Origin of the sequence: Psychrobacter sp. UBA2769 (assembly GCF_002352555.1) — a bacterium.
GTDB classification, from domain to species: Bacteria; Pseudomonadota; Gammaproteobacteria; order Pseudomonadales; family Moraxellaceae; genus Psychrobacter; species Psychrobacter maritimus.
Window position 1 is genome coordinate 5,304 of the sequence record NZ_DEIR01000015.1, and the last position, 103,843, is coordinate 109,146.

Consider the following 103,843-nt stretch of genomic DNA (forward strand, 5'->3'; position numbering starts at 1 on the left):
CGTAATGAATTAACTTTGAGTTTTTCTGCTGTCTTAAATGATAATTTTTATAGTTAATAATCTTTCCGAAAAGAAAGGATAGTCAACTTTATTTTTTAGCATTCTGAATCAGCAAAAATCCACACAAGTTGTTCTTTAGTTATGCTTTTAAATAGTGTCACGCTACTGTCGTCCAGTAGATGATTATATAGGGTATTTCTCTTTGCTATTCAGTCTAAGTTAATAACTTATCCTATCTAGCGAGCCGACTATCATATCATAATAATTTGGTTTGTCAAGCTTTTTTATAATTTGTTTCAATAAGTTATCTGGGTTTGTTATATGTAATTCACATATAAGTCGTTCCAGTTCGTCTTAATGAGGTGCGTATTATAGACGTTTAATTTGTTAAGTCAAGAAGTAAATTATTTTATTTTAAACTAAATTAATCTAAAATGAATTTTCTGGACTGGATGATTAAGTAGTAGCTTGGTTAAAACTAGCTATGGTTAATCAGTGGTAATCCACGCCAATCCGCCTTCCCTTCCGACTGGGTGGCATTATACGCGGTTTCAGATGGGGGTCAAGGGGGTTTGAAGGTTTATTTCTGATTTTTTGATAATGCTAAATCTATGTATCAATCCAAGACGCTATTTAAGACGCTGTTAAGGGCAAAGATTCTTCGTCCATTTCCGTGCTTTGTTACCGCGAACACATTGATATTGCACACCATACTGAACCCAATGCCAACTTAATTCAGATGGCGTACCTTTTAAGGTAAAGCTAATACGATAACGTTCTGCGCTAACACTATCATCCATGAGACCTGAACGGGTAATGACAACAACGGCTGTCTTGGGCTGGGCTTTTGATGGATAGAAGAAAGTTTGCGCCAAATCATAATCCGCGGACACCTCATTAATACTGCTATTGATGAGTTTGAGCTTTTCAAAACCACAAGAAATCAGCCCTGTTTGAATAGGACACGGTGCTGATGCATAAGTCACTGCGCGGCCATTAACGCTTAAATGCTTAAAGTTGGCTGGATTTGCAGCTTCAGCCCGAGATATGGGACTTATTGAGTTGCTAGTATTGGCATATGAAGATGCTGAAACCAGTGAAAATGAAAATAAAGCACTCGCTATCAAACCTCTTATCAAGTGTGTTGAGGTATTTGAGACCGGTAATAGATGATTAAAACTATTTAAGTGCAGCATAATAACCTCGACGTTTATTATCAAATAGCGTTATAAAAAGGCTAGTCATATAATGTTTATATAGCTATACCATACAATAACATATTAAAATTATTTAATAATAACTCCAACCAGGTGTTATTTGTGTCTTTTTATTATAACCATCTCAGTTGTTATGATTATCTCTATCAGAGCCGTATATTGGTATGCAACTCACCACCCTAGCACGCAAATAAAAACCGCCTATTAAAAAATAAGCGGTTCGTATGTGCATGTCTTAAGCTAACATCTACCATAAAGCAATCATAGCGTTAACTGGTGGCTTTGCTTTTTAGCGTGGTAAAAATACCTGATAACGCATAGATGATACCAATGGCTAAGATGCCCACAGGGATATCATATAAGATGATACTCATGACCAATACGCCAATGATAAGCACCACAAAAGGTACTTTCTTCTTGTCGAACTCTTTAAAGCTATAGTATTTGACGTTACTGACCATCAATAAGCCACAGATAACGACCCACGCGGCAAATAAGAACATGACGGCAGTATCGTATTGTCCGATCCATTCGTTATGATCGACCGCAACCATCACCGCTGCCGTAACCAAGATAGCGGCCAGCGGACTTGCCAAACCGACAAAGTATTTTTTATCGACAATGCCAACTTGAACGTTAAAACGCGCGAGGCGGAAAGCGGCACAGGCAGTAAAGACAAACGCACATCCTAACCCGACACGACCTAAAGGTTCTAAAGCAAAGCTATAAATCAAAATGGCAGGTGCAACGCCAAAGGCCAGCATATCGGCAAGTGAATCATACTGCTCGCCAAAAGGGCTTTGCGCATTAAGCATACGCGCGACCCGCCCGTCAGCGCCATCAAGAATGGCGGATAAGAAAATCGCCAGTGATGCTTTATAAAACTCGCCTTGGGTACTGGCTAAAATAGAATAAAAACCCGATAGTAACGATAAGGTTGTGATGAGATTGGGCGCTAAATACACACCGCGACTGACCACGCGCTTGCCTTCTGCAACTTCTGCTTCAATCACCTCAAAGGTTAAGCCATCATAATTGTCATTATCCGCGAGACGAATATTGAACTCATGCTCATCAACAAAAGGCGGCTGAGTGGCGGCGCTATCTTGTAATAGTGGCTCTTTTACCAAACCGTCATTCATAACTTTATCAGTTACTAGACTGCTCTTGGCAAGGCCATCCTTTGCAATGCTACTTGATGATTGATCAGTCGTCATAACGATATCCTTATTCGCCAACCAGCCAGCGCACATTGGTGGCACTGTCTGCAGACAAGTCTGGCGCATCTTCAACTTTTAACACCGGCTGTAAGAAACGCAATATCTCACGCGCATGGTTGTCAAACTGCCAAGGCGGATTGATAATAAGTAGACCTGTACCGTTCAGACCTACAGCAATATCATTAGGATAAATATTGAGCTCGCAGACCAATTGACGTCTCATCTCAGTACGCTTAAGCTTTTTATAGAACAGCTCAACCGCTTCGATATTTTTAATCGGATACCATAACGCATAAGTGCCTTGTGGCCATTTCTCATAAGAGGCGACCAACAGATTAATCAGGCGGGTAAAGTCTTTATGCTCTTGCTCGTAAGGAGGATCAAGGAAAATCAGACCGCGCTTTTCTTTTGGTGGAATAACCGCAGCGATACCTTCAAAGGCATTGCGATGATGAATACCAATCGGCAATTTATGCAGCTGATAATTTAAGGCATCATATTCGCTAGCTTTGGCTTCAAACGCTTCACCGCGTACGCCAGCATCAGGATTTTTTTCAACATGATGGGCAATCCACCACGGCGAGCCGGGATAGACTTTTTTGTCATAAGTGAAACGGGCTTGCTTAATGCCTTCCATATAATCTTTGACTGCCGTCGGTGCTTTTTCGACATCAGCTTTTACTAAGGCTTGGATACCACCTTTGGCTTCACCTGTTTTGCGCGCCTCTTCACTGCCGAGCGAATACAGTCCACGACCGCCATAAGCATCTAGTACATAAAAAGGTTTGTTTTTTTGCCCCAATTGATTCAGTAGTTGTACCAATAAAATGTGTTTAACGACATCGGCAAAGTTACCAGCGTGATAGGCGTGTTTATAATTCATAAGATCAAAAGTTTAAATAAGAAAAATTGCATCTATGGTAGCATAGACAGGGTAAAAGATAACGATGGTTTTGGTAAAAAGGCATGGATTGGCTGTGTATTGACAGCGAATGGCATGTTTATTGATAACGGCGAGACAAAATGACGCAGATTATTAGCAATCTTGAGGTGACAAAGTTAGTCGTCCATAATCCGATTGGACAGGATAATCCACCATTACTGTTTCCGCATAATGGCGACGATAACCAAAAGCCGCCAACTCAGCACGTATTAGCGTTATCAGACTTTGATGTCGATTGGCAAAATAAGATTACCGATGAACAGCTAGATAAGTTTGTAGATGATGGTTGGATGATTATTGATGAAGTGTTTGAGAATAAAGCACTATTAGCCTTGCAATCCGAGAGCGGTTTTATTGAGTATCGTGACGCAGAGTTGACGGCTGGCATTCGGGTCAGCGATATTCGCGGTGACCGCATCCGCTGGATTACAGAAAACTTCTTTGCCGGATATTATTATCTGCAAAGTATCAATGCGCTTGCTGCTTTATTCAATCAAAGCTTGTTTGCCGGCATTCGCCATAGTGAAGCACATTACGCTTGTTATCCGGTGGGTTTTGGCTATCAATGGCATAGCGACAATCCAGCTGGGCGTGATGAGCGTGTTATCTCGGCGGTGTTTTATCTTAATGATGATTGGAGCAATAATGACGGCGGCGCTTTAGAAATAGTCGATAAACATGGCATTCATCATAATGTCATGCCTGTCGCCAATCGACTAGTCATATTTGATAGTGACCTACAACATCAGGTGCAAATTGCTCATCGTCAGCGTTATTCTATCGCGACTTGGATGCGCCTTGATGGTCTGGTGCCTTTTGTTGAAGACAATATTTAACATTCATCAGCTATTACTTTTACTTTAAATAAGCCTTGTTAATTAAGGATAATGACAATGCATAAAACCTTATTTAGAAGCTTACTCTTACTTGTTATGTTCCCTCTAATTGTGAGCTGCGAGACGCTTAATCATCAAGCGCCTACTCAACAAAACAATGAGTTATTTTTTACCTATTATTTGCCAAAATCCACTCCTGAAGAACCTCTAATAATTAATCCGACCGCTATTACTACTGAATTCAAATATAAGGATGGGTGTCTACTTGCATTTGATGGAAGCAGATGGATGACACCTGTATTTCCCGAAGGACATGCAACTTTTGATAGTCAGAATAAGACTTTAAAACTATTAGGAACAAGTTATAAAATGGGTGATGTCATTTCTGCAGCTGGCTATGTGCGTGCTTACAACAGTGACAAAGTTAAAAACTATAATAATACCCCAGCCAAAAACTGTATTACAGAGTATCTCGCAATATATTACGGCGATTATGAGAAAATTTACTTGGATAAAAACTAAAGTTATTTTGAGCATCAGAGTTGATAAGCATCAGCATTAGATAGATATTATAAAAATAAGCCAGATGTTATCACAAGAAATAGTAAATCAACTTATCTAGGACTGTCATGAGTTTAGAAAATAAGAGTAAAACCCATCAGCAACAAACCTTAGAATTAAGTATCGCCCTACTTGAGCGGCCTTCGGTCACACCAGATGATGATGACTGCCAAGACATATTGTCTGAGCGCTTGCAACAAGCAGGGTTTGACTGTGAGTTTATGTATTACGGTGATAGACAGGCAAAAGGTGAACAAGCGGAAGTCAAAAACCTTTGGGCGCGCCGTGGCACTACTGATCCCGTTATTTGTTTTGCTGGTCATACCGACGTCGTGCCTACAGGTGATGAAAATAATTGGACCTATCCGCCATTTACGCCAACCATTGCCGATGGTTATTTATGGGCGCGCGGTGCAGCTGACATGAAAACCGGTATTGCTGCTTTTACTATTGCCGCTGAGCGTTTTGTTGCCAATTATCCTGAACATAATGGCTCGATTGCTTTTTTAATCACCTCAGATGAAGAAGGTCCGTCCATCAATGGCACGGTCAAAGTCATGGAAACCTTAGAAGCACGCAATGAGAAAATTACCTATTGCCTCGTTGGTGAACCATCAAGTACTGACACGCTTGGCGATATCATTAAAAATGGTCGCCGCGGCTCATTGGGCGCAGAGCTTACCGTCACTGGCAAACAAGGTCATGTTGCCTACCCGCATTTAGCTTGCAATCCGATACATGCAACGATGGCAGCTTTAGCGGATCTGACAGCAGCCACTTGGGATAACGGCAATGACTACTTCCCTGCAACTTCCCTGCAAATCTCTAATATCAATGGCGGTACGGGCGCGACCAACGTCATCCCTGAAACGCTAAAGGTTGTCTTTAATTTCCGCTTTTCTACAGAAACAAGCGAAGATGAGCTAAAAGCAAAAACCCATGCTATTTTTGATAAATATTTTGAGAACAGCAAAGCCAGTTATGATATTCATTGGAAATTATCCGGTCAGCCCTTCTTAACTCCTGAAGGCAAACTCGTATCAGCCTGTCAAAAGGCGATTAAATCTGTGACCGATGTTGATACCACGTTATCTACATCAGGCGGTACATCAGACGGACGCTTTATCGCGCCAACAGGTGCGCAAGTGGTTGAGCTTGGCGTGCGTAATGCCACGATTCATCAGGTCGATGAAAAGGTGGAAGTAGATGACTTGGGGAAATTGGCGCAGATTTATGAAGGGATTTTAGAGAATTTGTTGTTGGATTGAAAATTTTTATCAAATATTTGAGGATATGCTGCAATGATTCAATTTAACCCTATGACGCTCGCCTTTACTGTTGTCCTGATTGCGCTATTAAATGGCTGTAACGCCACATCATACGAACCAGTAAAATCTGAACCTACAGGTACGGTAGTTGGGCAAAAAAAAATTCATATTGATTGGACAAAAATTGATACTAAATCTGATGTTTCTATCGACAATACACCACGAGATGTTGACTACCCAGACCATATTGTTAGTTTAGCAAATGCCGTTAATAGACCTGTCGCCGATATTTATCGTCATGAAATGGTATATGGTTCAGCAGAGGTGCAACAGTTCGTGGATCAAGTAAAAGCACAACTTGGTGATAGTTATGTTGACATTTATGGTAATGCGGATGGTGTGCCGAAATATTTTATCGTCACGCGACCGAATGTAGTCGCTGACAGTTACGAATATGTCATTAAGAAAGGCGAGCTACGCGGCTTTAGCATGGCTATTGAAATATTACCAATAGCGGATAGAAGTCGCGCTCAGATGCTAGATGTTTATAATAGCCAAGAAGATATGGAAAAAATTGATAAAATCATCAAAAAGTACGGCGGCGAGATGCAAGGGATAGGCTTTACGCCTATGGGGTTTAAAATTGTTATCGATACTTATTTTCAAAAATCTTTAACGCCTATACGCCATAAACAAGTAGAAAATGAGCTAAAACAGTTAACAGGTGTGAATGTAGAAGTTAGGCAAACGGGCAGGTTGATCTTCTAAATTTATTTTTAAAATTATCAGATTGGTGGGTTACGCTTGAGCGAACCCACCCTACAACACCTTCAAATATCATAGCTATATTCTAAAACTTCTACTCAATACCAATATAGAGATCTACTTGCCCATACTCTAAGTTGCCACCGATATAATGCTCAAAATCAACATTGTACGTTCGTACATGCTCACAGCTTCGGTCATTAAAATACGTCCACGCTTTTTCCCAAGCGTTCATCACAGTATTGGGCATTCTACCTTCTTCAGAAAAGACCAAATATTTCCCTGCAGGAATATCTACGCTGACTAGAGTGCCATTCTTAGCACTAGCGCTATTATCTGACCGTTCTTGCTCGCTATCTACTTTCCAACCGGCCACAACATCAAAAGCACCGACCAAGTCATCGCTCTCATAGTTATGATAGATACCGTAAATGTCTTCGCCTTCAGGAAGATTGCCCGCATGATTTTGATAAAACTTTTGCCATAAGCGACCTAACTTGGCTGTTTCCTGGCTAATTTCAGCATTATTGGTGGTGCGAACGCTGATGCCTTTGCACGCTATCGCTTCGGGTAGCTCTTTGATTTCTGATGTCATAATGCGGCCTATCCTATATATTGATGCTGTTTTGTGTTTAAAAAAATATTTGATACGATTAACGTTGAAGGATTACTCTAATCTGCTTCATCAATCCAGTTCATTTGAATGGCTTCTAAGATACCTTCGTTTGAGCGCTGCGGGTCATCATCAAAGCCTTCAAGCTCAGTCACCCAGCGATGCAAGTCAGTAAAGCGAATGTATTGCGGATCGGTCTCGGGGAATTTCTCGTAAAGCTCAATAGCGATATCTAAGCTGTCTGTCCATTTTAATTTCTGCGGGGTCATAGTAGCTCCTTAACTTATCATTATTTTATAAATGTCATCGAATTGATGGTCATTTAAGCTGGTTATTTGCTTGACGATTTTCTTGACCATTTAATAAGCCCTATCGTAGCAAAATTCGCCCGCTGATTATAGACAAGTTCGTTATAGAGCCTTTGTTGATTTAGCTTATTTTCTCTATTTAGCAGATTTAATCGCTACTTGATGCTGATTCCAAGAATCAATGACCTCATTTGTCTGCTCACCTGTCATATCCAATACCTCTGGCGCACACTTACCTTTTTTATTGGTCAATACAAACTTAGTCATACCAACGCCCATCAATTGGTTTTTGACAAAGAAGCGCGTTTCAAAATAAACGTATTTTTTATCCCACCCGACAAGCGTACTATTTACCGTCATTTTACTCAGAAACTTAATTTCTTTGAGATAGACCATTTCTTGCATGGCGATAATCCAGCCGAGATTTTTAATATCCTTTTGATGACAGCACGCCATCAGCCATTTAGTAATGTTTAATTCTATAAAAGATAAGTAGCGATAATTGGGCAGATGATCACGAAAGCCCATGTCATGTGGCAATACTCGATAGTGGCGCACAATTGGTGCGGACAAAGTTTCGACACTTAAAGTTTCGCTAACCGCTTGCTGTTTAAGTTGCTGCTTTAATAAGCTGACCATAATAAAAAAACGTATCAACATGTTCATAAGGAAATCTCTTCACTGTTATTATTTATTAATCATGATTGCATATAGTTGAATATAAATACTGGCTACCTTAACGCAAAAAAAGCCACCTCAGTGACTTTTTTATGGCAAAGCTTAGATTTAGTAATTTATATCTAAAAACCGACTTTAAAGATTAGTGCGCACCATTAATACTACGCACCATCTCTTCAACCATTTTCTTGGCATCGCCAAAAATCATCATGGTTTTGTCCATATAGAACAAGCTGTTATCAAGCCCTGCATAACCGGTATTCATTGAACGCTTGATGACCATTACCGTTTGCGCTTTGGTAACATCTAGAATAGGCATACCAAAGATTGGCGAAGATGGATCGTCTTTTGCTGAAGGATTGACGACGTCATTGGCACCGATGACCAAGACCACATCGGTACTGGCGAAGTCAGAGTTAATCTCATCCATCTCAAGAATATCATCATACGGTACATCGGCTTCCGCCAAGAGTACGTTCATATGTCCTGGCATACGACCAGCGACTGGATGAATGGCAAAACGTACATTCACGCCTTCGTCTTTTAATAGCTCATACAATTCTTTGACCGCGTTTTGGGCACGGCCTTGCGCCATACCGTAACCCGGTACAATGACCACACTACTGGCATTGGCCATAAGAAAGCCTGCATCTTCTGCTGAACCTGCTTTATAGTTCTTTGGTGCGCCATCATCGCCGCCTGCAGCGGCAGCTGTCGTACCCATACCGCCAAATAAGACGTTCAACAATGAGCGGTTCATGGCTTTACACATGATATAAGATAAAATCGCACCTGATGAACCGACGAGCGAACCTGCGATAATAAGCATCGAGTTGCCAAGGGTAAAACCAATACCTGCTGCCGCCCAACCTGAGAATGAATTCAATAACGACACAACCACTGGCATATCGCCGCCACCGATTGGGGCAATCCACATCCAACCAAAGATAACTGCAATCACTGCCATCGCATAAAATGCTGGCAACGAATCGGTCATAAAGTAGACGATACCAAAGCCAATCATGGCAATAAATAACAGCGCCTGTACCGGTTTGACCCAGCTACCAACCAAGGTCTTCGCCCAACTCTTCGCGGCCAATTTACCAAAGGCAAAGACTGACGCTGAAAAAGTAATCGCACCGATAAAGCAACCGATAAACAATTCAACACGGGCAACTGCGCCATGCTGTTGTTCAGTATGCAGTACCGTTGCTAATGCAATCGCCACCGCTGCCAAACCAACAAATGAATGCATCAAAGCCACGGTTTCTGGCATTTGAGTCATAGCGACGGTTTTTGCTTTCCACATACCGACGAGTGCACCTAATACCATCGCACCGATGATTAACCACAGCACAGGGCCTTCCGCTAAGAAGAATGTCGTTGCTACCGCAATCGCCATCGCCACCATACCAAAACGGTTACCGCGAATAGCGGTTTTTGGACTAGATAAACCACGTAAGGTTAAGACAAAAAGAATGGCACCGATTAAGTAGAACCAATCTGCATTTGCTGCAATCATATTTGTTAAATCGCTCATGCATCGCCTCCACTTTCAGTCGTCCCAGTTTCAAGAGCGGCTGCTTTTTTTACTTTAGGTTTAAACATTGCAAGCATACGTTCCGTCACAGCAAAACCACCGAAAATATTGATACTGGCTAAAAATACCGCAAAGGCACCTAGCAAACTGGTCGGCGTAAACATCGAACCATCGATAGTAACGGTCTGTAGCATCGCACCGACGATGACAATACTTGATAAAGCGTTGGTGACCGCCATCAATGGTGTATGTAATGCAGGGGTAACGCCCCAAACGACGTAGTAGCCAACAAAAATAGCGAGCACAAATACGGTAAAAATCGCTACAAACGGTGTGCTACTCATGGCCGCACCGGCTGGCGCTGCAGCTAAAATAGTGGCAATCATCTAATCCTCCTAAAAATTTTTTCGTGTCTGGCAAATGTAGGGTAATGAGGTAGTCGAAACTTGATGTTCAAGGCTTAGCGTTTAGCAAGGCGTACTTGGTTGTCATGCGTCACTGCTAACGCCCCTTGAATCTCATCATTCATATCTAAATTTAGTGCCAGTGTATTTACTGAAGTGTCGTCTGTAGCTGCAGGAGCAATTAAAGTAGTGATAAAATTGACAAGGTTATTGGCATATAAGTCTGAAGACTGCGCTGCCAGTTGCGATGGAATATTAGCCGCACCAACGATACGCACGCCATTTGCCGTGGTAATGGTTTCATCTGGCACACTGCCTTCTACGTTTCCGCCCGTACCAGCTGCCATATCGATGAGCACTGAGCCTGCTTTCATTTTGGCAAGCGTCGCCCCGTGTACCAAACGCGGTGCGTTACGACCAGGAATTTGCGCTGTAGTGATAACGATATCAGCATTGCTTAAGGCCTTGTCAACCACTGCCGCTTGGTCTTTGATATATTGCTCTGATGGCGTCCACGCATAACCACCTGTAGACTTAGCTGTCTCAGCTTCTTCTGCACTCATCGGCACATCAAGCCACTTACCACCTAAGGATTCTACTTGCTCGCGAGCGGTCGGACGTAAATCACTTGCTTCAACGACAGCGCCTAAACGCTTAGCCGTTGCAATCGCTTGCAAGCCTGCAACGCCGACACCTAAGATGACGACTTTGGCAGGCTTAACCGTACCAGCTGAGGTCATAAACATTGGGAACGGACGCGAATATTCGTTGGCGGCTAGCAATACTGCTTTATAACCGGCAAGGTTGGCTTGCGAAGACAAGACGTCCATATTCTGGGCACGTGACAAGGTACGTGGCAATAACTCCATTGCAAAAGCGGTGGCGCCTTTTGCCGCATAAGTATCTAGCTGGCTATTGCGATATGGGTCCAGCATCCCGATAACCACTTGACCGGCCGTTAAATGCTCAGTTACTGCCGCTGGCAAGTCGTTGACCGTGGTAATAATTTGAGACTGGTTAACGACCTCGGTACTACTGTTGGCAATGTCAGCACCCGCCGCTTGATACAGCTCATCAGCATAATATGCTGCTTGACCTGCACCTGACTGAATGACGACTTCAAACCCTAGTTTACGTAATTTTTTTACCGCGTCTGGGGTTAGCGCTACCCGACTTTCACTTGCGCTATCTGCACTAATAACACCGATTCTCATACCGTCTCCTTACTTACGTCTAATGACTATACTCACGTCTAATGACTACCTTTTAACACCCTCAACGCACATTTAAAAAGCACAGGGGACAAAAAAATCTTTGGTCATGGTTGGTTTAACACTTAAGACCAAAGATTATCAATTTAATAAATGATGACGCCTTTGCCATCATGCCTTTTTATTATAGAGATATCATCTGCTAACTTTCATTGCCTAATGATGACCCACAAGTAAAATAAAAAGTTAGGCATTTACACCATCATCATAACTTTTATTGTTATATTAAAAACTTTTATTTTTTCCAAAAGCGCGCAAAGCCTGTAAGCTATTAGCTCTGAGCCAGCGCATAAATGGTTTTAATATTTGACATATGTCTACGATGACGCTTAAAAATACAAAACAGCTACGACTAAGTCAAGATAAAATACTGCCTAACGTATAATAAGAAAACTTGACACTTAATTAGAACGCCCTTTAACTCATTATAAATAAGGACTAACCATGTATTTTTTACTTTCCCCTGCCAAATCTCTTAATGAGAAAGATGCTGTGCCAGTCAATCTTGGCAACTACTATAGCCAGCCCGAGCTGATTGAGCACTCGCAAGTGCTAATGAAAAATCTAAAAGCAAAAGAGCCGATTGATTTGCAAGAGCTGATGAGCATCTCTGACGATTTGGCGCAGCTTAATGCTAAGCGCAATCAAGACTGGGCTTGGAGCGAGAATGAACCCTTTACGGATAACAACGCCAAACCGGCGGGCTATTTATTCGATGGTGATGTTTATAGCGGTCTTGATATGTATCAGATGGACAAGGACACCGCTATTTATGTCAATGAACATTTGGGTATTTTGTCAGGGCTTTATGGCGTGCTAAAACCACTTGATTTAATCCAACCATATCGCCTAGAGATGGGCACCAAGCTAAAAAATGAGCGCGGTGATAATCTCTATGAATTTTGGGGCGAGGCAGTGACTGACGCTATCAATGCACGCATGGCGGATAGTGATGACAAGGTTTTAATTAACCTCGCTTCTAATGAATATTTTAAGGTAATAAAAAAGAAAGCGCTAAATGCTGAAATTATCACACCACGATTTGAAGATGAGAAAAATGGCCAATATAAAGTGATTAGCTTTTATGCCAAAAAAGCCCGTGGACTGATGGTGAAATATGCTGCTGATAATAAACTGACCAATGCGGAACAATTAAAGCAGTTTGATTTGGCGGGGTATTATTATGTCGATGAGTTGTCTGATGATAAAACGTGGACGTTTAGAAGAGATGAGGCAAGTCAGTAGTTTTTAAAATGATATTTAATTTGCATAAAAGAACCCCGATAAGCTCAGCCTATCGGGGTTTTATTTTACCAATTACTATAAAGTAAAAATTATAGTATTAAGCATTACAGGTTAAGAGGCTGACTACATCATGCCGCCCATTCCACCCATACCGCCCATTCCACCAGCACCGCCCATGCCACCCATACCATCATCACCTTGCGGTAAATCAGTAATCATGACTTCAGTAGTAAGCATGAGGCCTGCTACAGAAGCGGCGTTTTCTAGTGCTGAACGAGCAACTTTCGCTGGATCAAGGATACCCATCTCTAGCATGTCGCCGTATTCGCCAGAAGCTGCGTTGTAACCGTAGTTACCGCTACCGCTCTTCACTTCGTTAACCACAACTGAGGCTTCTTCGCCAGAGTTGGTGACGATTTGACGTAATGGGGCTTCCATTGCGCGACGTAAGATATTGATACCAGCGTTTTGGTCATCGTTATCGCCACGTAGCTCAGACAATGCGTTCATCGCACGAACTAGGGCAACACCGCCACCAGGGACAACGCCTTCTTCAACCGCTGCACGAGTCGCATGTAGTGCATCATCAACACGGTCTTTCTTCTCTTTCATTTCAGTTTCAGTCGCAGCGCCAACTTTGATAACGGCAACGCCGCCAGCAAGTTTTGCCATACGCTCTTGAAGCTTCTCTTTATCATAGTCAGACGTTGATTCTTCAGCTTGACGTTTGATAGATTCAACACGGTTTTCGATGTCCGCTTTGTTACCAGCGCCATCAACGATAACGGTGTTTTCTTTACCGACAGTGACTTTCTTGGCGGTACCAAGCTGCTCAAGAGTCGCAGTCTCTAGGCTTAGACCAATTTCTTCAGAGATAACCGTACCGCCAGTTAGCGTTGCGATATCTTCTAGCATGGCTTTACGACGATCGCCAAAACCTGGTGCTTTAACCGCACAAGTTTTTAAGCCGCCACGCATGTTGTTTACAACTAAAGTAGCCAACGCTTCGTTTTCTACGTCTTCAGCAATGATTAGCAACGGTTTGCTTTGCTGCATCACTTGCTCAAGTAATGGCACGATTTCGCGGATATTGCTAATTTTTTTATCAACAAGCAAGATATATGGGTTTTCGAATTCTGCAGTTAAGCTGTCTTGCTTATTAGCAAAGTACGGGCTGATATAACCACGGTCAAACTGCATACCTTCAACAACTTCCAAGGTATCTTCAAAGCTTGAACCTTCTTCAACAGTGATAACGCCTTGCTTACCGACTCTTTCCATCGCTTGTGCAATCAACTCACCGATTTTGGTGTCTGAGTTCGCAGAGATAGAACCAACTTGGGCAATCGCTTTTGAATCATCAGCTGGCGTTGATAGCAAATGGATTTGCTCAACAGCAGCGCGAACGGCTTTATCGATACCGCGTTTTAGATCCATTGGGTTCATGCCAGCGGCAACAGATTTCATGCCTTCTTGCAAGATTGACTGAGCCAATACGGTCGCAGTCGTTGTACCATCACCAGCAACATCGTTGGTACGGCTAGCCACTTCACGCACCAATTGCGCGCCCATGTTTTCAAATTTGTTTTCAAGCTCGATTTCTTTGGCAACCGAAACACCATCTTTAGTGATGGTAGGTGCGCCAAATGATTTATCGATAACCACGTTACGACCTTTAGGGCCTAAAGTTACTTTTACCGCATTTGCTAGAACGTTTACGCCGTCCATCATTTGTTTACGGGCATCAATGCCGAATTTTACGTCTTTTGCCATGTTAAATTACTCCACTATTATAAGTATGAGAATGCAATTAAATGTTTCAAAGAAATTTTTTATAAATGCTCTTGAGGTATAAATGGTGTCAGCTAAAAATAATTAGTTAACATTGCCTCGTGGACAATTAGCCTTCTAGCACACCCAATACATCAGATTCTTTCATAATCAATAGCTCTTCGCCGTCAACTTTTACCGTTTGACCAGCATATTGACCGAACAAGACTTTATCGCCAGCTTTTACATCTAACGCGCGAGTTTCACCGTTGTCACGAATCTGACCGTTACCGGTTGCTAGCACTTCACCTTGTGAAGGTTTTTCTTGAGCAGAACCAGGAAGTAAGATACCACCCGCAGTTTTTGTTTCTTCTTCTATACGGCGGACGACAATACGGTCATGTAAAGGACGAATGTTCATCGATATGACTCCAAAAGTTGGTTATTAAAAGTAAGGGTTTATTTGAATTAATGATCTCAATACCAAGATCTAGCAGAATGACTGCTTAAAAACAGCATTCTTTAGATAAGCTTTGAGCTTGTATCAAAAAGTGGGGGCAAGGTGAGTTCGGTTCAAGTGTAAAGGCCAAAAATTTACAAGAATTTTGCACATTGTCGCTTATTCAGTCAGTAATGATGTTTTAAAAAAATCATTTGATTGAATTGCATGCTATTAAAGGTCTCAGCATTATTCTAAAACATCGGATTTACTATCGAATAGCGGCTGTAAATGCAAGCGATGAGACCTGAATGCACTTTAGTTATTGCTATCTATTACATTTACGCCGTCTTACTAGAATTACAGCAAGTTACTGCGCCTACTTTATTTAGCAAAACCAGCAACATTAACTACATTAGCCAAACGCTTGACTCTGTCGCGGCCCTTGAAAATGTAACAGAGTATGACCATATATAAGACTGAGCACATAACAAGACCTATAAATAAAAGCTAACAGTCAAACAAAAGACAATATTTATAAATAAAAGCTGATAACCCAGCCTGAAACCAAATTAAGGAATATCCATGAGTTTTTTATTAAACAATAAACAATCCCTAGCAACCGATTCTAATAACCCCAAACGCAGCCCATCTAAATTTTTTACCGCCTTAAGCACTGGGGCGAGCATTGCTGCGATTGGAGCTTTAAGTATGACCGCACCTACCCTTGCCAGCGCCAAAAACATTGAACCATCAAGCGCCAATTACAGCTTTACCGTTGAAGACAAATACAAAGGGACGGCTACGCGTACGTTAAATAAAGCCGGCAATACGTGGAAATATAACGTCAATGCGCGGGTAGCCGGTGTCGCAAGTGCCGCGCAAAACAGTACCTTTAGCATTAACGGTAATAATGTCGTTCCAACCCAAGCAAGCACTACTTATAAGCTATTGGGTGTTGGTCGTACCCATAAACTGGACTTTAATCCAAGCAGTAAAAAGGTAGTGAGTAACTATCGTGGCAAATCAACGACCATGAATATGGCGCAGCAAGCCTTTGATGATTTGAGCCTTGAGGTGCAAATTCGCCAAGACTTGTTAAATGGTAAATTCTCTGGCAACTATTACATGGCGAAAAAAGACAAAGTAGAAAAAACGCCCTTTAAAAAATCAGGTAATACTAAGATTACCGTGCCAGCAGGTACCTTTGACACCGTGCGTGTCGACCGTGTCCATGATGACAACAGCCGCTCGACCAGTTTTTGGTTGGCGCCAAGCTTAGATTATCTACCGGTTAAAGTCAGTCAGATTAACGACGGTAAAAAGATGGATTTGGAATTAACCAAGGTTAATTAAGCCATTATTTCTGCATAAATGACTAACATAAAAAAGCGGCGCTCTACTTTAGAGCGCCGCTTTTTTGCTATCAATCTTGCTATCAATATAGGTTACAACAATACAAGATGCCAAGACTCATCTAGCGAGAACGTGGTTGCTTAACGACATTATTCATTGATGGCAGGCGCTTTAGTAGGATAAATAACCAAACATTGATTGCCAGTAATAGCACAAAATCAAGTAGATATACCACTATCTCAGCCCAACTACTGCCATAGATGCGCGCAAACAGCACCACACCGCTCGCCCCAAGATAAACCAAGGTAAACATACTGCCTATCAATAGCGCATACGGCGAACGCCCACGTAATACCGATGGCGTCAAGATAAACGCCGGCACCAACCATAGCGCTTGCCAAGCAATACCGCCGATAATATCTGGATTACTGGGATTAAAGACACTGATTAAAATCGGCAGCGCCAATAATCTAAAAACCAGCCATACCAACCACGTCACCATCAAACGCTGACGAATAGGCGTTATCGGTTTTTGCGCCTTCACAGCATTAGTAGCCTGAGTTGATTTTTCAGTTGGTGTTTGAGTGTTATTGTCCTGATTGGAGCGGTTAGTAGCCATGAGAGATATTTATTTCCTAATTGATAGCAGCAAGCAGCAATAGTTAGAGGTCAATTAACTAGACAGCAATTAACGATTCCAATTCGCTTGGGCTAAGGCAGACGCCGTAATCGCCAAACGACGCCCTTGGGCAATCGCCAGTTCGCGCTCATCTGCCGATACCGGCTGATCATGTAAGGCGCCGCTGACATGGCTTGCGCCATAAGGTGAGCCACCACCACGGGTACGATTTAGGGCAGGCTCAGCATAAGGGACGCCCACAATCATCATGCCATGGTGCAATAGCGGCATCATCATGGTCAGCAAGGTCGTTTCTTGCCCGCCATGCATCGAACCGGTGGCGGTAAAGACGGCTGCTGGTTTATTTTGTAGATTACCAGCCAGCCAAAGCGTCACGGTATTATCCCAAAAATACTTCATGGGCGCTGCCATATTACCAAAGTGCGTCGGACTACCAAGCGCCAGACCGCTACAATCTTTTAAATCCTCCATGGTGCAATAAAGATCGCCTTCATCAGGAATAGCAGGCTTACTTGCCGTGGTTTCAGGCGCGACTGTCGGCACCGTACGAATACGCGCCGTCATGCCAGCGTCTTCAATACCTTGGGCGATGGCATATGCTAATGTCTTAGTCGTACCATAATTTGAATAATAAAGTACCAAAACATAAGGGGCGGTCTGACTCATTAGCAAAACTTCCTTCTAAAATCATTGACGTTGTTATTTGCGCTATGTGTTATTTGCATCATATATAGTGGGCAACTTATGGCAGACAACAACCATTATAAATAGATGTGCACATTATGCCCGAGTCATTCACTGACATGCAAACAAAGCGCACTTAACACTCTAGTTTAAGTGCTGTTATATATAATCCATACTAATTGAATCGATTATGGTTATGACGCAGAACAGGGATGAATTTTTCTAGCTTGCTGTGCCTACGCAGACAGAGGCTGCAAAAAACTCATCCCTGTTCTACTGCATCGTTTTTATATTTAATCCACTATAGAATGATATGAAAGTCGCTTAAATGCATTTCGACACAATTAAGCGGCAGATTCTCAATGCCCATTTTTGCTACACTATTCGCACTCTTATCCGCGTTAAATGGTCGTCATGGAAAACTTATTAAAAAAAATCCCCTTTTTACACCAAAGCTGGTTTCAATTTCTGCGTTTTTTGACGCGGCATTTCTTTGAAGACAACTGCCAACAAAAAGCCGCGTCACTGACCTATACGACCTTATTATCCATTGTACCTATCCTAACGGTACTCCTGATGATTTTATCCTCTATTCCAGCCTTGGCTTCCGTCAGAGCGCAGATTTATGAGGTCATTTATAGCAATTTGCTGCCGCAATCGAGCTTACAGGTCAGTAAGTATATCAATACCTTTGCTGAGCAATCATCAAATCTGACCATTATCGGCGCGATGGTTTTATTCTTTACCACCATCATGACCTTGACGACCATTGAGCGCGCTTTTAATCAAATCTGGCGGGTAGAAAACCGCTCTGGCGGTATGAAAAGCATGCTGCGCTATTGGACCATCGTCACGTTAGGACCGTTAGTATTAGGCACAGCATTCCTTGCCTCAAGCGCGGTACAAAGCCTAAGTTTTTTAAATAGACAAATTGCTGGTTATGGTATCGATTGGTCGTTTTGGGTGCAAGTCGTTTCCTTTACCATCACGGTAGCCGGCTTTATCAGTATGTATTGGTTTATTCCAAAAGCACGTGTCCCTGCAAAAAATGCTGCCATTGCCGGTGTGTTTGTCGCGATTATCTTTGAGCTGATGAAGAATCTTTTTGGTACGGTGATGGCAAACTTTACCAGCTATGAAGTCATTTATGGTGCGTTTGCAGCACTACCAATTTTCTTATTATGGATATATCTGTCGTGGAATTTGATTTTATTGGGCGTTGAGATTAGCTATACCTTGACTATTTTTGAAACCGAAGAAGTGTATCCGCGCCACCCGCTCTTAAGTTTGCTCGATATGCTAAACCTTGTTTATACCCATCATTTAAAAGGTGAAGCGGTGAGCGAACAAGCGCTACGCAATGTCTTGGGGCGTAAAGAGCTGCCAAAATGGTATACCTATCTTAATTATCTGCAAGACAGCAACTTGATTACCATGACGGAAGAAGAGGATTATGTGCTGAAAAAAGATTTGAGCAAAATGACTTTGTGGGACTTTTATCGCACCCTACCTTATCCCTTACCTATCAAAGATGAGCTTGATGAGATGAGCCCAGAAGACCAAAAACCGTGGCTAAGCTTGTTGGTCAATCGCTTTGAAAATACAGAAGCCTATGCCAAGCAGCAATTAAATATGCCGTTAAATGCTATTTTTGCTCATAGTGAACCGCGAAAAAAATCAGCGGAAAACGAAGCCGATTTAGCTAAAAAAGAGCGCTCTAAACTCTTTAGAAAATCTAGCGCTGCGACTCCTAATCACTTATCTCAGGAAGATAAAGGTAGTAATGACGTCACGCCACGTTTTGAGCCGGTCGCTTATGATAAAGACAGCGACATAGAGTATGACGAGCATAATAATGAAATTATCCTTCCTAAAGATGTTGATATTGATATTGATAGTGACAAAGTGAATGCTGACAGCAAGCACGCTACCAATAGAGGAGATATCATTACTGAGGCAGATAATCCTACAGCAAATTAGCTCAATATAACTTTATTTATAACTATGATGATACATAAATAAGCCCCTATATGTAGGGGCTTATTTTTTACTAAATTTTTAATCTTTATGGCTTATATGGTAAGGTAATTTACTTTTAAGAGATTTTATCAGCCAAATAGAATCCTTAATTGTTGATAAAGATGGGATTATTTCTTAGGTTAGTTTTTAGGTCATTTGTGGAGCACATAACATTGGATAAACACCCTGAGAATGGCTGGCTTAAATTTGCATGGCTTACACTCATGCATAGATTGAAGCAATTTACCCAGCTCTGGTCGCTACAGACGCTGACCGATTTGCCTGATCGCCTAAGAAATATATGGCAGCAGCTTATTGGCTCTTATTGGTTTATTCCAACTGCTTGTGTGGTGGTAGGTATTTTACTGGCGCCTATATTGGTCACGATTGATGAACATTTCGACCGCGAAACGGTTAGAGAAATCACCTTTGCCTTTACAGGTGATGATGATGCCGCCCGCGCTATTATGACCACCATTGCTGGTGCCGTACTCGGTGTCGCGGGGACTACTTTTTCGATTACGATTGCCGTGTTATCGATGGCGTCTTCGCAATTTGGCCCCAGATTGCTGCGTAATTTTTTGACAGATACCCCCAATCAGTTTGTCTTAGGCGCATTTATTGGCACTTTTAGCTATAGTTTATTGGTGTTAAAAGCCATTCATAAATATGATGTTGGTTTTGGGGTGCCGCAATTGGCAGTAACCTTTGCCATTATCATGGCGATTATTTGCGCATTATTATTGGTGTATTTCGTGCAGCATATGATACATGCGATTCAGGCATCGCATGTGATTCAAGGCGCAAGTAATGAGGCGATTAAAAATATTCACTACTGGTATAAAGACCGCTGCGATATTGAGCATCAACGTGACGTTAAACATCATGACGTTGAACAATTTCATACTTGGCCTGCCACGCCGATTTATCCACCGTGCTCAGGCTATTTGCAGCAAATTTATCTAGAGTCACTAATCACCTTGACCCAAGATTATGGCGGCGTGGTGCACATGAACGCCAATCTTGGTGATTTTGTCACTGATAGAAATATTATTGGCTATTTTTATCAGCGTCCAGCCGACCATTCAGACAATCGCCATCAAACCAATACGCCAAATCTGGCTATCGTCCCGCGTGCGCCTGATGGGCTGTTCTGGCAACGCTTTGCTGGCTGTATACGTATTGAGCAACGCTTAAGCCACCCCAACGATATCGCTTATAGCTTAGGACAAATGACTGAAATCGCGGTACGCGCCCTCTCACCAGGGATTAATGATCCAAAAACAGCGGTCAACTGTGTGCAGTCTTTGACCGCTTGTTTAAGCATTATGATGCGGCGTCAGCCTCCCAGCCCCTATCACTTTTATACATCAAGCCCAGATAATTCAACGTCAAATCAATCAACGTCAGATAAAACAAACTCAGACAACAGCAATATTGAAAGCATAAACAATAAACCACGCGTCGCCATATTGGCCGTCGTGACTCATACTCCTAAAATATCCGACTTTATCGATGCATCGCTTGGCGAGATACGCCGTTACGCAACCGCAGACTTGATGGTATTAAAGGCGCTTTGTCAGGCATTGGTGGATCTCAATTATGCTAAAGTTAATAACGCCCAGCAGCAAACGCTACTACATGAGCTGACATTGATTGAACGTGCGGGACAAGACAATCTCAGCTATCAAGAATTGGTCGATGACTTAAGCGCCATGTGCCAAAAAGCCAAACTATTTATTCTCGATGATGATGCCCAGCATCAATACTTTGCTTATGTCCCTAAGTTTGATGCTCATATTCGTCAAACGCTACAAGCGCAATCAAGGTAATCCCTAAAGCAAGTTGCATAACTAAAAATAAGTTTGCTATTCATAACTAGCATGCAAGCGCGAAAATAACTAAAATAAAAACCCAGTCAATCTTTATAAGTTCTAATCTTAGGACGATTTTTTATCATTATTTGAGACCTTTTTTATGGCTCCTACCAGCAGCTTGACCATACTAGAAATCAGCGCTATTTTTTTATCGATTACCGCCTTACTGACTTACGTAAACCATCGATTTATCGGTCTGCCAACGACTATTGGCGTAATGGTTATCTCCATTTTATTATCTATCGGTGCGATATTTTTGGGCTTTTTAGGTTTTGATGAGCTGATTGATTACGAAGTGAGCTTATTAGAGCAGCTTGATTTTACCGAAGTCTTATTAGACGGCATGCTGTCTATGTTGCTCTTTGCCGGAGCGCTACACGTCAATATTGGCGATTTAAAACGTTATAAATTGCCCATTGGTATCCTTGCTTGTATTGGCACGATCGTATCGGCGCTACTAATTGCCGCTGCCCTATACTTTATGCTGCCGCTATTTGGTTTTGGGCTGCCGTTTTTGTGGTGCTTACTATTTGGTGCTTTGATATCACCGACCGATCCTATTGCCGTCATGGGTATTTTGGCATCGGCAGGCGCACCAAAAAGTATTGAAACCGTCATTGCTGGTGAGTCATTATTCAATGATGGTATCGGCGTGGTTATTTTCGTGCTGCTGCTCGGTATTTTATCGAGCGGCGATATCCCAACCGCCAATTATGTCGCCCATACCTTAGCCGTTGAAGCCGGTGGCGGTATTGTCTTTGGTTTGATACTCGGCGGCATATTATATTATTTAATAAAAAGCATCGATAGTTATCAAGAGGAAGTATTATTGACGCTGGCAGGCGTGATAGGCGGTTATGCACTCGCCAGCCATTGGCATTTATCAGGTCCACTTGCGATGGTAATGATGGGATTAATGGTTGGTAATCGCGGACGGGCACTGGCGATGAGCGATAAAACGCGCCATTATATCGACCTATTTTGGGAATTAATTGATGAGATTCTCAATGCTATTTTATTTGTGTTAATTGGTTTAGAGGTGGTGATGATAGCTTATTCGGGCAATTTATTTATCGCCGCTGGTTTGACCATTGTTATTGCTCTACTTGCGCGCTTTATCGTGGTAGGTATGACCACCAAAACCTTTCACCGTCAGCTTGATTTACCGACAGGCGCGTGGAAAGTACTGACATGGGGCGGATTACGTGGCGGTATCTCAGTTGCTCTGGTCTTGCAGCTACCGGCAGGTAGCGAGCGTGATATTTTATTGGCGCTGACTTATGCGGTGGTGATATTCTCTATCTTGGTGCAAGGTTTGAGCGTCGGTAAAGTCGCCAAAAGTATTCGCACTGATGAGCCAGTAGCAGAAATATAGACTTTAAAGAGTATTAATCTAGTCGTTTTAGTAAAATAAAAGCCAGTATAAGTATCATCGCTTATACTGGCTTTTTTAGGTCTATTGAACCCGTTTATCTATTTTTATAGCAGCCTAGTTATATCAAACCTTTGCGCTTCATATTACGATAAACCACGATCACAATAATAATATTCGATCCTAAGATGGCAAGTTTAAACCAGTCAAATGGGCTAGCAAACAGATAATAAAGCTCGATAGGAATAAATATCCCGTAGCCTAATACCCCAAACCAATACGCCCACGTTCTGTCTTGCCATAAACCATAAGCTTCAAGAAAGCGCAGACTGGCATAAGCGAAAATCAACAATAAGAATACTGGCCAATTTTTGCTTGCCTGCTGAGCAATGCGTACCGCACTATCAACTTGCGGTGCCAGTAGCTGTCCAAAGCTCTGTTGCCAAGAAGCGGTCGCTGTCGTAAGCCAATGCTCAAGGTCAGTATGCCATGACCATAAAGCCCCCGCCCCTAATAGCGCACCGACGCCTTTGACCACCTCATATATTGCGACTGCTTTAATAGATTCGCTAGAGGTACTAGCACGACTGTGCGGTTTATGCTGCTGGCTGGTTAAATTTCGGTCGTTATCCTTCGAGGATGGTTGCAGATTATCATCCTGTCGGGGCAAGTTAGCCAAAGAAAGTCTCCACAACGCGGCCTTGCAACTGCTGATTAAAGAATGGCGTATTTTTACCATTTGACAGCATGGATTCCGTGGTCAATTGCCACTCGAGATTGGGGTCGACCAATACTGCGCCGCCGATACTTTCATACTGCTCGCTAATACCAGCAATTTTTGCTGGATTAAGGCATATTTTATCGACCAGCAGCTCAAGCGTTAGTACTTCATCACGTACCAACTGACATGCCAGCGCCATAAAGGTATCAAAGTTTGAGATACCGGGCGTACTCTCAGCAAATGGTGCTTTTTTAGCGGTACTATTTAGCGGCTCATGATGGCTGCAAATCGCATCAATGGTGCCATCTGTTAGCCCGCGGCGAATGGCTTGCTGATCGGTATTACTGCGCAGCGGTGGTAGCACATAAGCTTGGGCATTAAAGCCTTTTAAATTATCATCGGTTAAGTACAGCTGATGCATCGCCACATCACAAGTCACGGGTAGACCTTTGTCTTTTGCCCAACGCATCAGCTCAATCGAAGACTTACAAGATAACTGGCTAAAATGTGCGGCAATACCCGTTTCTTCCACCATTAACAGCTGCGTCGATAAAGCGACCGTTTCCGCAATCCAAGGAATCCCTTGCAGACCATGATATGACGCGATATAACCTTCATGCGCCACCCCATCACCAGACAAACTTGGCTCATCAGGATAAAAGAATACTTTCATATTAAAAGTAGCCGCATATTCCAAGGTACGCAGTAATACTAAGTCATTGCGAAAAGGTCGACGCGCATTAGATACCGCGATACAGCCGCCCTTTTTAAGCCCAGCGATATTTGATGGGCGCTCGCCTTCTAAGCCTGCGGTCAACGCACCTAAAATATGCAAATAAATACCGCCATCACCAAGCGCCCGCTCACGCAAGCCTTTTAACAGCGAGCCGTTTTCTAAAATAGGATTGGTATCAGGCGGAATCACCACATGCAAAAAACCATTGCCACGGGCAGCGCGCCCTTCTGATTCTAACGTACCGTGTTGTTGTTGTCCCGGTTCACGTAGGCGCGCGCACAAATCAACCAAAGGAGGCAGTAGCCACATTTCACCGCCCGCTGCAACTGCAGCTAATTTGTCTGTTGCCCCGCTTGGTAGTGAGTCTTTAAATGCTTGAGGAAGATGGTTAATTATCGGTGCATCCGTATTTAACATAGTGGTCATGAGCGTTATTACCGTATCAATAAAATGGGATAAATAAATATAAAACAGCGTGGCAGCGGATTATTTACTTGCGGCTTGATGGGCGCGCTGACCTTCCATTGCCAGTGACAAGACCGCCATACGAATAGCGATACCGTTATTTACCTGCTTTAAAATCACAGACTGCGCTCCATCGGCGACGCTTGAGGCAATCTCAACACCGCGGTTCATCGGCCCTGGGTGCATCACCAAGGCGTCAGGTTTAGCCAGCGCCAGCCGCTCTGGTGTAATACCATAGTGTTTATAATATTCACTCGATGACGCCAGCAGTGGCGAGCCGATACGCTCATTTTGTATTCTTAACCCCATAATGACATCACAGTCCGTGACACAGTCATTCATATTTTCATACACTTGTACGCCAAAACGCTCAATACCTTTAGGTAACAAGGTACGCGGCGCGCAGACGCGAATGTCTTTAACGCCTAACGTTTGTAGCGCACTGATATCAGAGCGTGCGACCCGTGAATGCTTAATATCACCAACGATAGCCACTGATAATTCTTCAAATGGGCGCGGCGCTTCACGGTGAATGGTCAGCATATCGAGCATCCCTTGGGTTGGATGCGCATGCCAGCCATCACCGCCATTGATAATAGCAATATCCGGCGTTACTTCGGTTGCCATAAAATGGGCCGCGCCTGACGCTGAATGCCGTACCACAAAAATATCTGCCGTCATGGCTTGTAGATTCCACAGCGTATCGCGCAAGCTTTCGCCTTTTTTGGTACTAGAGCGTTCGATATCGATGTTTAGCACATTGGCACCAAGGCGCTTTTCAGCGACTTCAAAGGTTGTACGGGTACGCGTTGACGGTTCAAAAAATAAATTCATCACCGTATAGCCTTCGAGCTCAGGACGGTTAATCAGCTGCCCATTTTCATCAAAAAACGTCTCAGCTTTGGCAATAATTGCCTGCAACTGCGCCTTATTAAGCCCTTCTACCCCTAAGAAATGGCGAATACTGCCATCGTTATTAAGCTGCGGAAGACTTAACGAGCTATTAAGCTTTTGATGAATGGTATCAGGGTCGAATTTAGCGTAATCCGTTGGCGAGACGGTCTGGGTTGAGCGACTATCGATAGAATTTGACATAATGGCAGGTCTTTATTGTTGGTTTATATGATTTGCTAAGCATCATTTATGCATTTTTTGGCGATTTATGGTCGATAAGCACAGAGACAAGGACATTTTGGCACTTATTTGCTACAATTTACCCCAGTGGCAGTGATAGACATAACGCCGCAAAAAACAGCATTTGTCATCTTCTTGGGTAATAGCCATAGACCTGTCATAACCATCATTAAAATCCGCTTATCCAAACGATAAATAAATAATAATAGCGCTAGTGTAGCTGATTTTGTGGTCAGGACAAAGATGCCGTGTGGGGTATTTAAGAATTTACCAGATTTAAGGGCATTAAGTACGAGCTAAAATATTTCTCAAACGCTCATTTGTTCTTTAAATTTACCAGCCTTTATTTTAAACAATATTCATTTCAATAGCCTTTATCAGGAAGCATTATGACAACCTTAGCAAACTATCTAAACGCTCATGCCAGCAACCCTGCACTCAATGACGTGATTACTACCGTGACTGATGTTGGTAAGACCATCTCACAGTTATTAAGAAAAGGGGCGCTTGCAGATATCTTAGGTGAAGCGGGCAATCAAAACGTCCAAGGTGAAGAGCAGAAAAAACTCGATGTGTTGGCTAATGATTTATTATTAGACGCTTTGGCAAAAAACAGCCATTGTGCTGGCGTCGCTTCAGAAGAGCTCGACGATGCCACCCCTGCCAATGCCGATGGCAGTTTATTGGTATTGTTCGACCCGCTTGATGGTTCATCAAATATCGATATTAATATGGCCGTCGGTACTATCTTCTCTATCCTACCGTACCAACGCCAAGGTCAAATCAGTGAAAATAGCGACTTCTTACAAGCGGGCAACCAACAGCTAGCCGCCGGTTATTTGCTATATGGCACCTCTACGGTATTAGCGCTGACTATCACTGATAATGTTGTGATGTTTAGCTTAGACCCTGATACCAATGACTATGTGCTGATAGAAGAAAATGTCACCATCGATGCTGATACCAGCGAATACGCTATCAATGCTTCAAACTATCGTTACTGGCGCGCGCCGATGCAACAATATATCGACGAACTCATTGCTGGCAAAACTGGTGTTCGTGGCCGCGATTTTAATACCCGCTGGGTAGCGGCGATGGTCGGTGATGTGCATCGTATTTTATGTCGCGGTGGGCTTTTCACTTATCCTTTTGATACTAAAGATGCCAATAAAGCGGGCAAGCTACGCCTTATGTATGAAGCCAATCCGATGAGCTTGTTGATTGAGCGTGCTGGCGGCGCTGCTACCGACGCAGTCAATCGTATCTTGGATATAGCACCAACCGATATTCACCAACGTGTTCCTGTGGTACTCGGTAGCAGAAATGAAGTCGAGTATGTTAAGAGTTTACATGTAAATTATACTGATAAATAATTCAGCCGCGCCAATCTGCTAACCGTCATTATAAAGCGATATAAGCGATATACCTTATATTGATAGTCCTTATAATGACGGTTTAAACTTTTTATTTTTTCTAAGCGATCCATTATGGTAGCAAATCCCACCGAGCTTATTACCTCAGATAAAAATACGACCGTCAAGCTTGTCAAAGGGTTATTAACGCAAGCGCGCCAACGCAAGAAGCAAGGTCAAACCGTCATTGAGGGTGTGCATCTAATCGATGCGGCGCTGCGTAGCGATTATCCGTTCGTGCAAATACTCCTTGCAGACTCAGCGCATCAGCATCCTGAAGTTCAGCAGATTTTAACGCGACTGCCAACCTACACACCTATTTTGACTTTGTCCGATGTACTGTATGAGAGTATTCGTAGTTTAGGTACGGGCATCGACATTATGGCGCTGATTACTATACCAACGCCCAGCTTAGCGGCCATTAGTGACGATTGTCTTATTCTTAATGATGTACAAGATAACGGTAATGTTGGCACGCTGTTGCGCACTGCCGCCGCAGTTGGCATACGCAATATCCTATGTACCAGTGGTACCGCGCAAGCATGGTCACCAAAGACGCTCAGAGCAGGTATGGGCGCACAGTTTGCCCTAACCATTTATGAAGATCTAAGTGTGCAAGATATTTTGGATTATGTGCAAACACCGCTATTTGCGACCAGCTCACATACTGATACCGTCATTTATCAACACGACTTAAAGCAACCTATTGCTTGGATTATGGGACATGAAGGCCAAGGCGTATGTGATGAGCTGATGCAGTGCGCCACCCCTATCGCTCTACCGCAGCCTAATGGGCAAGAAAGTCTTAATGTCGCCATTGCTGGCTCATTATGCTTATATGAGACGCTGCGCCAGAGAAAATACACTTAGCATTAGTGTTGGATATATCGATAAGCACTTATTAAAAAATGACTGATAGCACTATTTTGCGTTATCAGTCATTTTTAGTTTAAGAGTAAGCTTGGTTTTTTAATCCTGCCTCTTAACTCTGCGCTTTTTTAAAGCTTTCAGCATAGTTATTTGGTGCATTAAAGTTGGTGAAGCTGATGCTAATAGATTTATCCAGCCCTTCTACGCAATGCCACCACCCAATAGGAATAAATAACGCATCGCCTGCATCAATAGTAACTTCAACTGGGGTCACATGCTGCATCAATGGATGTTTTTTCAAATCAAAATTGGGAAAATCTACTTCACTATACACGTGCAAATCGTTATAGAGCCAAGGCACTTGCCAAGCTGGAATCAAAGTAACCTTTTTAGAGCCATACACTTGAACCAACATATTGTTAGTCAAATCATGATGTAGCGGCGTAAAAGTACCTTTGGGTCCCATCCAAAAATACGTACTAAAGGCTGCATCACTGTCTAAAAGCTGGCGGTAGCCTTCACCAAAATCCCCTATATCATCAAGTGCTGATCTGATGGCTTCAACGTTTTGTTGCGTGTTATTCGCAGTCATATAATAGTTATTACTTTCGCCGTCATTTTCTATCATATTGACAAATTCAGACATCAGCATCGATTTGCGATACTTATCAGAATGCCGCTCAAAAAGCGCATCATTTTCGCGATCGAACTGCACCTCAATTTCTGCATCCCCTAAAACCTCAGCAAAGTATTGTGGACTCCACTTTTTAAGAGCAGGCCAATGATCAATGCCTTTTTTAAGTACCACAGGCTTGTGCTTACTATAATAATCTCTAATAAAGGTTTCAAACGCTGGCGTATCAATGACATCAAGCTGTTGGTTGTAACCGGCATCCAATCTAGCCAAGTGATCACAGGTTTCAAGTAGCCATTCTCGCTTTTTTAGCGTTTTGGCAGCCTTTATACCCGCTCGCAAATAGGGACTTTTTAAAGCCGTCTGTACCTCTAGGGCAATCTCCGCCTCACTAAATCCCTGCTGCACCAATACATTCGCGATACTGCTTTTACTCGTTCCCTCAAGTAGATTAGTAGCGACCCATTCTTTCCAATTATTCGGCAGCCTACGAATGGGTTGCTTGCTGTCATTCGCCACTGGCTCTAACTCATCATTGAGAGCGGCTTTGATCTGAGCATCTGAAAAGCTATTGCTCTTTAATGTCTCAATGATTGTCTCTGTTTGGACACCGCGTATTATATTCGTCGCGACCCACTCATGCCATTCTTGAGGTAAGCGTACTGCCGCGTTTAATCCTGCACTCATTAGTATCTCCTAATCCCTTATGTACTAATTCATTGGTCTATAGCATCCAGTTATGAGTAGCCTCTCACGAGAATATATTCATAACAATCACCTGACTATCACTTAGCCCGCGGGCGCTATGATAAAGCTATTTGTCCAAAATCCTGCTAAATTAATAGACTAAATTTTAGTCTATCATAGTGGATAGGCTAATAAAATCAAAATTAACTGTCGAAGTATAGACCGTTATGAGGATTTGAATTTTCACATAAAAAAAGCCTCCGATTCATTGAACCGAAGGCCTTCAAAACTATCATAGATTAAGCGATATAAAGCACTAAACCGTTAAGAACTAAATCTTGCTAGTCAGCTCAGGTAACGCTTCAAACAAATCAGCTTCTAAGAAGTAATCAGCAACGCTAGCGATAGGCGCTTCTGGGTCATTGTTAATAGCAACGATGACTTTAGAATCTTTCATACCAGCCAAATGCTGAATAGCGCCTGAGATACCAGCCGCGATATAAAGCTGCGGAGCCACGATTTTACCCGTTTGACCAACCTGCATATCGTTTGGTACATAGCCTGCGTCAACAGCAGCACGTGATGCACCAACAGCAGCGCCAAGCTTGTCAGCTAATGGCTCAATGTATTTAGTGAAGTTTTCACCATTTGCTAAGGCACGACCACCAGAAACCACGATGCCTGCTGAAGTTAATTCAGGACGGTCAGACTTGGCCATCTCTTCATTAACAAAGCTTGCTTTACCAGTTTCTTGCACGTTGTCGATAGTTTCAACAGTCGCTGAACCACCTTCACTTGCTACTGGGTCAAACGCTGTCGTACGTACTGTCATGACGACTTTATCTTCTGTGGTTTTAACCGTTGCCGTGGCGTTACCTGCATAGATAGGACGCTCAAACGTTTGCGCGTCTACTACAGCTGAGATTTCTGACAACATGCTCACGTCAAGTAAAGCTGCCACACGTGGCATAAAGTTCTTACCAGTGGTGGTAGCAGGTGCAAGGATATGGCTATAATCACCAGCAATATCAGCAACCAATAGCGCAACGTTACCAGCCAACTGATGCTCATAAGCGGCATTGTCTGCTAATAATACTTTAGTCACGCCTGCGGCTTTAGCGGCTTCATCAGCTGCCGCTTGTGCGCCACTACCCGCGACTAATACATGGACATCATCGCCCATTTGTTTAGCAGCAGCGATAGTGTTTAAAGTTGCCTTTTTTAGACTGGCATTGTCATGTTCTGCATATACCAAAATTGCCATTGTTTTTGTCCTTTATTTATTCGTATCATCTATTCATGCGGTTGTTTATGTACAGCGTTATTTATCCATTTAGCTTAAATATCAAATAGCTTAAATATTAAACTGCTCAGACCTCATAACGTTGCACAGGATATGCCGTAGCAAAGTATTAACAATTAAATAACTTTTGCTTCATTTCTTAGCTTATCGACCAACTCGTCAACTGAACCCACTTTGATACCAGCTTTACGCTCAGCAGGTGGCACGACTTTGATAATTTCTTGCTTAGATGCCATATCAACACCGAAATCAGCAGGCGTTTTCTCATCAAGTGGCTTTTTCTTCGCTTTCATGATGTTAGGCAATTTAGCATAACGTGGCTCATTCAAACGTAAGTCCGTGGTAATAACCGCTGGTAGGTCAAGCGCTAGGGTCTGTAAACCACCGTCGATTTCACGAGTGACATTTACTTTACCGCCGTCAACTTTCACTTCTGACGCAAACGTACCCTGACCAATACCCATCAATGCCGCTAGCATCTGACCAGTTTGGTTATTGTCATCATCAATAGCTTGTTTACCCAACAGGATAATATCGGTAGATTCAGCCTCTGCGATACTTTTTAGGATTTTAGCGATTTGTAGTGGATAAGGTTTTGCGTCAGTCACTACCAAGACACCACGGTCAGCACCCAATGCTAAAGCTGCACGAATCTGCTCTTGTGACTCTTTTGGACCAATTGATGCCACAATGATTTCATCAATCACGCCCGCCTCTTTTAGACGAACCGCTTCTTCAACAGCAATTTCATCAAAAGGGTTGATTGACATTTTAGTGTTAGATAAATCTACGCCAGAATTATCAGCTTTTACACGAACTTTTACGTTGTAATCAATGACACGCTTGACCGCTACTAATGCTTTCATACGTTCCTCGTTTATTAATGTTATGAATTAAAAATTGCCAGTTAAGAACCAGAGGTTCATCTTTTTCAAACTGTTGTTCAAATCGTCGTTCAAAATACCACTAAAGGTTATTACTACAGTAACAGAAATTTTAACTAAACACTCATAAGCCAATCACCAAAAGTGTCTTGGCATAATACTTGCTTTTTACCAATAATCAAAATTTAAAAGTAAAATATTAAAACCTGTTAAAGCTAAGCCAACCGTAATTATCAGACCCATCTATCTTGCGTGAGCACAGTGCTAAGGTCAAGACAACGCCGTGAATAATGCGTCATAAATTTGTCACCACTGTTGCAAAAAGCGTCTATAAGCGCATAAATGAACCATTTATCTTATTAAAAGCCTTAAGCAGTACAATATTTATCACGCTTTCTATGCTTTACGAATCAATTCCTGGATAACCATCCCTTGATTTAAGCTTCTATTACATTTAAAACCTACTATAGTCAGTCCTAAATAAAATAAGTACAAGTATTATAATGCGCTACTGGTATTCATTTTCCTTGCTTGCTGTGCCTACGCAGACAGAGGCTGCGCAAAATTAATACCAGTAGCTCTGTGTTCATTTTACAGCGGATCGCCTATATTCTATTTAAAATCAATGAGAACAAGCTTAGTGATATTAAATATGTAGTCTATTTTCTTAGAAAAATTACATAAAAAAAGCAACCTGATGAGAGGTTGCTTTTTTTTAAAGTCTAAACAGTATTTTTATTGTTTTAACAAACAAAGGAATCAATGCTTATTAATAATCTTTTGCTATTAAGTAAACTGATAAATCAGTATAACTTAATAATTAGTAAGATTAGATAGCTTCGATTTGCTCAGCTTGTGGGCCTTTTTTGCCATCACCTAAGATGAAAGACACTTTTTGGCCTTCGGCTAGAGTTTTGAAACCGTTACCTTGGATAGCGCTGTAGTGAGCGAATACGTCTTGTCCGCCATTGTCTTGAGCGATAAAACCAAAACCTTTAGCTTCATTAAACCACTTTACAGTGCCTTCAACTTTATCTGACATAAATTTTCCTAACTCTTTAACTGTTGGCGAGACGTGTGTCATCACCGATTAATTGATATATACTCAAGTATTTTCTGCTGAATGCGTCGGCTTAAACCCTTGATATATCTAGAAGATATACTATCTGTCCTCGCCTCAAATCCTTTGAGTACAAGCTGATTATAACAGCTTTTCTCAACTGCAACAGGTTAAATTACTTTTTTTTGTAAACAATCCACTTCTTATGTAAAGGGAATGGCTAGGATGACGCCATCCTAGCTAAAGTATTGATTTTCATAACTATTTGTCGTTATTTAGCAAACTATAACGAATACTCATCACGTTTTTCTTAATGATAAAATTAATAAATTAACTATTTAACTCGATATCTATTGCGGTAACGGTAGCCATGGTGACGATAATACCAGTAGACATAGCGCAAAAAATATCAAGGAAAACGATTGGCTATAAGCGATGTACTTAGCTGGAACCACCAAGTCTTTCGGTGAATCGGGTATGCCTTTACGTTTGAGTAGCCGTGTGCCGTATATCCAGCCATAGATGGTATAGATACTATAAGCGACCGGAACTGCAAGCGCTAATGGCGCTAGATCGATAACATATAAGGCGACTGTCGAGACAAAAAACCAAGCGGTATCAATCAAGGAGCTGATTTGGAAAAATTTGGACTTTGGCAGCTTACCCTGATTGCTTTTGAGCATCTCCCCTTCTATCCATATCAAAACAGCCACGATAGCGCTCAGAGTAATATATGCGAATTGCGGCGTTAGCCAGTTAGGATTTGGTATTTGCACAACAGACAACCTGTAATCAAGAAAAAATAAGAAGCGACATGAAATAACGCTTTAAGTAAGACAAAGTCATTGATAAAAATGATGAAGGCTGTCTATATGAGGCAGAGATGCTGTGTTTTCAACCAATATTAAAGCAATTGACATGAAAACCTTACTTAGCTTATTGAAATAATAGCCATTAAAAAACCCGTGCCATCAAGTGATAACACGGGTTTTAAATTCTAGATGAGCGATTAATTACCTAATCGCTCACCAGCAAATTAGTTTTTGTCTTTATCGATGATTTTGTTGCCGCCAATCCAAGGCATCATGCCGCGCAATTTAGCACCAGTCACTTCAATTTGATGCTCAGCGTTGTTACGACGACGTGCCGTCATTGATGGATAGTTGGTTGCGCCTTCACTGATGAACATTTTTGCGTATTCGCCAGATTGGATGCGTTTTAGCGCATTACGCATGGCTTCACGTGATTGCTCATTGATGACTTCAGGACCAGTCACATATTCGCCGTATTCAGCGTTGTTACTGATTGAGTAGTTCATGTCAGCGATGCCGCCTTCATACATGAGGTCTACGATAAGCTTTAGCTCATGTAAGCACTCAAAGTAAGCCATTTCTGGTGCGTAGCCTGCTTCTGTTAGGGTTTCAAAGCCCATTTTAACTAGCTCAACAGCGCCGCCACAAAGAACCGCTTGCTCACCAAATAAGTCAGTTTCAGTTTCATCTTTAAACGTGGTTTCGATGATACCTGAACGACCACCACCAACACCAGCAGCATAAGACAAGGCTAACTGCTTAGCTTGACCTGATGCATCTTGGTAGATAGCGATCAAATCTGGAATACCGCCGCCTTTGGTAAATTCTGAGCGTACAGTATGGCCTGGTGCTTTAGGCGCAACCATAATAACGTCAAGATCGCTACGTGGAACGACTTGGTTGTAATGAATCGCAAAACCATGAGCGAAAGCCAATGTTGCACCTTCTTTGATATTTGGTTCAATCTCATTTTGATAGAGCTCTTTTTGGAACTCATCAGGTGTCAAAATCATGATTACGTCAGCAGCTTTTACCGCTTCTTCTACTTCCGCAACTTTTAGACCAGCGTTTTCCGCTTTTTTCCATGAGCCAGAGTTGGCACGTAGACCAACGGTCACATCGACGTCTGAATCTTGTAGGTTAAGTGCGTGTGCATGGCCTTGTGAACCGTAACCGATAATAGCAACTTTTTTGCCTTGGATAATCGATAGATCACAGTCTTTGTCATAATAAACGTTCATAAGTAGAGTCCTTTTCCTCAATCATGGCGGGCCATGGATAAATAAACGCCTAGATTACAGTCACTGTCGTAAAGTGATTTGCTATATAAGCGCTATGTTAAGTGTCGAATAAATAAGTTTAAAATACCAAGCTTAAAACCGTATATTTTGCAATAAACGCTGATTATAAGCTTAGCGTTTTTTCGCCGCGTGCAATACCAATCACACCCGAACGCACGACTTCCATGATACGTTCGCGGCCAATCACATCGATAAAGCCGTCAAGCTTAGCTTTGTCACCGACGATTTGAATGGTATAAAGGTTTGAATTTACATCAACGATTTGTGCGCGGAAAATATCGGCACTGCGTTTAATCTCTTCACGTACACCGCCTGTCGCTCGTACTTTGATTAGCATAAGCTCGCGTTCAACGTGTACATTATCTGATAGATTAAGCACTTTAACCACTTCAATCAATTTATGCAATTGCTTGGTGATTTGTTCAATTTTTTCAGGTGACGTAATAGTGGTTAACGTTAAGCGAGAAATACTCGGATCGTCTGTTGGCGCAACGTTCAAAGTTTCGATGTTGTAGCCACGTTGAGAGAACAAACCAACCACTCGCGACAACGAACCCGCTTCGTTTTCCATCAATACCGAAATGAGATGTTGTTGTTGCATTAGGTACGCTCCCCTTTTGTTAACCACATATCACGCATCGCTTGCCCAGCGATTTGCATCGGATACACATGCTCGTTACGATCGACATAAACGTCGATAAATACCAATTTATCTGTCATGGCCATGGCTTCCGCCAACTGTGCTTCCATAGTCGCAGGATCAGTAATCTTAATACCGACGTGACCATAGCTTTCGGCCAATTTGACAAAATCCGGTAGTGAATTCATATAAGACTGTGCATGACGGCCTTCATACAGCATGTCTTGCCACTGTTTTACCATACCTAACTGGGCGTTATTCAGGTTTAAGATTTTAACTGGTAAATTATACTGTAGGCAGGTTGAGAGCTCTTGGATATTCATCTGAATAGAGCCTTCACCGGTAATACAAACCACGTCGCGCTCAGGGTTAGCAAGCTTCGCCGCCATTGCGTATGGCAGGCCAACGCCCATGGTACCAAGACCACCTGAGTTTAGCCATTGACGCGGCTCATTGTAGGTATAGTAAAGCGCCGCAAACATCTGATGCTGACCGACGTCACTGGTGATAATCGCGTTACTATTAGTCACTTTATCTAAAGCTTGCACGACCGCTTGTGGCTTAATGCCATTGTCAGTGCTGGTGTCATAACGCAGGCCATGGCGCTTACGCCACTCGTTAATCTGTGACCACCAATCTAACAATGCATGTTGTTCTAGCTCTTTATCATCACCGACAATCTCTATGATATCGGTAAGGACAGATTTGACATCGCCCACGATCGGAATATGCGCATTAATCGTTTTTGAAATAGACGTAGGATCAATATCAATATGAATAATCGTCGCATTCGGACAGAATTTTTTGACATTATTGGTTACGCGATCATCAAAACGCGCACCAATTGCCAAAATGACGTCAGCATGATGCATGGTCATGTTGGCTTCATACGTGCCATGCATACCAAGCATTCCTAAGAACTGACTATCAGAGCCAGGAAAGGCACCCAAGCCCATTAGGGTATTGGTTACTGGTAAATTCAAGCGATGCGCAAGATGAGTCAGCTCTTTATGTGCATTACCTAAAACAACACCGCCACCAGAGTAAATGATCGGGCGCTTAGCAGCAAGCAGCGTTTCAACCGCTTTTTTAATCTGACCACTATGACCTTTTAATGACGGCTGATATGAGCGTATAAATACCTCTTTCGGATATTCATAAGCAAATTTTTCGCTAGGCGCGGTCATGTCTTTTGGCACATCGATGACCACAGGACCGGGGCGTCCAGACTGGGCAATATAAAAGGCTTTTTTGACAATCATAGGGATTTCGCTAGCATGGCGCACTTGAAAGCTATGCTTTACGATAGGACGCGATACACCAACCATATCAGTTTCTTGGAAGGCATCTTCACCGATTAGGCTACTAGGTACCTGACCTGCGATGACCACCATCGGCACAGAATCCATAAAGGCGGTGGCAATAGCCGTCACCGTGTTGGTAGCGCCCGGACCTGAAGTCGCTAAGACCACCCCTGTCTGCCCTGTGACTCGCGAATAAGCATCTGCCATATGACCGGCTGCTTGCTCATGACGTACTAAAATATGCTCGATATTCTCTTGTTGAAACAAGGCATCATAAATATGCAGAACAGCACCGCCTGGGTAGCCAAAAATGTATTTGACCCCTTCATCGGTGAGTGATTGCACCAACATCTCAGCGCCAGATAGCATCACAGGCTGATCGCTACCTTCAGCAAGGCGTTGTTGCTTCTCTTCAAAATTTTTGGCGGCATTACCCGTTTGGGTATGTCCAGTCATATTTGGACTTTGCGTGGTTTGCGTCACTGTCATCACCTTTTTTTGTGGCAAGTATTGGCGTTTATTTATAAGAGAAAACCACGATATTTACATAGGGTTGTCTGGCTCTTAAAATAAATACGAATCCTTGTCCATATCAAGAATGTGTGCCCACCATATCTAAGTAACGCTGTTTTATAAGACAGCAAGCCACTCAAACACAGCAATATATGTAAGGTCAGTATTGTGACAGGAGTTTATCGATAGACAAGTGACAAGATGCGAATGCATCTATAAAAGAAGCTTATTATTTGTGATGAATACGAGCTTACGCTAGTAATAAATAAATAAATCGATAGCGCATGAAAAAACAAATCTCAAAATGGTGACACGTTATAGGATTTCTAAATCTTATAACCTGTTTGATGAGTAAATGTTATAACCACACATTATGCCCTATTTTTACTACAGCCAAATCTTAGCAAACACACTAATAATAAGTTTATCTTAGTCATTGTAGACGGATAAGTCCGGAGACAATAAATATAGCATCTGATAACCATTGCGATAATGACCATCTATTTTATATTCTTGTCACAAAGAAAATAAAGCTAAGCAAGCTGCTGATAAGCAACCGCTAGTCCTTATTTTCAAGTGCCACGGCAATATCATAAAAGCCGCTCACTGACCAATCAACTGCTATTATATTCGGTGGTTTGGGCACCATTGTCAAGAAAAACTTCTAAACCCTAACCCTAACTATTAGTTATTAAATAATGTACATTTATAAGTATTATTTGCTAGAATCAAACGCTAATGTATTTATATTGTTATTAAGACGTTTAAATATTATCCTTAACTGATAAATATATCCGTTTTTTACCTATTAAGAGGATTGTTACCATGGCATATGCGTCTACGATAAATACCGCTGCCAAACTGCTTATGAGTATCAGCACGGCGTGTATGCTCATGCTACCAATCAATGCCAGTCATGCCATTCAGGTTTATAAGTCTATCGGCGCGCATGGTGAGGTGAAATACAGCCAACATGCCCCGCAAGATGGTAGAAATATCGAAGTGATCGAATTTCGCAGTGACGGTAGACAAAGTAACGCTGGGCAATTAGCTGGTAAAACTGAAGCCAACCAAGCGGCACCGCAAAGCGCAGAAGAACAGCGGGTGGCGCAGTTAGAAGCGCGTATCAAAGAGCAAGAGGCGCAGGCCAATGCCCAGCGTTGCCAGTCATTACGTAACAATTTGACCAACCTCAATGTTGGCGGACGTATTTATGAGATGGATGCCAATGGTAAGCGTCAATATTTAGATGGCCGTGAAATTGAGCTAAAGCGTGAGCGCGTACAGCAAGCCATCAACCAATATTGTAATGGGGCTAAAACCTAGTTTTAATTATTTTTTCAAGAATTTTAATGACGCTCTATTTAACGCTTATCAATAATGACTGAGTTATTAATTATTCAGTCAGCAGTTGCATAACATGACGAATAGCAGCGGGCATATCTTGCGCTTGTAAGCCTCGTTGACCGACCAATAATGACCTATCATTATTGGTCATACTGTTTAATTTCTCCGTTTGTTTGACTAAGCAGTCTCCTGCCAATCCATGAAGAAGAACCGCTTGGTGCAAACTACGCGCTGCTTCGTTTAAATCTTCTTGAGCTAGTAGACCTGCAATCACACCTGATAACACATCGCCCATGCCAGCGCTTGCCATGCCAGCATTACCGACCCCGCAAACATAAACATGATGCTCTGCTTTATCCTGTTCCAAAATCAACGACCCTGCGCCTTTTAGTACCCAATCTCCTCCATAGTTTTCGGCACACTTTTTTATCGCTGCTAACCTATCAGCTTCTAGCTCACTAATCTTTTTATTTAATAACTTAGCGGCTTCACCACTATGCGGGGTGAAACAAACCTGATGCTTAGCGCTATGCTCTTTTAGCTGTGTGATTAATTGATGCTTATCGAGATGTAATGCTGCCAGATGATACAGACCATCCGCATCAATGATTATCGGCTTACCTTCTCTTATCGCAGCTTCAATATAAGTGATAAACACTGCTTTTGCCTTTTCATCACGACCCAGCCCCATGCCGATAGCAACCACACTGCCTTCCTTGATAAGGTTCTTTACCCCATCGGTATCATGTAAATTCATCGTCATTGCATCTGGCAGTGAGGTTAATAGCGCCCCATGAAATGCCTCGTGACAGGCGACAGTAATTTTACCAGCCCCTGTTGCCATCGCACTCGAGGCCGAAAGGATAGCGGCACCGCCCATCCCTTGGGAGCCATCAATACGATTACCACCGATGATTAATACATGTCCATAACTGCCTTTATAGCTATTTTGTCGACGAGGATTTAAAGCATGCGCAGTCGTCATTAATTTGGCAACTGGCTTAAATGCCTCACTATCCATTTGATACGGTATCAGCGGTATATCCATCACTTCTCCGCTATAATCCATACCATCTTTAGTATGCAAACCAAATTTACGCGCAATTAAGCATAGCGTCGCATCAGCCTGCACCGCTATTTGGTCGAATACTTGACCCGTAGAAGCAACCAATCCGCTGGGAATATCAACCGCAATCGCCAAAGCACTATCATCCTGAATAGCAGCATTAAAAGCGCAAATTGCCTGCTTATAAATATCTGTAGGCGCACGATCTAAACCAATACCGAATAGCGCATCGATATAAACATCCGCTTGCCACTGCTTATTTACTTTCTCATTGTTATTGTTATTGTTATTGTCATTATAATTACTGTCTTCAAAGCACTGATAGGGGCAGTTAGCAGACAACGCTATTTTTAGCGCTTTTTGTGCATCAGATAGCGCTTTTTTCTCGTTAAGATGTTGCGTTGTATTAGCTATCTCAAACTCATGACTATCAAAACCAACGGCTATGACCTCTACTTGCCAGCCCATTTGCTGCAAATAATAAGCAATCAGCCAACCGTCGCCACCGTTATTCCCCTTGCCCACCCAAATGCTGACTCGATGCGAATAAGCAGGACGACGGTAAAAATCAATATTATCTGATTCATGAATATTTAGGGATTTTTGCTCATAAAACGCTGCAATATACTGCGCCATTTGCCATGCCGCTTGTTTCATCAGTCCAAAACTATCATGACCGTCTGTAAACCATGCCTGCTCCATGGCATAAAGTTGTTCACTGTTATACAGCGCAATAGGCATAGTGCTATTTGCTAATAAATTGACTGGTACTGGCATGGTTGATTCTCGCTTATTTTATTTAATAGCTTTGTTATTTTAATAATAGGATGACGTATCATCCCTATGAGCTTATTCAAATGTTAGGTTCGATTAGATATCAGTATAAATCCAGATTTATTTATTTTGCTACTTGCGCTCTTAGCTCACTGGCTTATCATACAGCTATTCACATTATCATTTATAGCTCACTATGAATAGCAAATCCAAACCTACTCAGTCTCAGTTAATACAGCCAAACACACAGACGTTAGCAGCGCAGACGACTACGTCCAATCATGTACGACAAACAAAAATTGATGTTAATAATGCGCCAACCTTTGCAACGCCAGCTGAGGTCAAGCAATGGATTAAAGCCCAAGCCCAAGCTCTAGGCTTTGCTGACTGTGGTTTTTTATCGGTGCATCATCCTTTATTTGTTCAGCAGACTGAGCGACTACAGCAATGGCTAGCTAAGGGTTATGAGGGGCAATTGCAGTTTATGCATAATAACCATCACTTGCGTGCCCATCCCGAACAGCTGGTAGAAGGCGCCAAAACCATCATCAGCGTACGCATGGATTACTTAACCCAAACTCCCACACCGCGAGCGGTCACTGATAACGCTTATCCCAATCAAGGTATCATCGCCCGTTATGCTCGAGGTCGCGATTATCATAAGACAATGCGTAGTCGCCTTAAGCAATTGGCATTAAAAATCGGAGCCATGCTTCCTGAATGGCAGCATCTTAATATCGGCTCAGAGCAAGATTTTATTTTTAGACCTTTTAGTGATTCTGCTCCTATCTTTGAGCGCCCTATTGCCGACGCAGCAGGTCTTGGTTGGACGGGCAAACATACCCTACTCATCAACAAACAAGCTGGCTCATTTTTTGTACTGGGTGAGCTGTTTATGAGCCTCGAGCTGCCCGATGATGAGCCGGTTAATGAGCATTGTGGCAGCTGCAGCGCTTGTATCGACATCTGCCCTACCCAAGCGATTATCGCGCCCTACGAGCTTAATGCCTCTGCCTGTATCTCTTATCTCACCATTGAGCACGATGGCATTATAGACACCAAATATCGCCGCGCCATTGGTAATCGTATCTTTGGCTGCGATGACTGTCAGCTTATTTGCCCGTGGAATCGCTACGCCAACCTGACATCGGTAGAGGACTTTGCGCCGAGGCACAATCTTGATAGCAGCAGTTTACTTGAGCTATGGCAATGGCAGGAAGCAGAGTTTATGAAGAAGACCGAAGGTAGCCCACTGAGACGCACGGGTTATGTGAATTTTTTACGTAATATTGCCATTGCTCTTGGCAATGCGGATGGTAGCGCAGAAATAACCTTTCAACTTCAGCAAAAACTGGGCATCCATAATGCCATGCTCGATGAGCATATTACTTGGGCTATCAAAGAGCAGCAGGAAAAGTTAGAAAGCTTTAAGCCATAACTTCTATAGCAAATATACCAAACAAAAAAATGCCTCTTATTTTAGTAAGAGGCATTTTTATTAGCATGTAACTTTAAATATTTATGTTTAAAAGTCTATATTTTAATATTCAAAATCATCTTATGGCTTAGGGATACGTAATACTTGACCAGGATAAATCTTATCTGGCTCAGAAAGCATTGGCTTATTGGCTTCGAAGATTTTCATATAATCGTTCGCTGAACCATAAACGTCTTTTGCAATTTTAGATAAGCTATCACCAGATTTTACCGTATACATAGTAGATTCAGGCGCATCTTCTTCGATATCGATATTATCGATGACTTTAGCAACGTTTTGCACGTTACCGATAGCAATAATGGCTTTTTCACGGTCTGCTTGCGTTTTCGCTTTACCACTGATTTCAGCAGTATCGGTTGAGCCGTTGTATTTGATTTTTAAATCGCTGATATTCAGGTTTTGTTGCTGAATACGACGCAGTAAAATATTGGCAACTGACTGAGCTGATGGCTCACTGCTTTGTACTGGGGTGTTGGCATCCGCTTTGGTTTCTGCTTTAGCGTCATGCTTGGCATCATCACGGTTAAAGATTTTATCACCGATATCTTTTGCAAAACTGAACATACCCATATAACTGCTCCTTAAAATATTATTAATTATTATGCATGGTTATTTTTACGATGATAACGCCTAGCGGTTACCACCCTTTTTTGTTTACCATTATGAGTATAAGCAAAGGCATCAGCGATGAATAGTAATAGTATGTTGAGTAATGTTGATTTGGCGTAGCTTATGTTAACGTAATCGTTAATGGTAACGAATAATGTATAAAAGCTATTACGGCAAATTAAGAAAGACAATGATAGATATAGTCAGTTCAAAATAAAAGCGATACGTTATAGCTATGTGCGACTGGTATAAATTTTCCTTGCTTGCTGTTATCACAGAGGCTACGAAAAATTCATCCCAGTCGCACTGTATCGATTTTAAAGTAATTCTACTATAGCTAGACGATATCTATAAAAAATAGGCAAGAAAAAATAAGCAAAAAAAACCGCTTATCTATCAAGATAAACGGTCATATCAAACGGTTTAAGCTAATAGCTAATTATAGCTGCGCTTGCACGTAATCAATTGCTTTTTGAACTGTGGTTAGTTCTGCTGAATCTTCATCAGGAATAGTGATGCCAAAATCGCTTTCAAATGACATAACCAATTCAACTAGGTCTAATGAATCAGCGCCTAAGTCTTCCATAAATGATGCATCGTTGTTGATGTCTTCAACATTCATACCCAATTGTTCTGCTACTGCAGCTTTAACTCTTAGCTCGGTATCATTACTCATGTAGATTTCTCCTTTTTGATCTATTATTTTGACAAATTGCTATAGTCCCGTATTGGGCACTATAGCATTATATATAAAATGGGATGTTCAGATTAATATGGCTGTCTGAGTGCACTATAACCAATTATACGTTTTGACTAATGTCTGGTAAAGCCTTGCTATCATACAGGGCTTTGACAAAAAAGTATCCGTCATTATAGCACCCTTTATTATAGTTTACACTCGTTCACACAGTTTTTTATTATAAGTATGTAACGCTTAATTAGAATAATAAATTCTAATGCTACATATACATGCCACCATTAACTGGAATAATCGCACCGGTGATATAGCTGGCTTCATCACTCGCTAAGAATGAGACCGCCGCGGCGATATCTTCTGGCTGACCAAGACGGCTAATCGGCACCGCATCGAGCATTGAATTGAGTAAGCGCTCATCGAGCTCATCGGTCATGTCTGTTTCAATCAAACCTGGAGCGACACAGTTAATGGTCACCTGTCTTGAGCCAATCTCGCGCGCCAGCGTACGGCTAAAACCTTCTACACCAGCTTTGGTCGCAGCATAGTTAGATTGGCCCGCATTGCCCATTTGGGCGACGACAGAGGTGATATTGATGATACGACCACGGCGCGCTTTCATCATACCGCGTACCGCACGTTTACTCATACGATAAACTGAGGTTAAATTGGTATCAAGCACATTGTCCCAATCTTCATCTTTCATGCGCATCAATAAGCCATCTTGGGTAATACCGGCGTTATTGACCAATACTTGTACCGCGCCATAGACGCTTTCAATCTCTTCAAACAGCTTATCAATCTGCGCGGTATCACGTACGTCTAATACTCGACCAATACCGCCGCTATCGTGTAAATAATCATCAATAAGTGCCGCGCCTTTTTCTGTGGTCGCTGTGCCAATGACAAAATGGCCTTCTTTGGCAAAACGTTTGGCAACGGCTTTGCCAATACCGCGGCTAGCACCGGTCACTAATGTAATCGTACGGCTCATGATAATACCTCCATTAACTTATCTAGACGGGCGGGCTTGTCGGTAGGATAACTGGCAATAGGATGCGCTTGACGCTTGGCCAAATTGCTCAGGACATTACCACTGCCACACTCGATTAAAATATTAATTTGTTTATCCGCCAGCTCTTGCATGGTTTTTGACCATAGGACAGGTTCGCTTAACTGCTCGGTCAATGCCTGCTTGATGCCCGTGGCACTGGTTTCGACCCGTGCATGACGGTTTTGAATCACAGGAATAGTCGCTTGATCAAACTGAATAGCCGCTAACTCTTCTGCCAAGGCACTGCTTGCAGGTTCCATAAGGGCACAATGCGATGGCACACTGACCTTTAATGGAATGGCTTTTTTGCCAGTATTTTGGACTTTATCAATGACGGCGTTGACGCCTGCGGCATTACCTGAAACCACCACTTGTCCGGGACTGTTAAAGTTTGCTGCCCCGACGATGGCATCATCAACATGCTCGGTGGCTTGTTCACACAAGTTCTCAACCCGGTGGTCTTCTAGACCTAGTACGGCTGCCATTGCGGTATCAATACCAACCACCGCCTCTTGCATCAATTGGCCACGTTTATGCACCAGCTTGACGGCATCAGCAAGCGTTATCACACCAGCCGCACAAAGGGCGCTATATTCCCCTAAAGAATGACCCGCTAGGTAACAAGGCTTGTCTTTTATTTTTTGTTGTAAAATGCGCCAAACAGCGATACTAGCAGTCAATAAAGCCGGCTGAGTGTATTGGGTTTGATTGAGCTTGTCTTCGTCCTGACAAATTTCCCATAAATCTTCACCAAGCGCCGTACTCGCCTCAGCAAAGGTATCACGAATCTCAGGATAGGTTTCAGCAAGCTCACTCAGCATTCCGACGACTTGCGAGCCTTGTCCTGGGAAAATGACTGCGATGCGAGTGGGTTGTTTCTTTATCATATCGGGTACAGAGGCCATAACCAATATTCCTTATTTAATTGGAAATACCCCTAAATTAATGGGGTGCATTATAGAATTAGAAAATAATTAGAAGATTTATGATATAAAGTGATGGCTATCATTATTCCTTTAAGACAGCTAACGGTGGTTAAACTATACACTGACGCAGGCAATTAGCATAGCTGCCAACAAGCCAATGGCGTAAAACGGTTTATTTATAATATTTACTGCTTAAAATGAATTACTGTTAAAAAACGAATAACAAAAAGCCAAGTTATCTAGCTACATAATATATGATAGCGAAATAACTTGGCTTTCGTTTGCTCAAACTGCTTGCCCAATAATAACTGTGTAAAATCATAGATAGTTATCGGAACTATCATCATTTTGCATCAACCATCAATTAGCAAATAACTTAAGCGTCTTGACTAACTTTAAACAACTGGCGACCACGATAGAAACCATCTTTAGTCATGTGATGACGGCGATGCTTTTCACCAGTGGTGGCGTCGATGCTTAACTCAGCGATTTCCATACGATGATGTGAACGGCGCATGTCACGACGAGAACGACTTTTACGACTTTTTTGAACAGCCATGATATAGCTCCTATACTTAAAAGGGATAAGCTTGAAATTCAGCTTTAATCGATACTGACAGAGGCTATATAATCACAACAACCTAAGTCTTACGCATCATTAGTTAAATAGATTGCCACACGTATTAAAGTGCTGACTACGTCTAAAATCTATAGTTCGTTTGCAAGGTCAGCTTCTCTCTGCCAGCGGCAGGTTGCTAGAATGCAATAAACGGGACATTATACGCATGTTTCGCGAATTAATAAAGCCCTGCTTTCCACTCTTCTGCAGAAAGCTGATAAAAGGTATAAAGCTGCTATTAATTTTGCCCATACTGGAAATTATACGACTACAACTTACCTTTTAACGAAGCTAAGGCCGCAAAAGGATTTTCATTTTCTTCTTCTTCTGGTATCTCACCAAACTGCTCAACACTCATCTCGCAATCATCATGCTTTGGTGCCATCGGTGTTTTCAATAAAATCTCATCTTCGACCAGTTTTTTAAGCGGTAATAAACGCTCAGGAGCCGGCTCAGTGATAATTTCATCAAGCAATAAATAATCCTGCTCTTCACCGACCAAGCGTACTTGGCTTTCATTATCGAGCAATGCGATATCATAATCATCGGTCAAATCAATCGCAATCGGTTGCAAACAACGCTGGCAAGTTAACCATATCTCACCGGTTAAGGTAAAAGAGAGATGCAAAACATTATTACGGCGATAAAGATTGGCTTTGATCTGAAGGTCTGACTGTAGATGCTCGGTCGTCAGTAAGGCATTAAGACGCTCAAAAGAGCGCGGTGCGACTTGCCCTACCCATTCAAAACCACTGTCTTCCCATTTACTTAAGGAGATATGTTCTGGCAGATTCGCTGACGTAGGGGCTGATGCTTTATCAGCCTGAAGCGCTGAGGGCTTGTTTATTGGGGTGCTTGACATGCGCGGCCTCATTCATCAAAAACGGTGTATAATATTGCCTGCCATACTAACGGAAAGCATGGATTAGCGCTAGCGCTAGTATGTTAAGATTTTTTGGCACTAACTTTAGTAATAGTTATAGCACTGGTTTTGATGCTAATTGTTGTACACTAATTTTCGCAAAAGGTTTGCCTCTTGCTTTGTTTTATCCGCGTGACTCTATTGTGCCTGTATAAAGCGCCATAAATCTCTTACTTGGTTACTATTTTAATATGATATCGCCTGTGGTTGATCCTGATTTTTCTCACTTACTTTCTGCGCCTGACGCCAAACGTTTACTAAAACGTCTTCAGGCATTGGACAATAAAAAACCCAATGATAGGGTCAAAGTAAAGCCGCAGTTAGACGCTCTGTCAGAACAATGGCAGCAGATTATCCATGCTCAACATACAAAACCCTTTCCTGACAAGCCAATCATAGATGCACAAAGTGCAAATATCTCTAATGATAAAAATGAAGAAGCAGCGACTGATTGGCTGATAAGTTTATTCAATACCTTGTTTGCGGAGCAGCAGGTTATCTTAGTACGCGGCGCAGGCGAACCAGAGTATTTTCCTGCCAAAAACAATCAGCCAGCACGTATTGAATTTGCCCATGGTTTCTTTCAAAGTGCATTGCATGAATGTAGTCACTGGAGCCTCACTGGTAGTGAGCGTAGGAGCTTGAGCGACTTTGGCTACTGGTATGCGCCTGATGGACGCACAGCAGCGCAGCAGCAGGCATTTGAGCGTGTAGAGATTAAACCACAGGCACTGGAGTGTTTGTTTAGCTTGGCTTGCGGGCGTAATTTTCAAGTATCACAGGACAATCTATTTGCAGACTTTGATACCAGCACCAGCACCTTTGCTTATGATGTCTATCAACAAGCCAAAGCCTATATTGCTGAGCCTCATACGCTACCGCGTGATGCCAAAACGTTATTGCAGGCATTATTGACTATCTGTAGCGCTGCTTAGTTGCACAATACTGCTCACCTCATATTTGCTACTTATCAAAAATAATCCATTTTATAGCGTTAACGTTTCCCTACTCATAGTAACGCCGTGCCAATAAACTTATATTTGCTTTGCGCTATACTGGATAGGTAGTTTTAATTTTTTCTATAATTAATAGTTTATTAGCATAGTTAGTCAGAAAAAAGTGTGATATTAAAATTGTTCGATTCAATCATGATGGATTAAATTTTTATATTAAAAACCCCCTATCAAATAATCTATAATTATAAAACAAGGAATGATTATGCAAGTATTCTACATTCATCCAGAGAATCCACAGCCGCGACTTATTGAACAAGCGGCGGATTTATTACGCAGTGATCAGCTGCTTATCTACCCTACCGATACCAGTTATGCGTTTGGTTGCCGGCTAGGTGCCAAAGATGCGCTAGAAAAACTCAAGCAAATACGCGCGCTTGATGATAAGCATCAATTTACGCTGCTATGTCGCGACTTGAGTGAAATTGCCAATTATGCAAGCGTAGACAATGTGCAATTTAAACAGCTAAAAGCCCATACACCAGCACCGATTACGTTCATTTTAAACGCTACCAAAGATGTGCCTAAGAAATTGGCGCATCCTAAGAAAAAAACCATCGGCATTCGAGTACCGAGCAACCCTATTGCGCAGGCACTGTTAAAAGCCATGGACGAACCTATTCTGACCAGCTCCTTAATACTACCAAACCGTGATGATATATTGGACGATCCCTTTGAGATCGAAGACTTACTGGGTCATCAAATAGATGGTTTGATAAATGCCGGTATTAAAACCACTAAGCTAACTACCATTATTGATATGACTAGTGGTCAGCCCGAGGTTATTAGACAAGGTGCGGCTGATGTCAGCTCGCTATTGTTATAGATAAAACCTTTATCAATAAAAAACGCATAAAAAAAAGCTCCAATTAATTGGAGCTTTTTTTATCTTACAATTAGCGTGTAAAATTAGTCACGATCAACCAGTTCTACATAAGCCATTGGCGCATTGTCACCATCACGGTAACCGCATTTTACGATACGCAAATAGCCACCTGGACGAGCTTGGTAACGAGGACCAAGAGTACCAAATAGTTTGCCTACCATAGCTTTGCTACGCATACGGCTGAATGCCAAACGACGGTTAGCAACGTTGTCTTCTTTAGCCATAGTGATTAATGGCTCAGCAACGCGACGTAACTCTTTTGCTTTTGGTAAAGTTGTTTTGATCAGTTCATGCTCAAATAATGAGTTGGTCATGTTCTGAAACATTGCCTTACGATGACTGCCGGTACGACCCAGCTTGACTCCACTCTTACGATGGCGCATAGTCAAAAATCCTTAAAGTTTAACGGCTACGATAAGAAAAGCGATCATCAACACGAAGGTCAGCTGGCGGCCAGTTATCTAGGCGCATACCAAGCTCCAAATCTTTAGACGCTAATACGTCTTTGATTTCCGTTAATGATTTCTTACCAAGATTTGGGGTTTTTAGTAGTTCAGTCTCTGAACGCTGTACCAAATCACCGATATAGTAAATGTTTTCAGCTTTCAAGCAGTTGGCTGAGCGAACCGTTAGTTCGAGATCGTCCACAGGGCGTAATAGCACCGGATCAACCTCTTCTTTTTCTTTCACAGGCTCAGGCGCTTCTTCAGCTTCTAGGTCAACAAAGATAGAAATCTGTTGTTGTAAAATAGTGGCTGCTTTACGAATTGCTTCTTCTGGATCTATAGTGCCATTAGTTTCAAGCTCAATGATAAGACGATCAAGATCGGTACGTTGTTCTACACGTGCGTTCTCAACCTGATAAGCAACACGAAGTACTGGACTAAAACTTGCATCAAGCTTCAAGCGTCCAATCGCTTTAGTGTCACCATCTTCACGGCGCTGGTTTGCTGGCTCATATCCACGACCCATTACTACGCGCAAACGCATCTTAAGATGACCACGATCGCTTAATGTGCCTAATACCAATTCTGGATTGATAATGTCAACATTATGCGGCAAGGTGATGTCTGCAGCAGTAATAGTGCCTGGACCTTGTTTATCCAAGGTCAAAAATACTTCATTTTGGTCATGAAGGGTAATTGCCAAGCCTTTTAAGTTCAAAAGCAAGTCAAGCACGTCTTCTTGTAGTCCTTCAAGCGTTGAGTATTCATGGTCAACACCATCAATCTCAGCTTCAATGACTGCAGCACCAGGTAATGAAGATAACAAGATGCGACGTAAGGCATTACCTAAGGTATGCCCAAAGCCGCGTTCTAACGGTTCGAGCGTGACTTTCGCAATCGTTTCATTAACCGTATCCACGTTAATGGCATTCGGCGTTAGAAACTCAGTTGCACTTAGCATCATGATGTCACCTCGATTTATTAAACTGGTTTAATTAACGTCAATTGCTCAATGCTATTTTCATAACATCGAGCATCACGTTACTTACTTAGAGTATAGCTCAACGATCAAGCTTTCGTTGATTTCAGCAGGTAGATCAATACGATCAGGCGCTTTCTTAAACGTGCCTTGTAGTTTGCTGTGGTCAACATCTAGCCATTCTGGAATACCACGTTGTGTCGCTAGTTCGATAGCGTTTTTAATACGTAGTTGTTCGCGAGACTTCTCTTGGATAGCGATGACATCACCATCTTGCAACTGAATTGATGGAATGTTCACACGAACAAACTCATCACGGCCAGCTTTTTTTACCATCACAGTGCGATGGCTAACTAGCTGACGTGCTTCAGCGCGAGTTGAGCCGAAGCCCATGCGATATACTACGTTATCAAGACGGCTCTCAAGCATTGCTAACAAGTTTTCACCAGTAGCGCCACGCTTACGAGCAGCTTCTTTGTAGTAGTTTGCAAACTGACGCTCTAATACACCATAGATACGCTTAACTTTTTGTTTTTCACGTAACTGTAGAGAGTATTCTGAACTTTTATTACGGCTAACACCATGTTGACCAGGTGGACGAGCCGATTTTTTCGTTTTTACGTCGTATGGTTTAACACCAGACTTAAGGCCTAAGTCTGTACCTTCACGACGTGATAATTTGAGTTTTGGTCCAATATAACGGGCCATTGTTATGTCTCCTATAAGCTCTTATGATAAAAAGCTTCGTCTTTAATATTAGACGCGGCGCTTTTTCGGCGCACGGCAACCATTGTGTGGGATTGGGGTTACATCAGAGATGCTGTTGACTTTATAACCCAATGCACCTAGTGCTCTTACCGCAGACTCACGACCCGGTCCTGGTCCTTTGACCAAAACGTCGATATTCTTAACACCATATTCTTGAGCCGCTTTACCAGCGACTTCAGCTGCAACCTGAGCTGCAAATGGTGTAGATTTACGTGAACCACGGAAGCCTTGTCCACCTGAAGTGGCCCAAGCCAATGCATTACCTTGACGATCGGTAATCGTAACAATGGTGTTATTAAAAGACGCATGGATATGGGCAATGCCCTCCGATACTGAACGACGAGCCACCTTTTTGCGACTGCGAGTGTCTTTTGCCATCTTTTAGCTTCCTAAGTTAATTATCTTTTGAGAGGGCGTGTCGGACCCTTACGAGTACGAGCGTTGTTCTTGGTGTTCTGACCTCTAACTGGTAGGTTACGGCGATGGCGGATGCCACGGTAACAACCAAGATCAACCAAACGCTTGATATTCATTGACACTTCACGACGAAGATCACCTTCAGTCATGTAATTTGCAACTTGTGCACGGATAGCATCTAACTGTGTATCATCTAACTGACTAACTTTAGTAGTAGGGGCAATGCCAACTGCTTCTAAGATTTTCTGAGCAGTGGTACGACCTACACCAAAGATGTAAGTTAGTGAAATAACAGCATGCTTATTATCCGGAATGTTTACGCCGGCAATACGAGCCATTGATTTCTCTCCATTAAAGAAAAATAAGCTTTATCTATAGATAAGGCATTATTTTTCAGATTTGTTGCTGTCAATACTAAAGCTTTTATAATTATTATCGCTGTTTTGACTTGGTAACCAAGCCCATTCATTGACCATGTTATAAAAGATTTTGCATAAACTACGGCAAGTGGCGGATGATATCCCATCCGCCGTCATTTTTCAAGTATTAATTTAATTAGTAACTAAAGCTTAACACTTTAGAATACTAAATATTAACCTTGACGTTGCTTGTGGCGAGGTTCTGCGGTACAAATAATATGTACACGGCCTTTACGGCGCACAACTTTACAGCTACCACAAATCTTCTTAACTGATGCTTGAACTTTCATAGCATACTCCTTTGAGATATCGTACCGCTCATTTAAGGTTGAGTGGGCGATTGAATTAACGTCTGATCATGATATTGATGGGTCATCAAATGCGCTTGGATTTGCGAGATGAAGTCCATCACCACAACCACCATAATCAGTAACGACGTACCACCAAGTTGAAACGGTACACCAAACGATGACTGGACGACCATTGGCATTAAACAAATAACCGTCATATACATCGCGCCAATAAAGGTCAGTCGGTTTAATACATGATCTAGGTAACGCTGAGTTTGTTGTCCGGGGCGAATACCTGGGATATACGCACCACTACGTTTAAGGTTCTCAGCGACTTCACGCGGACTAAATACCAATGCCGTATAGAAGTAACAGAAGAAAATAATCATTGCGCCAAACAGAACCAAATATAGCGGTTGCCCTGGAGACAACACCAATGCCATATTCTGCAATATCTTTTGCGTCAAGGTAGGATCAGCCGATTGACCAACCCACTGCCCTAAACTTGCTGGAAACAACAATAACGAGCTGGCAAAAATGGCCGGGATAACCCCTGCCATGTTCAGCTTCAACGGCAAGTGTGACTGCTGCTGAGCATATATCTTGCGGCCTTGTTGTTGCTTCTGTGCATAGTTCACTGGTACACGGCGCTGAGCACGTTCAATATAAACGATACCAGCAGTCACCGCGATGCCTAGCAATACAAAGATAAAGAGTACAATCAAGTTCATCTGCCCTTGATTGACCTGTTCGATAGACTGCGAAATCATACCTGGCGTACCAGCCACAATACTCGCAAAAATGAGCATTGAGATACCATTACCTACGCCGCGCTCTGTAATCTGCTCACCAAGCCACATTAAGAACATAGCACCAGCTACCAATGAGGTAACCGCTGGAATATAAAAGGTCAGACCAGAAGATAAGGTAAGATTTTGACTGATTAAGCCAGCACACATTCCTAATGACTGTACTAGCGCTAACGCAAGTGTGCCCTGACGGGTGTACTTGTTTAGCTTACGTCGTCCCGCTTCACCTTCTTTTTTGAGGGCTTCAAGCGATGGCAGTACTGCAGACATCATCTGTACAATAATTGATGCTGAAATATATGGCATAATGCCAAGCGCCATGATGGACATACGCTCTAGTGCACCACCTGAGAACATGTTAAACATGCTCAGAATGGTATTTTCGTTGCGCGAAAACAGATCAGCCAAGTTAACCGGATTGATACCCGGCACTGGAATATGTGACCCTAAACGATAAACAATCAATGCGCCGATTAAGAATAATAAACGCGTCCATAATTCATCATACTTACGTATAAAGGCAAATGGATTGAGCGGTATACCAGCCGATGACATTGATTGTTTTGACACGTTACTACTCCTCGATGCTACCACCAGCAGCTTCGATTGCTTGCTTGGCGCCTTTAGTCACTTTGATACCTTTAAAGGTATAAGCTTTAGGAACTTCGCCTGACAACATAATACGAGCGCGCTTCATGTCATGACGGATAAGGTTAGCAGCTTTTAATGTTTCAATGCTAACCACATCGCCTTCGATTTTGTTCAGTTCAGACAGACGAACTTCAGCAGTCGTCATGGCCATTTTACTGGTAAAACCAAATTTTGGTAGACGGCGATATAAAGGCATTTGACCACCTTCAAATCCTGAGCGAATGCTAGAACCTGAACGAGATTTCTGACCTTTTACACCACGACCACCAGTCTTACCAAGACCTGAACCGATACCGCGACCACGACGTTGGGCAGTTTTCTTTGCGCCAACACCTGGTGATAATTCATTTAATCTAAGTCCCATTACGCTTCCTCCACTTTTACCATGTAGTTGACGCGATTGACCATACCACGTGTTGAAGGAGTGTCTTCTACTTCAACAGTATGACCAATACGGCGTAAACCCAATCCTTTCAAGCTCGCTTTGTGGCTCTTGAGGCGATGGGCACCCGATTTAAATTGAGTGACTTTCATTTTTTTCATCGTAACTCACCTAGTCTAAGTTAACCCAAGATTTCGTCTACAGATTTACCACGTTTCGCTGCCATCTTTTCTGGAGTTGACATATCACGTAAACCATTGAACGTTGCGCGAACAACGTTAGCGGTATTGGTAGAACCATAACATTTAGTCAAAACATCTTTGACACCAGCAACTTCTAATACAGCACGCATTGCGCCACCAGCGATTACGCCAGTACCTTCAGATGCAGGTTGCATATAAACTTTACTAGCACCATGACGTGCTTTGATTGGATGATACAAAGTTGCATCATTTAGCTCAACAGTAATCATATTACGTTTGGCAGCTTCTAGTGCTTTTTGAATAGCAGCTGGCACTTCACGTGCTTTACCGCGACCAAAACCAACACGACCATTGCCATCACCAACTACAGTTAGCGCGGTGAAAGAGAAAATACGACCACCTTTAACAACTTTTGCAACGCGATCAACGGTAACTAAGCGTTCTACTAGACCGTCAGTCTGTTCATTTTTATCATTTTTATCATTTCTAGCCATGATTAAAACTCCAATCCGTTTTCGCGAGCAGCTTCAGCTAAAGCTTTAACTCGACCATGATATTTAAAACCACTACGGTCAAAGGCAACTTTAGTGATACCAGCTGCTTTTGCGCGTTCTGCGATCAATTGGCCCACAGACGTCGCTGCATCAGCGTTACCAGTCGCGCCTGAACGCAAACTGCTGTCTAAGGTAGATGCCTGAGCAATCACTTCACCACCGTTCGGAGAGATAATCTGGGCATAAATGTGTTTCGGCGTACGGTTAACCGTTAGACGATGAACGCCCAAGAAACGGATATGTGCGCGGGTTTTCTTAGCTCGACGTAGACGAGCTGCTTTTTTATCAAACATTTCAACTCACCTTATTTTTTCTTGGCTTCTTTGCGAATCACATGCTCGTCACTATAACGAATACCTTTACCTTTGTAAGGCTCTGGTGGGCGGAAAGCGCGGATATTAGCCGCTGCTTGACCAAGCTGCTGCTTATTGTTTGATTTCAAAACAATTTCAGTTTGCGTTGGTGTTTCAGCCGATACACCTTCAGGTAACGTATATTCTACTGGATGTGAGTAACCAACGTTTAGCGTTACTTTATTACCAGTAGCTTGAGCACGATAACCAACACCAATTAGTTGAAGACGTCTTTCGAAGCCTTCATTAACGCCTGTAACATAGTTGTTAAGCAGAGCGCGCATGGTGCCAGTGTGCATCATGGCTTCTTTTGAATCGACTGTAGGTGAGAAAATGATTGCATCATCTTCCTGTTTCAGCTCGACCAAATCATGCAGGCGTAAAGACAAATTGCCGTTCTTGCCTTTAACTTCGACCTGCCGATCGTTCAAAGTAACGCTTACGCCGTTTGGCAGCGTCACTGGGGCTTTAGCCACACGAGACATAGGAATATTCCTTAAAAAATTAACTTCTTTATATTAGCGAAAAAACTAACAGGCTAAAAAGCCTGCTAGTTTAGCATAATTGTTCCCAATAAACATCATTCAATTTTATCAATATCAAATGCTTAGCGTTCTTTGAGCTTCGTTAATTCTATGCAGAATTGTCATCAGCGCAAAGGGGTTCAAGTAGACTTTATCGTCTCATTACCCATAGCAACAATTGCTAATTAGGCAACGAATGCAACGACTTCACCACCGATACCAGCAGCGCGTGCAGCACGATCGCTCATGATACCTTGGCTAGTTGATACGATAGCAACACCCATACCTTGTTTAACAGTAGGGATAGCGTCTTTACCGCGATGCTGGCGTAAACCAGGACGGCTAAAACGTTGAATCGTTTCGATAACAGCTTTACCTTCGAAGTATTTCAATTCGATAGATAAAGTTGCTTTGTTGTTGTCTTCTTCAGTAACAACAGCGCTAGCTACATAACCTTCACTAACCAATAAGTCAGCGATTGATTTACGTAGTTTAGAGCTCGGCATTGCTACCGATACTTTATTGGCCATTTGTGCGTTACGAATACGGGTTAGCATATCCCCAACGGTATCTTGCATACTCATATAGTTACTCCTTACCAGCTTGCTTTACGAACACCAGGCACATCGCCTTGCATGACACGCTCACGCAGCATATTGCGTGATAAGCCAAACTTGCGGAAGTAACCGTGAGGACGACCTGTGATAGCACAACGATTGCGCAGACGTACTGGTGATGCGTTACGTGGTAGAGCTTGTAGCTCTAACATCGCTTCCATACGAGTTTCGTCACTTGCAGTCATATCACTGATAGTTTCTTTTAGCTTGATACGCTTGTCAGCGTACTTAGCAACCATTTTTTCGCGCTTTAATTCGCGGTTAATCATGCTCTTCTTTGCCATAACGTCTTTACCTTATTTAAATGGGAAGCCGAATGCTTTAAGCAACGCACGACCTTCTTCATCAGTACCAGCTGACGTGGTGATTGTCACATCCATACCGCGGATACGATCAATCTTGTCAAAATCTACTTCTGGGAATACGATTTGTTCTTTGATACCCAATGAGTAGTTACCACGTCCGTCAAAGGCTTTAGGTGAAAAACCGCGGAAATCACGAATACGAGGAATTGCAATGGCAATGAGACGATCTAAAAATTCGTACATTTGCTCACCGCGTAGCGTTACTTTACAGCCAATTGGCCATTCTTCACGAATTTTAAAGCCAGCAACTGATTTACGCGCTTTGGTGACGACAGGTTTTTGACCAGCGATAGCGGTCATATCAGCTACTGCACCTTCAAGCAATTTCTTGTCTTGAGACGCGCCGCCTACACCCATATTTAGTGTGATTTTAGTGATTTTAGGCACTTGCATCACGTTCGCCAAACCAAGCTCTTCTTTGATTTGCTGCTTTAATTCTTCGTTATATAAAGATTTTAATCTTGCCATTACCATTACACCCTTAGTGTCTTACGCAGTCGCCACTACTTCACCGTTCGAACGATAGACGCGTTGTTTCTTGCCGTCTTCGCCGAACTGATAAGTAATACGATCAGCTTTTTGGGTTTGCGCATTTAATATTGCGACATTTGAGATATGCAGAAAAGCTTCTTGCTTAAGAATACCACCTTCAACGCCAGTTGCCTGATTTGGCTTCTGATGTTTAGTGACAATATTAATGCCTTCAACTTTAATACGATCATTTTTTACAGCTTGTACAGTACCTTGCTTGCCTTTGTCTTTCCCAGCAATCACGATAACTGTATCGCCTTTACGTAATTTTGACATGGATTACCTCACAATACTTCTGGTGCTAGTGATACAATTTTCATAAACTGATCACCACGTAGTTCACGAGTTACCGGTCCAAAAATACGAGTTGCAATCGGTGCTTTGTTTTGGTTCAACAATACCGCAGCATTGTCGTCAAAACGCAGAACAGAACCATCAGGACGACGAACGCCTTTTTTGGTACGTACAACTACAGCATTCATCACGTCGCCTTTTTTAACACGACCACGCGGAATGGCTTCTTTAACCGTTACTTTAATAATGTCGCCAACTGATGCATAACGACGATGAGAGCCACCCAGTACTTTAATGCACTGAACTCGTCTTGCACCGCTATTATCTGCAACTTCCAGCATCGATTCAACCTGAATCATAGCGTTACTCCACACGTATGAGCAATAAAAACCAGTTGCTGCCGCTAGCACAGTATGAGTAGTCGGCATTTTAATAATAATAACCGCTGCTACTCTTAATGTGAGTGATATACGCTCGGCGCAATCAGCATCCTTAAAAAGGCGGCTATTTTAACAGCTTCTGGCTTTTAATGCAATTTACTTAGATTTTTTCTACTTTTTCAACCACTTCAACCAAAGTCCAAGACTTGGTTTTTGAGATTGGACGCGTTTCTTTGATGCGGACAAGGTCGCCTTGTTGGCAAACGTTATTCTCATCATGAGCCTTGATTTTTGTAGAACGACGAAGCTGTTTGCCATACAAAGGATGACGAACCAGACGCTCAATCAAAACTGTGATGGACTTGTCCATCTTGTCGCTGACAACTCGTCCTGTCAATACGCTAGCATTGGTCGCTGTTTGATTGTTATCGCTCATGAGTCGCCTCGTTGTTTCTCGTTAATCAAAGTCTGAAGCTGAGCAATCGCACGACGATTGACACGCACTTCATGGGTATTCCCCAACTGACCAGTTGCTTTAGCCATACGAATACGGAAAGCATCAAGTTGCTTTTCATCAAGTAACTGGGTCAGTTCTTCTAATGATTTATCACGTAATTCACTGATCTTCATTACATTATCGTCCGCTTAACAATGGTAGTTTTAAAGGGCAGTTTTGCTGCAGCAAGCGTTAACGCTTCGCGAGCAAGGTCTTCTGAAACCCCTTCGATTTCATATAGCATTTTACCAGGTTTGACTTCGCATACCCAATATTCTACAGGACCTTTACCTTTACCCATACGTACTTCTAGTGGTTTATTAGTAATTGGTTTGTCTGGGAATACACGAATCCAAATCTTACCGCCACGCTTAATTTTACGAGTGATGGTACGACGTGCTGCTTCAATTTGACGGGCAGTCATACGACCACGAGTCAACGATTTTAGACCAATTTGTCCGAATGCAACGGTGCTTCCACGATGAGCTAGCCCAGTGTTACGACCTTTGTGCATTTTACGAAACTTGGTACGTTTTGGCTGTAACATAGTTTAACCTCTGTCTGTGTTTCGACGGTTTCCGTTTCCACGACCACGGCGTTTTGGCGCACGAGTCTGCTCTTCTTTGACGGGATTGTATACACTGTTCATGCCGTCAAGGATTTCGCCACGGAAAATCCAAACTTTTACACCGATAGTGCCGTAAGTTGTCTCTGCACGTACTGACGCGTAGTCAATATCAGCGCGGAGTGTATGCAATGGCACACGACCTTCACGGTACCATTCAGTACGAGCGATCTCAGCACCGCCAAGACGGCCAGACAACTCAACTTTAATACCTTTAGCACCAGAGCGCATGCTGTTCTGTACCGCGCGCTTCATCGCACGACGGAACATAACGCGACGCTCAAGTTGGCTGCCGATACCATCAGCGACCAAACGTGCATCAAGATCAGGTGAAGTGATTTCTTCAATGTTGACCTGAGCAGGTACGCCCATAATTTTGGTCAATTCTTTTTGAAGTCTTTCGATATCTTCGCCTTTCTTACCGATAACAATACCAGGACGCGCAGTGGCGATGGTAATCTTAGCAGCACCAGTAGGACGCTCAATCATGATATTGCTAATCATAGCATTATCTAGTTTTTTGCGTAGATACTCGCGGACTTGGATGTCGTTGATCAGGTATTCTGAGTATTGTTTAGGGTTAGCATACCAGTTTGCGTTATGCTTTTTGACAACACCAAGACGAATTCCGATTGGATGTACTTTTTGACCCATAACTTATTCTCCTACCTTTATAGTGATGTGACAAGTACGCTTACTGATACGATCAGCGCGACCTTTAGCACGTGGTAGGATACGTTTTAGCGTAATGCCTTCATCAACGTAGATGGTTGATACTTTAAGGGTATCAATATCTAAACCGTTGTTATGTTCGGCATTGGCGATGGCTGAGTCAAGACATTTCTTAACGAAGACAGCGCCTTTTTTATTACTATACGTTAGGATATCCAAAGCACGCTCGATAGATTTGCCACGAACTTCATCAGCAACGAGTCTAACTTTTTGTGCCGAAATGGCGGCACCGCGTAATTTTGCAGTTACTTCCATGGTAAGCACCTTATTTCTTAGCTTTTCTGTCAATGCCATGACCACGATACGTACGAGTCGGGGCAAATTCACCTAGTTTATGACCAACCATCTGTTCGCTCACGATAACCGGTACATGAGTACGGCCGTTGTGAACAGATAAGGTTAGGCCAACCATTTGTGGCAAAATCATCGAGCGGCGCGACCAAGTCTTAATTGGTTTGCGTGAGTTGGTGTCTAATGCATTCTCAACTTTGGCAAACAAGTGCGCGTCTATGAATGGACCTTTTTTCAATGAACGAGGCATGAAATTCTTCCTTTATTTCTTCTTGGCGCGGCGGCGGATGATCATACTGTCAGTACGCTTATTGTGACGCGTTTTAAGTCCTTTAGACTTCTGACCCCAAGGGCTGGTTGGATGGCGACCTTTGTTACGACCTTCACCACCACCATGTGGGTGATCAACCGGGTTCATAGCAACACCACGAACAGAAGGACGAACACCACGCCAACGTGAAGCACCGGCTTTACCAAGTGATTTCAAGTTGTTTTCAGTGTTAGAAACTTCACCGATAACGGCACGGCAGTTCACGTGTACGCGGCGTGTTTCGCCAGAACGTAGACGTAGAATAGCATAAATACCGTCACGACCAAGTAATTGAACGCTGGCACCCGCAGAACGAGCTAGCTGTGCACCTTTACCGATTTTAAGTTCGATATTGTGAATCACAGTACCCAATGGGATGTTTTTCAGCGGTAAACAGTTACCTGGACGGATTGGAGAGTTCTCTCCTGACATTACTGTATCACCAACTGCTTGTTTTTTAGCAGCAATGATATAGCGGCGTTCACCATCAGCGTACTTAAGTAAAGCAATGTGCGCAGTACGGTTAGGATCGTATTCGATACGCTCTACCGTGGCTGGGATATTGTCTTTAGTACGTTTGAAATCGATAATACGATAATGTTGCTTATGACCACCACCGATGTGACGAGTCGTGATGCGACCATTATTGTTACGACCACCTGACTTACTTTTTGATTCGAGAAGCGCTGCAAAAGGACGACCTTTGTAAAGGTGTGGATGCACCACTTTTTCAACAAAACGACGGCCTGGTGATGTTGGCTTTGCTTTTACGATAGGCATGAGTGTAATCCTTATTCGTTGTTCGCTGTTTCACTAGTAGAAGCAGTCGTTTTTGCGACGTCTTCACCAGCATCAGCCATTTGTACATCTTGACCAGCTTTTAAGGTAACGTAGGCTTTTTTATAGTCATTACGACGGCCGATATTCTTACCAAAACGCTTTGTCTTACCTTTAACATTCAAAGTGTTTACTTTTAAAACTTCAACGCCTTCGAACATCATCTCAACTGCTTTTTTGACTTCTAGCTTAGTAGCGTTAGAGTCAATTTTAAATACCTGCACACCAAGTGAATCGCCAAGCATTTGAGATTTCTCTGAGAATACAGGTCCTCTTAGGATCTGATAAAGTCTTGCGTTATTCATGCTAGTGCTTCCTCAAATTGTTTCGCAGCTTCAACTGACATGATTACTTTATCAAAAGCAATCAAGCTCACTGGATCCACTTCATTTGTACCAAGTACATTGACGTGTGGAATGTTGCGAGCAGCTAAGTATAAGTTTTCGTCAACTTCTTTGGTGACGATTAGTGCACGAGGTGCGCCTAAGTCATTTAACTTTGCAATCAGCTCTTTGGTCTTAGGGCCAGAAACGCTTAGCTCTTCAACCAAAATTAGACGATCTTGACGAATCAATTCGGCTAGGATGCACTGCATCGCACCGCGATACATCTTACGGTTAACTTTTTGTGACCAATCTTGTGGTTTTGCAGCGAATGCACGACCACCAGAACGCCAGATTGGGCTACGAATAGAACCTGCACGAGCGCGACCAGTACCTTTTTGGCGCCATGGCTTAATGCCACCGCCAGAAACTTCGGCACGGGTTTTTTGAGCGCGTGTACCTTGACGAGCACCAGCAAGATATGCGGTGACGACTTGATGCACTAATGCTTCGTTGAATTCACGACCGAAAGCCGTATCAGAAAGCTCAACTGCCGCCCCTGTAACTGTTTTTAAATCCACGTTAATCCCCTTGCTTAGGCTTTGACTGACGGACGTACGATGACATCGCCACCGGTGGCACCTGGGATAGCACCCTTGATGACAAGTAACCCTTTTTCAACATCAACCGATATCACTTCTAGGCCCTGAACGGTAACACGTTTGTTACCCATCTGACCTGGCATTTTTTTGCCTTTGAAGACTTTACCTGGTGACTGGTTTTGACCAGTTGAACCAAGGGCACGGTGAGATACTGAGTTACCATGAGTGGCATCTTGCATGCTGAAGTTGTGACGCTTCACGCCGCCTTGAAAGCCTTTACCTTTACTCTGTCCTGTGACATCAACCATCTGACCTTGTTCGAACAAGTCAGCTAGGATCTCACCGCCAATTTCACGACCTTCAAGGTCGCTTTCATTGGCACGAAATTCCCAAACACCACGGCCAGCTGCAACACCAGCTTTAGCGAAGTGACCTTTTTGAGCTGCTGTTACGCGGCTGTCACGACGGGTACCTGTGGTAACTTGGATGGCTTGATAGCCATCTACATCAGTATTTTTTACTTGAGTAATGCGGTTAGCACTGATCTCAACCACTGTTACAGGGATAGATGCGCCTGCTTCAGTGAAGACACGGGTCATGCCGCATTTTTTACCGACTAAACCGATCGCCATTTTAGACCTCTTTATATCTTATATTAATGGGTTGGGTGTTTATGTGCATTAACCCAAAGCAATTTGAACGTCAACACCCGCCGCCAAGTCAAGCTTCATTAGCGCATCCACAGTTTTGTCGGTAGGTTGAACGATGTCAACCATACGCTTATGAGTACGGATTTCGTACTGATCACGAGCGTCTTTGTTTACGTGTGGTGAAGTTAGAACGTTGAAGCGCTCAATGCGAGTCGGCAACGGTACAGGACCACAAACTTGCGCACCGGTGCGCTTTGCAGTATCAACAATCTCTTGTGCAGATTGATCAATCAGACGATGATCAAAAGACTTAAGACGGATACGGATTCTCTGGTTAGCCATGCCAGCAAGCTCCTAATATGTGCCTTTGTCATTCTTGCTTTGCAAGTAAATGAGCAAAAGCCGTTTGGTTAAATATTCACTTAAAGCGGCCTTCTGTTCTAAACCAGAATGAGTTCGTTAACGGAACTTATAGCGTACTAAAAGCAAAATAGTTTAAAGCCCCGCCGACCCTTCCATTATAGGATGTCAGCAAAGGCATAATGAAATAGTGCTAGAAACGATGCTCTAGCTGTCATAGCGCCAGCTGTTTGATTGGCTGCGCATATATAATTCAGTGGTGTGTATTATACATAATTTTTGACCCATTGCAAGGAGGTTATTTGCAATGATGTTAGATAGTAATTGATATAAAACATTATTTGTACACTACATCCCCACTTTTTATAAGAGTATTGGTCATTAAAGATTAACTTATGCAGTCGCTAATCTCTAAACTACTTGCTTTGGGTATTTAATAATAAACGCTTAATCTAGAACAATATCATACTGCTCTTGGGTATAAAGATTCTCAACGTCAAAGGTAATTACCCGACCCAATAGGTACTCTAAATCTGCCACGGTGTCCGATTCTGAAGTCAGTAATAAATCTATCACGGCAGCATGGGCGACCACGGTAAATTTCTTTGGTGAGTTATAAGTGCGAGCACAGCGCATGATTTCACGGAAAATCTCAAAGCAGACGGTTTCAGCGGTTTTAACAAAGCCGCGACCCTGACAGGTTGAGCACGGCTCACAAAGCTGCTGACCGAGCGATTCGCGGGTACGTTTGCGCGTCATCTCAACCAAGCCAAGCTCACTGACTTGGGTGATTTTGGTTTTGGCATAATCTTGTGTCAGCTGTGCTTGCAAACTCTCTAAAATATCGTCTTTATGCTGCTGCTCAAGCATGTCGATAAAATCTAGAATAATAATGCCGCCTAGATTGCGCAGACGTAGCTGCCGTGCAATAGCATGGGTGGCTTCGAGATTGGTTTTATAAACGGTATCTTCTAACGAGCGCGCGCCAACGAAAGAGCCAGTATTGACATCAATCGTGGTCATGGCTTCAGTCTGATCGATAATCAGATAGCCACCCGACTTTAAGTCGACCCGCCGTTTTAGGGCGTCGCGTAAGTCGTCTTCGACACGGTGCACATCAAACAGTGATTGCTCAGCGGTATAATGCACAATGCGGTCATAGACAAAGGGGACAAATTCTTTGGCAAAGTATCTAACTTGCTCATAAATTTGTGCATTATCAATCACCACTTTTTCGGTATCGGCATGTACCAAGTCACGAATCGAGCGCAAAGGTAGCGATAACTCTTGATAGATAAGCTCGGAGCTTTGATTGGGCTTCATTTCTTGGCGACGGGCACAAATAGTGCGCCACAGCTGCAATAGATAGTAAATATCTTCTTCAAGCTTATCGACAGGGACACGCTCAGCCGCTGTACGGGCAATGAGACCGCCTTTTAGATTGACGGTTTGCATCAGGCTAGCAAGTTCAGTTTTCAGCCGTGTGCGCTCTTCGTCGCCATCGATACGTTGCGAGATACCGATATGTTCACTTGATGGCAAATAAACCAAATAACGTGATGGCAGCGAGATATTGGTGGTTAGACGTGCACCCTTGCTACCGAGCTGGTCTTTGGTGACTTGTACTAAAATACGTTGGCTTTCGTGCAGACGATGCTGAATCAGAGTTTTTGTAACGGGGACGACTTCAGTGCTTTGCGCACTGACAACGGGCGGCGTGATTGCTAATTCATCAGTAGCGGCGTCTATAATAGTGCGTTCGTTATTGGTCGAGTCTTGGGATTTGTTTTTCTTTTCGGCGACTGGACGCGGCTCACGCTGCATATCATTGACATGTAAAAATGCGGTGCGCGATTGTCCAATATCAACAAAAGCTGCTTGCATACCGGGAAGCACACGTACCACCGTCCCTAGATAGATATTGCCGACCAAACCCAGTTTATGATGACGCTCAATATAAATCTCGCCTAAGACACCGTTATCCAACACGGCGACCCGAGATTCCATGGGACTAATATTAATCAGCAGCTCTTCGGACATAATATTTTCTCTTATCACTCAGCTTTCTTGTGAAGCGTTCATAGTTTGGTAGCCTCACAGTGTACCAAATGCACCTTGCGTTTGCCCATCACCCTACCGTGTCATTATGTGCATAAGGGTTAGCCATCTACTTTTAGCGAATTGACAGCCTTAGCTTTATCCTCTGGTATTTCTTTTAGTTGCATGTCATTTACTTGCATCTTATTTATAAGCGCCAATGTCTGTGCCAGCGGCAAACCAACCACATTGGTATAGCTGCCATTGATACGGCTCACCCATGCTGCACCCAAACCTTGAATGCCGTAACCGCCCGCTTTATCAGCAGGTTCACCGCTGTCCCAGTAATTACTCATCATCTCTATGGTTAAAGGTATAAAGGTCACTTCGGTACGCTCAGTGATTTTTTGCTGATTCACGACTTGCAATACTGGCTTATGATTTGGGCTGCTAGCACTCTCAGAGGAGAATGCTATATGGGTTGCTTGCACCGCTGTCCAGACTTCATGGACATTATCAGACATCTGCTGCCACATGCGATAAGCGTCTTCACGATGAGCCGGTTTAACCAACACTGTCTTGCCGTCTGCTAAGACACCGATGGTATCAGCGGTTAAAACAATAATGGATTCAGGTAAGTCAGCTTGTTTGTCGTTTAACTTTTTATTCAATGCTCTATTTAATTGTTCGACTGCTGCCTCTGCCTTAGTAGCGACCATACGTTCAATATACGCTTTGGGCGCTTCATCAATATGAGGCGTCTCATCAATATCGACGCTCATGACCGTGAAGTCGAGTTGCGCTCTAGTTAACAGCTCATGACGGCGCGGTGAGCCAGACGCTAAAATGAGTTTCATTGCTATTCTCTTATTTTATAAATTTATGACTTTTTATTATTGCAGATTAATAAGCACCTAAAATCAGCGCGCAAATTTGCGTAATATAAATAGCACCAATGGCCAACTTATAATACTCATCAATAAAGATAAGGCAGATTGGGCGACAAAGGTATCTTGGATATACATCTGTAATATCCATAAAGTGACTTGGAAGATGGCTAACCCTAGGCTGGCAATTAGCCACGCACTGATGGTATTTAGCTGTCTAATATAAATACTAGTGACTTTTATCACCAATGCCACCATCACGGCAGCAAAGGCTTGCTGACCTAAGTGTGTGTCCATCAACAAATCAGCGATGATGCCAATGGTAAAGGCGGCAAAAACCCCGACATAACGCGGTTGAAACAGTAACCAAAAAATCAGCACCATCATCATAACCATCGGGCGCAATGTTGCCATGCTCGGGCTTAACGGATAAACACTAAGCGAGGAGGCGACAATAAAGCTCAGGACAATCACGGCAAGCAACAGCCCAGTTGCATTATCAGAATCAGGATATGCCATGAATACTTACCTTTAGCGAGTGTTTAGCGGCTGCTATTTGACTATTAATCTAGCATTGAGGGGAATAACACGGCGGTTAATGGTTAATAATATCTTTGGATATCATTCATTCATCCATCTATCCATACATGCACGCTATGGATTATGACAAGCTATGCATGCTTATGAATAAGTTATACTTTCTTATGAATAAGCTATTAATTTTCACTGATGTCTGCATTGCGTTTATTGCTCAGCTTATCTTGTAGCACCAGCACGTAAGCATTGTCGATAAAGTTTGCCGCTGGCGTGACTTCAATACTTCTAAAGTTATCAGCTTGCGTATCTTCGACATGAGCAATACGCCCAACCCGATAGCCTGCCGGTATACGCCCGCCCAATCCTGATGACACCAGCTCATCGCCAACGCGCACATCTGAGGTTTTAAAGACATAGTTTAGACGTAAAGAGGTTGGTATGCCCTCACCGGTGACAATGGCGCGCTGTCCCGTACGCTTGACGGTTACGGCAACAGACTGCTGCTCATCGGTAATCAATAACAAGCGGCTGGTATTGGGATAGACATTAATAATTTGCCCTAAGATACCGTCTTCATCGATGACCGTTTGACCCACTTGCACGCCATCTTGCTCGCCTTTATTGAGCACCACGATTTGCCTGAGCAGATTGGTATCAGTACCAATCACTTGGGCCAAATTTAAATCAAACTGTTCGGGACGTGTGGTCGATAGGATACCTTGCAGGCGGGCGTTTTGCGCCAAGATATAATCTTGCTGCTGCAGCTTAGCTTGAGCATGGATAAGTTGCGATTTTAGCTGCATGTTTTCGCGGCGTAGCGCTTCTTTAGATTGCAGACTGCCACTTGACCAGTGTTTTGCATAGCTTGGCAATAACGACAGCTCATAAATGGGCTGCATGGCGGCATGGGTGGTCGTACGTATGGGATTGAACCATTCTGGATTTTTGCTATCAAACCACATCAGTATCAGCGCCACTATCAATACAATAGCAGTCTTACGAAGCGCTAGCGGTTGGCGAGCAAAAATACTTGGAATCATAGTTGGTCTAATCTAGAGGTTTTAATGTGAGCAATAACGGCTACTTGACATAACAATAGCAAATATCAAGATATAAAATATGACCCTATCAAAATTTTGTACTTAGCATCTCGATATAGTAGAACTACTTTAAAATCGATACAATTTTAAAATCTATACCGTGCGACTGGGATGAATTTTTCGTAGCCTCTGTGATAACAGCAAGCAAGGAAAATTTATACCAGTCGCACATAGCTATAATGTCGCGCTTTTATTTTAAACTAACTATAGCAATGCTAAAAACCAATGACCAAAACGACCAAGCAAGTAATATCGTGCTGCTATTTAATTTTGGCATGGGTTTTATCATGGATTAATGTTATTAAAGGCAACCTGATTGGCTACCTTTAATAGAATAAAACGAATAAGAAAAAACGGTTTTTATGATAAAGCGCCCACGCAATGTCATGCTAGCGTTCATCAAATAGAGTAAATATAGCCATGCCTGATTACTAACTATATAGGCAATACGAAATAAACATTACCAACTATATGCACAATACCACCTATATAAGCATTACCGATTTAGACAAAAATCATATTAAGACTTTTGTTATTGATAAAATCAAGCGAAATACCACCGCCACGGCTGACGCAAGTTAATGGGTCTTCAGCAACAGTGACAGGTAGACCGGTTTCTTTTGAAATCAGCTTATCTAAACCTCTTAATAACGCACCGCCGCCCGTTAAGACAATACCGCGTTCTGCGATATCTGATGACAGCTCAGGTGGTGTTTGCTCAAGTGCGGTTTTTACTGCGCTGACGATACCACTTAATGGATCGCTAAGAGCTTTTTGCACCTCTTCTGAATTGACCATAAAGGTTTTTGGTACGCCTTCTGCCATACTACGACCGCGAACTTCAACTTCTAGCTGGCTGTCTTCATTTAATGCTGAGCCAACTTCTTGTTTGATACGCTCAGCGGTGGTTTCACCAATCACGCAACCGTGGGTACGGCGTACATGAGTGATAATCGCTTCATCAAACATATCGCCACCGATACGAATCGACTCCGCATAGACGCAACCTGACAAGGCGATAACGGCAATCTCAGTGGTACCCCCACCGATATCAACGACCATCGAACCACTGGCTTCATGAACCGGCATGCCAGCACCAATTGCTGCCGCCATAGGCTCTTCTAGCAACAATACTTTGCTTGCGCCTGCTGATGAGACCGCTTCGCGAATCGCTTTACGTTCAACAAGGGTCGATTTGCAAGGAACACAAACCACCACGTTAGGCTGTGCCATAAAACGCTTGGCTCTTACCTTAGTGATAAAATGCTTGAGCATTTTTTGCGTCACTTCAAAATCCGCAATCACGCCGTCTTTTAACGGGCGAATCGCCGTAATATTGGCAGGCGTACGACCTAGCATTTGCTTGGCATCAATACCAACGGCAGCAACGGTAGGGTTCTGGGTACGATTACTTCGTAGCGCGACCACCGTAGGCTCGTCGAGCACCACGCCTTTACCAGGAATAAAAATAAGGGTGTTCGCAGTACCGAGGTCGATTGCGATATTATTTGATAAAAATCCAAACAGGTTCATGACTAATATATCCAGCGTCTTACAAATGAGGCGAATGAGGCGAATGAGGCGAACGAAATTGACTGAGGGTTTACTCGTCAGTGTTGAGCAGGTCGTCGTTAGACATGACCTGTGGCGAGAGTTTATCATCGCAACAAGTCAAACCGAAGCCATAATGATGAAATGCAAAAACTGAGCTAAATTATACCGATTTAGCTCAAAAAAAACACAGATATTTGCATCAGTACGCTAGGATTTTGCTCTTAAGCGCTAAAATTTGTTACAAAGTTTGAAATGGCGGACAATACCACTCCATTATATGAAACATCATTTAATTCAATAACTAACAAGGCGCTACAGCCATGTGACATTTCTGCTGAGTGTTTTGCTTATTAATTTGCTTAGCAGTGGGTGCATACTGTAACGTATTTCATAACCAAATAGTGAGTAATTGATAATCAATCCATAACTATCCGGTCAATTTTGCAAATAGGGCTGTTTTCTAAAGTCAGCCTATAGGCGATGCGCTATAAAATGAACACAGAGCTACTGATATTCATTTTGCGCAGCCTCTGTCTGCATAGGCACAGCAAGCAAGGAGAATGAATACCAGTAGCGCGTTATAATACTTGTACTTGTTTCATTTAAGATTGACTATATTAATAAAGACAGTTGCGCGCTTAGTAACCGCAAGGCTTAATAACAGCAGCGACTCATAAAGCCAACGCGCAAAACATAAAAATGAATGAAGCATAAAGACCAATAAAGCATAGATAATAATGCAGCAATCAAAGCCCTGCTCTGTAATCTTGGCTGAGATGCTTTATAATAAGGACACTCTCTATAAAACATACAGATAGAGCCTGTGTTTTAATATTTTTTAACCTGTTTTAGTATTTTTTAACGATTATCTCTCTTAATACTGACCCATTTTAGTCATACCCTACTCTAATAAAAACTGTCCTTAACTGGAGAAATTATGTCACAGCCAACCCCAGCGACTGAAAATACTGTCAGCCGTCAAGAAATCTTAGAAGTTGCCCGCCTTGCGCGCTTAGGTGTTGATGAAGACACCGCCAGCAGCTACGCCGACGATATCACCAAAGTACTAAAGCTGATGCAAACGCTTGGTAATGTAGACACCACCGATATCAAACCTTTGTCAAACATTCATGAAGTTTGCCAAGATTTGCGCGCAGACGTCGCTAAACACGATATCAATCGCGAGCGCAATCAATCAATGGCCCCTGCTGTTGAAGCGGGTCTATACCTTGTGCCACAAGTGATTGAATAATTATTCTAATAGTTTTTGCCTTTATTTTATCCTATTTACTGCTACTCACATTTTGACGGACGACACCTTATGTCTGAACTTCACCTCTTAAGTACCCAGCAGCTTATTACGGGCTTGCAAGACAAACAATTTAGCAGCGCGGAATTAACTGAACATTATATAAAGCGCATCGACGCGCTCGACAGCAAGATTAACAGTTTCATCACTCATACCTCTGAAACCGCGCGCGCACAAGCACAAGCGGCCGACGAGATGCGTGCCCAAGGCGACAAGCGTCCACTGCTTGGCGTACCAATGGCACATAAAGACATTTTTTGTACCCAAGGCGTATTGACGACTTGTGGTTCAAAAATGCTACATAACTTCATTTCACCTTATGATGCAACCATTGTCACCAATATTGATAAAGCGGGCATGATTAGCCTTGGTAAGCTCAATATGGATGAGTTTGCGATGGGCTCGGATAATGAGAGCTCGCATTATGGTGCGGTACACAATCCTTGGAATCTAAATCACGTCCCCGGTGGCTCATCAGGTGGTAGTGCTGCCGCCGTCGCCGCAGGCTTTGTGCCCGTTGCTACCGCTAGTGACACGGGTGGTTCTATTCGTCAGCCAGCGTCATTTTGTGGTTTAACCGGTATCAAGCCAACTTATGGTCGTATCTCGCGCTTCGGTATGATTGCCTACGCCTCAAGTCTTGACCAAGCAGGTAGCATGGGTCGTAGTGCCATGGACTGTGCGTATCTGCTACAACCGATGATTGGTCATGATCCACGCGATGCCACTTCTATCAAACATGATATGCCAGATTATGTCCAAGATTTGAATACTGCGGTCACTGCCGCTGGTGATAACGCGAAGCCATTAGAAGGCTTACGTATTGGCGTGGCAAAAGAGTACTTTACGAGCGGACTAGATACGGAAGTCGAACAAGCGGTACGTGCAGCGCTAAAGCAATATGAAGCGCTTGGTGCAACGATTGTAGAGGTCAATATTACTGACCCTGAGATTACCCTTGCGACTTATTATATGCTCGCACCAGCGGAAGCCTCATCGAACCTGTCACGTTTTGATGGCGTGCGTTTTGGTTATCGCTGTGAAAACCCAACCGACCTTCTCGACTTATACACGCGCTCACGCTCAGAAGGCTTTGGCCCTGAAGTACAACGTCGTATTTTGACCGGTACTTACGCGCTATCTGCTGGTTACTTTGATGCTTATTACACCAAGGCTCAAAAAGTACGTCGACTCATTGTCAAAGACTTCGAAGACGCTTTTGCTAACTGTGATGTCATCGCCAGTCCAACCGCGCCAACCGCTGCTTATAAGCTTGGTGAAGACCTTGACCCTGCGACGATGTATTTGGGTGACGTATATACCATCGGTGTCAACTTAGCCGGTTTACCTGCACTTAGTCAGCCTGTTGGCTTAACGTCAAACGGTTTGCCAATTGGTTTGCAATTGATTGGTCAGTATTGGCAAGAAAGCAAGTTGCTCTCTACCGCGCACCTATTCCAGCAGCATACCGACCACCATTTACAACACTCTACCATCGCGAAGGAGACGGTATAATGAACACAGCAACTACTACTGATAATGCCGCTCACCAAGAAATCGTCCGCAAAGAGCTGTTCGTCGATGGCTATGAAGTGGTCATCGGGATTGAGATTCACTGCCAGCTCAATACCGAAAGTAAGATATTTTCCAGCGCGCCGACTGACTTTGGTCATGAGCCAAACACCCAAGCCAGTATCGTCGATTTAGGTCTGCCGGGTGTCTTGCCCGTATTAAACAGTGGCGTCGTCGATCGCGCCTTAAAATTCGGCATTGGCGTCAATGCTGAGCTGGGTTTATTTAATACGTTTGACCGTAAAAACTACTTCTACCCTGATTTACCAAAAGGCTATCAAATTACCCAAATGGCCAATCCTATCGTTGGCAAGGGTTATATTGATGTCGTGGTCAATGAAGGCGATAAAAACGAATACCCTAAACGTATGGGTATCACCCGCGCCCATTTAGAAGAAGATGCTGGAAAATCGGTGCATGATGCTGTCGATGGCATGACGGGCGTGGATTTGAACCGCGCTGGTACGCCATTAATCGAAATTGTCTCTGAGCCTGATATGCGCTCAGCCCATGAAGCCCTTGCTTATATCAAAGCCATTCACCAGCTGGTCACATGGCTTGGTATCTCAGATGCCATCATGGCAGAAGGCTCATTCCGCTGCGACTGTAACGTCTCTGTGCGCAAGCCTGGTAGCGAGCTTGGCACACGTACTGAGCTGAAAAACCTTAACTCGTTCCGCTTTATCGAGCGCGCTATCAACCGTGAAATCGAGCGCCAAATCGATATCATTGAGGACGGCGGTAAAGTCATCCAAGCCACGATGCTGTACGATCCAGAGCGCGATGAAACTCGTACCATGCGTACCAAAGAAGACGCCAACGACTATCGCTACTTCCCTGACCCTGACTTGCTGCCTGTCCGTATCGAGCAGCATACCGTTGATAGCATTCGTGCAGCGATGCCTGAATTGCCTGTTGCCCGTCGTGCACGTTTTGAAGAGGCACTTGGTCTATCAGAATATGACGCTCGTATCTTGACTGGTAGCCGTCCGCTAGCCGATTATTTCGAAGATGTCGTCGCTGAGGTTGGACAACAAGATGCCAAAATGGCGGCTAACTGGGTCATGGGCGATCTGCTCGGTGCGCTCAATAAAGATGATAAAGACATCATCGACTCGCCTATCAGTGCCAAGCAATTGGCTGGTATGCTGGCACGTATTAAAGACGATACCTTATCTGGCAAATTGGCTAAGAAAGTCTTTAGTGCTCTCTATGAGCGTGAAGGCGGCGACGCTGATGACGCCGCAGATAAAATCATCGAAGAAAAAGGGCTTAAGCAAGAAACTGATACCGGCGCTATCAAAGCCATCGTTGAAGAAGTTATCGCGAAAAACCAAGCGATGGTCGATGAGTATCGCGGCGGTAAAGAAAAAGCCTTTAACGGTCTGGTTGGTCAAGTGATGAAAGCCAGCCGTGGTAGTGCCAATCCACAACAAGTAAACCAAATCCTAAAAGAGCTATTGGGTTAAGGTTAACTGCTCATTGGTTGTGCTGACTATGATAAGTAAAATGCGACTGTAGATTTTGGCTAAAATAAATAGCCCTTGCAATATGCATAATTTTGCGTAAAATAGTCAGTCATTCGGGGCGTAGCGCAGTCTGGTAGCGCACTACACTGGGGGTGTAGTGGTCGCAGGTTCAAATCCTGCCGTTCCGACCAAACATAGTAGTTAAAGAGAAAAGCCAATCATTGATATCAATGATTGGCTTTTTTTATACTTAACTATTCTCCATTAAGTATTACAAAGATGCTTTAGTAATCGTACTTAGCGCTTCATTGATAACAAACACTTTAGATTTAATGTCTTTAAAACCAAATGAGGTCAGCCTTTGGGTATGCTTTTCTAAATATCTGTTGGCATCGTTCAGATTATCAAATACATAAATGCCACCCGCTTCTTGCGTCTCTTCATTTTCTGTCCATAGCTTATAGACCAGACCGTTCTCGGTTGCAATGTCTTCGGCCAGCTCTTTCATGGCGTCAAAAAACGCACTGCCAAAAGGTCCGCTATAAGGAAAGTCGACTTGCAAAAGATATTTCATTTTTTAACCCTCATTATTATTGAATAATTGGCAAAAGATATGCTGCCAGATGACGACAATCTTAACATATTACGATTGCCTATAGACTTTTAGCAATTGAGCCGCTAGGGTAAATACTTTATATTTATTCTGATTTGACCTATGTCTGAGCTTAGCGTGCCACGCCCTACAACTCTCGCAACTCATGCCAATTATGCGCCTTGGGAAGCATACCAGCGACCTTATGTGCGCGATTTGGCGTATGTGCTTGCCTGCCCTAACGTCTTGACGAAGTGGCTAGATGTAGCACCGTACCAAAACACCCATGCTATCTTCGTACATAGCGCAAGCTTTTGGCAACAGCAGTTTGAAGCTTATCAGCAGCGTTTAAAGGAGTTGGATACCACCAATGACTATCAGGCGCTGACCCGCTATTTATTAAAATGTCCGAGCCCTAATCGCTTAGGTTTTCACTTTGAAGGCTTATTATCATTTTGGCTAGAAGATGGCTTTGCGCGCAAATTGCATCCGTATGAGACGCTTGCTAATAACGTGCAGTTATACAATGGCAAACAGACGATTGGTGAGCTGGATTTGATTTTATATAATCATGAGGAAAAGCTCACTGAACATTGGGAGTTGGCGATTAAGTTTTTTATGGGTGCCGCACCTTTTGCGCCGATTAATTGGGTTGGGATCAACTCCAACGACAATCTACAGCGCAAAATGACCCATATGCAAACCAAGCAGTTTTGTAGCATTTGGGTGGATACTGAGAAGCATGGACAAGTTAAGATTGATAAGCGTTATGGTGTCATAAAAGGGCGATTCTTTTTGCCAATGAACATCGCTCATTTCGTCTATCCTCACTGGCTAACACCCAGCTTCCCCATGCACGAATGGTGCGATACCACTGATAGCGCTAGTCTTGCGAGGTTTGATATCAGCGTATTGCGCGCCGCCCATTATATCGAATGGTTTAGCAAGCGCGACTTCTACGATGGTCGTCAGCTACCACTTATCAATTCTGAAAATGCTATCTTAAAAACAGGGCTCTACTTTGAAGGTGATAGACCGATTGTCATTTATCCTCGGCTGCGTGATGGTGTAGATGATTGATTTTGCCTAGCTTATATTTTGGTTTAATACCTATTAACACTTATCTATGCCTTTCAATAACTCTCAATCACCTGCATCAGCTCATATCTCAGCATATCAGCACTTGGCATACGCTCGGCGTGAAAGCGCACGATAGCAATACCCGCACTGGCAAGCGCTTTATCCTTTTTATCATCGGCCTTTTGCCGCGCTTTACTGCTATGCGTCCAATCATCAAGCTCAATGGCGAGCAAAGTAGTCTGTGCATCGACATCAACGATGACATAGTCAACGCTTTGACGACAAATACGATTAAACCAAAAACTGCGTTCTGAGGTTTCACTGCTATTGGCTTCGATGATACGTGACAGCTGAACTTGGACAAAAATATGATATTCTGGCAAAGCATTTTTTAACTTATTAAAAAATATCACTTCCGTGTCCGTCATAATGGGCATCGGCGCAAAGGGCCAAATAGCCAGCTCATCACCGCGCACAGGCGGCGGTTCAGGTTCATTAACTTGCTTAGGAGAGAACAGTTTTGGCAGGGTGATCAACCCTACAAATCCAACCGCCAATATTAAAAATATAACGCCAAATGACATGGTTTTACCTTATACATAATGAAAGCCGTCAGCTACGTGTGCTGATGTCACTAAAAAGATGACGACACATGGCCAACCGCGACAGGGCAGCCTTTGTAGGCTGACAGGTTATACAGTACAGAGAGGGACAGAAAGAAATAGGAAAGAACGGCGCTCATCGTAACCAAGCTTGCACCAATCGGCAAACGATAAAACAAAAAACACGACAATAGATGTCGTGTTTGAATAAAATTAGCTACAGCGATAAAAATATAAACCAGCCTAATTAAAATTGTGCGGTTTATTTAGCAATAACTAGCATCGATTTGCAGCACTATAAACGCTATTTTAGCGCCAGTATAAGACCCAAGCACTTGTCGTATTAACTTTGGGGTCGCTATTAATCTTATCTTTTAAGGCCAATGCCGCAACTTTGCCGCGCTCAGGACCAACGATAACGCGTACACCGCGACTAGTAGCACTGGTCTTAACTTGATAGCCGGCAGATTGGAATTTCTTTGCCAACTCATCCGCTTTGGCTTGGTCATTTGCCAGTGCCACTTGCACGCCAAAGCTACCTTTAGCATCGGTTTCTTTCACTTCTTTGCGCGCCTCACTAAGTTTCTGTTGCGCTTCACGCTTGGCATCGGCCGACTTCTTGGCTAGCGCTTCTTCTTTTTGACGCTTGTCTTCACGCGCCTGCTCAGCTGCCGCTGCTTCACGCGCTAAGCGCTCCACCTGCTTGCGCGATGGTATGGTAATACTTTGACCCAGTTGTAGTGATGTCGAAGGTGATAGATTATTCGCTTGTGCCAAGACTTCTACGGGCATATTGTATTGCCGCGCCAGTTTAATCAGCCCGTCACCTTTTTTTACTTGGTAATCAGAAGGCGACTTTGGTGGCTCATTTTTAGCTGCTTCTGCTGCCTCTCGCTTTTTCTCAGCGGCAGCTTGCGCTTGTTTCTTAGCATCAGCCTGCTTTTTTGCCTCAGCTTCCTTTTTACTATCTGCTAATTTCTTAGCAGCCGTTTGTTCTTTAAGGGCGGCTTGGCGCTGCGCTTCTTGTTGCGCTTGGGCAGCTTTTTGCTGCTCGCGAGCGTTTGCATCATTTTCAGCTGAAGCAGTAGTGCTATTACTGCTATCCATACGAGGCTTTACCGTTGGCGTGGCAAGGTTGTTTTTTGCAGCCTCTGACTCTTTACTTTCTTCAGCAGCTGGTGCGCTACTGGCCATATACTGCTGACTTTCCGCACGGGCTTTTGCCAATGCTTGTGCTTCAGCCGCTTCTTGTTCGGTTAAGAACTGCTGAGCACGCTTTTCTTGTTCTGCAACACGAGCAGCGCGCTCTTTTTGTTTTTGTGCCAAGATGCGCTTTTCAGTCTCGATATCAGTCGTCAATGGCTGCGGAGACTCTTGTGCGGGGCTTGGCTTATCTATCATCGCTGACGCTGGTTGGGGTTTATTGCTATCACCAATTTGTTGCACCATGGCGTATAGCATCACGCTACCGCCTATAATCATCCCAATGCCCAATAAGGCTTGTCTCGAAAAGTTCATCCGTTTACGTCTCTTAGTTGGTAATAAGGTTGATTGAGCGGCGCAACTATCGTTTCAAAAACTGTTATTTCAAAGCTGTCGTCTCAAAAACTGTTATTTCAAAAACGGTCGTCTTAAAAATATACTTAAATAGTTTAAATCGCTTTGATAAACAGCCTTGATAGTTAAATAGTTGCCATTGCCACCGGTTACGTCCATCCATTTATAAAGGTTATGCCGAGCATCTCTCTCATAGCATTGTATAGCAGGATGCTAAATCAATTTGATTATAAAGCATATTTTTCATACTGTCTGCCATCATGCTACTGCTAAGATTAACATGATATAAATACGATTTTAACTTAAATTATCAACCGCAAGTGCCGCTAGCGCCTCACCAATCGTATGGAACGAGCCACATACCACGATTAAGTCTTGCGCTTGACTGTCATTTATAACGGCATCGGTGGCTTCTGATAAACGTTTAAACTCATGTATTTGCGCACTATCGACATAGCTTGCTAAGATACTTTGCAGCTGCTCAGTGCTCGCCGCCCGTGGATAATCAATCTCAGCGATAAACCAATCGCTAATAGGCAAGCCCGCTTCGGTCAAACGCTGTACGACTTTATTGATATCCTTATCGCCCAACATAGAAAACAGCATTTTAATGCTGGCAGGTTTACGGTTGGCTTGATTGCTGCTTTGATTGAGAGCATCAGCACTATTTTGCGTGGCTAAATGCTGCTGCCAAAGCGGTAATAATTGCGCCAATAAAAACTCAACGCCTTGCTCGTTATGCGCTACATCAAATAACCAATGACGGTTATGCGTCTCACAATAATCAAAACGACCAGCGAGCTTGACCGTCTGCAATGCCTGTTCGATAGCCTTTTTATCAATATTTAATGGGCTTGCCAACACCGCTGATAAGGCATTGGCGGTATTGGTCAATGACAGTGCTGGACGTGGTAGTTGCATGGTGACAGCGGCATTACTGTATTGCCAAACGTCGGTATCCACTTCACGATAATCAAAGTCTTGCCCAGCTTGATAACAAGTTGCCTGATGCGTATCAATCGCTTGCTGTACACTAGCTGGCATCGCAGTAGCGCCATAAACCAAGGTAATGCCATCACGTAAAATACCTGCTTTTTCACGGCCAATATCTTCGACATTATCCCCTAGCCAATCGACGTGATCGATAGCGATATTGGTAATCACTGCCATATCAGGGTCAATAATATTGACCACATCAAGGCGACCGCCGAGCCCAACTTCTAACACCCAGACATCGCAGTCTGCTTCGGCAAAGATTAATAATGCTGCAAGCGTTGTCATCTCAAAAAATGACAAGGTTAAAGCGCACCGCAACCGCGCCGCCTCTACCTTGCTAAAGGCATCAATTAACGTCTCATCACTGACCATCTCGCCATTGATACGCACGCGCTCGTTAAATACGCTCAGATGCGGTGATTGATACAGCGCCGTTTTATACCCTGTCGCTTGGCACATTTGTGCGATGACCGCAGTCGTTGAGCCTTTACCGTTGGTACCCGCCACGGTAAATACATAAGCATCGTCTTTGGCTGACTGTACCACGCCTAATGCCTCAGCAACCGGCAATACTCGCGACAACCCCATATCTATCGCCGAGACATGAATCTGCTGCATATAATCAAGCCATTCGGTCAAACTCGAGTGCTCAGTAGGAGTGTTAGAGGTAGAAAGTGAAGAGTCAGACATGAGCGGAACCTATATTGAAATAGTCGGTTAGGAACTAGTTATTTAAAAGATATTCATTAAGAAAATAGAGACAGTATATAACTACCTGACCAAAAAGCAAAAATAGCATTTACCGTTATTAACGATAAATGCTATTCGTAATTTTTACTTAGTCGATTTAATTTAAAAAGTATACAGTTTAAAAAGGATACAGTGCTGCTGGGTTAAATTTTGCAAAGCCTCTGGAATGCGAAGCGCACAGCAAGCGAGGAAAATTTATTCTAGCAGAACGCTATTTCTAACGTTCTTATTTGCTAAGCAGTTAAGCGTATTAAGCAGCAACATTCGGTACGCGGCATAGCTTTGCAAGCAAACGATAAATCGTATCAATCAATTGATGACGATGTACCACTTCATCGACCACGCCATGCTCTAATAAGAACTCAGCACGCTGGAACGGCTCTTCTAGCGTCTCACGAACCGTTTGTTCAATCACGCGCTTGCCTGCAAAGCCAATCATGGCTTTTGGTTCTGCTAAATGGATATCACCTAACATAGCAAGCGATGCCGTCACCCCGCCATAAACAGGATTGGTCAATACCACGATATATGGCACGCCAGCAATTCTTAAGCGTTCAATCGCCGCCGCAGTACGAGCCATTTGCATTAATGATAGCAAACCTTCTTGCATGCGCGCACCGCCAGAAGCAGCAAAGCAGACTAAGGGAACTTTATCTTTAAGGGCTTTTTCAGCGGCCTCTACAAAACGGTCGCCGACCACCGAGCCCATAGAGCCGCCCATAAAGCGGAAGTCAAAGGCACAAGTAACGATATCAAGATTGCGCAATTTACCGTACATCACAATTAGCGCTTCGGACTCACCGGTCTTGTCCTGTGCTTCGGTCATGCGCTGCGGATACGGCTTACTATCCACAAAGCTTAATGGATCTTTGGCAGTGAACTGCTGTCCTAGCTCACCCTCTACTTGGTCGAGCAGCCAGTTTAAGCGCTCACGAGCACTCATCGGTAAATGATGGTCACAATGCGGGCAGACATAGCAATTAAAAATCAGCGCCGTATTGGTAATCATCGAATGACAGCTGCTGCACTTGGTTGACGGTTCGGTCTCTACCGCCGTCAAAGGTGCGGTCAGTTGCTGCTTAATACCCGGTATTGGGCGATTAAACCACGATTGCCCTGCGGTATTATTTGGCGCAGCGCCGTTATTCGCAGCATTATTATTTATAGTATCTGGTGTTATGGTATCAGTCATATTATTCGCCATTATCAAAGGCTTATCGACAAGTTGGCTTAGTTACTTGTCCCTAAGAAGTCCGTTTATAAGAATCAATTTAAAAGTCACATATCCTTATAACATGAGCAGTTATAAAGCACGCTTATGCGCAACTGTAACAATTTATATGTGATGTTAGTTTACACACGTAAACTAACTTTAGCAAAGTCATTTAACCGTGTCTTTATAAACATTGTTATAAAAGTTACGATAATCCTTGATATAAAAACAGCTATCGCCCCTCTTATAAATAGTAAGATAATGACGTTGCTGAGCCATACACACGTTGATGCCAATACGTTCGATATAATATTAGACCGTTAAACTATCGAGTGCGCCGCGTAGCTCGTCCATTTTTGCCATGATTTTTTGCTGAGCTGCCGCAACCGCAGAGGCATCTTTAGCATCGATATCAGCAAAGTTTTGTACCAACGCACTACCCACAATGATACCGTCGGCATGCTTACCAATTGCTTTCGCTGATGCTGCATCACGAATCCCAAAGCCCACGCATACTGGCAAATCGGTCTCCGCTTTAATCGCTTGCACTTGGGTCGCAACATCATCGGTATCTAGCGTCGCCGAGCCAGTCACGCCCTTAAGCGACACATAATAAATATAACCACCGCAATGGGTCAGTACTTGCTCACGGCGCTCAGGCAAAGTGGTCGGCGATAATAAGAAAATCTCATTCATCGCATGTTCAGTTAAATGCTGAGTAAAGCTGCCCGCCTCGCTTGGTGGCAAATCAACCATCAAAATACCATCTACGCCTGACTGCTCGCATAAAGCGACAAAGTTGTCATAACCGATGATTTCAACGGGATTGAGATAGCCCATGAGGATAATTGGCGTCTGCGTGTCTTGCTTGCGGAACTCAGCAACCATTTTTAGTGCATCACGCGTACTCGTTCCTGCTGCTAAGGCGCGCTCGCCAGCCAATGCAACGGTTGGGCCATCGGCCATTGGGTCAGAAAACGGTAAGCCCACTTCAATCATATCTGCGCCGTGCTTGACTAAGTCATGTAGTAAGCCAACAAAGTTACTCGGATTAGGATCGCCCGCCATCACGTAAGGAATAAGGGCTTTTTTATTTTGAGCTTTTAGGGTTTCAAAGGTGCTTTCAATTCGGGTCATAGTGTTCTCTACAATTAATTCAAACTGGCTATATTGACCCTCTACGATTTAATGAGAGAGCCAATCAATTTATTTTATAAAAGCGGATTTATAGTGCGCAATAAAATACGCGACTACAACTCAATCCCTTCCGCCTTCATTACCGAATGCAAATCTTTATCACCGCGACCTGACATATTAACGATAATGGTTTGCTCAGGGGTCATGGTTTTAGCCAGCTTAAGCGCATAGGCAACCGCATGGGCAGATTCGAGCGCAGGGATAATACCTTCTTTACGTGTCGCTTCATGAAAGGCTGCCAATGACTCTTTATCCGTACAGCCCACATACTCAACACGTTTCATATCTTTTAAGAAGCTATGCTCAGGACCAACGCCAGGATAATCAAGTCCCGCTGAGATAGAATGCGTTTCTTGAATTTGACCCTCATCGTCTGCCATCAGATAAGTACGGTTGCCATGTAGCACGCCGATACGGCCAGCAGCCAATGGCGCGGAATGGCGACCGGTTTCTATGCCGTCACCTGTCGCTTCAACGCCATACATTTTGACTTCAGTATCGTTTAGGAAATCAAAAAATAGACCAATAGCATTCGAGCCACCGCCAACACAAGCGACCAAGGCATCTGGTAATTTGCCCGTTTTTTCTAAATGTTGGATACGCGCTTCTTTACCGATAATCGCTTGGAAATCACGCACCAGTAGCGGATAAGGATGCGGGCCGGCAACCGTACCGATAATATAATACGTGCTATCCACATTGGTTACCCAATCACGCATGGCTTCATTCATCGCATCTTTTAGGGTACGTGAACCAGAAGTCACTGGCACAACCGTTGCACCGAGCAAACGCATACGATAGACGTTCATTTTTTGGCGCTCAACATCGTCCGCGCCCATATAAACGATACACTCTAACCCTAAGCGAGCAGCTATCGTCGCCGTCGCAACGCCATGTTGACCTGCACCGGTCTCAGCGATAATACGCTTCTTACCACACATCTTGGCAAGCAGTGCCTGCCCAATGGTGTTGTTCACCTTATGCGCGCCAGTATGATTTAAGTCTTCACGCTTAAAGTAAATTTGCGCGCCACCAATCTCATCACTCAAGCGCTTGGCATGATAAAGCGGGGTTGGGCGACCAACATAATTGACCAAGTCATTATGATATTCTTCCCAAAACGCAGGGTCGGCTTTTACTTTAGTATATAGCGCTTCTAACTCTTCTAATGCCGCCATCAGGGTTTCAGAGACAAAACGACCACCGTGAACGCCGAAATGTCCGCGTGCGTCAGGGTATTGGTTAAAGTCTTGTACGTCTGTTGGATTGGTAAAGGTGTTGATAGATTGTGCAGTAGCAGATGGTACTTTGTTCGTGGCATGACTCATGATAATTCCTACGATAAGTGGTATTTTTTAGTATAAGGATTGGTCGTATAAATATTAGGATAAAGAAAAATTAGATTTAATCAGGAAGTCGGAATAACGCTTAAATAAGAGTAGATAGCACAAATATAGCAGTTATCTTAGAGAGCGTCAGTGACCGTCTCGTTTTGCCATCGGTCACGCTTGACTGCTTTCATAAAGGCACGCATTTTAGCAGCGTCTTTTTTACCTTTATCAGCCTCAATTCCGCCGCTAACATCGACGCCATAAATAGGCAAATCAAGAGTCGCAGCGACATTGTCGGCATCCAGTCCACCCGCTAAGACAATCGGCAGTGAGCTATTATCTGGAATCAGGCTCCAATCAAAGCGCGCGCCCGTACCGCCATATTTATACTGATGATAAGCATCAAGCAAAATACTGCTCGCTCCTGCGGCGGCAAAACTATCAATCCGTGCGCTTACATTTTCCACAGTATCTTGCTCCGCATTGATACGCAGCGCTTTCATCCAGCGTTTATTGACGGCATTTGCCAGATACTGGCACTGTTCAGGCGTTTCATCACCGTGGAATTGAATGATATCAAAAGGGACATTATTTGCCAGTTCAATCAGCTCATCTTCAGGCATATTGACCACTAATGCCACGACACTGACAAAAGCAGGCAAGGCAGCGCTTAATATCTGCGCCTGCGCTAGCGTCACCGCACGCGGACTGAGGGGATAAAATATCAAGCCGACCGCATCAACACCCAACTGCACAGCGGTATTGACGTCACTAAGCTGGGTAAAGCCGCAAAACTTAACGTGCATTATATGCCCTTTTTTATAAGCTTGCTAAAATTTCGGTAAAGGCAGTAAATAATAGGCTAAAAATAAAAGCTTCTATAAATCCCACCAACAGCGATATTACGCCAAATGCTCATCATAAGGAATGATGCTGATTTGTTAAGCGCATAGCAAATCAATTGCATCCAAAAACTTATCCTAGCATACTTTTATTCGTAGTTTTGTTTATGATTGCGATTGATTAAAATAGGAATAATTGAATGTCTAACACGGCGTCAGCCAATGGCGAAAACCATGATAATACGAATGTCAGTATGCCGCATTACTTAATGTGGTTTCGTCGTGATTTGCGGCTGCATGACAATACAGCGTTGGCGGCACTTTGTGAGCGGGCGAACGCAGACAAGGCGCAAGTCAGTGCTATGTTTTTCCTTACGCCTGAACAGTGGCAAGCGCACGATATGTCACTCACACAGCTCGACCACATCGCCCGCACCTTGCCAATCTTAGCAACATCTTTGCATAAACAATTGAATATCACATTGAACGTACAGGCTTGTCCAAGCTTTTCTGATTGTGTCGAGGCGCTAAGCACATTATGTGAGGCCAATAACATCAGCTGTGTGATGGCAAATCATGAGTACGAAGGCAATGAGATTGAGCGTGATGAACAACTCACCAAACAACTGGCAAAAAACGATATCGAATTTATTCGCTGGCATGACCAATGTATCTTACCGCCGCACAGCATTACCACCAATGATGGCGATAGCATGTACAAGGTATTCACGCCATTTTATAAAAAATGGCGGCATACCTTAGATGTTAGCACCATGCAAATGCATGAAGCAGCAGCCATAAATAACAACAACAACGCCAAGCTAAAAATCTCGAAAGCTAGCGCCACGACTATCAAAGATATCGAAAAATTAAGTAAAGGAACTGTTGATGACTATCAAAAGACATTACAAGATGGCTGTTCAGAAGGTATTGATTCATTAAAGCATATTGATATGGACGCACAGCTTGATTACGCTCGTGCAGCTTACCCCGCTGGTGAAGCTGCTGCTTGCCAGCGTTTAGAGGAATTTATCGCCGAAGATATCGATAACTATGATATCAGCCGCGATGTGCCAAGCTTGCACGCGACTAGTCAATTATCAGCTTACCTGACTATTGGCTCAATCAGTCCCAGACTTTGCTATTTACAAACCACGAAAGCGCAGGAAGAATTGCACAGTGATGATGGCAACGCCCTTAAGAACTCTGACAACAATGACATTAATCGCTGGATAAGCGAGCTTGCTTGGCGAGATTTTTATCGTCATGTAATCGTTGATAAGCCAACGCTCATCCGCCATAAGGCTTATAAAGAAGAGACAGATAGTAAGATTCATTGGTCATATAACGAGGATGATTTTGAGGCGTGGTATACAGGCAAGACTGGCGTGCCCTTAGTTGATGCCGCAATGCGTTGTTTAAATGCCACTGGCTTTATGCACAATCGCTTACGGATGGTCACCGCGATGTTTTTGACCAAGGACTTACTGATTGATTGGCGCTTAGGTGAGCGCTACTTTATGCAGCAGCTGATAGACGGTGACTTTGCTTCAAATAACGGCGGCTGGCAGTGGAGCGCGTCAACAGGTACGGATGCTGCGCCCTACTTCCGTATTATGAACCCTTTTAGCCAAGCCAAAACTCATGATACTGACGGCGAATTTATCAAGACTTGGCTACCGGAATTAAAAGATGTTCCTGCCAGCATTTTGCATAGCGAGGATAAAATGCGTAAAGAACTGGCTAAGGGTAGTAAGTTTGCTAATATTAACTATCCAATACCAATAGTTGAACACAAAGCTGCTCGGCAATTAGCGATTGCAGAATTTAAAAGATAAGACTGAGTGTAAACAGCTCTAAATTTAAAAACAGTTATGCACTAAAAATAGCCATGAACTAAAACTCAGTTATGAGTTAAAAAAACAGTCATGATTTTAAAAGCCTTAGCTGTCTATTTGCACCAAACTACTTTGTGGCGCACTCGCCCTACCAGTATCTGACTCTAATATCCGCGTCTTAATGGTGTAAATGGCATAAGCGAATAAGGTAAAACTGAGGATTAACAGTACCCAAGTCGCAAACGATAGCGACCCTTTTGCTTTAGGATGTTTGGTTAATTTGCGCTTCTCATGGGCAGACGGCTGATTATTAGAAGTTGTCATAGATGCCACCTCTTACATTATATGAGATATAGGCCTATTTGAACGACAGTATTTATAAGTCTGTCGTTAATCACAAATAAGTCCTGCTATATAATATAATAACCCTATTACTCATCATTTCAAGCAACAACTGTTAACTGGCGAAGATATTTATCAGAACACCGAAACCTCTCTCCTCGTCCTAACCCCTTACAATGCCAAAACCCAATCCATTTAAACCATTTAAGCATTAGTCACTGGCATCTGACACGCCCCTGCGCCCTGCGTGGTTATCGTTACTACTGCGCCAGTTAATGAAAATAACTGCTGCAACTGCGTTTGCGCATTTTCTAATGCCATATTCATTACATCACCGCGGCAAGCACGTTCAAGCACTTCCTTTTTTGCCATACTTTGCGCTTGTTGCAAAATCTTTGGATCAACCTGCATCATGCCAAAAGCGCCCGTTTGCCAATCATAAATCTCGATATCGTCTAAATAAACCGAAAACACCTCTGATGGCGGTAAAGTAATATGAATCTGCGGCATGATAGAGACGGGATTATTGGCATCCACGCTTTCAGCATTTTTTATAGCAGCCTCAGCAGGCGCTATCACTTGCACCATCTCAGGCGTTAAAGCGCTCAAATCAATCCCCGCTTCTACGCGCCCACGGGCGATAAACAAGCCCTTTTGCTCATCTTGCCACAGCTTCATCCAACTGCCTGCTTTTTGACTGGTAATGATAGTATCAACACTAAACGCCACCGTCTCCAAGCGATTCAATTTCTGAATTTGCATCACCACCCCTTCCCGGGTAATGGTCTCTATAGGCGCTTCTTTGCTACTTTTTTGCAGACTATAAATCGCAAAAACGAGCGCGGCAAGACCAATCATCACTACCAACCACGACATCATAGCGATGGGTTTTTTCGCAGGCGGCTGATTGGCATTATTATTACTGATAGAAGAATGGTTCTCAGGATTGGTCATGTAAACTACCTCAAAGTTTTTTTGTTTTTATAAGCGAGTTAAAAAGCTAAATATTTAGTATCGAAATCTAAGATATAAATGCTAGTTGCGCGCGTTAACTTCAAGTAATAACTACCAATACTCTACATAATTCTCAATAGTGCTATGGCGAAGAAGTCAGCTCATTATTTGCTATAAATATGCTTAAAACCGCTAAATAATCGAATTAATACCAACATATTTGGCTCTTTAAGTAATGTTGTGGCTGAAAAAACAAAAAGTCATTGCGTCTTAGGCGAACTTTACCTAACATAGTCAGATTGTATAAGCAAAATGTTGGCGTACACCTATTTTTCTGGCTTATATGTCTAAAATATGACGTTGCCAATATGGACGTTTAATACAAAATGAAAAGTTCTAGCCTTTTTGCAAGGCGTTTTATGAACGCACTTTCTTCTGATGTACTGTTTGTCGCAGTACTTTTTAGCTAGGCATGTCCTAGACTATTACCAAGTGATAAAAGGTAAGCTTGCGTCGGCCATCAAAGCACACGCTCAATATCCTACTATTTCTTATTTATTTTATCGTTGATAAGGTTATGCTTTATTTATGAAAGCCAGTCAATTTTTGTTTGCCACGCTAAAAGAAACTCCCAGCGATGCTGATATCGCCTCAAGCCAATTAATGGTAAGAGCAGGTCTTATTCGTAAAATCGCTTCTGGATTATATATCTGGTTGCCGATGGGTTTACGCGTGTTGCAAAAAGTCGAACGCATCGTTCGCGAAGAGATGCAAAACGTCGGCGCTCAAGAAGTGCTGATGCCAATGACCCAACCTGCCGAGCTTTGGCAGATGACCGGTCGATTTGACGATTATGGTCCTGAGCTATTACGCTTCAAAGACCGTCATGACCGCGATTTTGTTTTGGGCCCGACGCACGAAGAAGTCATCACCAATCTTGCCCAAGGCGAGCTGCGCAGTTATAAGCAGTTGCCGATTACCTTTTTCCAAATCCAAGGTAAGTTCCGTGATGAGATTCGTCCGCGTTTTGGCGTAATGCGTGCGCGTGAATTCACCATGAAAGACGCCTACTCGTTCCATGTTGACCAAGCGTCACTCGCTAAGACTTACCATGATATGTATGACGCTTATACGCGCATCTTTACCCGTTTGGGTTTGGATTTCCGTGCGGTACAAGCGGATACGGGTTCTATCGGCGGTTTTGCTTCGCATGAGTTCCATGTGTTGGCAGACAGCGGCGAAGACGATATCGCCTTCTCAGATTCTTCTGATTATGCGGCCAACGTTGAGCTTGCTGAATCGGTAAGCACCGCTGAGCGTCAACCACCGAAGATGGAGCGCGAAGACGTCTTAACGGAAAATATGACCAGCTGTAAAGTGGTTGCTGAACATTTGGGCGTACCGCTTGAGACGACGGTGAAAACCTTAATCGTTCATGGTCATACTGAAGATGGTGAGCCGCAATTAATCGCTATCGTTTTACGTGGCGATCATCAGCTCAATACCATTAAAGCTGAAAAAATCGAAGAGGCCAATGTGCCGCTTATGATGGCCTCTGATGAAGAGCTCATAGCAGCGGGTCTGCATAAAGGCTTTATCGGTGTTGATTTGGATATGCCAGTATTTGTTGATCGCTCAGCCGCCACCTTGTCAGATTTTGTCACGGGCGCGAATGAAGTCAATAAACATACCGTTGGTATGAACTGGGTACGTGATGCAAGCATTACTCGTATTGTTGATGTGCGCAACGTACAAGAAGGCGACCCTTCTCCAGATGGTAAAGGCACGCTAAAAATCAAACGTGGTATCGAAGTCGGTCATATCTTCCAGTTGGGTGATAAGTACTCGCAAGCGCTGAATGCGACCGTATCTGGTGAAGATGGCAAGCCTGTTACCCTAATGATGGGGTGTTATGGTATTGGCGTTAGCCGTATCATCGCTGCTGCTATCGAGCAAAACAACGACGAAAACGGCATCATGTGGCCAAAAACGCCAACCATTGATGACTCGATTGCGCCTTTTGAAGTGGCTATCATTCCGATGAAGTCAAAAGAAGAGACCGTCATGGAGACGGCGACCGCTTTGTATGAAGAGCTAAAAGCGCAAGGCATCAATGTACTACTTGATGACCGTAACGAGCGTCCAGGCGTTAAGTTTGCCGATCTTGAATTGATTGGTATTCCACATCGTATCGTGGTTTCAGACCGTAACTTGGCTGAAGGCAAATACGAATACGTCAATCGCCGCGAGGCAGAAAAGCAAATGCTCAGCCGTGAAGAAGTCATGGCGAAAGTAAGCAGCAAATAGTTTTATTAATAAAACTTATGCCATAAAAAGCGCCTGTCTTAGTGAATAAGATAGGCGCTTTTTTATGTCTACACTAATTGCTCAGTAACTGATGAAAAGCCAACCTTTTACCTACTGACGTATTAAACGGCTTGGTTTAGGTAATAAGCTCATATCACTGACACGGCAAGGATTGATATCGATACCGCCGCGGCGTGTATACCATGCGCGAACCATCAGCTCACTTGGCTGATAGTATTGACTCAAATCAGCAAATATCTGCTCGACACATTGCTCATGAAAACCATTATGCTGACGAAAGCTTAAGATATAACGCAGCATATTGGCGGTATTAACTGGCTTTTCACTGCTTATCGAAACCGCCAATGTGCCCCAATCTGGCTGATTGGTCACCGGACAATTACTACGCAGCAAGTTAGAATAAAAGCTGAAATTTTTGCCCACTTCTTTTTCAGAGTCTCTAAAATCGCTTTCATTTTTAGCTAATAATGACGCATCAGGATGTTCTGTTAGCGCTACTTTCTCGCTGCTATTTGCAAGCGCCTCATCGATGCAAACACCTTCAGGTTGAGCAGTCAATAAGCCTGTTGCTTTGTCGTTCAGGTCATCATTTAAATCAAATAGCTCAACGGTTACTTCTGCTTGTACACAGGCTGATAAATCTTTGGCTATCAGCGCTTGCACCTCGTCCCAGCCAGAAAACTCAGTAAAGTTAATACTGTTTAAATATAGCTTAAGCGACTTTGACTCAACGATAAATGGCGAGCTTGCCGGAATACCAAAGCGAGCAATAGCCACTTGTGAAATACCTTGGGAATTTAACCAAGACATCTCAAACGCCTGCCACCAATCAACGCCGACTTTTAGTTTTTCATCATGCCAGCTAATCGCATCACGTCCCATACTACGAGCAATCGGATATAGCGTCTCTGGACTATACTCAGTCGGATAGTCGGTAGTTTGCTCACCCAAGATACCGTGAATACTCATTTATCTTCCTAATATTAAAGCGTTAAAGTCTTATTGAAATGGCCAATTACCAACTAGGTCAAGCAGGCAGTAGTAAAAGCATGACCTGCTAAACTGCAAATACTACAAGCGTACGCGTGAACCATTACTCAATAATCGATAAGCGATGGTATAAAATATCGCACAGAATACAAAAATCGCCGCCATCGAATACCAAACATTGACATCAGAATATCCCAAGATGCCATAACGGAACGAATTCACCATATAGACAATCGGGTTTAGTAACGAGACGTTTTGCCAAAATGGTGACAGATTCTCCATCGAGTAAAACACCCCGCCAAGATAGGTCAGTGGCGTCAATACAAAGCTTGGAATGATGGAGATATCATCAAATGAGCGGGCAAATACTGCGTTAATAAAGCCACCCAATGAAAACAAGATAGAGGTGCCAAGCACCGTAAATACCGTCACAAATAAATGCTCGATACCAAGGTCAGTAAAGAATAGCGCCACTATCGAGACGATAATACCAATCGCCAGTCCGCGAAAGATACCACCACTGATATAACCCATCAAAATCGCATGCTTAGACACCGGCGAAACCAAAAGCTCTTCGATACTGGCGGTAAATTTAGCACTAAAGAAGCTCGAGACCACGTTAGAGTAGCTGTTGGTGATAATCGACATCATGATTAGACCGGGCACGATAAACTGCATATATGGCACGCCGCCCATTTCACCAACACGTGAGCCAATCATCTTACCAAAGATGACAAAGTATAAGCTCATGGTAATGACTGGCGGCAACAACGTTTGCGGCCAAATACGTAAAATCCGGCGCACTTCTTTGACTAAGATAGTACGAAATGCAATCCACTTTTGGGCAATGGTTAAACCGTCATGAGGACGAGATACCTGTGCTGCTTTATTCATATCACTCATGTCCTGACTCATAGTCCCGCCTCCTTCATACTGTCTGCACTATCGATATTTTTGTCTACCAAGCGCATAAATAACTCTTCTAAGCGGTTGGCCTTGTTACGCATACTCGCCACAGTAATGCCTTGCTCTGATAATTGGTTAAAGACACCATTTAACGACTCGCCTTCTGTTAAAGTCACTTCCAGCGTCTGCTCATCTGGCTGCGACAATCCCGTTATCCCAGTCAAATCTAATTGACGCGTAAGCGGCGTCTCTAAATCAAAAACAAAAGTCTCAACCGACAATTGAGCAAGTAAATCTTTCATTTCTGTATTAATACGAATCTCACCATGATCCAAAATCGCGATACGCTTACACAGCTGCTCTGCTTCTTCTAGGTAGTGCGTGGTCAAGATAATAGTGGTGTTTTCTTCGATATTAATCTGCTGCATAAACTCCCACATCGAGCGGCGCAGCTCGATATCAACACCAGCCGTTGGCTCATCAAGAATCAACAGTTTTGGCTTATGAATCAATGCGCGAGCAATCATCAAGCGGCGTTTCATACCGCCTGATAATTCGCGTGATTTGCTATCGCGTTTATCCCATAGACCAAGCGCGGTCAGTAGGCGTTTTGCCCGTGGACGTGCTTCTTTGGCAGAAATACCAAAGTAACCCGCCTGAGTAATCAAGATGTCTTCCACTTTTTCGAACTGATTAAAGTTAAACTCCTGCGGTACGACCCCAAGGTATTGCTTGGCCACCGAAGGATTTTCTAATAAATCCGTGCCAAAAATCTTTACGCTACCGGTCGTCGGCTTAAACAGTGAGCTAATAATGCCAATCATCGTTGACTTACCAGCACCATTTGGCCCAAGCAGCGCAAAAAAACCACCCTGCGGGACGGTTAAACTGACATCTTTGAGTGCCGAAAACCCATTGCTATAGGTTTTGGATAAATTCTGAATAGCAAGTGCTGGTACTTCAGACATGAATACCTCTTTATTGGTTATAAATTTGTATGGACAGCGATTTTTAGCATACTGGTATTTTTAGTATACTAATATCTAGAAGAGACGATGTAATGTCATAAAGTGAGGCTACTAGCAATGAATTTCAACTGTGCCCTATGAGAAGTATCATATTGATAATACTCATCATTAAAAAAGCGCCTACCTCATTAAATGAAATAGACGCTTTATCAATACAGGCGTTAAAAGGCTGAATAGATTTATTAGCAATAAATCATGCTTATACAGTTAACTCATCAGCCTAAAAACCATTTGGCTAAATGTAGCTTACTATCTAGCAACTAATAACTAGCAACTAATAACTAGCTTGCTTCACCAATCATATAATCAACCGCGCTTTGTACTTCTTCATCAGGAATATCCGCGCCGCCTTTGGCAGGCATGGCGTTGAAGCCATTGATAGCATGGGTATACAAAGTCTCTGTACCTTTTGCGATACGAGGTCCCCAAGCACCAGCGTCACCTAACATAGGTGAGCCAAGTAAGCCTGACGCATGACAAGTTTGGCAGACAGCGTTATAAACGTCTTTACCATCACGAGGACCATCACCTGCAGCTGGACCAGCAGAACGTGCGGTCACGTCACAGACTTCGTCGTCTTCAAAGCATACTTTAGCAACAGGTTGAATACGAGCAATCAAGTTAGGATACAAAGCAATCAGCTTTTGTACTTGCGGCGTGTCCTCTGGAATTGGCTCTTCAGCCGCAGGTGCTGCAGCGGCAGTTGCTTCAGCTGGCGCTGCGGCATCAGCACCGTCTGTTGCAGTTGCAGCGGCATCAGCAGGTGCAGCCCCATCGGTGGTATCTGCAGCCGCTTGGGTGTCATCACCCAGTTTTTGCGGCGCATTTTCGACAACGTCTTGCCCTTCTGCAACATCAGAGATGGTTACAGGAGTGTCTACAACACTTTCAGCTTGGCTCACAGCGATACTAGCGATTCCTAGAATGGCAGCTGCCGATAACATAACTACTTTTCTCATTCGTCACGTTCTCTTATTGCGTATACAAGGGCCGACACGGCTTGGACATTCTGTCTGTCCTCCTTTGACAACCAAACCAGTTATCAATAGCAAACAGCCATCCCGCATGCAGGCGCGCTTGTAATCGGTGATTATAAATATGGATTCTCCCTGACATTATAAGGGAAAAGACAGGTAGATTGCCATGCCTGTTTGCTGACTATGGTGTTTTTTCTTAAAAAACCTCAATAGCGACCTTCATTCATTGGCTTTATGGCTTTTATTTGTTAGACTAAGCGGTCTTAATTTTTAGACATCTCGCAGTATTAACGACAGCTAATCATCCTCGTTTATACAGGGCGTTAATTAGTACGTTTTTAGTCAATAATTTATGCGCTCGTAGCTCAGTTGGATAGAGTATCGGTCTCCGAAGCCGAGGGTCGTGGGTTCGATTCCCGCCGAGCGCACCAATCACCATAATCAGCAGTATTTTACCTTTTCCTAGTCTCACCTATTATCTCTATAACCCTTTGACAGCAACGTTTGGGGTTCTTAACTGCTGCCTATCGTTGTGCGCTAACATCGATAAAATGTTGTACATAGAGTTGTTAAATCTATTTAATTTATATAACCCTACTCTGCATCTTGTAAATTTGCGGTTAATTGAGCGCGGCTGGGTACACGGTGATAATTGATTACAGGTACGTCACCCAAACGGCGCTGACCGGCGGCAATCTTTTTATCAATCGTAATCATGGCAATTTTTTTATCTTGTTTACTGATAAGCAAATGATTGGCTTTGCGGTTGACACGGTAGTCAGGAAAATGCTGCTTTAGCAACTCTGAGGTTTTTTGCAGCGCATCATTTATCGGTGTTTTCAGACCTGTCGACTTTGGACTATGCTTATCAGCGACTTTCGGGGCGCGCGATTTTGCCAACAACCATAATCCAACGACGACTGCCAGCAATATGACAAGCCACCACATTCCATCTATCATAGAAGTCTATATCCATTGTTAATAAGGGTTAGGTCATGTTAGCAGAATTATCAGCAGCGTTAATAGCAGAAGTCGACCATGCGGCCAAACTACTTGGCGCAAAACAGCGCATTTGTATTTTAACAGGCGCAGGGATTTCCGCAGAAAGCGGTATTCCTACTTTTCGAGATAAGCAAACAGGCCTCTGGGAAAATTATGGCGCTGAAGATTTGGCGACGCCAGAGGCTTTTGCACGTGACCCAAAGCTAGTTTGGTCATGGTATCAGTGGCGCAGACAAGTGGTCGCCGATAAAAAACCAAATCCCGCCCATGACGCCTTAGCGCAGTGGCAGTATCATAGCCAATCCTCTGGCCAGCACATAACGCTTATTACTCAAAATGTCGATGACTTGCATGAACAGGCTGGCAGTACGGTCACTCATCTGCATGGACATCTATGGCGTAATCGCTGTAGCCAATGTAAGACACCTTATCAGAAGCAACCTAGAGGCTCATACAGCAGCGCCGACACTATGGATTATAGTGAGGCGCTGATTAACTGTCCGCATTGTGATGGTTATATTAGACCAGATATCGTTTGGTTTGGTGAAGCGTTGCCCGTACAAGCATGGGAGACAGCTGAACAAGCGGCGGCTGATTGTGAGGCTTTTATCAGTATTGGTACGTCAAGTCTCGTCTACCCTGCCGCTGGGCTGGCACAATTAGCAAAAGATAATGGCGCCAAAATCATTGAGATAAACCCAAATCCGACACCCAATGCCATCGTGGATATCACCTTAGCGGAAAAAGCAGGAATGGTGATGCCGTTATTAATCCAAAAAATCACTGCGTTATAATCGCTTGACCCTAAAATAATAGCAAATGACAAAACAAAAGGCTTAACGATTGAATCAATCGTTAAGCCTTTATTATTAAAGATATATACAATCAATGCTTTATTCAGTCAGTGCCTTACTACATCAATGCTTATTGCAGCGCAAGATCAACTCTCGCCAAGTAAGTTTCTTTTAATTCATCATCTATGAATGATGATCTAAAAGAATTTTTTACCAAAGTAATGATATCGTTTTCCGTTAGCGGCAGATTTTCACATAAATTGATAAAGTTTTGATTGATATAGCCTTTGAAGTAAGCAGGATCGTCGGAGTTGACACTGACATTAAGACCATAATCTAACAGCGCTTTGATATTATGCGCTTGATAGCTGTCAAACACCTTAAGTTCGATATTGGAGTTTGGACAAACCGTCAGCGGCATTTGCTCCTCTTTTAGGCGTTGCATCAATGCGGCACTTTTTATCGATTGCACACCATGATCGATTCTACTAATACCCAGTAAATCCAACGCTTCATAAATATACGAAAAATCGGCTTCTTCGCCAGCATGAGCGACCAATGTAAAGCCTGCTTCTTTTGCCTTTTTAAAGACCTCTTTAAACTTGGCAGGAGGGTTACCCAGCTCCGAAGAGTCAAGACCGACACCGATAATATCGTCTTTAAACGCCATCGCTTCTTCTAAGGTTTCAAAGGCCTCTTCTTGCGATAAATGGCGCAAAAAACACATGATAATGCAAGAAGTGATGCCATATTTTTCTTTAGCATCATCGAGTGCCTCTTTGATGCCCGTAATAACGGCTGCAAAAGGCACGCCCCTTGCGGTATGGGTTTGCGGATCAAAAAATATCTCAGTATGAATGACATTGTCTTCCACACATTTTAGAATATATTCCCACGTTAAATCGTAGAAATCGTCTTTGGTCATTAGGACATTGGCGCCCGCATAATAGATATCTAAAAAGGTTTGTAGATTGGTAAAATTATAGGCGCGGCGTACATCTTCGATGTCATTATAAGGAATGTCTATATTATTTTTTTTCGCCAATCTAAACATCAGCTCCGGTTCTAATGAGCCTTCAATATGCAAATGCAGCTCTGCTTTGGGTAATTTCTTTATTAATTCAATCATAGTGTTCCAGTAGTGGCTTTTATTAAGCGCTGCGTTTGTCAGCGGGGTATATTTATAAAGGCTATTATATTTCAATTGGCCACAAAACCCCATAGACAAACAGCAAACCTTTGCATTCAGTTATAAACACGACTTCATAAGGGTGGCTTTATAATAAGGGTAACTTTATAATAAGGCTACTGCATAAAAGCCATTTCATAGATACAGTATTAAAAACGCTATTTTAAAAATACCACGGTATCAGACAGCTCATTACCGGCGGGATCATCGCCTAGATGATAATACTGACGCAATAACTGACCTACCTCATCTAGCAGCTCTGCTAAGCTTTCTTCAGTTTTTTGATTGGCAATACCTGAGACCGCTTTTTCACACATGGCGCGCCACACAGTCGGGCTCACATGCGTGCTAATACCGCGATCCGCGACGATTTCAAGCTTATGCTCGCAGATATTGACGTAGATTAAAACACCCGTATTTTCTTCCGTATCCCAAACGCGATATTCACTAAACAAATCAATCGCCCGGTCACGACAGTCAAGACGATAGGCATCTTGGACAGGTAAGTGATTTTCTATAATTAAAAACACCTCACCGCGATGCCCACGCTCAGCCAACGTCACCTGCTCTGTCAGCCGCGCTTTAGCCGCTGGCGTTAGCCATTTGCTATGCAGCATAGGGACAAACAGTACTTGACGCCACCAACGAGCAAAACTTGCCTGCGACGAATTGCTTTTTACCATTATATTATTTCCTCAAGTACGCCATTGCTGGCAATCATCTAATGTCTGAACCTAACACGCCTTTATTAAAACCGCCTTTACCAAGAGCCGCCTGCCCCGCCGCCGCCAAAGCCGCCGCCACCTCCTCCGAAGCCGCCGCCGCCAAAACCACCACCGCCGAAGCCGCCGCCACTACTGCCGCCCATACCCGGTAAGAACACCATGCCACCGCCGCCGCGTCCTCCACGACCACCGCGCCCGCCACCTGAGCCGCGCGAAATTAAAAACAGCCATAAAAATATCGCCATAATTAAGGTCATAAAGAAACCACCGCCCAAGGCAAGCGAACCTGCAAAGAAACCGCCAGCGGTCAGGATAGAACCAAAGATGCGCCCAAAGATACTGGTAATAAAGCTACCAAATATCATCGCCATCACGAATAAAAACACCGGTGATGGATTTTCACCAATATCACTTTGGCTTTGACTGCGTTCAGCCGCTTGCGCATCGGCACGCGCCAACACTTCAGGGTCAGCGGTCAGACGAGTTTGCAGGGCACCAACGCCGGCCAATATCCCAGCGCCATAGTCATTTTGCTTAAATAGCGGCGTAATATCTTCACGAATAATACGGTTGACCGCAGAATCGGGCAACACACCCTCTAACCCATAACCGGTCAAAATGTACATATCGCGGTCATTGACGGCAACGACCATCAGCAAGCCATCATCAATGTCTTTATTACCAAGCTGCCATTTTTCGGCAACCTGTAACGCATAGTCAAAGATTGGCATACCATTGGTCGTCGGTACAATGACAACCGCAGCTTGCGCCAAACCTTGCTGATAAATACTTCTTAGCTGCGCCTCTAAGCGTTGTTTTTCTTGCGGGTTTAAGATATTGGCTTGATCAATGACGGGTGAATTTAGAATGAGCTTATCAGCATCGACACTTTTGGCACTCGACTGCACAGCTGGTTTAGTGGCTGTCGACGCGCCTGTCCCTTTTTCGCCGCTACCATTATTAGCGTTTGCCGCATTGGGATTAATAGCATCATTACCAATGATGGCCTCATTAATCGCTTCGTTACCTAAGACGGCATCGTTAAGGGCTTCATTAGATTCTGCAGCTTTTGCAATCGCCACCAAATCCTCGACACTACGATTTTGCATATCTGAGGCGCTATCGCTAGCGACAGCAATATTATCATTAACACTGCCGTTGGTATTAGCATCGGTATTGGGCGCAGCATGCAGCACCGAGCCACTAGCGATGCTTAGGGTGAATAATAATGCGGATAAAAGTGCTTTTGAATTATTCATCTAATCTATACCACCTCAAATAACATCTGGACTAAATTAATGGCTGCAAAACCAAGCTAACGGCAAGGCGACGGATATAAAAGCGCGCAATAGAAAAATTTACTATAAACGCTCATCTTTATCCGCCACGATTTTACTTTACTGCACTTTATTGAGCGGTCTTCGTATCGTCATCACCAAAGTCTACACTGGGTGCAGTCGATATCTCTTTTTCATTGGCGACGCTAAAGTTTGGCTTTGGATCCATACCAAATACTTTGGCAGTAATATTGGTTGGGAACTGGCGCACTGTGGTGTTATAGCCTTGAACTTCTTGGATATAACGATTACGCGCGACAGCGATACGGTTTTCCGTGCCTTCAAGCTGAGCTTGCAAGTCTTGGAACAGCGCATCTGACTTTAGATCAGGATAACGCTCAGAAACTGCCATTAGACGTGATAGCGCCCCAGTCATCTGGTCTTGGGCAGCGGCATAACGCTCCATCGCTTCAGGGTCATTGAGCAGCTCTGGGGTGATGGTGATACCGCCAGCTTGTGAGCGCGCCGCAGCAACTTGGGTAAATACCTCTTGTTCTTGCTCCGCATATTGCTGCACAACTTTAACTAAGTTTGGCACCAAATCCGAGCGGCGCTGGTATTGGTTGACCACCTCCGACCACGACGCAGTGACTTGCTCGTCTTGCGCTTGCAGATTGTTATAACCACAACCTGTTAAGCCAACGGTAGAAGTGGCCAATACGGCTGCTAGCAACATAGGTTTTACAATAGATTTACGCGTCATTTTTGACTCTCCTAAAAATGATAAATAATAAACAAGACGTTTTTTTAAGCAATTTTTTAATCATACACATTTATATAGGCGTATATCGCCTCCTCTACAAATGTGTCGCCTGCGATACATTGTGCTAATAATGGCGCTATCAGGTTACTTTTACAATTCATCGTTACCAAAACACAACCGCAAAGGCACGGCTCCTAGCAAGAGTTTGAGCGCTTTTTTCGACCTCTCTTAACTCATAAATCCTGACGATATTTTCAGCAACATTGAAGAAGTCGTGACAAAAGCGTGATAAACAAAGGATTTTATCACTCTATGGCATAAATTCAGTGTTAATAAACACTACTATATAAACGCCTTTATAAAGAAAATTCTAGTAATTGGCTAAAAAATATGGCAAATTGCAGTTACGTAGCCGTACGGTTTGAATACATTTGGTAGTGGACTTGTTACATTTTTGATATTAGAGAATTGATAGCAGCCCCTTAAAAAGCGACTGATAAGCAAACAGATGCTTGCTTATCAGTCTTAACATAGAGATGTAAGCGACCGATATGACTCATAGAAAGTGGATTGCCATCACCTTGAGGATGGAGATTTAATATTATAACCGCCTGCTTTGTCCGCTGATCTATTGATAACTGCTTAAGCATTTATGACGTGATAACAAAATATCGTCGTTATCAAAGCGCAAAAAGATAGATAAAAAGATAGATAAGAATAGCAACCGTCGCTCATTTATTGCCATTTATAAATAAGCAGTTAATAAGGAGTGAATTTGATTACTAGCTAGCGCCAATAAGCGCTTGCCTGCGATCAATATTGCTAATAGACCCAGCGGATAAAGACAGAAAACTACAGTCCATTCTTGGTGGCTAAGCGCGTATGAAACTTAATCGATAGGCTTAAGTAGATGCCGATTATTTGAGAAGTTGGTTTTAATAAGGAAATTAAATAGCAAACTTACTCTAAGCATCATCATATATAGCCACTTTGAGACAGTACTAGGAATATATACATATGGAAAGTTTAGTTAATGTAGTAAATGGAATTATCTGGAGCCCGGCATTAATTTATTTATGCTTGGGCGCAGGTTTATTTTATTCCATCATGACGCGCTTCGTACAAGTACGTTTATTCAGTGAAATGATCAGCTTACTATTTAAAGGTAAGTCGAGTGCACAGGGTATTTCATCATTTCAGGCACTTGCCGTATCCTTAGCAGGTCGTGTGGGTATGGGTAACATCGCAGGGGTAGCAGCCGCTATCGGCTTCGGTGGTCCTGGTGCGGTATTTTGGATGTGGGTTGTGGCGTTCTTAGGCGCATCTACCGCTTATGTCGAATCAACCCTTGCGCAGATTTATAAAGAAAAAGACGTCGTCACTGGCGAATATCGTGGTGGTCCCGCTTATTACTTTGAGCGCGCGCTTGGTCAACGCTGGTATGGCATTATTTTTGCCATCGCGTCTATCTTAGCTTGTGGTATGTTCTTACCTGGTGTGCAAGCAAACGGCGTTATCAATGCCTTTGCACAGGTCATGGGTGAAGGCACCGTGATGAATATCGGTAGCTTAGAAGTGGGCTCTATGCGTCTTGTCGCATTGGGTATCATTCTAGTGGTGCTAGCGATTATTATCTTTGGTGGTATTAAACGTATCGCAACCTTTACTGAGTATGCGGTTCCTTTTATGGCACTGGGTTATATTGGCCTAGCGCTAGTCATCATGTTTACAAACTACCAGATGATTCCAGAAGTATTTGGCTTAATCATTGGTGATGCCTTTACCGCCCAAGCCGGTTTTGGTGCGGCCATCGGTTGGGGTGTAAAACGTGGTATTTACTCTAACGAAGCCGGTCAAGGTACAGGTCCTCATGCTGCTGGTGCGGCTGAAGTTGAGCATCCATCACAGCAAGGTTTAGTACAGGCATTTTCAGTCTATGTTGATACCTTATTGGTTTGTTCGGCGACTGCCTTTATGATTTTGACCATGGGTACTTATAACATCCAAGGTACGCTACCTGACGGTCAATACATCGTACAAAACGTTGCAGCGGGCGTTGAGATTAACTCGCCTGCCTTTACCCAAATGGCAATGGAATCAGTATACGGTCAATTTGGTAACACCTTTATCGCTATCGCCGTATTCTTCTTTGCCTTTACCACCATCTTGGCTTACTACTATATCGCTGAAGTAAACGTCGCGTACTTAACGCGCTTTATCAGCCGCGGTGCCAATAAAACCGGTCTATTCTTAGTTAAAGTACTAATTATGGTGATGGTTGCCTACGGTGGTCTTAACTCAGCCGGTTATATCTGGGCGATTGGTGATATCGGTGTTGGTCTTATGGCTTGGCTTAATATCGTTGGTATTTTGGTCATCTTCTTTGTGGCCCGTCCCACGCTTACCATGCTTAAAGACTATGAAGCACAGCGTAAAGCTGGCGTGAAGCACTATACTTTTGATCCAGCAAAATTCGGTATCAAAAACGCGCCTTATTGGGAAGAGCGTCATCTTAAGCAACAACAAAGAATGGCAGCCCAAGATCCACTACATAAAGAGCGTCTATAATCTACTCTACTGTAGTGCTGTCTAAGCAGTATTCATAGTATCGATGACATTGATAGTATTACATGAATAGTATCGATAGCATTGATAACATCGATAAGAAACAAAAGCCCGAGGCCATCGTCTCGGGCTTTTTTATGCGCGTAATGTTGTCATAAAGACAGTGATATATTTTGCGATGAGTCATGAAATACGTCATTAAATACAAAAAGCCCAGCTCGGTGGCTGGGCTTCTCAAACACTTAGATGATTTTATTGTTGTTTATAGCGATAAAACCAGCTTATTTAGGTAGCAATACATTATCAATCACATGTACCACGCCATTGGTCGCCATCATATCTGTGCCAACGATATTGGCAGTGTTGCCGCTCGCATCAGTAATGACGTTGGCATCGCTGATAGAGAACGTTTGACCGTTTGCGGTTTCAATAGCATTGCCATAAGGGATATCAGCGGCTTTTACTACCATCGGTACGACATGATAAGTTAGGACGCTGGTGAGCATCTCTTTATCTGCCAATAACTGTTCTTTGGTGATGTTAAGCTTGGTTAATAAAGCAGCAAAGGCATCATCAGTTGGGGCAAATACCGTGTACTGACCTTCTGCCATCATCATATCATCAAGGTCGGCGGCTTGTAGTGCTGCCGTTAAAATGGTTAGATTTTCATTACCGGCCGCCATCTCGCCAATGCTTTGGGTAGCCATATCTGCTGGCATGGCAGTCGCGTCTGCTTCAGCCATTGCTTCAGGGGCAACTTCTGGCTCAACGACGACGTCAGTAGTCGCTTCTGGCTCAACTGGCTCGGTAACGGCTTCTTTATCGTTACAAGCAGCTAGTGACAATGCAGCGGTAACGACAGCGATAGATAATAGGTTCTTCTTTAACATAGGGTATTCCTTTGGGTAAATGGTTGGTGATTGGATATTTATAAATAGGTAAGGGTTAAGGATGGATAAGGGTTTGAGTGAATGGCTTATAAATAAGTAACTTAGTGAATAGGTAAAATTTTAATAATTAAACACTTAGTTAATTTGTGAGTCCTAGAAATAAACCAACGATTTCAATGACTACCATATTAGCTGATTATTTTTTAATTGGTGCTTACTTAGGTAGCGACACTGTATCGATCACGTGTATAAAGCCCTTGTTAGGTTAATAACCCTTTTTAGCTTAAAAACCAATATTGGCTTATAGGCTATCAATATAGTCAGTTCAAAATAAAAGCGATACGTTATAGCTATTTGCGACTGGTATAAATTTTCCTTGCTTGCTGTTATCACAGAGGCTACGAAAAATTCATCCCAGTCGCACTGTATCGATTTTAAAGTAATTCTACTATAGCATTTGTAGTATATGAGCTTGTGTACTATCTAAATAAGCAGCTTATTAAATACTTGTTTGAATTTATACAGCTTATATAAGAGCTTATTTAAGAAATTAATTAATCACTTATTTAGGCATCAGTACTCTATCAATCACATGCACCACCCCATTACTCGCAGCGATATCAGTTTTTAGAATCTTGGTTATGCGACCACTTTCATCCATGAGTCTGCCTTGTGGTGTAATGACCAATGTATCCGTACTTAGCATGGTGTAATTACCGGGTCTGACGTGTTTTTGATAAACGGGCGTGTTACCTTTTAGCACATGGTAAGTCAAAATTTTAGTGAGCAATGGTTTGTTGGCAAACAGCTCAGCTTTGGTCATGCCCGTTTCTTGTAATGCTTGAACAAAGGCGGCATTGGTCGGTGCCAATACCGTATAGCTTGCACTGGTATCAGATAATGCGCCTGCTAAATCAGCAGCGACCACCGCTTCTACCAATAGCGAAAAATCTGGATTGCTTTGAGCGATTTGTACCACGTTCATACTGGTGGTAGCTTGGCTATGCATCGGTGCTTTCATAGTTGGGCTTTTGGTTGGCATCATATTATTACAAGCGCTAAGACCTGCGATAGAGAGTGCCAGGGTGCCAAGGGCGGCGATTTTAACTAGTTTCATAACATTGTCCTTAATGATTGAATAACTATAATTTATTTAGTTTTTATGCCCGTCTTACAGTCAGATTGTCTTTCCTTAGAACTACTGCTTATATCAGAAGCACTGCTTACATCGCTGGTTGATTCCCAATTGTTAATCACTCACAAATAAAAACCATTAACAGTTACTAATAAGCATTGCTTATGAAACGCCAATCCTTCTGAACTTAAATTAACATATAGCTGGTCGTTATAAATTTACGTTTACGCTATTTTTTGTGCTATCGATGTAAGTTTTGTCAGTGTTTTAGGTGAATAATTAGCGTTTCACGCTTGAAAGCAAAGCTTTATGTAATCATTGCTTGAAAGGATATTCATTTGTACCAAATGGCATTATCCAATAGAATCAATAAAAGAGAATCAATACAAGAGAATCA

At 43.1% G+C, this 103,843-nt stretch carries 108 protein-coding genes, 2 tRNA genes and 1 pseudogene; 25 read left to right on the top strand and 86 right to left on the bottom strand.

The window, feature by feature from the left end; all coding sequences use genetic code 11:
- Positions 1 to 644 precede the first annotated feature (644 nt).
- From B3Q63_RS06750 to B3Q63_RS06760, 3 genes are all read right to left on the bottom strand, one after another.
- Positions 645 to 986, bottom strand: coding sequence for a hypothetical protein (locus B3Q63_RS06750; RefSeq protein WP_296175149.1), 342 nt, complete (start codon positions 984 to 986; stop codon positions 645 to 647).
- Between the two features lie 500 nt (positions 987 to 1,486).
- Positions 1,487 to 2,434 carry a CDP-diacylglycerol--serine O-phosphatidyltransferase gene (pssA, locus tag B3Q63_RS06755; protein WP_227671075.1) on the bottom strand — a complete coding sequence of 316 codons (948 nt, stop codon included), beginning with the start codon at positions 2,432 to 2,434 and terminating at the stop codon, positions 1,487 to 1,489.
- A 10-nt stretch (positions 2,435 to 2,444) separates the two neighbouring features.
- Entirely contained in the window at positions 2,445 to 3,320 is an 876-nt protein-coding gene (locus B3Q63_RS06760; protein WP_296175151.1) for a 23S rRNA (adenine(2030)-N(6))-methyltransferase RlmJ, read from the bottom strand.
- Between the two features lie 140 nt (positions 3,321 to 3,460).
- Here B3Q63_RS06760 and B3Q63_RS06765 point away from each other — a divergent pair, with 140 nt between their 5' ends.
- The 4 genes from B3Q63_RS06765 to B3Q63_RS06780 all read left to right on the top strand — a co-directional run bounded on the left by B3Q63_RS06765 (position 3,461) and on the right by B3Q63_RS06780 (position 6,813).
- A complete protein-coding gene (locus B3Q63_RS06765; protein WP_296175154.1) occupies positions 3,461 to 4,216 on the top strand; it encodes a 2OG-Fe(II) oxygenase in 756 nt (251 codons plus the stop codon).
- A 57-nt stretch (positions 4,217 to 4,273) separates the two neighbouring features.
- Positions 4,274 to 4,738: a hypothetical protein gene (locus B3Q63_RS06770; protein ID WP_296175156.1), complete on the top strand. Its 465-nt coding sequence runs from the start codon at positions 4,274 to 4,276 to the stop codon at positions 4,736 to 4,738.
- Positions 4,739 to 4,845: 107 nt separating this feature from the next.
- On the top strand, positions 4,846 to 6,045 hold the full coding sequence (gene dapE / locus B3Q63_RS06775) for a succinyl-diaminopimelate desuccinylase (protein ID WP_296175158.1): 1,200 nt from the start codon (positions 4,846 to 4,848) through the stop codon (positions 6,043 to 6,045).
- A 33-nt stretch (positions 6,046 to 6,078) separates the two neighbouring features.
- Entirely contained in the window at positions 6,079 to 6,813 is a 735-nt protein-coding gene (locus tag B3Q63_RS06780) for a hypothetical protein (RefSeq protein WP_296175160.1), read from the top strand.
- 91 nt (positions 6,814 to 6,904) lie between these two features.
- Here the strand turns inward: B3Q63_RS06780 and B3Q63_RS06785 are convergent, their stop codons facing one another.
- The 6 genes from B3Q63_RS06785 to B3Q63_RS06810 all read right to left on the bottom strand — a co-directional run bounded on the left by B3Q63_RS06785 (position 6,905) and on the right by B3Q63_RS06810 (position 11,567).
- On the bottom strand, positions 6,905 to 7,405 hold the full coding sequence (locus tag B3Q63_RS06785) for a GyrI-like domain-containing protein (protein ID WP_296175161.1): 501 nt from the start codon (positions 7,403 to 7,405) through the stop codon (positions 6,905 to 6,907).
- Positions 7,406 to 7,482: 77 nt separating this feature from the next.
- Positions 7,483 to 7,692: a Fe-S cluster assembly protein IscX gene (gene iscX / locus B3Q63_RS06790; protein ID WP_011279849.1), complete on the bottom strand. Its 210-nt coding sequence runs from the start codon at positions 7,690 to 7,692 to the stop codon at positions 7,483 to 7,485.
- A gap of 174 nt (positions 7,693 to 7,866) precedes the next feature.
- Entirely contained in the window at positions 7,867 to 8,397 is a 531-nt protein-coding gene (locus B3Q63_RS06795; protein WP_296175166.1) for an acyl-CoA thioesterase, read from the bottom strand.
- 154 nt (positions 8,398 to 8,551) lie between these two features.
- Entirely contained in the window at positions 8,552 to 9,949 is a 1,398-nt protein-coding gene (locus B3Q63_RS06800) for an NAD(P)(+) transhydrogenase (Re/Si-specific) subunit beta (RefSeq protein WP_374220389.1), read from the bottom strand.
- Positions 9,946 to 10,293, bottom strand: coding sequence for a proton-translocating transhydrogenase family protein (locus B3Q63_RS06805; RefSeq protein ID WP_201625636.1), 348 nt, complete (start codon positions 10,291 to 10,293; stop codon positions 9,946 to 9,948). The genes B3Q63_RS06800 and B3Q63_RS06805 overlap by 4 nt, the downstream gene beginning before the upstream one ends.
- A gap of 116 nt (positions 10,294 to 10,409) precedes the next feature.
- Complete coding sequence (locus B3Q63_RS06810) at positions 10,410 to 11,567, bottom strand: NAD(P) transhydrogenase subunit alpha (RefSeq protein ID WP_296175168.1); 1,158 nt, start codon at positions 11,565 to 11,567, stop codon at positions 10,410 to 10,412.
- Between the two features lie 501 nt (positions 11,568 to 12,068).
- Here B3Q63_RS06810 and yaaA point away from each other — a divergent pair.
- Positions 12,069 to 12,869, top strand: coding sequence for a peroxide stress protein YaaA (yaaA, locus tag B3Q63_RS06815; protein WP_296175170.1), 801 nt, complete (start codon positions 12,069 to 12,071; stop codon positions 12,867 to 12,869).
- A 123-nt stretch (positions 12,870 to 12,992) separates the two neighbouring features.
- On the opposite strand, the gene groL is transcribed toward yaaA, so the two are convergent.
- Both groL and B3Q63_RS06825 read right to left on the bottom strand, forming a co-directional pair.
- Positions 12,993 to 14,642 (bottom strand): chaperonin GroEL, encoded by a 1,650-nt coding sequence (gene groL, locus B3Q63_RS06820; RefSeq protein WP_296175172.1) that lies wholly within the window; start codon positions 14,640 to 14,642, stop codon positions 12,993 to 12,995.
- 127 nt (positions 14,643 to 14,769) lie between these two features.
- Positions 14,770 to 15,060 carry a co-chaperone GroES gene (locus B3Q63_RS06825; protein WP_010196840.1) on the bottom strand — a complete coding sequence of 97 codons (291 nt, stop codon included), beginning with the start codon at positions 15,058 to 15,060 and terminating at the stop codon, positions 14,770 to 14,772.
- A gap of 603 nt (positions 15,061 to 15,663) precedes the next feature.
- Here B3Q63_RS06825 and B3Q63_RS06830 point away from each other — a divergent pair.
- Positions 15,664 to 16,434, top strand: a complete 771-nt coding sequence (locus B3Q63_RS06830) for a DUF3108 domain-containing protein (RefSeq protein ID WP_296175176.1) — start codon at positions 15,664 to 15,666, stop codon at positions 16,432 to 16,434.
- Positions 16,435 to 16,555: 121 nt separating this feature from the next.
- On the opposite strand, the gene B3Q63_RS06835 is transcribed toward B3Q63_RS06830, so the two are convergent.
- Positions 16,556 to 17,053 (bottom strand): hypothetical protein, encoded by a 498-nt coding sequence (locus B3Q63_RS06835; protein ID WP_296175178.1) that lies wholly within the window; start codon positions 17,051 to 17,053, stop codon positions 16,556 to 16,558.
- Between the two features lie 69 nt (positions 17,054 to 17,122).
- Entirely contained in the window at positions 17,123 to 17,740 is a 618-nt protein-coding gene (gene wrbA / locus B3Q63_RS06840) for an NAD(P)H:quinone oxidoreductase (RefSeq protein ID WP_201619967.1), read from the bottom strand.
- 432 nt (positions 17,741 to 18,172) lie between these two features.
- On the opposite strand from wrbA, the gene B3Q63_RS06845 reads away from it, so the two are divergent.
- The 3 genes from B3Q63_RS06845 (at position 18,173) to B3Q63_RS06855 (ending at position 23,029) form a co-directional block, all read left to right on the top strand.
- On the top strand, positions 18,173 to 19,738 hold the full coding sequence (locus B3Q63_RS06845; protein WP_296175182.1) for a YihY family inner membrane protein: 1,566 nt from the start codon (positions 18,173 to 18,175) through the stop codon (positions 19,736 to 19,738).
- Between the two features lie 263 nt (positions 19,739 to 20,001).
- On the top strand, positions 20,002 to 21,609 hold the full coding sequence (locus B3Q63_RS06850; RefSeq protein ID WP_296175185.1) for a DUF2254 domain-containing protein: 1,608 nt from the start codon (positions 20,002 to 20,004) through the stop codon (positions 21,607 to 21,609).
- Positions 21,610 to 21,754: 145 nt separating this feature from the next.
- Positions 21,755 to 23,029 (top strand): cation:proton antiporter, encoded by a 1,275-nt coding sequence (locus tag B3Q63_RS06855; protein ID WP_201562608.1) that lies wholly within the window; start codon positions 21,755 to 21,757, stop codon positions 23,027 to 23,029.
- A 118-nt stretch (positions 23,030 to 23,147) separates the two neighbouring features.
- Here the strand turns inward: B3Q63_RS06855 and B3Q63_RS06860 are convergent, their stop codons facing one another.
- The 3 genes from B3Q63_RS06860 to B3Q63_RS06870 are packed head-to-tail and all read right to left on the bottom strand — an operon-like array spanning position 23,148 to position 26,043.
- Positions 23,148 to 23,705 carry a DUF2127 domain-containing protein gene (locus B3Q63_RS06860; protein ID WP_296175190.1) on the bottom strand — a complete coding sequence of 186 codons (558 nt, stop codon included), beginning with the start codon at positions 23,703 to 23,705 and terminating at the stop codon, positions 23,148 to 23,150.
- The gene (locus tag B3Q63_RS06865) at positions 23,698 to 24,909 is read right to left on the bottom strand and encodes a dihydroorotase (protein ID WP_414706322.1); all 1,212 of its coding nucleotides are present in this window, start codon (positions 24,907 to 24,909) and stop codon (positions 23,698 to 23,700) included. The genes B3Q63_RS06860 and B3Q63_RS06865 overlap by 8 nt, the downstream gene beginning before the upstream one ends.
- Before the next feature lie 60 nt (positions 24,910 to 24,969).
- Positions 24,970 to 26,043, bottom strand: coding sequence for an aspartate carbamoyltransferase catalytic subunit (locus B3Q63_RS06870; RefSeq protein ID WP_201619961.1), 1,074 nt, complete (start codon positions 26,041 to 26,043; stop codon positions 24,970 to 24,972).
- A gap of 428 nt (positions 26,044 to 26,471) precedes the next feature.
- Between B3Q63_RS06870 and B3Q63_RS06875 the strand changes: the two genes are divergently transcribed.
- Positions 26,472 to 27,455, top strand: coding sequence for a class 1 fructose-bisphosphatase (locus B3Q63_RS06875; RefSeq protein WP_296175193.1), 984 nt, complete (start codon positions 26,472 to 26,474; stop codon positions 27,453 to 27,455).
- 114 nt (positions 27,456 to 27,569) lie between these two features.
- Positions 27,570 to 28,364: a TrmH family RNA methyltransferase gene (locus tag B3Q63_RS06880; RefSeq protein ID WP_296175196.1), complete on the top strand. Its 795-nt coding sequence runs from the start codon at positions 27,570 to 27,572 to the stop codon at positions 28,362 to 28,364.
- Positions 28,365 to 28,476: 112 nt separating this feature from the next.
- On the opposite strand, the gene B3Q63_RS06885 is transcribed toward B3Q63_RS06880, so the two are convergent.
- From B3Q63_RS06885 to B3Q63_RS06920, 8 genes are all read right to left on the bottom strand, one after another.
- On the bottom strand, positions 28,477 to 29,685 hold the full coding sequence (locus B3Q63_RS06885) for a cupin-like domain-containing protein (protein WP_296175198.1): 1,209 nt from the start codon (positions 29,683 to 29,685) through the stop codon (positions 28,477 to 28,479).
- Positions 29,686 to 30,016: 331 nt separating this feature from the next.
- Positions 30,017 to 30,949: an electron transfer flavoprotein subunit alpha/FixB family protein gene (locus B3Q63_RS06890; protein WP_281490288.1), complete on the bottom strand. Its 933-nt coding sequence runs from the start codon at positions 30,947 to 30,949 to the stop codon at positions 30,017 to 30,019.
- Positions 30,950 to 31,104: 155 nt separating this feature from the next.
- Positions 31,105 to 31,854 (bottom strand): electron transfer flavoprotein subunit beta/FixA family protein, encoded by a 750-nt coding sequence (locus tag B3Q63_RS06895; RefSeq protein ID WP_201562624.1) that lies wholly within the window; start codon positions 31,852 to 31,854, stop codon positions 31,105 to 31,107.
- A gap of 847 nt (positions 31,855 to 32,701) precedes the next feature.
- On the bottom strand, positions 32,702 to 32,914 hold the full coding sequence (locus B3Q63_RS06900; RefSeq protein ID WP_057758834.1) for a cold-shock protein: 213 nt from the start codon (positions 32,912 to 32,914) through the stop codon (positions 32,702 to 32,704).
- Between the two features lie 368 nt (positions 32,915 to 33,282).
- Positions 33,283 to 33,708, bottom strand: a complete 426-nt coding sequence (locus B3Q63_RS06905; protein ID WP_201619956.1) for a hypothetical protein — start codon at positions 33,706 to 33,708, stop codon at positions 33,283 to 33,285.
- A 260-nt stretch (positions 33,709 to 33,968) separates the two neighbouring features.
- Positions 33,969 to 34,985 carry a ketol-acid reductoisomerase gene (ilvC, locus tag B3Q63_RS06910; RefSeq protein ID WP_201562628.1) on the bottom strand — a complete coding sequence of 339 codons (1,017 nt, stop codon included), beginning with the start codon at positions 34,983 to 34,985 and terminating at the stop codon, positions 33,969 to 33,971.
- A gap of 163 nt (positions 34,986 to 35,148) precedes the next feature.
- Positions 35,149 to 35,646 carry an acetolactate synthase small subunit gene (gene ilvN, locus B3Q63_RS06915; protein ID WP_183621152.1) on the bottom strand — a complete coding sequence of 166 codons (498 nt, stop codon included), beginning with the start codon at positions 35,644 to 35,646 and terminating at the stop codon, positions 35,149 to 35,151.
- Positions 35,646 to 37,478, bottom strand: coding sequence for an acetolactate synthase 3 large subunit (locus tag B3Q63_RS06920; RefSeq protein WP_201562782.1), 1,833 nt, complete (start codon positions 37,476 to 37,478; stop codon positions 35,646 to 35,648). The genes ilvN and B3Q63_RS06920 overlap by 1 nt, the downstream gene beginning before the upstream one ends.
- 849 nt (positions 37,479 to 38,327) lie before the next feature.
- On the opposite strand from B3Q63_RS06920, the gene B3Q63_RS06925 reads away from it, so the two are divergent.
- Positions 38,328 to 38,828, top strand: a complete 501-nt coding sequence (locus B3Q63_RS06925; protein WP_201562632.1) for a DUF4124 domain-containing protein — start codon at positions 38,328 to 38,330, stop codon at positions 38,826 to 38,828.
- 70 nt (positions 38,829 to 38,898) lie between these two features.
- Here B3Q63_RS06925 and B3Q63_RS06930 read toward each other — a convergent pair whose 3' ends face one another.
- Complete coding sequence (locus B3Q63_RS06930) at positions 38,899 to 40,692, bottom strand: NAD(P)H-hydrate dehydratase (protein WP_296175208.1); 1,794 nt, start codon at positions 40,690 to 40,692, stop codon at positions 38,899 to 38,901.
- A gap of 193 nt (positions 40,693 to 40,885) precedes the next feature.
- Here B3Q63_RS06930 and queG point away from each other — a divergent pair, with 193 nt between their 5' ends.
- Complete coding sequence (queG, locus tag B3Q63_RS06935) at positions 40,886 to 42,127, top strand: tRNA epoxyqueuosine(34) reductase QueG (protein ID WP_296175211.1); 1,242 nt, start codon at positions 40,886 to 40,888, stop codon at positions 42,125 to 42,127.
- A gap of 120 nt (positions 42,128 to 42,247) precedes the next feature.
- Here queG and lysM read toward each other — a convergent pair whose 3' ends face one another.
- The 6 genes from lysM to B3Q63_RS06965 all read right to left on the bottom strand — a co-directional run bounded on the left by lysM (position 42,248) and on the right by B3Q63_RS06965 (position 46,951).
- Entirely contained in the window at positions 42,248 to 42,757 is a 510-nt protein-coding gene (gene lysM, locus B3Q63_RS06940; RefSeq protein ID WP_201562638.1) for a peptidoglycan-binding protein LysM, read from the bottom strand.
- 478 nt (positions 42,758 to 43,235) lie between these two features.
- Positions 43,236 to 43,472 (bottom strand): acyl carrier protein, encoded by a 237-nt coding sequence (acpP, locus tag B3Q63_RS06945; protein WP_025652201.1) that lies wholly within the window; start codon positions 43,470 to 43,472, stop codon positions 43,236 to 43,238.
- Between the two features lie 283 nt (positions 43,473 to 43,755).
- Entirely contained in the window at positions 43,756 to 44,490 is a 735-nt protein-coding gene (fabG, locus tag B3Q63_RS06950) for a 3-oxoacyl-ACP reductase FabG (RefSeq protein WP_265088596.1), read from the bottom strand.
- Positions 44,481 to 45,449 (bottom strand): ACP S-malonyltransferase, encoded by a 969-nt coding sequence (gene fabD / locus B3Q63_RS06955; RefSeq protein ID WP_296175217.1) that lies wholly within the window; start codon positions 45,447 to 45,449, stop codon positions 44,481 to 44,483. The genes fabG and fabD overlap by 10 nt, the downstream gene beginning before the upstream one ends.
- Before the next feature lie 397 nt (positions 45,450 to 45,846).
- The gene (gene rpmF, locus B3Q63_RS06960; RefSeq protein ID WP_079691010.1) at positions 45,847 to 46,029 is read right to left on the bottom strand and encodes a 50S ribosomal protein L32; all 183 of its coding nucleotides are present in this window, start codon (positions 46,027 to 46,029) and stop codon (positions 45,847 to 45,849) included.
- Positions 46,030 to 46,357: 328 nt separating this feature from the next.
- Positions 46,358 to 46,951 (bottom strand): YceD family protein, encoded by a 594-nt coding sequence (locus tag B3Q63_RS06965; protein ID WP_296175222.1) that lies wholly within the window; start codon positions 46,949 to 46,951, stop codon positions 46,358 to 46,360.
- A gap of 251 nt (positions 46,952 to 47,202) precedes the next feature.
- Between B3Q63_RS06965 and B3Q63_RS06970 the strand changes: the two genes are divergently transcribed.
- Positions 47,203 to 47,946, top strand: a complete 744-nt coding sequence (locus tag B3Q63_RS06970; RefSeq protein WP_296175225.1) for an elongation factor P hydroxylase — start codon at positions 47,203 to 47,205, stop codon at positions 47,944 to 47,946.
- A 283-nt stretch (positions 47,947 to 48,229) separates the two neighbouring features.
- Complete coding sequence (locus B3Q63_RS06975; RefSeq protein WP_296175228.1) at positions 48,230 to 48,850, top strand: L-threonylcarbamoyladenylate synthase; 621 nt, start codon at positions 48,230 to 48,232, stop codon at positions 48,848 to 48,850.
- Positions 48,851 to 48,933: 83 nt separating this feature from the next.
- Here B3Q63_RS06975 and rplQ read toward each other — a convergent pair whose 3' ends face one another.
- The 34 genes and pseudogenes from rplQ to B3Q63_RS07145 form a co-directional block, all read right to left on the bottom strand.
- On the bottom strand, positions 48,934 to 49,293 hold the full coding sequence (gene rplQ / locus B3Q63_RS06980) for a 50S ribosomal protein L17 (RefSeq protein WP_183621142.1): 360 nt from the start codon (positions 49,291 to 49,293) through the stop codon (positions 48,934 to 48,936).
- Positions 49,294 to 49,312: 19 nt separating this feature from the next.
- On the bottom strand, positions 49,313 to 50,320 hold the full coding sequence (locus B3Q63_RS06985; RefSeq protein ID WP_068408445.1) for a DNA-directed RNA polymerase subunit alpha: 1,008 nt from the start codon (positions 50,318 to 50,320) through the stop codon (positions 49,313 to 49,315).
- Positions 50,321 to 50,401: 81 nt separating this feature from the next.
- On the bottom strand, positions 50,402 to 51,043 hold the full coding sequence (rpsD, locus tag B3Q63_RS06990; RefSeq protein ID WP_011279807.1) for a 30S ribosomal protein S4: 642 nt from the start codon (positions 51,041 to 51,043) through the stop codon (positions 50,402 to 50,404).
- A 48-nt stretch (positions 51,044 to 51,091) separates the two neighbouring features.
- Entirely contained in the window at positions 51,092 to 51,481 is a 390-nt protein-coding gene (rpsK, locus tag B3Q63_RS06995) for a 30S ribosomal protein S11 (RefSeq protein WP_010196728.1), read from the bottom strand.
- Positions 51,482 to 51,501: 20 nt separating this feature from the next.
- Positions 51,502 to 51,858 carry a 30S ribosomal protein S13 gene (rpsM, locus tag B3Q63_RS07000; RefSeq protein WP_021813384.1) on the bottom strand — a complete coding sequence of 119 codons (357 nt, stop codon included), beginning with the start codon at positions 51,856 to 51,858 and terminating at the stop codon, positions 51,502 to 51,504.
- Positions 51,837 to 52,046, bottom strand: a complete 210-nt coding sequence (locus tag B3Q63_RS07005; protein ID WP_201624038.1) for a hypothetical protein — start codon at positions 52,044 to 52,046, stop codon at positions 51,837 to 51,839. Before B3Q63_RS07005 ends, rpsM begins: the two co-directional genes overlap by 22 nt.
- A gap of 66 nt (positions 52,047 to 52,112) precedes the next feature.
- Complete coding sequence (rpmJ, locus tag B3Q63_RS07010; protein WP_010196721.1) at positions 52,113 to 52,229, bottom strand: 50S ribosomal protein L36; 117 nt, start codon at positions 52,227 to 52,229, stop codon at positions 52,113 to 52,115.
- A gap of 32 nt (positions 52,230 to 52,261) precedes the next feature.
- Positions 52,262 to 53,593: a preprotein translocase subunit SecY gene (gene secY, locus B3Q63_RS07015; protein ID WP_183621185.1), complete on the bottom strand. Its 1,332-nt coding sequence runs from the start codon at positions 53,591 to 53,593 to the stop codon at positions 52,262 to 52,264.
- Between the two features lie 19 nt (positions 53,594 to 53,612).
- The gene (gene rplO, locus B3Q63_RS07020; RefSeq protein ID WP_296175237.1) at positions 53,613 to 54,053 is read right to left on the bottom strand and encodes a 50S ribosomal protein L15; all 441 of its coding nucleotides are present in this window, start codon (positions 54,051 to 54,053) and stop codon (positions 53,613 to 53,615) included.
- Entirely contained in the window at positions 54,053 to 54,232 is a 180-nt protein-coding gene (gene rpmD / locus B3Q63_RS07025; RefSeq protein ID WP_068408453.1) for a 50S ribosomal protein L30, read from the bottom strand. The genes rplO and rpmD overlap by 1 nt, the downstream gene beginning before the upstream one ends.
- A gap of 20 nt (positions 54,233 to 54,252) precedes the next feature.
- Complete coding sequence (gene rpsE, locus B3Q63_RS07030) at positions 54,253 to 54,768, bottom strand: 30S ribosomal protein S5 (protein ID WP_010196711.1); 516 nt, start codon at positions 54,766 to 54,768, stop codon at positions 54,253 to 54,255.
- A gap of 2 nt (positions 54,769 to 54,770) precedes the next feature.
- The gene (rplR, locus tag B3Q63_RS07035) at positions 54,771 to 55,121 is read right to left on the bottom strand and encodes a 50S ribosomal protein L18 (RefSeq protein ID WP_149490924.1); all 351 of its coding nucleotides are present in this window, start codon (positions 55,119 to 55,121) and stop codon (positions 54,771 to 54,773) included.
- An 11-nt stretch (positions 55,122 to 55,132) separates the two neighbouring features.
- The gene (gene rplF, locus B3Q63_RS07040) at positions 55,133 to 55,666 is read right to left on the bottom strand and encodes a 50S ribosomal protein L6 (protein WP_183621140.1); all 534 of its coding nucleotides are present in this window, start codon (positions 55,664 to 55,666) and stop codon (positions 55,133 to 55,135) included.
- Positions 55,667 to 55,890: 224 nt separating this feature from the next.
- Positions 55,891 to 56,289: a 30S ribosomal protein S8 gene (gene rpsH / locus B3Q63_RS07045; protein WP_201562649.1), complete on the bottom strand. Its 399-nt coding sequence runs from the start codon at positions 56,287 to 56,289 to the stop codon at positions 55,891 to 55,893.
- Positions 56,290 to 56,300: 11 nt separating this feature from the next.
- Positions 56,301 to 56,606 carry a 30S ribosomal protein S14 gene (gene rpsN, locus B3Q63_RS07050; RefSeq protein WP_011279798.1) on the bottom strand — a complete coding sequence of 102 codons (306 nt, stop codon included), beginning with the start codon at positions 56,604 to 56,606 and terminating at the stop codon, positions 56,301 to 56,303.
- Between the two features lie 12 nt (positions 56,607 to 56,618).
- Positions 56,619 to 57,155: a 50S ribosomal protein L5 gene (gene rplE, locus B3Q63_RS07055; protein ID WP_102077550.1), complete on the bottom strand. Its 537-nt coding sequence runs from the start codon at positions 57,153 to 57,155 to the stop codon at positions 56,619 to 56,621.
- A gap of 21 nt (positions 57,156 to 57,176) precedes the next feature.
- Entirely contained in the window at positions 57,177 to 57,494 is a 318-nt protein-coding gene (gene rplX, locus B3Q63_RS07060) for a 50S ribosomal protein L24 (RefSeq protein ID WP_011279796.1), read from the bottom strand.
- Positions 57,495 to 57,502: 8 nt separating this feature from the next.
- Positions 57,503 to 57,871, bottom strand: a complete 369-nt coding sequence (rplN, locus tag B3Q63_RS07065) for a 50S ribosomal protein L14 (protein ID WP_010196702.1) — start codon at positions 57,869 to 57,871, stop codon at positions 57,503 to 57,505.
- Positions 57,872 to 58,052: 181 nt separating this feature from the next.
- Positions 58,053 to 58,328, bottom strand: coding sequence for a 30S ribosomal protein S17 (rpsQ, locus tag B3Q63_RS07070; RefSeq protein WP_201562651.1), 276 nt, complete (start codon positions 58,326 to 58,328; stop codon positions 58,053 to 58,055).
- Positions 58,325 to 58,522 carry a 50S ribosomal protein L29 gene (rpmC, locus tag B3Q63_RS07075; protein ID WP_011279794.1) on the bottom strand — a complete coding sequence of 66 codons (198 nt, stop codon included), beginning with the start codon at positions 58,520 to 58,522 and terminating at the stop codon, positions 58,325 to 58,327. Before rpmC ends, rpsQ begins: the two co-directional genes overlap by 4 nt.
- Positions 58,522 to 58,935, bottom strand: coding sequence for a 50S ribosomal protein L16 (rplP, locus tag B3Q63_RS07080; RefSeq protein WP_183621137.1), 414 nt, complete (start codon positions 58,933 to 58,935; stop codon positions 58,522 to 58,524). Before rplP ends, rpmC begins: the two co-directional genes overlap by 1 nt.
- Positions 58,875 to 59,667 (bottom strand): annotated as a pseudogene (gene rpsC / locus B3Q63_RS07085) (30S ribosomal protein S3). The gene rplP and the pseudogene rpsC overlap by 61 nt, the downstream one beginning before the upstream one ends.
- Positions 59,668 to 59,670: 3 nt before the next feature.
- Positions 59,671 to 60,000, bottom strand: a complete 330-nt coding sequence (gene rplV / locus B3Q63_RS07090) for a 50S ribosomal protein L22 (RefSeq protein WP_068408473.1) — start codon at positions 59,998 to 60,000, stop codon at positions 59,671 to 59,673.
- Between the two features lie 10 nt (positions 60,001 to 60,010).
- Positions 60,011 to 60,286, bottom strand: coding sequence for a 30S ribosomal protein S19 (gene rpsS / locus B3Q63_RS07095; RefSeq protein ID WP_021813372.1), 276 nt, complete (start codon positions 60,284 to 60,286; stop codon positions 60,011 to 60,013).
- Positions 60,287 to 60,298: 12 nt separating this feature from the next.
- Complete coding sequence (gene rplB / locus B3Q63_RS07100) at positions 60,299 to 61,126, bottom strand: 50S ribosomal protein L2 (protein ID WP_149490928.1); 828 nt, start codon at positions 61,124 to 61,126, stop codon at positions 60,299 to 60,301.
- 11 nt (positions 61,127 to 61,137) lie between these two features.
- A complete protein-coding gene (gene rplW / locus B3Q63_RS07105; protein WP_183621135.1) occupies positions 61,138 to 61,488 on the bottom strand; it encodes a 50S ribosomal protein L23 in 351 nt (116 codons plus the stop codon).
- Positions 61,485 to 62,087 carry a 50S ribosomal protein L4 gene (gene rplD / locus B3Q63_RS07110; protein WP_149490930.1) on the bottom strand — a complete coding sequence of 201 codons (603 nt, stop codon included), beginning with the start codon at positions 62,085 to 62,087 and terminating at the stop codon, positions 61,485 to 61,487. The genes rplW and rplD overlap by 4 nt, the downstream gene beginning before the upstream one ends.
- A gap of 14 nt (positions 62,088 to 62,101) precedes the next feature.
- Positions 62,102 to 62,740, bottom strand: a complete 639-nt coding sequence (gene rplC, locus B3Q63_RS07115) for a 50S ribosomal protein L3 (RefSeq protein ID WP_201562653.1) — start codon at positions 62,738 to 62,740, stop codon at positions 62,102 to 62,104.
- Positions 62,741 to 62,788: 48 nt separating this feature from the next.
- Positions 62,789 to 63,100, bottom strand: coding sequence for a 30S ribosomal protein S10 (rpsJ, locus tag B3Q63_RS07120; protein ID WP_010196670.1), 312 nt, complete (start codon positions 63,098 to 63,100; stop codon positions 62,789 to 62,791).
- Between the two features lie 465 nt (positions 63,101 to 63,565).
- A complete protein-coding gene (locus B3Q63_RS07125) occupies positions 63,566 to 65,158 on the bottom strand; it encodes an Rne/Rng family ribonuclease (RefSeq protein WP_296175256.1) in 1,593 nt (530 codons plus the stop codon).
- A 119-nt stretch (positions 65,159 to 65,277) separates the two neighbouring features.
- Positions 65,278 to 66,012, bottom strand: a complete 735-nt coding sequence (locus B3Q63_RS07130; RefSeq protein ID WP_296175258.1) for a Maf family protein — start codon at positions 66,010 to 66,012, stop codon at positions 65,278 to 65,280.
- A gap of 63 nt (positions 66,013 to 66,075) precedes the next feature.
- Positions 66,076 to 66,561 carry a rod shape-determining protein MreD gene (gene mreD / locus B3Q63_RS07135; RefSeq protein ID WP_296175260.1) on the bottom strand — a complete coding sequence of 162 codons (486 nt, stop codon included), beginning with the start codon at positions 66,559 to 66,561 and terminating at the stop codon, positions 66,076 to 66,078.
- 197 nt (positions 66,562 to 66,758) lie between these two features.
- Positions 66,759 to 67,619 (bottom strand): rod shape-determining protein MreC, encoded by an 861-nt coding sequence (gene mreC, locus B3Q63_RS07140; protein ID WP_296175263.1) that lies wholly within the window; start codon positions 67,617 to 67,619, stop codon positions 66,759 to 66,761.
- Between the two features lie 564 nt (positions 67,620 to 68,183).
- Entirely contained in the window at positions 68,184 to 69,221 is a 1,038-nt protein-coding gene (locus B3Q63_RS07145) for a rod shape-determining protein (protein ID WP_296175389.1), read from the bottom strand.
- 949 nt (positions 69,222 to 70,170) lie between these two features.
- Between B3Q63_RS07145 and gatC the strand changes: the two genes are divergently transcribed.
- The 4 genes from gatC (at position 70,171) to B3Q63_RS07165 (ending at position 73,774) form a co-directional block, all read left to right on the top strand.
- Positions 70,171 to 70,485: an Asp-tRNA(Asn)/Glu-tRNA(Gln) amidotransferase subunit GatC gene (gene gatC, locus B3Q63_RS07150; protein WP_183621128.1), complete on the top strand. Its 315-nt coding sequence runs from the start codon at positions 70,171 to 70,173 to the stop codon at positions 70,483 to 70,485.
- Between the two features lie 69 nt (positions 70,486 to 70,554).
- The gene (gene gatA / locus B3Q63_RS07155; protein ID WP_296175264.1) at positions 70,555 to 72,057 is read left to right on the top strand and encodes an Asp-tRNA(Asn)/Glu-tRNA(Gln) amidotransferase subunit GatA; all 1,503 of its coding nucleotides are present in this window, start codon (positions 70,555 to 70,557) and stop codon (positions 72,055 to 72,057) included.
- Positions 72,057 to 73,583 carry an Asp-tRNA(Asn)/Glu-tRNA(Gln) amidotransferase subunit GatB gene (gene gatB, locus B3Q63_RS07160; protein WP_296175265.1) on the top strand — a complete coding sequence of 509 codons (1,527 nt, stop codon included), beginning with the start codon at positions 72,057 to 72,059 and terminating at the stop codon, positions 73,581 to 73,583. Before gatA ends, gatB begins: the two co-directional genes overlap by 1 nt.
- 114 nt (positions 73,584 to 73,697) lie before the next feature.
- Positions 73,698 to 73,774, top strand: a tRNA-Pro gene (locus tag B3Q63_RS07165).
- A gap of 80 nt (positions 73,775 to 73,854) precedes the next feature.
- On the opposite strand, the gene B3Q63_RS07170 is transcribed toward B3Q63_RS07165, so the two are convergent.
- A complete protein-coding gene (locus tag B3Q63_RS07170) occupies positions 73,855 to 74,157 on the bottom strand; it encodes a monooxygenase (protein WP_201562684.1) in 303 nt (100 codons plus the stop codon).
- Between the two features lie 141 nt (positions 74,158 to 74,298).
- On the opposite strand from B3Q63_RS07170, the gene B3Q63_RS07175 reads away from it, so the two are divergent.
- Positions 74,299 to 75,255: a DUF1853 family protein gene (locus B3Q63_RS07175; RefSeq protein WP_296175267.1), complete on the top strand. Its 957-nt coding sequence runs from the start codon at positions 74,299 to 74,301 to the stop codon at positions 75,253 to 75,255.
- 53 nt (positions 75,256 to 75,308) lie between these two features.
- Here the strand turns inward: B3Q63_RS07175 and B3Q63_RS07180 are convergent, their stop codons facing one another.
- The 7 genes from B3Q63_RS07180 to B3Q63_RS07210 all read right to left on the bottom strand — a co-directional run bounded on the left by B3Q63_RS07180 (position 75,309) and on the right by B3Q63_RS07210 (position 83,707).
- Positions 75,309 to 75,839 carry a DUF2726 domain-containing protein gene (locus B3Q63_RS07180; protein ID WP_296175269.1) on the bottom strand — a complete coding sequence of 177 codons (531 nt, stop codon included), beginning with the start codon at positions 75,837 to 75,839 and terminating at the stop codon, positions 75,309 to 75,311.
- A 327-nt stretch (positions 75,840 to 76,166) separates the two neighbouring features.
- Positions 76,167 to 77,375: an SPOR and LysM peptidoglycan-binding domain-containing protein gene (locus tag B3Q63_RS07185; RefSeq protein ID WP_296175271.1), complete on the bottom strand. Its 1,209-nt coding sequence runs from the start codon at positions 77,373 to 77,375 to the stop codon at positions 76,167 to 76,169.
- 336 nt (positions 77,376 to 77,711) lie between these two features.
- On the bottom strand, positions 77,712 to 79,100 hold the full coding sequence (gene folC, locus B3Q63_RS07190) for a bifunctional tetrahydrofolate synthase/dihydrofolate synthase (RefSeq protein WP_296175273.1): 1,389 nt from the start codon (positions 79,098 to 79,100) through the stop codon (positions 77,712 to 77,714).
- A 310-nt stretch (positions 79,101 to 79,410) separates the two neighbouring features.
- Positions 79,411 to 80,364: an acetyl-CoA carboxylase, carboxyltransferase subunit beta gene (gene accD, locus B3Q63_RS07195; protein WP_271134361.1), complete on the bottom strand. Its 954-nt coding sequence runs from the start codon at positions 80,362 to 80,364 to the stop codon at positions 79,411 to 79,413.
- A gap of 321 nt (positions 80,365 to 80,685) precedes the next feature.
- Complete coding sequence (gene trpA / locus B3Q63_RS07200; RefSeq protein ID WP_296175275.1) at positions 80,686 to 81,510, bottom strand: tryptophan synthase subunit alpha; 825 nt, start codon at positions 81,508 to 81,510, stop codon at positions 80,686 to 80,688.
- A 113-nt stretch (positions 81,511 to 81,623) separates the two neighbouring features.
- Positions 81,624 to 82,898, bottom strand: a complete 1,275-nt coding sequence (gene trpB, locus B3Q63_RS07205; protein ID WP_296175277.1) for a tryptophan synthase subunit beta — start codon at positions 82,896 to 82,898, stop codon at positions 81,624 to 81,626.
- Between the two features lie 137 nt (positions 82,899 to 83,035).
- A complete protein-coding gene (locus tag B3Q63_RS07210; protein WP_296175280.1) occupies positions 83,036 to 83,707 on the bottom strand; it encodes a phosphoribosylanthranilate isomerase in 672 nt (223 codons plus the stop codon).
- Positions 83,708 to 83,943: 236 nt separating this feature from the next.
- On the opposite strand from B3Q63_RS07210, the gene B3Q63_RS07215 reads away from it, so the two are divergent.
- Entirely contained in the window at positions 83,944 to 85,581 is a 1,638-nt protein-coding gene (locus B3Q63_RS07215; RefSeq protein ID WP_296175283.1) for a cryptochrome/photolyase family protein, read from the top strand.
- 105 nt (positions 85,582 to 85,686) lie between these two features.
- On the opposite strand, the gene B3Q63_RS07220 is transcribed toward B3Q63_RS07215, so the two are convergent.
- Both B3Q63_RS07220 and B3Q63_RS07225 read right to left on the bottom strand, forming a co-directional pair.
- A complete protein-coding gene (locus B3Q63_RS07220) occupies positions 85,687 to 85,905 on the bottom strand; it encodes a hypothetical protein (RefSeq protein WP_296175285.1) in 219 nt (72 codons plus the stop codon).
- Between the two features lie 222 nt (positions 85,906 to 86,127).
- Positions 86,128 to 86,877 carry a DUF4230 domain-containing protein gene (locus B3Q63_RS07225; RefSeq protein WP_296175287.1) on the bottom strand — a complete coding sequence of 250 codons (750 nt, stop codon included), beginning with the start codon at positions 86,875 to 86,877 and terminating at the stop codon, positions 86,128 to 86,130.
- A 588-nt stretch (positions 86,878 to 87,465) separates the two neighbouring features.
- Between B3Q63_RS07225 and B3Q63_RS07230 the strand changes: the two genes are divergently transcribed.
- Entirely contained in the window at positions 87,466 to 89,184 is a 1,719-nt protein-coding gene (locus B3Q63_RS07230; RefSeq protein ID WP_296175290.1) for a proline--tRNA ligase, read from the top strand.
- A gap of 111 nt (positions 89,185 to 89,295) precedes the next feature.
- Here the strand turns inward: B3Q63_RS07230 and queF are convergent, their stop codons facing one another.
- The 4 genes from queF to B3Q63_RS07250 all read right to left on the bottom strand — a co-directional run bounded on the left by queF (position 89,296) and on the right by B3Q63_RS07250 (position 93,088).
- Positions 89,296 to 90,174, bottom strand: a complete 879-nt coding sequence (gene queF / locus B3Q63_RS07235; protein ID WP_296175291.1) for an NADPH-dependent 7-cyano-7-deazaguanine reductase QueF — start codon at positions 90,172 to 90,174, stop codon at positions 89,296 to 89,298.
- 102 nt (positions 90,175 to 90,276) lie between these two features.
- Complete coding sequence (locus B3Q63_RS07240; protein WP_201562788.1) at positions 90,277 to 91,089, bottom strand: ABC transporter permease; 813 nt, start codon at positions 91,087 to 91,089, stop codon at positions 90,277 to 90,279.
- A gap of 17 nt (positions 91,090 to 91,106) precedes the next feature.
- The gene (locus B3Q63_RS07245) at positions 91,107 to 92,069 is read right to left on the bottom strand and encodes an ABC transporter ATP-binding protein (RefSeq protein ID WP_296175295.1); all 963 of its coding nucleotides are present in this window, start codon (positions 92,067 to 92,069) and stop codon (positions 91,107 to 91,109) included.
- A gap of 341 nt (positions 92,070 to 92,410) precedes the next feature.
- Positions 92,411 to 93,088 carry a c-type cytochrome gene (locus tag B3Q63_RS07250; RefSeq protein WP_201562714.1) on the bottom strand — a complete coding sequence of 226 codons (678 nt, stop codon included), beginning with the start codon at positions 93,086 to 93,088 and terminating at the stop codon, positions 92,411 to 92,413.
- 372 nt (positions 93,089 to 93,460) lie between these two features.
- Between B3Q63_RS07250 and B3Q63_RS07255 the strand changes: the two genes are divergently transcribed.
- Positions 93,461 to 93,537: transfer RNA gene (locus B3Q63_RS07255), tRNA-Arg, on the top strand.
- 163 nt (positions 93,538 to 93,700) lie between these two features.
- Here B3Q63_RS07255 and B3Q63_RS07260 read toward each other — a convergent pair.
- Positions 93,701 to 94,066: a hypothetical protein gene (locus tag B3Q63_RS07260; RefSeq protein ID WP_296175298.1), complete on the bottom strand. Its 366-nt coding sequence runs from the start codon at positions 94,064 to 94,066 to the stop codon at positions 93,701 to 93,703.
- 35 nt (positions 94,067 to 94,101) lie between these two features.
- Here B3Q63_RS07260 and B3Q63_RS07265 point away from each other — a divergent pair, with 35 nt between their 5' ends.
- Complete coding sequence (locus B3Q63_RS07265) at positions 94,102 to 94,902, top strand: NAD-dependent deacylase (protein ID WP_296175300.1); 801 nt, start codon at positions 94,102 to 94,104, stop codon at positions 94,900 to 94,902.
- Between the two features lie 130 nt (positions 94,903 to 95,032).
- Here B3Q63_RS07265 and B3Q63_RS07270 read toward each other — a convergent pair whose 3' ends face one another.
- The 4 genes from B3Q63_RS07270 to B3Q63_RS07285 all read right to left on the bottom strand — a co-directional run bounded on the left by B3Q63_RS07270 (position 95,033) and on the right by B3Q63_RS07285 (position 98,856).
- Positions 95,033 to 96,031 carry an adenosine deaminase gene (locus tag B3Q63_RS07270; RefSeq protein WP_296175303.1) on the bottom strand — a complete coding sequence of 333 codons (999 nt, stop codon included), beginning with the start codon at positions 96,029 to 96,031 and terminating at the stop codon, positions 95,033 to 95,035.
- Positions 96,032 to 96,249: 218 nt separating this feature from the next.
- A complete protein-coding gene (locus tag B3Q63_RS07275) occupies positions 96,250 to 96,774 on the bottom strand; it encodes a TPM domain-containing protein (RefSeq protein ID WP_201562721.1) in 525 nt (174 codons plus the stop codon).
- 77 nt (positions 96,775 to 96,851) lie between these two features.
- Positions 96,852 to 98,075 carry a TPM domain-containing protein gene (locus B3Q63_RS07280; RefSeq protein WP_296175307.1) on the bottom strand — a complete coding sequence of 408 codons (1,224 nt, stop codon included), beginning with the start codon at positions 98,073 to 98,075 and terminating at the stop codon, positions 96,852 to 96,854.
- Positions 98,076 to 98,223: 148 nt separating this feature from the next.
- The gene (locus B3Q63_RS07285; protein ID WP_201562725.1) at positions 98,224 to 98,856 is read right to left on the bottom strand and encodes a LemA family protein; all 633 of its coding nucleotides are present in this window, start codon (positions 98,854 to 98,856) and stop codon (positions 98,224 to 98,226) included.
- A 1,017-nt stretch (positions 98,857 to 99,873) separates the two neighbouring features.
- Between B3Q63_RS07285 and B3Q63_RS07290 the strand changes: the two genes are divergently transcribed.
- Positions 99,874 to 101,424: an alanine/glycine:cation symporter family protein gene (locus B3Q63_RS07290; protein ID WP_201620377.1), complete on the top strand. Its 1,551-nt coding sequence runs from the start codon at positions 99,874 to 99,876 to the stop codon at positions 101,422 to 101,424.
- 278 nt (positions 101,425 to 101,702) lie between these two features.
- On the opposite strand, the gene B3Q63_RS07295 is transcribed toward B3Q63_RS07290, so the two are convergent.
- Together B3Q63_RS07295 and B3Q63_RS07300 are read right to left on the bottom strand one after the other, a co-directional pair.
- Entirely contained in the window at positions 101,703 to 102,311 is a 609-nt protein-coding gene (locus tag B3Q63_RS07295; protein WP_201562728.1) for a fasciclin domain-containing protein, read from the bottom strand.
- Between the two features lie 562 nt (positions 102,312 to 102,873).
- On the bottom strand, positions 102,874 to 103,428 hold the full coding sequence (locus tag B3Q63_RS07300) for a fasciclin domain-containing protein (RefSeq protein WP_296175315.1): 555 nt from the start codon (positions 103,426 to 103,428) through the stop codon (positions 102,874 to 102,876).
- Positions 103,429 to 103,843 lie beyond the last annotated feature (415 nt).

Excerpts from the sequence above, each read along its gene's own strand:
- pssA (WP_227671075.1), bottom strand. The coding sequence starts at position 2,434 with ATGACGACTGATCAATCATCAAGTAGCATTGCAAAGGATGGCCTTGCC.
- B3Q63_RS06760 (WP_296175151.1), bottom strand. The coding sequence starts at position 3,320 with ATGAATTATAAACACGCCTATCACGCTGGTAACTTTGCCGATGTCGTT.
- B3Q63_RS06765 (WP_296175154.1), top strand. The coding sequence starts at position 3,461 with ATGACGCAGATTATTAGCAATCTTGAGGTGACAAAGTTAGTCGTCCAT.
- B3Q63_RS06770 (WP_296175156.1), top strand. The coding sequence starts at position 4,274 with ATGCATAAAACCTTATTTAGAAGCTTACTCTTACTTGTTATGTTCCCT.
- dapE (WP_296175158.1), top strand. The coding sequence starts at position 4,846 with ATGAGTTTAGAAAATAAGAGTAAAACCCATCAGCAACAAACCTTAGAA.
- B3Q63_RS06780 (WP_296175160.1), top strand. The coding sequence starts at position 6,079 with ATGATTCAATTTAACCCTATGACGCTCGCCTTTACTGTTGTCCTGATT.
- B3Q63_RS06785 (WP_296175161.1), bottom strand. The coding sequence starts at position 7,405 with ATGACATCAGAAATCAAAGAGCTACCCGAAGCGATAGCGTGCAAAGGC.
- iscX (WP_011279849.1), bottom strand. The coding sequence starts at position 7,692 with ATGACCCCGCAGAAATTAAAATGGACAGACAGCTTAGATATCGCTATT.
- B3Q63_RS06795 (WP_296175166.1), bottom strand. The coding sequence starts at position 8,397 with ATGAACATGTTGATACGTTTTTTTATTATGGTCAGCTTATTAAAGCAG.
- B3Q63_RS06800 (WP_374220389.1), bottom strand. The coding sequence starts at position 9,949 with ATGAGCGATTTAACAAATATGATTGCAGCAAATGCAGATTGGTTCTAC.
- B3Q63_RS06805 (WP_201625636.1), bottom strand. The coding sequence starts at position 10,293 with ATGAGTAGCACACCGTTTGTAGCGATTTTTACCGTATTTGTGCTCGCT.
- B3Q63_RS06810 (WP_296175168.1), bottom strand. The coding sequence starts at position 11,567 with ATGAGAATCGGTGTTATTAGTGCAGATAGCGCAAGTGAAAGTCGGGTA.
- yaaA (WP_296175170.1), top strand. The coding sequence starts at position 12,069 with ATGTATTTTTTACTTTCCCCTGCCAAATCTCTTAATGAGAAAGATGCT.
- groL (WP_296175172.1), bottom strand. The coding sequence starts at position 14,642 with ATGGCAAAAGACGTAAAATTCGGCATTGATGCCCGTAAACAAATGATG.
- B3Q63_RS06825 (WP_010196840.1), bottom strand. The coding sequence starts at position 15,060 with ATGAACATTCGTCCTTTACATGACCGTATTGTCGTCCGCCGTATAGAA.
- B3Q63_RS06830 (WP_296175176.1), top strand. The coding sequence starts at position 15,664 with ATGAGTTTTTTATTAAACAATAAACAATCCCTAGCAACCGATTCTAAT.
- B3Q63_RS06835 (WP_296175178.1), bottom strand. The coding sequence starts at position 17,053 with ATGGCTACTAACCGCTCCAATCAGGACAATAACACTCAAACACCAACT.
- wrbA (WP_201619967.1), bottom strand. The coding sequence starts at position 17,740 with ATGAGTCAGACCGCCCCTTATGTTTTGGTACTTTATTATTCAAATTAT.
- B3Q63_RS06845 (WP_296175182.1), top strand. The coding sequence starts at position 18,173 with ATGGAAAACTTATTAAAAAAAATCCCCTTTTTACACCAAAGCTGGTTT.
- B3Q63_RS06850 (WP_296175185.1), top strand. The coding sequence starts at position 20,002 with ATGCATAGATTGAAGCAATTTACCCAGCTCTGGTCGCTACAGACGCTG.
- B3Q63_RS06855 (WP_201562608.1), top strand. The coding sequence starts at position 21,755 with ATGGCTCCTACCAGCAGCTTGACCATACTAGAAATCAGCGCTATTTTT.
- B3Q63_RS06865 (WP_414706322.1), bottom strand. The coding sequence starts at position 24,909 with ATGACCACTATGTTAAATACGGATGCACCGATAATTAACCATCTTCCT.
- B3Q63_RS06870 (WP_201619961.1), bottom strand. The coding sequence starts at position 26,043 with ATGTCAAATTCTATCGATAGTCGCTCAACCCAGACCGTCTCGCCAACG.
- B3Q63_RS06875 (WP_296175193.1), top strand. The coding sequence starts at position 26,472 with ATGACAACCTTAGCAAACTATCTAAACGCTCATGCCAGCAACCCTGCA.
- B3Q63_RS06880 (WP_296175196.1), top strand. The coding sequence starts at position 27,570 with ATGGTAGCAAATCCCACCGAGCTTATTACCTCAGATAAAAATACGACC.
- B3Q63_RS06885 (WP_296175198.1), bottom strand. The coding sequence starts at position 29,685 with ATGAGTGCAGGATTAAACGCGGCAGTACGCTTACCTCAAGAATGGCAT.
- B3Q63_RS06890 (WP_281490288.1), bottom strand. The coding sequence starts at position 30,949 with ATGGCAATTTTGGTATATGCAGAACATGACAATGCCAGTCTAAAAAAG.
- B3Q63_RS06895 (WP_201562624.1), bottom strand. The coding sequence starts at position 31,854 with ATGAAAGCATTAGTAGCGGTCAAGCGTGTCATTGATTACAACGTAAAA.
- B3Q63_RS06900 (WP_057758834.1), bottom strand. The coding sequence starts at position 32,914 with ATGTCAGATAAAGTTGAAGGCACTGTAAAGTGGTTTAATGAAGCTAAA.
- ilvC (WP_201562628.1), bottom strand. The coding sequence starts at position 34,985 with ATGAACGTTTATTATGACAAAGACTGTGATCTATCGATTATCCAAGGC.
- ilvN (WP_183621152.1), bottom strand. The coding sequence starts at position 35,646 with ATGCAACAACAACATCTCATTTCGGTATTGATGGAAAACGAAGCGGGT.
- B3Q63_RS06920 (WP_201562782.1), bottom strand. The coding sequence starts at position 37,478 with ATGACAGTGACGCAAACCACGCAAAGTCCAAATATGACTGGACATACC.
- B3Q63_RS06925 (WP_201562632.1), top strand. The coding sequence starts at position 38,328 with ATGGCATATGCGTCTACGATAAATACCGCTGCCAAACTGCTTATGAGT.
- B3Q63_RS06930 (WP_296175208.1), bottom strand. The coding sequence starts at position 40,692 with ATGCCAGTACCAGTCAATTTATTAGCAAATAGCACTATGCCTATTGCG.
- queG (WP_296175211.1), top strand. The coding sequence starts at position 40,886 with ATGAATAGCAAATCCAAACCTACTCAGTCTCAGTTAATACAGCCAAAC.
- lysM (WP_201562638.1), bottom strand. The coding sequence starts at position 42,757 with ATGGGTATGTTCAGTTTTGCAAAAGATATCGGTGATAAAATCTTTAAC.
- acpP (WP_025652201.1), bottom strand. The coding sequence starts at position 43,472 with ATGAGTAATGATACCGAGCTAAGAGTTAAAGCTGCAGTAGCAGAACAA.
- fabD (WP_296175217.1), bottom strand. The coding sequence starts at position 45,449 with ATGGCCTCTGTACCCGATATGATAAAGAAACAACCCACTCGCATCGCA.
- rpmF (WP_079691010.1), bottom strand. The coding sequence starts at position 46,029 with ATGGCTGTTCAAAAAAGTCGTAAAAGTCGTTCTCGTCGTGACATGCGC.
- B3Q63_RS06965 (WP_296175222.1), bottom strand. The coding sequence starts at position 46,951 with ATGTCAAGCACCCCAATAAACAAGCCCTCAGCGCTTCAGGCTGATAAA.
- B3Q63_RS06970 (WP_296175225.1), top strand. The coding sequence starts at position 47,203 with ATGATATCGCCTGTGGTTGATCCTGATTTTTCTCACTTACTTTCTGCG.
- B3Q63_RS06975 (WP_296175228.1), top strand. The coding sequence starts at position 48,230 with ATGCAAGTATTCTACATTCATCCAGAGAATCCACAGCCGCGACTTATT.
- rplQ (WP_183621142.1), bottom strand. The coding sequence starts at position 49,293 with ATGCGCCATCGTAAGAGTGGAGTCAAGCTGGGTCGTACCGGCAGTCAT.
- B3Q63_RS06985 (WP_068408445.1), bottom strand. The coding sequence starts at position 50,320 with ATGATGCTAAGTGCAACTGAGTTTCTAACGCCGAATGCCATTAACGTG.
- rpsD (WP_011279807.1), bottom strand. The coding sequence starts at position 51,043 with ATGGCCCGTTATATTGGACCAAAACTCAAATTATCACGTCGTGAAGGT.
- rpsK (WP_010196728.1), bottom strand. The coding sequence starts at position 51,481 with ATGGCAAAAGACACTCGCAGTCGCAAAAAGGTGGCTCGTCGTTCAGTA.
- rpsM (WP_021813384.1), bottom strand. The coding sequence starts at position 51,858 with ATGGCTCGTATTGCCGGCGTAAACATTCCGGATAATAAGCATGCTGTT.
- B3Q63_RS07005 (WP_201624038.1), bottom strand. The coding sequence starts at position 52,046 with ATGGGATATCATCCGCCACTTGCCGTAGTTTATGCAAAATCTTTTATA.
- rpmJ (WP_010196721.1), bottom strand. The coding sequence starts at position 52,229 with ATGAAAGTTCAAGCATCAGTTAAGAAGATTTGTGGTAGCTGTAAAGTT.
- secY (WP_183621185.1), bottom strand. The coding sequence starts at position 53,593 with ATGTCATCGGCTGGTATACCGCTCAATCCATTTGCCTTTATACGTAAG.
- rplO (WP_296175237.1), bottom strand. The coding sequence starts at position 54,053 with ATGGGACTTAGATTAAATGAATTATCACCAGGTGTTGGCGCAAAGAAA.
- rpmD (WP_068408453.1), bottom strand. The coding sequence starts at position 54,232 with ATGAAAAAAATGAAAGTCACTCAATTTAAATCGGGTGCCCATCGCCTC.
- rpsE (WP_010196711.1), bottom strand. The coding sequence starts at position 54,768 with ATGGCTAGAAATGATAAAAATGATAAAAATGAACAGACTGACGGTCTA.
- rplR (WP_149490924.1), bottom strand. The coding sequence starts at position 55,121 with ATGTTTGATAAAAAAGCAGCTCGTCTACGTCGAGCTAAGAAAACCCGC.
- rplF (WP_183621140.1), bottom strand. The coding sequence starts at position 55,666 with ATGTCTCGTGTGGCTAAAGCCCCAGTGACGCTGCCAAACGGCGTAAGC.
- rpsH (WP_201562649.1), bottom strand. The coding sequence starts at position 56,289 with ATGAGTATGCAAGATACCGTTGGGGATATGCTAACCCGTATTCGTAAC.
- rpsN (WP_011279798.1), bottom strand. The coding sequence starts at position 56,606 with ATGGCAAAGAAGAGCATGATTAACCGCGAATTAAAGCGCGAAAAAATG.
- rplE (WP_102077550.1), bottom strand. The coding sequence starts at position 57,155 with ATGGCAAGATTAAAATCTTTATATAACGAAGAATTAAAGCAGCAAATC.
- rplX (WP_011279796.1), bottom strand. The coding sequence starts at position 57,494 with ATGTCAAAATTACGTAAAGGCGATACAGTTATCGTGATTGCTGGGAAA.
- rplN (WP_010196702.1), bottom strand. The coding sequence starts at position 57,871 with ATGATTCAGGTTGAATCGATGCTGGAAGTTGCAGATAATAGCGGTGCA.
- rpsQ (WP_201562651.1), bottom strand. The coding sequence starts at position 58,328 with ATGAGCGATAACAATCAAACAGCGACCAATGCTAGCGTATTGACAGGA.
- rpmC (WP_011279794.1), bottom strand. The coding sequence starts at position 58,522 with ATGAAGATCAGTGAATTACGTGATAAATCATTAGAAGAACTGACCCAG.
- rplP (WP_183621137.1), bottom strand. The coding sequence starts at position 58,935 with ATGTTACAGCCAAAACGTACCAAGTTTCGTAAAATGCACAAAGGTCGT.
- rplV (WP_068408473.1), bottom strand. The coding sequence starts at position 60,000 with ATGGAAGTAACTGCAAAATTACGCGGTGCCGCCATTTCGGCACAAAAA.
- rpsS (WP_021813372.1), bottom strand. The coding sequence starts at position 60,286 with ATGCCTCGTTCATTGAAAAAAGGTCCATTCATAGACGCGCACTTGTTT.
- rplB (WP_149490928.1), bottom strand. The coding sequence starts at position 61,126 with ATGCCTATCGTAAAAGCAAAGCCAACATCACCAGGCCGTCGTTTTGTT.
- rplW (WP_183621135.1), bottom strand. The coding sequence starts at position 61,488 with ATGAATAACGCAAGACTTTATCAGATCCTAAGAGGACCTGTATTCTCA.
- rplC (WP_201562653.1), bottom strand. The coding sequence starts at position 62,740 with ATGGCGATCGGTTTAGTCGGTAAAAAATGCGGCATGACCCGTGTCTTC.
- rpsJ (WP_010196670.1), bottom strand. The coding sequence starts at position 63,100 with ATGGCTAACCAGAGAATCCGTATCCGTCTTAAGTCTTTTGATCATCGT.
- B3Q63_RS07125 (WP_296175256.1), bottom strand. The coding sequence starts at position 65,158 with ATGTCCGAAGAGCTGCTGATTAATATTAGTCCCATGGAATCTCGGGTC.
- B3Q63_RS07130 (WP_296175258.1), bottom strand. The coding sequence starts at position 66,012 with ATGAAACTCATTTTAGCGTCTGGCTCACCGCGCCGTCATGAGCTGTTA.
- mreD (WP_296175260.1), bottom strand. The coding sequence starts at position 66,561 with ATGGCATATCCTGATTCTGATAATGCAACTGGGCTGTTGCTTGCCGTG.
- mreC (WP_296175263.1), bottom strand. The coding sequence starts at position 67,619 with ATGATTCCAAGTATTTTTGCTCGCCAACCGCTAGCGCTTCGTAAGACT.
- gatC (WP_183621128.1), top strand. The coding sequence starts at position 70,171 with ATGTCACAGCCAACCCCAGCGACTGAAAATACTGTCAGCCGTCAAGAA.
- gatA (WP_296175264.1), top strand. The coding sequence starts at position 70,555 with ATGTCTGAACTTCACCTCTTAAGTACCCAGCAGCTTATTACGGGCTTG.
- gatB (WP_296175265.1), top strand. The coding sequence starts at position 72,057 with ATGAACACAGCAACTACTACTGATAATGCCGCTCACCAAGAAATCGTC.
- B3Q63_RS07170 (WP_201562684.1), bottom strand. The coding sequence starts at position 74,157 with ATGAAATATCTTTTGCAAGTCGACTTTCCTTATAGCGGACCTTTTGGC.
- B3Q63_RS07175 (WP_296175267.1), top strand. The coding sequence starts at position 74,299 with ATGTCTGAGCTTAGCGTGCCACGCCCTACAACTCTCGCAACTCATGCC.
- B3Q63_RS07180 (WP_296175269.1), bottom strand. The coding sequence starts at position 75,839 with ATGTCATTTGGCGTTATATTTTTAATATTGGCGGTTGGATTTGTAGGG.
- B3Q63_RS07185 (WP_296175271.1), bottom strand. The coding sequence starts at position 77,375 with ATGAACTTTTCGAGACAAGCCTTATTGGGCATTGGGATGATTATAGGC.
- folC (WP_296175273.1), bottom strand. The coding sequence starts at position 79,100 with ATGTCTGACTCTTCACTTTCTACCTCTAACACTCCTACTGAGCACTCG.
- accD (WP_271134361.1), bottom strand. The coding sequence starts at position 80,364 with ATGGCGAATAATATGACTGATACCATAACACCAGATACTATAAATAAT.
- trpA (WP_296175275.1), bottom strand. The coding sequence starts at position 81,510 with ATGACCCGAATTGAAAGCACCTTTGAAACCCTAAAAGCTCAAAATAAA.
- trpB (WP_296175277.1), bottom strand. The coding sequence starts at position 82,898 with ATGAGTCATGCCACGAACAAAGTACCATCTGCTACTGCACAATCTATC.
- B3Q63_RS07210 (WP_296175280.1), bottom strand. The coding sequence starts at position 83,707 with ATGCACGTTAAGTTTTGCGGCTTTACCCAGCTTAGTGACGTCAATACC.
- B3Q63_RS07215 (WP_296175283.1), top strand. The coding sequence starts at position 83,944 with ATGTCTAACACGGCGTCAGCCAATGGCGAAAACCATGATAATACGAAT.
- B3Q63_RS07220 (WP_296175285.1), bottom strand. The coding sequence starts at position 85,905 with ATGACAACTTCTAATAATCAGCCGTCTGCCCATGAGAAGCGCAAATTA.
- B3Q63_RS07225 (WP_296175287.1), bottom strand. The coding sequence starts at position 86,877 with ATGACCAATCCTGAGAACCATTCTTCTATCAGTAATAATAATGCCAAT.
- B3Q63_RS07230 (WP_296175290.1), top strand. The coding sequence starts at position 87,466 with ATGAAAGCCAGTCAATTTTTGTTTGCCACGCTAAAAGAAACTCCCAGC.
- queF (WP_296175291.1), bottom strand. The coding sequence starts at position 90,174 with ATGAGTATTCACGGTATCTTGGGTGAGCAAACTACCGACTATCCGACT.
- B3Q63_RS07240 (WP_201562788.1), bottom strand. The coding sequence starts at position 91,089 with ATGAATAAAGCAGCACAGGTATCTCGTCCTCATGACGGTTTAACCATT.
- B3Q63_RS07245 (WP_296175295.1), bottom strand. The coding sequence starts at position 92,069 with ATGTCTGAAGTACCAGCACTTGCTATTCAGAATTTATCCAAAACCTAT.
- B3Q63_RS07250 (WP_201562714.1), bottom strand. The coding sequence starts at position 93,088 with ATGAGAAAAGTAGTTATGTTATCGGCAGCTGCCATTCTAGGAATCGCT.
- B3Q63_RS07260 (WP_296175298.1), bottom strand. The coding sequence starts at position 94,066 with ATGATAGATGGAATGTGGTGGCTTGTCATATTGCTGGCAGTCGTCGTT.
- B3Q63_RS07265 (WP_296175300.1), top strand. The coding sequence starts at position 94,102 with ATGTTAGCAGAATTATCAGCAGCGTTAATAGCAGAAGTCGACCATGCG.
- B3Q63_RS07270 (WP_296175303.1), bottom strand. The coding sequence starts at position 96,031 with ATGATTGAATTAATAAAGAAATTACCCAAAGCAGAGCTGCATTTGCAT.
- B3Q63_RS07275 (WP_201562721.1), bottom strand. The coding sequence starts at position 96,774 with ATGGTAAAAAGCAATTCGTCGCAGGCAAGTTTTGCTCGTTGGTGGCGT.
- B3Q63_RS07280 (WP_296175307.1), bottom strand. The coding sequence starts at position 98,075 with ATGAATAATTCAAAAGCACTTTTATCCGCATTATTATTCACCCTAAGC.
- B3Q63_RS07285 (WP_201562725.1), bottom strand. The coding sequence starts at position 98,856 with ATGACGCGTAAATCTATTGTAAAACCTATGTTGCTAGCAGCCGTATTG.
- B3Q63_RS07290 (WP_201620377.1), top strand. The coding sequence starts at position 99,874 with ATGGAAAGTTTAGTTAATGTAGTAAATGGAATTATCTGGAGCCCGGCA.
- B3Q63_RS07295 (WP_201562728.1), bottom strand. The coding sequence starts at position 102,311 with ATGTTAAAGAAGAACCTATTATCTATCGCTGTCGTTACCGCTGCATTG.
- B3Q63_RS07300 (WP_296175315.1), bottom strand. The coding sequence starts at position 103,428 with ATGAAACTAGTTAAAATCGCCGCCCTTGGCACCCTGGCACTCTCTATC.